Raw genomic sequence first — 115,343 nt, forward strand, 5'->3', positions numbered from 1 at the left:
AACGATACTTACTTAGATAGTTTCGCTTTAGCGTCAGATCATTGGTGTTTATTCGCATAACAAAATTAGCTTAGTTATATAAAGCTAATTCTGTTACCGAATTATCTAACCTTTACAGCAATGACATATTTTTGTGTATATCGGCCCCTAATACAAATCCGGGTAATCCGTAATAACACCGTCAACACCTAAACTTTTCAGCTGCTCAATCTCAGCTTTGGTGTTTACTGTCCATGGTAATACTTTAATCTTCGCATCGTGGCATTTCTTTACCAGGTCGGCATTGACCAGTTTATAGTCCGGGCTGTAGATGAAGGGGGTAAACCCCAGATCGGTCATGTTATCTTCAAACGATTTTTTGTTTTCGATGAGATAAGAGGTGCGCACATCGGGATATTTTTTGTGTATGATCTGCAGCGTACGTTTATCAAACGACTGGATCACCACATAAGGCAGGATCTTCTTCTTGATCAGGACAGCCATTAGTTTCTCCACAAACTCATCCGCGCTGGGATTATAAATACCATCGCCGGCAGGTGAGCATTTGGTTTCTATGTTATAGAATACGGGCTTTTTGTGGTTCACCTTAATATAATTCTGTACCGAATCAATCAGTTCGGACAATAGCGGCATATAGGTTTTAAGCTTTTTCTGGCGCGGAAATTTGCTGTATGGTTTTGAGCCTACATCATATTTCTTCAAATCCTTATACTTCATTTTATAGAGGATAAGATTTTTCCCTTCTTCATTACTGATCTCTTTACCATCGGGCGTAAGTGAGAACAACGGGTTAATGTATTCGTCATGCGATAGTACCACCTGCCCATCAGCCGTAATATGCGTATCCATCTCCAGTGTTGTAACAACACCAAGATCAATGGCGTTTTTCATAGCCGGGATGGTATTTTCGGGCATCAGTCCCCTACCGCCGCGATGTGCTTCGGCACTGAAGGAAGGAAAATCCGCATTTTTAAATTCCATGTTTTTAACAACGGTAAAGCCTGATAACAAGATAAGGCTTATTCCGGCAACAATGTTTAATTTATTTTGCATCTAATTCGCTTGAATATTTATTGCCGAAACGATCTGTAGCTTCAACTCTTACTTTTTTAACTGAAGGCTCAAAATGCGCTACGAACAAGTGACCTGTTTCATGCGGCTCCACAAAATGACGACCTGCCGGTAACTGATCACCTTTGTACAAACTTACCGATAATGGATCATATCCCTGCTCTTTTGTTAGTGCTCCCATTGGTTTGTCATCTAAAAAATACACAACCTTCCATTGCGGGTCATAGTTCCAAATGTTGGCAATGAGGCGCATCTGGCCGGTCAGCTTTTCAGCATAAACACTGATCTGGTTTTCGGCCGGTAAGCCTGTCGATTTATAATACCATTTCAGCTCGGTGCCATTTACAGAATAAACGCCGTAACCGCGCGGGGTGCCATCAACACAGATGGGGCCTGTCCACCAGCCACCGCATACCGTGCCGTGGTTATGTTCAAAAATACCATTGGTAATATTGTTATCATGGTAATGCGTATGGCCCGACATAATGTGTACATTGCTGAAACCCTCCAGCGCTTTATAAAAATCCTGGTTGTTTTTTACCTGGTTGTAAACCGGGATATGCAGGTTAATGATCAGCAGCTGGTCTTTTTTAACATATTGCAGGTCTTTTGCCAGCCAGTTCAGCTGGTCTTCGGTAATATAACCGTCGTACTCGCGCTCAACACCAAGGTAACGCACATTATCGAGCACCACATAGTGCGCTTTGCCGCGGTTAAATGAATAATAGGTTGGCCCGTAAACCTGTTTAAAAGTAACATCCGATGTTTCATCACCACCCTGGCGGTAATCCATATCGTGGTTACCTATCGCCTGGAAAAACGGGATGCCCATTTGGGCCACCGCCTCATTATAATCTGGGAAAAGCTCATGGTTATCCCATACAATATCACCCACACAAATGCCGTGTACCAGTGCATCTTTCCCTAATGATTTTATGGTAGCGATGGTATCCGGTACCGAAGTATCCATCATTTGCTTAACATCCTTTTTGTTTTTCACTTGCGGATCGGCCCAGATGATGAAATGATGGTTGTTATCATCAGCCTTCAGCGGCTCCAGCTTAAAATCAAAATGCGAGCTGCTGCCAATTTTTTCGTAATGTTTAGCAACATTATAATCGGTTTTAAACTCGTAACCCGATGGGGTGCTCATGAATATGCTTTTGGCTTTTTCATTGGGTGTAAGTTCGTAGTTACCTTTATCATCGGTAAGCACTACCGAAAAACCATCGGATATTACCACACCTTTAATTCCTTTTTTACCCGCCGTAACGCGGCCTTTTACAGTATCGGCAGTTAATAATTGAGTAAATGCATTGGCGCGGAGCGAGATGAATGCGCCGCCGGTTATAAGGCCTACGCCCTGTAAAAATGATCTTCTGTTCATTTGGATTGTATTTTCGGTGCTCAAGGAGGTTTTGAGCGCTGGTAAATGTGGATGATAAAAAAGACCCGATGATAAATTATAGGTATTCAAAAGCTTTCAATTCCCTCCCTCGGGAGGGGCGCAACAGAAACGTGTGATGGCAGGTAGGGGTTATCCGCCTTACCGATCAAATGATCAGGCGGATAAAACCCCTCCCTACACCCTCCCAGGGGAGGGAATCGCACATTCCCTGGCTTTTACACCTATAAATTCATCACAGCCTCTTTATTGTTTTAATTTTGAATTGTTGTAAAGCCGGTAGCTGTTTCAATAGCAGTTATCGGTGATGTAAGCGTTAGCGGGATGCTGGTTACTGTCCTGCCGGTTATCCATCTGCCGGTAAATGCATCATAAACACCACCCAACTGGCTAAATAAGCCGTCAGTTGGCAAGGTGAGTTTTGATGTATTGGAGCCGCCGCCGTAAAAGCCCTGTTCTGTACGGGTTACCGGGTTGATGGTACTGTAATAATCGGTATTTGTAATACGGTAACCAACTTCCGGCGGACCGGCCGAATAAACGGTACCCCCACCGCCGTACATGATCAAATCAAGCGGAACACTTGCGGCATTAACGGTTGTACCTGCAAACACGGCTATCCCCGCAACGTTACCGCTATTGGCCAGCAGGTTGGTTGTTACGTTGCCAAAATCAGCACCCGGCACTTCGGCATACATCGTACTGTTGATCCAGTTTGACGAGCTAATATCGGTTGAACCTTTGCCCCAGATATTTTTATTACCGCCCACATAAAAGAACCCGCCTTTTTTAACCGAGCCCGATGTAAGGTTAAACTTGTAGGTTTTTGCCAGCCCCTGTGCCCAGCCGTTTACAGGTGCCGGGTTAGTGCCTGCATTATTACAGGTTACCACGGCATAATTGGTTACCGAAAAGTCGATATCCTTAGTTGCCTTAAACTGGATATATTCGTAATCAGCATCGCTGCCCGAAGGATTGGTGAGGTAACCGGTTATGATAATCGGCGAAGGTTTGGTTGCCGCAAGGGTAAACACATCGTCGATGGTGCGCGGCCAAAGCTGCATTTTGGTATCCGTACCGGATGTTACCGCAAAGGGGATACCTGTAAAATTAGCACTGAATGGTAATTCCGTAGCTGCGAAAGCAGCGTTAGCCTCGGTATGCATTGTTATTTTACCAAAACCATCGTTAATGGTTTTATCACCCGCATAGGTTTCGCCTTGCTGCGGCTCAGGGTCGGCTACCGCTTTAGCAATAGTAACCAGTGTATTTTCATAAATATCGGGCGAAGCCAATAAAGTAGCCGATGGAACAGATTGCACTTTGATAGCCTTATTGGCGGCAACTTTATTTACCGACGCCTCGGTTAGGCCTTTAATACGCATGCTGCCATTCACTTTGGTAAGTGTAGCACCATCAACCTGTACCACTACCGAATCGCCGGGAATGTAATTTGCTGCCGCGCTGCCTATTTCAAGGGAAATACCCCTTACTGCGCTGCGGCGGTTATTTTGCACCACCAATACGCCTGCCGGGCAATTACCCGCCGCCGCGTTTGAAATTACCACGCCTACCATTTCTTTAGCACCGCCCATATTATTGCTGTTCAGCACAACATCCGAGCCTTTGTAAATACCCCGAAGGTCAACAACAGCTATGATGGGACTTAAAGTGCCCTGGGCATAGTTGTTCTTTTTACATGAACTTATACTGACAGCCATTGCAAGCACCAGTAATAAATATATCTTTTTCATTTTATAGAGATCTTAGTTTAAAACCGGTTTGTTATTGTTTTTGCCACCATACCTGGGTACTGATATCATCTGCACCCTGCGCTGCAACAGCAGCTTTGTAACTATCAGGATTGGCCGATTGCACATAAACAGGGTATTGCAGCCTGGCCGGCATAATGCCATTATTCCTTAAACCATTACCTTTCGGCAACACCGGGTGACCAGTACGGCGATACTCAAACCACTGCTCAAAATCAGTATAAAACATAGAGTAGTATTTTTGAACGTGGATCATCTCCATCTTCTCGTCGAGCTGGGCAGCATTATCCCAGGTGATATCGGCGCCGGTTAAATAGGTATCTATCGGCGTGTTATAGGTTGGAATCCAAAATGTGATGCCTGCCTGGATCCCATTTTTATAATACGTAGCCGCATCGCCCGAAATCCAGCCTTTGGCAGCAGCTTCTGCCAGGATAAACTGCAGTTCCGAATAGTTCATGATATTCCCCATCAGCGGATCATTCATTAATGTAGTTGTTGATGTAGTTGACAGGAAATATGATTTGATGCCAATGTTTTCGCCCGGGGCATAACCGCTTGGGATCCCCTGGATCCCGCCCTGGTAACTTGATATCGACCAGCGATTACTGGTTAACCTTGGATCGGCCCATTTGGCCAAATTGTTGACAAAATACTCGCACAAACCAATAGCCCGCCAGTCCTGCTCACGTACGCCGCCTATAAATGGAGATGTTAAGGAGCCGGAGCCAGTCCAGCGTAAAACGGCCGACTCGTCATTGCTTGCCATGATAGGATAAGCATCAGGATTGGTATCAACCATCTGTTTGATCTTGGCAATCACCTGTGCCGAAACATCGGCCTTGCCTGATACCCTTAACAATAACCTCAAATAAAGTGAGTTACCAAACTTGCGCCATTTTAACGCATTGCCGTTGAATACAGGGTCGCTGCCCGCAACTACGTTTGCCGATGCATTAAGCAAGGTATCCGCGGCTTCCAGGTTTTTGAAAATATCCAGGTAGATCTCTTTCTGCTTATCAAACTTAGGCGTAAAGTTTCCTTCCTTGCCTTTGTTGGAATCGAAATAAGGCACATCGCCATAGGTATCTGTAAGCATGGAATATAACCAGGCCTGGCAGATGAGCGAAATGCCCATGTAGGTTTTATTATAGGTAACCTCTTTGCTGGCAATGGTGTAGATATCTTTAAAGTTGGTTAACTGGGTATACCAGCCATTCCAGGTAACATCGGCCCAGGTACGTTTAATATCATACCTGAACACTTTACCTTCCGAATCGCCGGGGTCAACAGTTACCTGCATCAGCTCGTTATTAAAATTACGGGCGCGCAGCATATTGATGCCTAAAGTATTTACCAGCGCCGGGGCCAGCAATTGTTGTGGCAGCGCGTTTGGCGTACCGTTTGGATCGGTATTAAGCGCTATAAAATCCTTTTTACATGACGACATTATGCTAACGAACAACATCATCATCGATATAATTATATATCCGTTCCTTTTCATATTGTTAATTATTAAATGCCAATAACTATGTTAAAACCAAATGTGCGGGTTGACGGGAATTGTGCAATCTCAAATCCCTGCACAATGTCGCTGCCCGAAAGTGTGCCAAATTCAGGATCGAAGATTGGCCACTTAGTCCAGATGTACAGGTCACGACCGTACACACCTACGGTAGCACGCTGCAAACCAAGGCGTTTAACCAAACGCGGACTTAATGAATAATCAAATCTTGCTTCGCGGAATTTCAGGAAGTTGGTTGAAAATGTATTGCCTTCGGCATTGTCAATACCATAGTGCGAGCGATAGTAACCATCAATATCTGTAGCGATTACATCGTTAGGCCTGTAGCTTCCGTCAGGGTTTTGGATAACACCTTTACCTATGATCCCATTATACCTGCCCGGTAAGGTAAGCGTTGTTTTACCCTGCTCGGCCAGTTTATAGTTTGAAAGTGAGTACGATACACCGCCAACCTGGGCATCAAACAACAGGTGAAGGTTAAATTGCTTATACCTGAAATCGTGTCCCATGCTTGCCTTCCATTTAGGGATGGTGTTGCCCAGGTAAACCAGGTTATCTGATAATTTGGCAAAACCTGTAGCCGCATCATAAACTATCTGCCCATCAGGTGAGCGTAAATAGCCGCGGCCATACATATCGCCCATACTGCCACCTACACGTGCTACTATCTGACCACCGCCCGTAGGGCCGTTACGCAATACTACCGCACTATCCGCAAGCTGTTCAATAGTGTTTTTATTGGCGCTGAATGTTGCTGTAACATTCCAGCTAAATGCATTGGCTTTACGGATCGGCGTTCCGTTTAATGTAATTTCAATACCCTTGTTATTTACACGGCCCACGTTGATCACTGCCTGATTGTAACCTGACGACTGATCGACAGTGCGGCTAAGGATCTGATTTTTAGTATTACCCGTGTACAAAGCAATATCAAAACCCAAACGGCTATTGAACATCCTTGTTTCTGCACCAATTTCAAGTGTTGTAGTGCGTAAAGGTTTCAGATCGGGATTGGAGAGTGTACGCGGGTTTTGCAAACCACCTGCATAGGTACTGCCTGCCGATACGTAATTAAATGTTGTTTGATAAGGGTTTGTTGTACCGCTACCCACCCCGGCAAGCGATGCCCTTACCTTTGCATAATCAATAAACTTAGGCAGCTTAAATGCTTCCGACGGCAAAAAGCTCATGCTTGCCGATGGATAAAAGAAACCAACCTGGTCGGTACGATCGGCAGTTGCAAGGGTACTGATCCAGTCCTGGCGGGCTGTTAAATCAACATAGAGGTAATCTTTGAACGATGTTGACAACAAGCCGTAAAAACTGTTGATAGCATATTTTGATTTGAACGGCAGCGTAACCAGCGGACCGGCATTGTTGGCCATTGAATACACACCGGGATATACCAGTGAATCGGCACGTACCTCATCACGGTTATAATTATTACGGAGCATACTGCCGCCTGCTGTCGCGGTTATATTAACATCGTGAGTTATTTTTTTGTTGTACTTCAACAGGAAATCGCCGCCTTGTTCTTCCGAATAAATATTTTGAGTACGGTATGAGCCTTTCGGGTATTTGGTACCTGCATCATAGGGACGCTGCTGTGCGCGCTGCTCATAACCCATATCTAAGGTAGCACGAACCTGTAAGCTCAACTCTTTGGTAATGCTGTAAAGTGCTTCAACGTTGCCGGTAACCGAATTACGGTTTGATCTGTTGATAAACTCGTACGATACGGCATAAGGGTTTTCGGGGAAGGAGCTGAAAGGATAAAAGATGGTTTTACCTTCCTGTCCATTTCGCCAGTAGTTCTTTAACCAGTTTAAATCGGCATTGGGCTGCCAAAAAATAAACCAGTACATCAGTGATTGGTTACCATAACCCGCACCAGGCAGATTATCGCTGTTTCTATTGTTATAATTTACTTTTGCGCTGATAGTTAACTTATCATTGATCTTGGAGTTAACCGATAAGGCGATGCTGTTACGGGTATAACCTGTATTGGGAGTTATCCAGTGATTAGTAACGTTGGTTGCCGAAAAACGCGCTGTTGTTTTATCGCTGCCGCCGTCAACACTTACCGAATTGGTAAAAGTTTGCCCTACGTCAAAAAAATCGCGGATCTGGTTTTTGTATGGCACCCATGGTGTACGTACTGTGCTTTGCTTTTGAGTAGCTGGATCAAGCTGATAAAAAAGCTGCCCATCAAACTTAGGGCCGTAGGCCGAGCTTGTTGCACTGGTACTTGCGCCGTCAGGACCTGCACCGAACGAATAATAACGGGAGCCTGCTGTACCCTGCCCGTATTCATACTGCAAATCGGGCCAGCGGTTTACGCTTTCCAAACTTGCATTTGAGTTAAAGGTAATACCTAAGCCGCTATGCTTTTTACCCGATTTGGTGGTAATGATGATAGCGCCATTGGCACCGCGCTGACCATAAAGCGCTGCGGCGCCCGGCCCTTTCAATACCGTTACCGTCTCAATATCTTCGGGATTGATGTCGTTTAGGTTACTCCCATAATCGGCAGGCATGTTATCACTGCTGGTGCCATAGGCCGATTCGCCGGAGTTACTTGTGCGCCTGCCGCTGCCCTGGTTAATCACCACACCGTCAACAACTATCAAAGCCTCATTATCGCCGGTAAGGTTGTTTTCACCACGAAGGATAATTTTGTTTGATCCGGCCGGGCCGCTGTTCGAGCGGATGAGGTTCAAACCTGCCACCTTGCCCGATAAGGCATCTGTCCAGTTACCCGAAAGGGCTGCAGTTAACTGATCACCTTTAATAACCGGTGCCGAATAACCCAAACTTTTGTCTTCCCTTTTGATCCCGAGCGCTGTTACCACAACTTCGTTAAGCTTATTATCTGCCGGATTAAGTGTAATATTTAAAACGGTGTTTGCATTTGAGCTAACGCTTACATTCTGGACCCTCTTAGTTTCGTAGGAGATAAAGCTTGCCTCAACAGTGTAAGTGCCTGGTACAATATTTAATGTATATGAACCATCACCCCCACTAATTGTGGTGGCACCTGCTCCCGGTACTTTTACAGTAGCACCGGGAAGCGGCTGACCTTGTTCGTCAACCACTTTCCCTTTAATGCTACTCCTATCCTGTGTTTTTGCAATGATGAGGATATTACGTTCGCCTGCCGCTTTGTAGGTGCAGGTGGTACCTTTTAAAAGCAGGTCAAGTGTTTCACCCAGTGAGCGCTCTGCTTTTGCTATGTTTACTTTGCGTTTATCATCAAGTAAGCTATTGTTATAGCTTATCGATACATCGCTTAATTTTTCTATTTGCTGAAAGGCATCCTTTAGCATGGCACCATCGGCACCAAAAGTGATCCTTTTGTTTATTACTGTTTGAGCCTTAGCGTTTATGCCGCCAAAAGGCAATTGTAAAACGAACAGCATGGTTAATAACCATAACTTTTTCATATATTTACTTTAATTTATACTTGTCTAACCGTGAGTTTAAATTGTCAAAATTTGAAGCCTGGGGTTGTTACCAGCAACGTCCAGGCTTTTACCAATAGCCAGGTAAATACTATTTCATGATGCTTCCTCCTTTTTGATTATTGTTTGAAACAAATAGCTGATCGCCTTTTTGCGTATAGCCCAATCCTGATAGCGCACTCAGGGTTTCCATGGCATCCGCCAATGTCATTCCCTTTAATTTTGCCGTAAGCCTCACATTGCCAAGGTCTGGTTCTGTAAACCTGATCTTAACGCCGTAATGATGCTCAAGCGAAGCGGCTATTTCACTGTAAGTTGTATTGTAAAAAACAAATTCATTATTGATCCATGAAGTAACAGCCGCAGCATCGATATTATTAAAAGTATAGATACCGTTTTGAGTGTTGATGCTGATCTCCTCGTTCTTCACCAGATATTTAACCATTTGAGGCTGTCCATGTACATTGGCCATTACCCCAACCTTGCCGCTTTGCACGGTTACGGCTACTTTATGTTCGGCCAGATAGGCTTTGATATTAAATGAGGTGCCCAATACTACAGTGGTGATATCGCCGCTTTTTACTACAAATGGTTTGGCTTTATGAACCACATCAAAAAAAGCTTCGCCGTCAAGCATAACGTCGCGTTTTTCACCGCTGAAGTTTTTAACATATTTAAGTTTACTGCCGCCGCCCAGGTATACTACCGAACTATCGGGCAGTTTTATTTTAGAATGCTTACCATCGGCGTTACTAATTTCTTCATAAACCAAAGCTGATGACTGGTTAAAATACTTGTATCCAAACCAGCCCGAAGTGCAAATAAGCAGGCAGGCCGCGGCGTAGGCTATCCAGTTGAATTTAGGCGTGTGTGTTTTTACAGGTATTTGAGGCTGGGTTATATGAGCGTTGATCTTGGCCCAGCTGCTCTCAGTATGTTCGGGCTGTTTAAAATAAGTTTTGGATGCTTCCAGGATCTGGATGGTTTCGCTGAACTGGGCAAGGTTTTCGGGGCTTTCCTCAATCCACTCCTGTAACTGCGTTAAGCCATCATCACTGATGGTTTTTTCAAAATATTCAACTATTAAGCGGTAGCTATTATCTTCCATTAAATCTGTCTCTGAACTTAAAGACCGATTTTACGGAGCCGATACGTAGCGAAATGAGTTAAGTTTACATTAAGAAATCATTAACCCTCGGAAGTGAAATTGTGCTGCCCTTTTAACAACTGACGAAGCTTTTTGATAGACTGGTAAAGTGTGGTTTCAACCGTACGCACTGAGATCCCTAAAACTTTGGCTATCTCATTTTTATCAAGGTTATCGATACGGCTCATGAGCAGCACCTGCCTCTGGCTGGCAGGCAAGGTATCAATCAGGCTCAATATTTTATTGTACGATTCGCGGCCCGAGAGGATTTTAAAAGGGGTATCCCTGTCCTTCAATACATAACCTTTCAGGTCGATATCTTCAATAGAACGTACAGGGTCCTTCTTTTTCTGGATATGATTTAAGGAGAGGTTTTTAGCGGCAACAAACAGGTAACTCTTTACGTTAAGGATGGCCGTTTCGCGGTTATCCCAAAGTTTAATGAAAAGGTTGGCGGTGATCTCTTCGGCTATGGTATAATCTTTAGTGTACACCGTGCACAGCTGGCATAAAGTTTTGTAATAACGATTAAAAAGTGTTTCAAGGGCAACGGGATCGCTTTGCTGTAAAAGCCCCATCAACGCTTCATCAGTAAGTGCAGGATACATGCCAAAGAGTTGTTTTGGTCTCAAATGTAAGGCTGCTATATTAGGATAATGTTAAGAGGGGACAAAACAACAGAAATGGCTGTTAAAGGATACGTAGCAGTAACAATAAGAGTGGTGGGGCTGTCAGTCTGAGCCTGTCGAAGACTCGCGCACAGAGGCCCACCCACCATGCTTCGACAGGCTCAGCATGACAGCCTTTTTAAACTTCATGTCCCCTTGGGCCTCTGCAAGAGACCCTGATGGGACGTTAAGTATAATATAAAAGCGTCATTGCGAGGCACGAAGCAATCCCAAACTATACAGGGCGGACCTGCTTACAGGGGATTGCTTCGTGCCTCGCAATGACGCTTTTCAATAGTACGTTAGCCTTTATGGCNCTTTAAAGATATACTTACCGGCGAATGATCAGCATTGGTATCCATAATATCAGCCATATACAACCACCACTTTTTCATAATGGGGCTATCGGGCAAATGATCAAGGGCCTCCTGATCCTCAACTTCCATAACGCCAAAGAGCCAGTTGGTATCCTCATCTAAAAAAATGGAATAATTACTGATCCCAACATCCTTAAGCAAACTGCTTAATTCGGGCCAGATGGCATCGTGCCGTGCCTTGTATTCGGCAGCCCGGCCTTCATGCATTTTCATTTTAAATGCGACTCTTGCCATTGTGATAATTTTAAAGGGTTAACCTGCTATTTATTAAATACACTAAGGTTCCAGTTATCCATCCAGCTTATTTCAATATCATCGCCTTTAAAGCTGATGGGCAGCCACAGGTAGCGGCCATCAATAGCATCTTTTGGCGTCCATTTATCGGCCATAAATATGAATGCATCTTTTTTACCAGCTACAGGCAGCACATGGGTGCTTTGACCGCCGTAGGTGATCTTGCTATCCGGACCCTGGCAGGGGTTACCGTGGTAAGTCCATGGCCCCCAGATCGATTTGGCAGAAAACCAGCGGGCCGCATTAGGCGCCCAGCCTGTACAACCCGAACCAATCATATAATAAATTCCGTTGCGTTTAAACAAAGCCGGCGCTTCGGTTTGGTGGCCTATATATATGCGAATGAATTTACCGGTATGGCCCGTATAATCAGGAGTCAATTCGGCGAGGTCAAGCGTGTAGTTTTCTTCGGATGAAAAAACGTGGTAAGCTTTGCCGTCATCGTCAACAAAAACGGTCATGTCGCGGGCCATCTGTCCGCCGGGCATATCGCGGCAAAAAAACTTATCAGTTTCGGTAGCTGGGTTAACACAATTTACCTTATCACCTTCGGGCGTGAGCGCCGGGTAAAACGGCATCTGCCCCGGGTTAGGGCGATAGCTTTTGACAAATTTGTACGGACCGGTCACCTTATCACTCACGGCAACCCCGGCGCGGGCCGCGCTGTAGCCCTTGCCCAATAGCTCCAGGTGAAACCACATTACATATTTTTTTGTCTTTTTATTATAAATTACCTTGGGCCGCTCCAGGATACAGCCTTTTGCAATATCATTTGTGGCATCGGGCGAAACGCTCAGGGAAATCCCCTCGTCCTTCCAGTTGTACAGATCTTTTGACGAATAGCAATGAACCCCAACCATTGCCCTGTTGCCTGCATCACCGGTAATTTTGTGTTCGCCAAACCAGTAATACACACCATTATCATAAAGGATGCCGCCCCCGTGGGCATTGATGTGTACCCCTTTATCATCGGGCCAAATTGCACCCGGGCTAAAACTTGTTAATTTGGTTTGGGCACGGCCAATGATGCTTAGCAGCAAAAAGGCAGGCAATAAAAAGCGATAGTATTTCATATAAAGATGTTTTGTTATTTTCTGATATCAAGTGCATGATCGGCAGGTGCATCCTGGCCGCTCCAAATCTTAACGGCAGTCCATGGTTCATTCGCATCGGCCCAAAACGGATCTGTTTCTGGTAAACCCAGGGGTGCGAAAACATTGCAGCAGATGTAAAGGCTGCCGGTTGTAATGTAAAAATCGGCCAGACCAGGTTGCTTGCCATATAAACCGATATTAAGCCAGCCATCGGCAGTAAAGGTTTGGGGTGCACCAAGCGTTTTTTTGATCATGGCTGTAAGTGCACACCTTACCTGTGCAGGTTTCAGGCTTGCAGGCAATTGCTTTTTGTAAGCGATATTGGCCAGGTGATGAAATACACCGCCGCGGTAAACAATCGACCGACCGATGGCCGGATAGCTTCCATCGGCATTAATAAGGCGTTCCAGTACCTCGGCATAACGCTGACCGATGGCCAGTTCCCGCTGCTGCTCACGCGCATAACTTTTCTTTTTGGTATTAACCTCCTCCAATATCGTGCTCAGGTTTGGGTGGATTACAATGCTGTTATAATAATCAAGGTGAAAGCTCATCCCGTCCGAATACATGCCGTCGCCAACATACCAGTGCTCGGTAAATTCACGAATGCCAAATTCAACCCTTACCGGGTCATAACCCAGATCGTACTTACAAAAAAACGCTTCTATCATCCCCGAGAACAGGATCCAGTTGGAGTAAACCGGCACCGTTGAGCGGGTTGCCTTCATTACTTCAACAACCTGTTTTTTGGTAGTTTCGTCCAAATGCTCCCATAACCAGGGGCTTCTTACCAGCGCAAAAGCTACGTATGAGGCATCAACCAATGGCTGGCCCCCGCTCCATTGCAAATAATCTTTAGCCTGCGGGTTAACCGCGTTGGCAATGGCTTTTAAAGCCCAGGCCCTGTATTGTTCACGAAGCTTTACCTCGGCAGGATCGCCACCCTCTAACTGTAACCATGGAGCTATGCCGCTTAAGGTACGGCCAAAGGCTTCAAGATATCCCACTTTGGTCCGGCTTTCCTTATTGTCGATCCGATCTGATAACAGCATAGGCATTTTCTCTTTAAGCTGATCGGCCGCGAGGTTACTGATCACCGGCCGGGCTACTTTATCCATGTAGCTTAACCACAATTTCCTGTCGGGTACCTGCATCTTTTTGCTTTGGGCTGATGCCAAAAACGGTGTACTTATTAGTATGAAGTAAAATATAAGCTTTTTCATCCGGGCTATTTATTTGTTTATTACGTTTTGGTTTAAGTTCTGAGTTAAAAGTCTTAAGTCGAAAGTTCTAAAAAGCTGTTTAAATTTGAAAAAACTTCATTGCCGTTGGTTTTAACCAACGGTAAAAAGCTAAAAAGTCCTGGCTTTAGCCCAATTATGCAAGCGGACTTGGGCTGAAGCCCTCTTATCGCTACACATTATTCCGTTGGTTAAAACCAACGGCAATGAAATTTCATCTACCTGTAAAGGATATTTATCATTTTAAAACAGTATCTAAGTCTTAAGTCTTTTTTCTTAAGACCTATTTAAAAGCTTTTGACTTGAGATTTCTGACTAAAGACTTTCGGATTTAAGGCTTCCATTCCAGTACCTGTACTTCTGTGGGGGCTATACTGGCCTTACCTTCACCATCAACCTGGGTTACCTGTTGTACAAATAAGTTCAGTACTTTTTTATCTTTCCATAATTCAGTATCATAAGTCGGCTCCCAGTTACCTACAAATGTGGCTATTAAATCACTAACCAGCCAGTTTGCTGTTTTCAGGTCGCTATTTACAGCTACAGAAACTTTATCGCCACGTTCGGCATCCCTGAAAATGATCGCTGCCGATTGTTTCCCGTCATGGTTCCAGGCAATGATTTGCGGGCGTGATATGGGGATGCGTTTAGTACCTACCCCACCAAGACTGAATGCTGTTTTCCTGAAACCAAGATTAGCCGACCGCCAACCATCAGCCGTTTTAAAAACAATATGGTATTGTGGTATTATTGTACTGCTATCCCGCCAATAGGTAGCAATAAAGGGGTTACCTTTATCATCGGCAAACATGGATGTTTGATTAATGAGTTCGCTGTGCTGCGGTATTTTGCAGGCATATTCGGCATTGGCAGCGTTGATGGGAAGTGTATATTTTTCGCCTGTTGATTTTTCCCAGGTCAGACCGCCATCGTTTGAGCGGGCATAGCACATATCATGGTTGCTGGCCACATCGGGGCTTTCGCGCCACACCCATGAAATGTGGATAGTTCCTTTTTTATCAATACACATTTGCCAGTAGGCATTTCGTTTGCCCTCGCCATCAATCAGATTTTGCTGTATGTTAACCCATTTTTGCGAAGCCATACTGTACCTGTTCATCATCAGGTTACCATTGCCCGAGCCTCCGTCGCGGTAAACAAATAGCAGGTCGCCGCCCGGTAAACGGTAAAACTCGGGGTAGCTCACCTTGTTTTCGTTAACGCCGGTCATGCTTTGTTGCGCCGATAAAATAAGACTACCAGGCTTAATGCTTTTAGCATAATTTAAAGCCTGGTTATGATGCCCCCAGGCAACATGCAAATAACCGCTGCCATCAACCATAATACTGATATCCTTATGGGCATCGGCAGCATCTGCTTTATATTGCGTAGTTACCACCTGCCATTTAGCCGAGCCGCTTTTTCTCTTTGCTAATACCAATGCCTGGTCGTTATTATAATAAGCGGCATATTGTTCGCCCTTAAAAGTAACTAATGAGTTTTTGCGGAACACTACTGTATTAACCGAATTGTTTGCCCAGCCCAGGCCTATGGTACTTGTAGTAACCTTAGCACTTTGGCCCATTGTAACCATAGTACCGCAAAGCATGGTACCTATAAAAAACAGCGATTTTAAATGGGATAGCTTCATAAAAAGTAAAAGTAAGGGCAATAAATACTGCCCTTACTTTTTATTTGAGTTTTAATTAATAGCCCGGGTTTTGCTCCAGCACTGCATCTTTATTCAGTTGTATTTCAGAAAGCGGAATAGGCAGCAGCAGATTTTTTGCCGCGAGCCCGGTTGTTGGATGAACTGCATCGTTACTGTTAAGCCGTGTAGCACGATCAACCAGGGTACCGGTACGCATCAGGGTTTGGCGGCGGTTTTCCTCGCCGATAAGCTCCCTTGCGCGTTCGTCAAGCACAAAATCAAGTGTCATTTGCGCGGCCGTTACCTGCGGCGCATTAGCCCGTGTTCTTAACACGTTAATTGAAGTGGCTGCATCGGCAGTTTTACCCTGCTTCATTTGAGCCTCGGCAAGTAACAAATATGTTTCGCCAAGGCGCATCATCATGAAATCTTTGATCATAGCATAGCCAAAAGTATCATTAGGGTCAAAAGCACCCCATTTAGTTGTACTTGGGCAAATCCTGAACAAGGTATCCGCACCGGCAAATGGTACCGGTTTTCCTAATAAAGCAGGGAAAGCAGGGTCATTATAATAGTATCGCCTTTTGATACTGTATTGTGAATTACGAAGATCGCCTTGAGGATAAAGGCCGTAAAGCACCCAATTGCTTAACCTTAACCTGGCAATACTACGGCCACCTAAAGAATCACAAGGCAACATACCAGGGACTCCGTAATAAGCCGCGCCCCATACCCGGCGTTGCTGGGCATTGTCAACATTGCCACCTACTACAACCGATGGGTTTTCCTGCTCAAGCACCCAGATAGCTTCGCTGTTTCCCTGTGCCCGGCGTTCGTTACCGTATACAAACATATCCGAATAATAATCGCCTGCACCACCTGCCCTCACACCATAACGGGCTTTGATCAGGCTAAACTTACCGCTATTGATAACGGCCTGCGCCTGCTGCTCGGCAAGGTCATTTTTTCCCATACGCAGGTAAGCTTCGGCCAATAACTGCATAGCCATATATTTATTGGCCCTGCCCACAGGTTTACCCTGAGCGTTCGTTTTCGAGGTACCAGCATTTAAATCGGATAGGTTAGTACTTGCATAAGTAAGGTCACTTAGGATAAGTGCGTTTAACTCATCAAGCGAAGCTCTGGTAAAATTTGTTTTAGGAACAGTCAAAGCATGATCGGTAAGCGGCACTTTACCAAATAAGGTAACCAGGTTATTATAGGCATAAGCCCTGAAAAACTTAGCCTCCGCTTCTACCTGTTTTTTACCTACAGGGCCTAATTTTGTATTTGATGGGTTTTCGGCATTATCAATTATGATATTGGCGTTATTGATAAGTGCATAGTATTTGCCCCAGATATAATTAGCGGCGCCGTCTTGTGATGTTAACAGGCTGTAGTTATAATAAGGAACCTCTATACCTTGCTGCTGGGCTGTGGCATTTGCCACATCGGTGCCTACCTGCCAAACACTTGGCCAGCCCTGCGCACCTGAATAGGTAAGTATGCCTGTTTCAAGATTGTATAAGCCAATGGCTGATGCCTCCATGCCCAATGAATCTGTAACAGTAAGGGGAGTATATGACGAGTACGGTTTTTCGTCAAGGTATGATTTTTTGCAAGATGCAAACGCTGTTAACACCCCTGCAAAGAGTAATATTGCTGAATAATTTTTCATGTCTTTTACGGGTTAGTTATTTTAAAGAAATATTAGCACCTAAAATGATTGTACGGGTTTGAGGATAATTATTTGTCCAATCGCCAGACCCTCGGGTTGAGTAACTGGCCTCAGGATCCCATCCTATCCAGTTTGTAAAAGTTTTCAGGTTACGACCACTCAAATAAAAGGTTAAACCGCTTATGCCTGCTTTATCAAGCAGCCTCTGGGGAACTACGTAGCTAAAGGTCACATCCTTAATACGTGTATAACTGGCATTACGCGGATAACCATAACCACGTGTGTTAGTATAGGTTAATGACTGAAATTCGTTACTGTTATTGGTTGGTGTCCAGTAGCCAACTGCCGCAGGTGTATTTCTTCTGCCAGATTCGTCGGCATAATTTAAATCCGCATTATTTTTTAACATGCCCTGAGCCGTTTGTACAAAGATGCTCAGGTTAAAATTCTTGTAATGAAACGTATTGGTTAAACCTCCTGTCCATTTAGGGTCTTGCTGTCCCAATACAACTCTGTCACCATCAGCAGTAATTTTACCATCGCCGTTGATGTCGGCAAACTTCAAATCGCCAGGCTTAGCAACCGGATCCTGCTTGGAAGGATCTTCGCCTGTTTGCCAAACACCTGTCATTTTATAATCATATATTACATTGATAGGTTTGCCGATGAACCATTTGTTACCTATATCATCTTTACCATCTCCATAAAGGGCAACAATTTTATTTTTGTTTGATGCAAATACAATGGTGCTTTCCCATCTAAAATCTTTGCCGTCAATATTGCGGGTATTTAATGTTACCTCAATACCTTTATTAGCCACTTTACCAATGTTATCAACCACCACATTATAACCGGTTACCAACGGTAGTGCGCGGTTTAACAACAACCCGGTTGTTCTTGAATCATAATATTCCACGGTACCGCTGATCCGGCTTTTCAATACAGAAAAATCTGCCGCTATATTGGCCTGGTTAGTGCTTTCCCAATGCAGGTTACTATTACCAAGATTGCTGGCCTGTATACCTACAGAACTTACCCCATTAAACGGAAATCTCACGGTACCATCAGAAGTTATGGTCCTGTATACACTTACGGCCTCGTTACCAGTTTTACCGTATGATGCCCTAAGCTTTAGGCTATTGATCAATTTTGAGTTTTTTAGAAAATCTTCATTAGATGCATTCCAGCCAAGTGCTGCAACAGGGAACCAGCCATATTTTGATGTATTGGCACCAAACACAGATGACCCATCGCGCCTAACTGTTATAGTCGCTAAATAACGGCTGTCATATGAATAATTTAACCTTGCCATTTGCGAATTAAGTGCATACCTGTCTGAATAGGATCCCGAAAACGAATTGTTTACCGTTGCACCTGATACAGTTGCGCCAATACCAATTTGGTTAAATGACAGTTCATCGTTAATATAACCGGTCCCGGCTATACCCGAAGTAAAATATTTACGCTGCTGAGCACTGTACAATCCGGTAAAATCAATCCGGTGCTTGCCAAAATCGCGGGTATAAAGTAAAAGGTTATCAAGCGTGTAACTGTTGGTTTCAGAACTTAACGCAGCAGCCGAACCTAAAGGTGTATTTGCTAAACGGCCGCTATAGCTGTCGACACGGGTAGGCAAGTAAGTGTAGCCGGCATTTAAGCGATATTTTAAACCTTTGAGCACACCGCCAAATTTCACTTCGGCATAACCGTTGCCGCTGATGTTTACGCTCCGGTTTATCTGATTGGTGGTTAAGCCAAGCAGTGGGTTGGTATATAACTGCTCAGGCGCCATCGGATAAATGGTATAAGTTCCATCTGCGTTATATTCATTACCATAAGGGCTCATGGCGGTTGCATTCAACAAATTCGCCCTTCCACCGTCATAGTTATTATTGGCGAAATACAAATTTGCTCCTATGCTCAGGAAGCTGGTTACGTTTACATCTAAATTTGAACGTACGCTGGCGCGGTTATACTGATAGCCTTTTACAACACCTTTTTGTTTCAGGTAATCGCCAGATAAAAAGTATTTAACATCAGGTGTACCACCAGTTACGCTCAGGTTATGGTCTTGCATAAAGCCCTGCTGGGTAGCTTCCTTTACCCAGTCAATGGTGTGTCCTGCAGCATAGTTAGCTCTTTCCGAGTTATTATATACCGGCTCCGGAAATTGCTGGGTTAGGTGGTTTTGCGATTCATAATCCAGAAATTTTTGCGTAAATGATGCAGGATCGCGCGGTTCAAGGATATGCCCAAGGTTTTCATAACCGGCATAACCATTGTAACGAATAACCGGTTTACCGGTTGTACCGCGTTTTGTAGTGATCAGGATAACACCCTGTGAGCCGTTAGCACCATAAATAGCTACTGCAGAAGCATCTTTAAGTATCTCCATTGAGGCAATATCATTTGGATTGATATCATTAAGTGATCCGCCGCTTTTGGTAAGCGGAATACCGTCAACCACCACGAATGGACCAGAAGCAGCCGAAATGGAATTTTGCCCCCTCACCGTAACCGAAGGCTGGCGGCCAGGAATAGATGATGATGTGGTTACAGTCACCCCAGCAACAGCACCTTCTACAGCCTGCAGAACGTTAGTAACAGGCAACTGCGACAGGCGGGACTTTGGCACGGTTGTGACCGAACCTGTAACGTCCGATCGTTTTTGAGTACCGTAACCAACCACAACAACTTCGTTTAGCTGCTTGTTGCTGTCTTCAAGTACTATGTTTAATGTAGTTGTGTTTTTAGTTACCCGAATACTTTTGGCAACCATGCTTACAAAGGTGATCCTTAGTGTAGCGCCTTCGGTAACATCAATTTTAAAAGCCCCGTTAACATCGGTTGTGGTTGACTGGCTTGTGCCTTCAATGTTTACCGTTGCGCCTGGCAGTACATTGCCGGTGGCATCTTTTACAATGCCTTTTACATTAATTTTTGTTTGCGCGCCGGCCAGCTGGGTAACACCTATCAGCATTATCATCAAAAGCCATACGGAAAAACTGTTTAAGAGAGTAAATCTATATTTCATAATTTAATTGGTTTATTGGGTTCATTTAATTTGGATTTTGAGGGCAGCAATCCGGGCTTATCCCGGGCGGTTTAACACCACAGCAGGAGCCATCCAATTGTGCGTTTTTGAAATTTTCATAGCATTGATTTTAGTTTATAATTTGCCGGCAATAAAATTTTGAGATTTGTTACTGCCTGATGGTTGAAACGAAATAAGCGGAATTTGACATTGCGAGAGAGGGGTAAAACTATAAATTGCAGGGGTCAAAATATATAAAAACACCCCATTTTGATAGTTTTTGCATAATGAGCGATAAAATAAGTGTTAAAATCACGTTTATTTTATTTCGGAGTATTTTTATGTCGATGATCTGTCGCTCAGATAAAGGCAGCTTTATTTGGAAGAGTTTTTTTCAAACTCGTTCATACGGTAGGAAATTTGAAAACTGGCCCGGTGTTTTTTGATGAATTCGGAAGGATTAATTCCGTATTGTTTGAAGAATTGTTCGCGAAAATATTTCACATCGCTGAAGCCCACCTGGAACGCGGCTTCGTTAACATTACAATTGGTTTGGATGAGCAATTCGGCGGCTTTGCGCAGGCGTACAAAGCGGATAAAATTATTCACAGACTGCCCGGTAATACTTTTCAGGCGTTTAAACAAGGTTGGATAGCTAATACCGATCTCCTTAGCCAGCACATATACATCAAACTGATCATCGGTAAAATAATGTTCAATCACCGAAATACAATTATTCAGGAAGTCCTTGTTTTCCTGCGAGATACTGCGGCCGGTACTGTTTTTGGTAACCTCCTTATAAAAATAATTTTGCAGCTCGGTTTTATTGCGCAATACGCTTTTTACCCGGGCAATGAGCAACTCTTTATCAAAAGGCTTACGTAAAAAATCAATAGCGCCTTCCTCGATACTCTTCAGCATGATATCAGGCGTTGTATCACCCGTTAACAGGATCACAGGGATATGGCTTATGGCCTGATCATCCTTTATAATGCGGCACAGATCAAGCCCGCTCAAACCATCCATTACAATATCGCTTATAATTACATCGGGCATGTGTTTTTTTATAAGTTCAAGTCCGGTGTTACCATTTTGTGCTTCAATTACATTATATCCCGGCGTAAAAATCTTTTTGATGTACGACCGGATCTGATCGTTATCATCAATCACGATAAGCGTATGCCTGGCCGAACTGAACAGTTCCAGCACGCTTAACTCTCCCTCTTCAGGTACAACATCCTTGCTATCATCGTCAATAAGCTCATTAACATAGGTGTAATCAGGCACAACATCATCCACTATGGCATCCCCCGCAAAATGGGCTTTGCCCTTTGGCAGCGCAAGCACAAAAGTAGTACCCCCATCCGGATTATTGGAGTAGCTGATATTACCTTTATGGCTTTCAATAAAAACCTTAACCAGGTATAAGCCTATACCAAAGCCCTTACGGAAATAGTTTTTATCCTTTGCCTGGTAAAATTTGTCAAACAGCCTATCACCCACCTCGGCATTGATACCTATGCCGTTATCCACTATCTTAAAATACACGTGAACATCGTCCTGCTCAATTTTAATATGGATGGTACCGCGGTCGGGCGTAAATTTTATAGCGTTTGAAATGAGGTTAAACAGGGCAATTTCTATCTTCTCCAGGTCGCCGTATACTTCAATATTTTCATCCCCGCCCTCAAGGCTATAATTTAAGTGTTTAATTTTAGCCTGCTGGATAAAGCAGGAATAAACCTCGTTACATAAACTCACAAAATTCAGCTTGCTCACTTTTAGCAAGGCATTTTCACTTTCGGTTTTCCTGAACAGCAATAAATGATCAACCAAACCCAGCAAACGGCGTGCATTACGGTAAATGGTGCTCAACTCTTCAGTATTACCCTTACTTTGGTTAAGCAGGTCTTTTATAGGGTTGATAATAAGCGTTAGCGGTGTCCTGAATTCATGCGATACATTGGTAAAGAAAGTAAGCTTCTTTTCGTTGAGCTCCTTTTCTTTCTCTACCTGCAGGTTAGCCAGTTTTACTTTAAACCTGAGCCGGGCCTGGTTTAACCTATACCTGTAAAATGCATAACCTATGGCTATTAATACTGACAGGTAAATCAAAAAGGCCCACCAGGTACGGTACCATGGCGGTAACACAATTATTTTAATGGCGATGGGCGGCGCTGTCCATTGCCCCTCAGTATTAGTGGCCCTGATCTTTAGTGTATAAGTGCCTTCATTAAGGCGTGAAAAATAAGCCGATTTCAGTTTACCCACATAGTTCCAGTCGTGGTCCCAGCCTTCAAGATAGTAGGCATAGGAGATCTTTTCAGGAAATGAATATTCGAGCGCGGTGTAACTGATGTTCAGCGTAGCCAGGCTAAACGGGATGGTTACTTCTTTTATTTCGTTCAAAGGTGCCTTTTGTGCATATCCATTATCATGCTCAATTGATATGTTGTTTATTTTAAAATCAGAAAGCATGAGCCTGGGCTGATGTGCGTAGGGTGCAATGCTATCGGGCGAGAAAAGATTAAACCCTTTTATCCCGCCGAACAACATTTTACCGGATGCCAGCTTCAGCGCTGCATTATAATTAAACTGGTTGCTCTGTAATCCGTCGGAACCATTGTAATTAGTGATCTTTTTTGTTGTTACATTAAAACTGGAAAGCCCGTTGTAAGTACTGCACCATAAATTCCCGCTGTTATCCACCAGTATATTCAGTATCGTATTACTGGGTAGCCCGGCCGATTCAGTGTATCTTTTATATTGATGGGTATTGGTATCATATTGAAGCAAGCCGCCGCCTTCGGTACCTACCCAAAAGTTATGTTTATTATCTTCGGTAATAGCCCTTATGGCCTGGCCGATAAAATAAACCTGGTGCTTTTTATGCCGAACATCAACTTTAATAAGACTGGTGTAATTTCCGGCCCATAAATTGCCGGTATGATCTTCAAAAAGTGCATGAATATTTACCAGGCTGTTATCAAAAAGCTCAAACTGATCTTTGGTGCGGTTGTACAAAAACAAAGCGCCTCCCCAGGTGCTGCCTGCCCAGAGGCGGTGCTGTGAATCTTCATACAGTTTCCAAAAGTTCCGTTCCTCCTTTTTATCTACCGGGTTGTAGCAGCTGTAATGTTTAAACCGGCCGGTTACATTATCAAAGGCATCAATACCGCCGTTAAAGGTTGCTACCCATACTTTGTTGGTATAATCATTTAAAATACTTACAACAAAGTTGCTGCTGATACTCCCCGGGGCATTTTGATGCACATAAGCCGTAAATGTGTTAGTTTTGGTATTCCAGTAATTTAGCCCGCCGCCATCCGTGCCAACCCATACGTTATGCAGCTTATCTTCACAAAACGACAGAATGAAATTATTGATAACACTGTTTTTATTAAAAGCATCGTGTGCAAACAAATGAAATGATGTTGGCTTACGATCGATAATGTTTACACCGCCGCGCAGGGTTGCTATCCAGATGCGGGATTCGCCATCTTCATAAACAGCATCAACAGCACCGCTGCGTAAGCTATTCGGTGTTTCGCCGGCAGTAATATAGGTAATGTCGCCCGTCGCCCTGTTCCACACTTTGATACCACCGCCATTTGTGGTAACCCAGATATCCCCGTTTTTTGTTGTGGCCAGGCTGAAAACATTGTTACTCGTTAATTTATTAAGCCCTATATCAAGCTTTGATGTTTTCAGGGTAAGGGGATCGTACATAAACAACTCGTTGCCCCATCCTGCAATTACCTTACCTTTTCCATCAATGGTCATACAGCCTGCATTTGCCAGCTCTGGAGCCACTATTTTTATCTTTTCGGTAGCTGTATCGTACCTGCCAAGCCCAACCCCGCTTACCAGCACCCATATGGTGCCCTGTTTATCGATCCGGGCGGCGAGCGTATTAAACCTTGGTTTATTGATATCGTAAAAAATCTCTTTGCCAACGGAATCTGTTTTCCCAAATTTCAGGAACCCGTATGTGCCGTTGGTGACGAAAATATTGCCCGACCGGTCGGTCACCGTTTCATTAATGTTAAAGCCGATTTTGATAGGCTGATGCTTTTCGTTATAGCAATAAAGGGCATGAAAGCGGGAATCGGCATAGTCAAAATACATGAAGCCTTTTTCAGTTCCCACATAGATCCGTCCGCCGCAGGCGTTGATGGATTTAATGTGGTTGTTAACCAGCGAATTTTTATCGCCCCAGATATTCCTAAAAACCTTAAATGTGTAGCCGTCATAGCGATTAAGGCCGTCATATGTCCCCATCCACATAAAGCCGTATTTATCCTGCGTTATACAGGTTACGGCATTATTTGAAAGGCCATCTTCAATTCCCAGATACCTAACCGGAAAACCAGGGCCTTTTGCCAGGGCTGCTAAGGAAGAGCATAAGAAAAAAACAAGCAAAAAAACCTTTAATCGCTGAAACATCCGCCGGAAAATCAATAACTGGTTATCCTCAAAGGTATCAAAATGTAACAGGCTTTCATTTGCAGATTTTATCCTGTTTTAGCATAACAGAAATAACAATATTGCAAAAGCATAAAAACAGAAACACCACATCGCACCGGATCAAAAGAGGTGAAGAAAATAACGCCGTCATTGGCGACAAATAATTAACAATTAATTATATTTGGGAATATTATAAACCGGTTCTTAATAAACATTTATTGTACTGCGGCCTCAGCCGTAAAAAAGCGGGGAAGGCTTTAATTACGCATTAAATGCTTGTTGCATAATTATAACAGGGCCATATTATTTATTAAAAACATTTGATTAAACATTTATCTGCCTTGGTTAAGTATTTATTTGTCTCTTATTTGTGCCTGTGGGCGCTTACTTTACACGCGCAAAACATACTCAGGATTGATAAAAGTGTTCAGCAACATAAATTTACCCTTAACGAGGTAAAATACCTGCAAGACAGCACAGGGAAGCTAACTTTCCAGGATATCCAGGAAATGGGCTCCTCCTTTACCGAAAACAGCTCATACTATCCCAGCAACCACCATAAAAACTCCACCTATTGGTTCCGGGTGCGGATGTATTTTAACGAACCTATAAGCGGCAACAGTATCATTGAGCTTTTTGATCAAACAACTGATGAGGTAACGGCTTATATGCCTGATACAGCCGGCAGGTATACCCAAAGTGAGTCAGGTGCCAACCTCGATTTCAGCAGCCGGCTTTTTCACCATAAAAACTTCGAATTTTTGATCGGTGATACCCAGCCTGGCTACCATACTTATTATTTCAAGGTAAAATCGCACAATGCGGTAAATGTTATTATAGTTTACCGTACCATTAATTACTTTATTCATTACGCGCTTAATGAATATTTAACCTACGGCCTGTTTTATGGCATGATCCTCATTTTTTGTTTCCATAACCTGCTCATGTTTTTGGCGGTTAAAAAGAGGCAATACCTTTATTACGTTTTTTACATTTTAGCCGTAGGTCTGTATGAAATGAGTGCCGACGGCATAGCGTTCCAGTATCTATGGCCCGAAACGCCGGGTTTAAATCATTACGGAAACGGCATTGCCTTATTTTTTACCAGTATTTTCGCCCTGGTATTCAGCAAGGAACTGTTGCAGGTTAAAACAAAGGCCCCACAATTTAACAGGCTCATTAACTATGTGCTGGTGTTGCGTACTACTTACTTTTTGTACTGCCTTATTTTCAACAAATCGTTGTTTGTATATAAGTTTGTTGAGGTGATCCCGTTATCGCTGGCTTTTGCCACCGGTGTGTATATTTATAAAAACGGCTATAAACCGGCCCGCTTCTTTGTGCTGGCCTACTCGGTATTGTTTGTGGGCTTCATGGTTAAAGCCCTTAGCGCGCTTGGCTATACCTATTTTTTACCCGCCCCGGTAAGCTATTACAGTCTCAGCTTTTGTTTTATTATTGAGATGGTGCTGCTGTCATTTGCCATAGGCGACCAGGTACGCATCCTGCGAAAAGAAAAAGATGCGGCCAATGAAGAAACCATAAGGCAGATGCAGCTGAACAGCCAGCTGAAAGACTCGATTAACGAAGAGCTGGAACGGCAGGTTGAAGCCCGCACGCATCAGCTGGTTGAAAAATCAAACGAGGTAAGGCAGCAAAGCCAGATCATTGAAAATCAAAATAAGGAACTGTTGCTGGTCAACCTTCAACTGGAAAAACAGGCAGGTGAAATATTGCGGATGAATGTCTTGCTTGAGAAAGATAACGTTCAGCTGAAAACAAATATCGAAAAGGTTACCGAGTCGCGTGCATTATCTACTGAGCTGGGTTATGAGGAATTCAGCGCCAAATATCCCGACCAGGAAACCTGTTTTAAATTCCTGTCGGCTTTAAAATGGAAGGATGGCTTTATTTGTACCCGCTGCTCAAATACAACCTATTGTGCAGGAAGGCTGCCGCACAGCCGCCGCTGTACCAAATGCAGCTATGAAGAATCGGCCCTGCACAATACCATATTTCAAAACAGCCGCATCCCAATTAACAAGGCTTTTTATCTTACCTATCTTATTTACAGTACCAACGGCACCATCTCGTCGCACCAGCTTTCTGAAAAGCTCGATATCAGGCAAAGCACCTGCTGGACGTATGCTATCCGCATAAAAAAGGTGCTGCAGGAAAAGAAAAAATCACGAAAGAAGAATGACCAGCAGGGTTGGACGGTGCTGGTGATGTGATAAATCCGCATCAGACAGACGCATGTGATGCGTCTCTACATCATTTACTCCCCTCAGGGTACTCTACGAGTTTAAGTTAACCCACAAAAGTGCATGTTTTTATTAGCATGATGTGTTGTGTTGCCCCTCTGGGGCAATAGAATATCATTGGTTCGATATGCTACAAACCTTTTGCACCTCTGGTGCACCTGTCCTTGAGTATATCCCATTAATATTTGTTTTCCCAATTGTAAAAATCCCCCAGAGGGGGTAAAGGTTTGTAGAAATACAGCCATCCTTCTTACCAGAACCCCGGAGGGGTTCAACTCACATTAGTTTATTCAATTGAAAAAGTGATTTGCACCCAATTTTGTGGGTTAACTTAAATCTACGAGAGACCTTGAGGGGACAGGAAAACGGGTCATGCTGAGCTCGTCGAAGCATAGCGGGTAGGGCCACTGCGCGCGTCCTTCGACAGGCTCAGGATGACAGGCCATCTACATTAATGTCATTTCAACTTTACGTCCCCTCAGGCTCTTCAACCAAGCCCCACCCTCTTATTTTCACCCTCAAAACTTCGTTTTCAGCCTAATAAAGCAGGTTTTTACCGCCTCTAACCGGCCTCAATTGTCATTTTTCAAATTATTTTCACTTTTTTTTCTTGTTCACAAAGCGTATCAGCTGCAAAAATGAACCGGGTGTAACCCGCTGTAAATACGCCACTTCAACGTTTGAGTTTATCGTTATCAAAACGTATCAAAATCTATTTAAATATCTTAAAATCAACAACTTACATACAATTTACCTATTGCATTATTGGTTTATTCCACGTTAAATTTACCCCACCAATTACCAATTAGTAATACGCTTAACTAACAAATTGTCCATATGAAGTAAATACCGCACAGCAGTAACTACCTGCATTGCTATTGTGTAAACCAGGTTTGCCTATAGCCTATTCCGGCAGCCGTGGCTGCTTAACCAACTAAACAGCAATTAATTATGAAGAAAAAAATTACGCTAATTTTTGTTTTACTTATTACAATACTAACACGGTCCTTTGCACAGGATATTGCCGTGAAGGGTATTGTTAAAGACAGCCAGGGTCTGCCAATACCTGGCGCCACTGTAAAAAACAAATCAACAGGTGCCGTAACAGTTACGGATATGAAAGGCAGCTATTCAATTACCGTGAGTAGCAGCGGAACGCTTGTATTCAGTTTTGTGGGTTCTACTACACAAGAGCAACAGGTTAAAGGCCGCACAACAATTGATGTAACACTGGCCGATGCCAACAAACAACTGGAGGAGGTTGTGGTAATAGGTTACGGTACACGAGCAGTTAAAGATGTTACTGGCGCCATAAGCAGTGTCAAAGCCGAAAAATTGGAGAACGAACACCCGGCCAGCGCTACCGACATTATCAGGGGTAACATCCCGGGCATTTCGGTTGCTTTAAATACCTCGGCTAAAGGCGGCGGTACAGGCGATCTGCAGATCAGGGGTAAAGCCTCACTTTCGGGCAACGTTCAGCCGGTTATCGTTTTAGACGGGGTTATTTATCCGGGCCAGCTGGCTGATATCAACCCTAACGATATCGACCGGGTTGACGTACTGCGCGATCCAAGTGCGCTTGCCGTATACGGTGCACAATCGGCGGGTGGCGTTGTAGCTATCACTACCAAAAAGGGTAAAAAAGGTGGCACTCAAATCACCTTAAATGCCAACTTTGGTATTGCACAACTATTACAAAATCAAAAATATTATACGGGGGATGGCTTCCTTAACTGGCGTGCCGATGGGGCCCGCAGTTCCAATACTTCAAACCCCTATTATTACTACAGTAATCCCAACAAGTTGCCGGATGGTGTAACACTTGATCAATTCCTTAATGGTGCCAAAGGCGATCCAACCACCATTTGGTTGCAGCGTTTAGGGTTATTCCCGAACGAAATTGCCAACTACCAGGCCGGTAAAGTTACCGACTGGTCAAAACTGATATTCCGCAATGGTTTCCGCCAGGATTATACCGGCAGCTTTTCGGGAAGTTCAGAAACGGTTAAATACTATGTATCGGGCAACTACACCAAAAATCAAAACCTGATCCAGGGCGGTCAGTATACCGATGGCCGTTTCCGTGTAAACCTGGAAGGTAAAGCTGCTAAATTTTTAACCCTTGGTGTAAATGCTCAGTTTGCAAGCCGCGGTGAAGGCGCAGCCAGCACCCCATTAAGCGGCCAGGCTATTGATGGTACCGAAGCCGACTGGACACAGATCATCAATTCATCGCCCTATGGCGACGTTTACAATGCCGACGGGTCATTACGCCGGATAGATACTGACGATAGCGGTTTGAACCAGCGTAACCCTTTCCTGGGTGCTCGTTATAACCAAAACGTGGCTGTTCAAAACACCCTGTTCTCAGTGCTTTTTGCGCGTCTGGATCTTCCGTTCGGTATCAAGTATACGGTAAATTATGCGCCAACTATCGAATCGTACAGAAACTTCTTCTTCCGCCCGGTGGCTAACCCTAACGAACTTTCGGGCGGTACTGCTATCCGTACGCAGGAAAACCGTTACAGGTACAACCTCGATAACATATTAAGCTGGAACAAAACTTTTGGTATCCATAGCTTTGATGCAACCTTCCTGCTCAACAAAGAAAAATATTCAACCTGGTATACAAATGCCTCCAATACACAGTTAACCCCAACCGACATTTTGGGTTACCACAACATTGGCGCAGGTACTTTACCTGTTGAAAGCAGCGACGACCGCATTTATAACGCTGATGCTATCATGGGCAGGATCAACTACACCCTGTTAGGCCGGTATATTGTTACCGCCACTGTACGCCGCGACGGTTTCTCAGCCTTCGGTCTGGAGCATCCGCGTGAAGTATATCCTTCTGGCGCTGTGGCCTGGGTTTTCAGCGATGAAAGCTTTATGAAAGGCGATGCCTTTAAATGGCTGGATTATGGTAAATTACGTTTTAGCTACGGTGCCAACGGTAACCGTACCTCAACAACCACTGCCGATCCGTCTATATCATTGGCTGTATTAGGCGGCATAAAATATCCAACGGCAAACAACTCTGGTACAGTTACCAACAACAGCGGTATTTATGTAAGTACCTTACAAAACGCGGCGTTAAAATGGGAACGCACTGTAGGCCCAAACATCGGGCTTGATTTCACCATACTGCACAACAGGTTGAGCGGTTCGATAGATGTTTATGACCGTAAAACCACCGACCTGCTTGTTAAACGCAGTATTCTTGACGTTCAGGGCTACAACTCATCGGGCGATTTACCGGGCGGCGCTAATAACTCCAATCCGTATACCAACATAGGCCAGGTTAACAACAAAGGATTTGAAATTTCACTGGATGGCAAGATCATGAAAAGTGAAAACTTTAACTGGAATGCCAGCGGTACATTTTTCTTAAACCGCAACAAGATAGTTCACCTGTACGGTGCTTTCCCGGTTACCGATGCCAACGGTGTTACCACCAATGTTGAAAAGGACGATATAGGCAACGGCTGGTTCATTGGTCACGATATAAATGCCGTTTGGGATTACAGGATCCAGGGCGTTTGGAAAACAAGCGAGGCCGATCAGGCCGCTAAATACGGTGCTAAACCAGGTGATTTTAAATTGCAGGATGTAAACGGCGACTTTAAGTTCACCAACGATGATAAGCAATTTTTAGGTTCAACCAATCCAAGCTTCAGCTGGTCGTTACGCAACGATTTCAATATTCTTAAACATTTCGATGTATCGTTCCTGCTGGTATCAAGCATTGGTCAGTTAAGGCAATATAACCAGGCCTTAAACAACCCCGGCAGCGTAGGCTTTGCACGCATGAACTCATACGTGTTACCATACTGGACACCGGATAACCAGATAGATGATTACGCCCGCTTAAACTCAGGCTCATCAGGTACAACCATCAACGTTTGGCGTAAAGCTTCGTTTGTAAGGCTGCAAACCGCTTCTATAGGTTATACTTTCAGTCCGCAGCTCATCAAACGCCTGGGCATATCAAGTGCCAAATTATTCGTGAACGCAAGCAATGCCGCTGTGTTTTCAAGCTGGCCGCTTTGGGACCCGCAAAATGGCGGTCCTACTCCAAGATATTTATCAGCCGGGTTTAACGTAGTTTTTTAAAGGAGGGATTTATACATGAACAAGATAAACAAAAACATCATGGCTGCAGCTTTAACAGCGGCAACCATATTTATAACGGGAGGCTGTACCAAGCGGGCTGATCTGTATCCGCAGGCGCCTTCAAAATTTACGCCCGACGTAACTTATACTTCGCCGGCTGCATTTAAAGCCGCTTTGGCTACGCTAAATGTAAGCGTTAGGTTTGAGTATTTTGGCGATTCGGCCCCTTTACTTACCGAATCGATATTTACAGATGCTGCCGTTGAGGGTACTACCGATAAAACCACACCGGCACAGGACCTTAACGCAAGGATCACCCCTACCGCCAACTTAAACAGCGACGATTATAACAAGATAGGCCGTTACTGGAGCGCGTGGTACCAGGGGATCCATGACTGTAACGTTATTTTATCAAGGCTCGATAACATCAAATGGCCGTCAGATGCCGATAAAAACCTGGTAAAAGCCTCTGCATTGTTTCACCGGGCTTACCGCTACTATCGCTTAGTTCATGAGTTTGGCGATGTGCCATTGTTGCTTAAAGAAGAAACTGTTGTAAATACAGGCTACTTTAGCACACAACGCATCGTAATTCTTAAGCAAATGAAAACCGACCTGGAGTTTGCTGTGGCTAACCTTACTGATGCAAACGCAAAAGGCGATATTTCAAAAGGCGGTGCCGCACACCTTTTAGCTAAGGTTGACCTTGCCCTTGGTTTATTTGATGATGCTATTGCAGCAGCTAACATTGCTATCAATGGCCCTTATCACCTCATGACCAATCGTTTTGGTATTGTTGCCGGCGATGCTTCAAAAAATATCATCTGGGACCTTCACCGCCCCGAAAACAAGGCATTGGGAACCAATGCCGAAGCTTTGTATGTAGTGCTTGACCGCGAAACACTTGACGGCGCTACGCCAAACGGATCGCAGGTGATGAGGAACTGTGTGCCGATGTGGCATAATGGCACTATCCTTACCCCGGGCGCGCTTAAACCGGGCATTTCAGATAAAGTTACCGAAGAGTTCCCGCTTACCTTATGGTATGGCCGTGGCATTGGCCGTTTACGCGGTACCCCGTATGCTACCAAATACATCTGGACGGATAACACCGACTTAAGGCACGCTCCCGGAAACTGGATGAACATGACCGACCTTGTTTATAACAGCCCTGCTATTAAAACATCCGATCCTGCCTGGTATGGTAAACACCTTGAGCAATATACCGCTGCCAACGTTAATCAGCGTTTCCTGAATGGCGCAAAAGACACCATCCGTGCATGGTTTGGCTGGCCGCACTACAAAGTGTTCATTGGTTCAGGCCCTATTGCGCTTGATAAATGGTGGAGCCCACCGCGCGGTACCAATACTGACTGGTATGTTTTCCGTTTAGCTGAAACCTACCTGTTGCGTGCCGAAGCTTACGTATGGAAAGGACAAACCGGGCTTGCTATGGATGATATCAACAAAGTAAGGGCACGTGCCAATGCGCAGCTGTTAACAGATGCAGGCAGCGTAAACATAGGCACCATACTTGACGAACGCCAAAGGGAACTGTACTGGGAAGAGCCCCGCAAAACCGAGCTTACCAGGATAGCTTACATCTTTGCTCAAACAGGCATCCCGGCCTACAACGGCAAAAGCTACAACGTGGCCAATTTTTCAACAAGCAACTTCTTTTATGACAGGATCATGGAGAAGAACGACTTTTACAAAAACCCTAACGTTGTAACCAACTCAGGTAACCACTTTACCATTTCGCCATACCACGTTTTATGGCCTATCCCGCAAAGCGAGATCGACCTGAATGTGAACGGTCATATTAACCAAAGTAAGGGTTATTCAGGTTCTGAAACCAATATACCACCTTTGGATAAGGTACAATAGTTAACACCAAACTGTAACATTTTAGCCGGGCATTAGTCAATTGATTAGTGCCCGGTTTTTTTACGGAAAATTGTTGAGGATGATAAAATGCTACAAAATCATCATACAGGAGAAAATAATTATCCGGATAAGCACTTTTACATCTCTGTTTTTTTCACATATTTAATCATTATTTAAACCTTATATCGAAAAATATGGGCCTGTTCAATATCCTTCGTAACGAATTTATAGATGTAATAGAGTGGGTTGATACCACCCAAAATACACTTGTGTGGAAATTTCCGCGCCACGATAATGCCATAAAAATGGGTGCTAAACTCATTGTACGTGAGTCGCAGGCAGCCGTTTTCATGAATGAGGGCCGCATTGCCGATGTGTTCACTGCCGGTACCTATGAACTGCAAACTCAGAATATGCCATTGTTAACCACTTTAATGAGCTGGAAATACGGCTTTGAAAGCCCCTTTAAGGTTGATGTATATTTTGTAAGCCTGCGCCAGTTCACCAATCAAAAATGGGGAACAAAAAACCCGGTAATGCTCCGCGATGCCGAGTTTGGGCCGGTACGGTTAAGGGCATTTGGCTCGTTCAATTTCAAAGTTCAGGACCCTCAAACATTCATTAAAGAAATCGCTGCCACCAATCCCGATTTTATTATTGAGGATATTAATGAGCAGCTGCGTAATACTGTTGTATCGCGCGGGATGGATGCCGTTGCCGAATCAAAAATAAACGTGCTCGACCTGGCAGCCAACTACAACGAAATGGGCAAATTCATAACCGAATCTATCCAGCCTGATTTTGCTGAACTTGGCCTCAGCCTTACCAAATTATTGGTCGAAAACATTTCCCTCCCGCCCGAAGTTGAGCAGATGCTTGATAAACGCAGCGAGATGGGCATATTGGGCAATCTTGGTGCTTATGCACAATTCCAGGCTGCCAATGCCATTGAAAAATCTGCCGAAAACACCATCGGCGGTAATTTAGGTGCTGCCGGTATGGGCTTGGGGGTTGGCGCTGCCATGATGGGCCAGGTAGGCAATATCTTTCAACAAAACCAGTTTAACCCCAATACTCCCGGTGCAGATGCGCCACCTCCGCCACCCCTCCCGGCTGTTCAATATCACATTGTAAAAGACGGAAAGTCTGACGGGCCGCACTCGCTCAATGAGATCAGTGCCATGGTCAGCAACGGGGTGTTAAGCAGGGAAAGTATGGTTTGGAAAAAAGGGATGGCTGCATGGGCTGCCGCCTCATCGGTTGAAGAGATAGCTGAATTTTTCAATAATGTACCTCCGCCGATAGCCTGATCTGCAATTATTCCTAAATCTATATTTCTGAAATGAACAACGAGGTTAATCCATCGGCCATAAACAATTCATTAAACTGTTCGGGCTGCGGCGCATTGCTGCACTTTAATCCTGGCACCCATAATTTGCTGTGCGATTATTGCGGCGTGAGCAATGTTATTGAAAGTGCTCCCGACAGTCGCGACATTTTGCCTTATGACTATGAGGAATTTGTTGCCGGCATCGATAATAATAAACAAAGCGCCGATCTTAAAGTAGTGAATTGCAAAAACTGCGGCTCCCAAACTATCCTTGATCAGTTTGTAACCTCAGATAAATGCCCTTTTTGTACAGCTCCTTTGGTGTTAGATCTGGAAAGCGGCCAACAATACGTGCCCCCTCATTATATTTTACCTTTTGCCATTACGCAACAACAGGGAGTAGATTTTTTCAAAAAATGGCTTAAAAGCCTTTGGTGGGCGCCAGGTGATCTTGCTAAAAAGGTAAGTGACAGTTCCTCAGCCTTAAAAGGTGTTTACCTACCGCACTGGACTTTTGATACCTATACTGTAACCGATTACAGTGGCGAACGAGGCGATTACTACTATACCACCGAAACCTATACCGAAACAGTTAATGGCCGGGAAGAAACCAGGACCCGGGAGGTAAGGCACACCAGCTGGTCGTACGTGTCAGGAACAGTGGAGTGTGATTTTCAGGACCTGATGGTTCCTGCCAGTAATTCGTTACCCGAAAAAACGCTCAATAAGCTTGGCCCCTGGAATTTTGACATGCTGATTAAGTTTGATGAACGCTACATGAGCGGCTTCCGTTCCGAAACTTACCAGCTGAACCCTGAACAGGGCTTTGTTAAAGCAGTTGAACAAACCGCAGGAACAATAAACTCGGCCATAAGAGATGATATCGGCGGCGACGAACAAAGGATAGACAGCACCGATACCGACTACCTGAATAAAGCGATAAAATACCTGATGCTGCCGGTTTGGGTAAGCGCTTATAGCTATAATAACAAGATCTATCAGTTTACAGTTAATGCCAGTACCGGCGAAGTTATAGGCCAGCGACCGATAAGCGCTATGAAGATAATACTCGCTGTGTTGCTTTTAATTGTTTTGATAATAATTGGGGTGATCTTATTTCAGAATGCGCATGCTGCTTAGCTTGACAAAACGTACCTGAAGACTTACGAAGTTTTTGAAACTTCGTAAGTCTTTGCTAAGCCGCAAAGGTTTTTCTTAGTGCCTGCACGTGTTTGCTGTCTTATATTAATTGCAAGTATTAACTTAATTCTTCACCCTATTTTGCTCACTTTCGGCCCCGTTAGCATCATGCTGGCGCTGACCGGATATGGTTTTGCCGAAGCGGTAACTGAGCGACAATACTCCGGTACGGGTATCGCTCAGGTTACGCCAATCGGCCCGGGTTTGGGCAAGGTGAGTGATAACACCGGTATTTTTAAAAGTATAGAATATATCGTTTACAACCAGCTTAAGCGTTGTCTTTGCCGAAAGCTTTTTGGAAACAGCGGCGTTTACCTTGCCCCTGCTGCCCAGCACAAACTGTGCACTGGTAATTTTGCTTTGGTAACCGCCATCAAGCTGTGTAGTCCAGTCGTTGCCTAATTTAAAGGTGAAGATCGGCCTGAAAAAGAAGTAGGTGCCTTTGGTATCCAGCAATCCGGTATAAAAATCGCTTACCGAATGAATTTGGGATACCCGCCCATAGAGGTGAAAGTTAAACCATTTGGCGGGATCAAAGGTAGCATCAAAAGAAAGCGTTTTTACAGTATAAGTGCCGATGTTACCGGGACGACTGTAGTAAATGCCGTCAACTATTTCGATGGTTTCATCTACATCATCATGCGATCTGCTGTAGCTTAAAGTTGTTGTAAACCTGTTTTTATAGGTATGTGAAAGTTCAAAATTATCAGTAAACGTGGGCCGCAAAAAAGGATTGCCGGTATAATAGGTAAACTTATCAAGCGGTGAAAGGAATGGGTTGAGGTCCTGGTAGTATGGGCGTTCAATACGGCGTCCATAGTTCAGGCTCAACTGGTTGCGGCTGCCGGTATCCAGTTTATATTGCAGGTAAACAGTTGGGAACAGGTTAGTGTAATTGCGTTTAAAGGACGAATCCGGCCGCTGCACATTCCCTAATTGATGCCCGTTGGTTATCGTGTTTTCTACCCTAAGCCCGGCCTGGATGGAAAGTTGTTTATAATCCCTTGTTGCATTAATATAGCCGGCATTGATATTTTCTTTGTAGATGAAGTGATTGGTTTTACCATAATCGGGCATCATAGTTCCCGCGGTGGTGTAAAAGTAATCGGCAATATTATCGGTATGGGTGTAGCTTGATTTTAATCCTGCCGATAGCTTTATCCCATTCTTCAACGGATGATCATAGTCGGCCTTTGCCGAATAAATATTGATGTGCGCCGGCAGCATTCCCGTCAATAAATCGCTGCTTACCATTGTACCATCGGGCAGGTAGCTGCTGTTATTAAACAGCTGGTTATTATTAGTGTAATAGTTAAGGTAATCCAGATCGGCAGAAAACTCATGACCGCTTTTGTCGTATTGGTGGCGATAATTAAGGTTAGCGCCGCCATTCCTGAATAAACCATGCTCCTGGTTATGCGCAATTATGGTGGAGTCGGGCTGGTTAGCCGCATTTGAAAACTGGCTGGTTACCGGGGTTATGGTACTATGCGGGTTATAGATCCCGGTTAAGTTAATACCGAGGGTACTTTTATCTGATATATAGTAATCGGCACCTATTTTAGCGAAGTAGTTATCCCCTTTTCGCCTCACAAACGAGTTTTGTATAAAATTGGAAGTAACCGTACCATTGACATCTTCAAAGTGGCGGTTAATATCAAGGTCGTTGAAACCGTTGTTGTTATTGTAGCTTAAATTACCGAAGATGTTAACCTTGTTGTCGCGATAATTAAAATTGAGGCTATTATTGGTTTTAGCATAGCGCCCCTGCGTATAACTGAGGTTGAGGCTCCCGTTAAACCCTTTGACCTTGTTTTTTTTAGTGCGGATGTTGATCACACCGCCATTACCGGCAGCATCATATTTAGCAGGCGGATTAGGCATTAGTTCAATCTGATCTATAGCCGCTGAGGTTAAAGAACGGAGATAACTTTCCAGATCGGCCCCTGAAAGGTAGGTAGGTTTATCATCTATAAAAATGGTTACCCCCTTCCCTTTTAAACTTATCGCACCATTCTGATCAACGATAACCCCGGGCGCTTTTTCCAATACTTCAAGCGCGGTGCTGCCACTATTGCTGATGAGTGCCTCAGGACTGATTATTGTCCTGTCGATCTTTTGCTGTACAAATGGCCGCTGGGCACTTACATTCACCTCTTTAAGCGAAGTCCCAGAGATTTGTAAAATAACCGGATCCATTACTTTATCCTGCTCCAGTTGCAGCAATCCTGATTTATATGCCTGGTATCCCATCATACTAACTGATAGTTTATAAATGCCAGCTTTTACCCGGAAACTGTATAAGCCTGAAACATCGGCAAGCGCTGTTTTAATCAATGAAGAATCCTTGCCATTGAGCAGGTAAACAGCCGCGCCATCCAAAGGTTTATTATCGGCACCTACAACTTTACCGCTAAGGTTAAGCATAGTTTGTGCGTTTGCAAAAGTTGAGGCAATAGTTATCCAGACGGCCAAAAAAGCCGCAATTTTTATTTTCGTCATATTGTATGGTTGAAGGTTAAATGCTAATTATCTGCTTACTTTTTTTATTTTATGCAATAGGTATCCTGTTTATGCTTTTAGCACAATCAATTATCGGTTAATATTTAGTTTGATGATTATTGTGGATGTTGTACTGCCGGCGTTGAGTCTGTTTGAACATCGAAATTATACGTCCATGACCAGCTTCCCTGTTTGCCCTTTTCGGGGGCTTTTACATACGTCTTTCTGATTTTCTGGTAAATATCATCCGGCATTTTTTTACCATTAACAATAAACTCCGTATCACTCAATTTAAACGAAACCAATTCGTCGCTGTTATGGATAATCCCTTCGGCGATGAGCTCTGCGGTTAGTTTCTTTCGATTGGTATCGTCGAAATAGTCCTTATAGGTTTCAGGGTATGAGTCGGCGGGGTTATATTTAGCCGCCGAGGCATTATAAGCTTTTGCACCGTCACTGTAAGTGCCTAATGACAGCTGAATACCTCCCGGATTTGTTTTCAAACTGCCTAAGGATGTTTTCATTGGTGTAAGGCCTGCACCCGGTTGCTTTATAGGCGTTATTGGATCGGGCTGCCTTGCAACCCGGGCAGTTTGTGCAACAGTCGCAACAGGCACCGGGCGTTGCATTGCCTGATCAATAACCGGCAAATAAGTTGAATATTCATTAGCCGGTACCGTTTTGCCGTTAACCTGTAAAGAGTTGATCTGCTCATTCAGAAAATTCACCTGGTATAATACGCCATCAACCTTAACCAGGCGGGTTTGCACGTTGCCGTTTAGCAATGCCATCGATGTATGATCGCCCACCTCATCCGGATGATAGATCCTGAATTTAGCAGTATCCGGTTTAGCTTTAAAGGTAGTGTCTTTGGGGAGCGATAAAACTGTCTTTGTTGTTTTATTAGCTGGTTCTACTTTTACAGATTGCGGGTTGGATTGCTTGCGAAGCTCCGGCAGGCTTTTACCTACATGCGCTACCTTGTTAACCAGTTTACCTATTTTGTCCGAATTTGAAAAAGCGGCGGTGAACAGTATTGCCATAGCCAGGCAAATAGCCAGTAATGACCGCTCCATCACATTTAACGACTGGTTATTATCAGAAAGCATCCGCTTTACACGCCCCATCAAATGGTCTTTGCGGCCGGTTAAAGCCATTGCGTAAGCAGGGGCAGTTAATTGATATTCCTGGCAGGCTACCAAAGCCCTGATATAATTCACCTTGCTGCCGGTATGGGTAACGGCAATATCGTCGCAGCAGTTTTCGCGCTCGGCGCGGATCAAAGAAGCAATCCAAAGGACGGCAGGGTTAAAGAAAAAAACGATCTCCATCATACTTACCAGCAGGTTCATGATATAATCACGGCGGCGAATGTGGGCCAGCTCATGCACCAGGATAGCTTCTATTGCTGATGGCGGCATTGCGGTGATCAGCCCTGCGGGGATGAGGATCAAAGGTTTTAAATGCCCTATTACCATAGGTACTTTGGCCATTCCCGATTCGGCAATACCCACCAACCGCTTAATGCCCAATTGCAAAGCCAGTTGCTTTACCCGGTTTTCCCATGCCTCGCTCACAGCCAAAACCTGCCGCCTGCGCAGGTAATACAAACTATGCAAACCAGTAAGCAATTGTAATACACGCGCCATCACCACCAAAAACCACACAAAAACAATACTGCCCGAATGATCATTTAAAAAGCGTGATACCACCTGGTAATCATTGGTTTTGGTAACGGGTTGCGTTGTTACTGCTGTATTTGCGGCAATGACAACCTGCCCGCCTGTTATTACCGGCAGGGTTGCTTTTTCCTGCCTTAGCTCATGTACAAATGTAAAAGCAACCGTAAAGGCAAAAATTGCCAGCCCTGCCATCAGCAGGTTATAGCGGCGTACCGCGCTTGATTGCCGGGTGCAAACAACAATTATACCGGCCAGCGCAGCAAGTAATACGCCTTGCCATAACGAATGGATAAGCGTGCTGCAAAGTGCTTTAACCAGGTAGTCGGGGTTTGCTTTTACAATGGTAATATCCATGGCGGTTAAGTTTTATTGTTAACTATTCTTCCAGTTTTTTGAGCAGGTCTTTGATCTCCTGTAATTCCTCCTGCGATGTTTTTTTATTCCCCAGTAACTGCATCACCAGTTTACCGGCCGAACCTTTATACATGGTATCCACAAATTTATCTAACAGGTGGGCCTTGGTTTGCTGCTCCTCCTCCACTACACTGTAGATATGTTTCATCTGGCTTTCATCACGTTTCAGGATCCCCTTATCGGCCATGATCTGCATTAGCTTTAAGGTTGTCGTGTAGTTCACCTCCTTTTGCTTAAGCAGTTCATCATTTACCGAACGTACAGTTAAAGAGCCTTTTTCCCATAACACCTGCAGTATTTCCAGTTCGGATTTAGTGGGCTCTATTGGCTTGTTTTGTGCTTTCATATCCATCTTCAAAACAAAGGTAGAAAACTTTTCGTACGAAACAAATTTTAGTTAGGAAATTTTTCGTAGGTTGATAAAAAAAGCAAATCGGCATATAAGCATTCAAAGCTATACACCGTAACCGGTGCTGCATGTGATTGATAATATCAACTATAACTGTGTTTTTTATCTAAATAGGTCTTAGCTTTTCTCAAAAACAACTGTGCATTATAAAATAAGCTATCAAAAAATTCTGATTATCTTCGGCACAGTAATTATGCTTGCCGGAAATTTATTACCGATACACATAAAGCCCTGATCCCTTATTCACAATTTAAAGCCTCACAGATGCGCCGTTATTTCCTGACATTTATTTTATTTCTTGCTTCATCTCTCGCGTTTGGACAAAACGAAGTTTACGATAATGGATTAAAGGCTTTTGATGCTAAGGACTATGCCAAAGCTTTTAAACTTTTGAAGCCGTTTGCTGATTCGGGCGATTCTATGGCCGAATATGTAACAGGTTTTTGTTATCTCAATCCCGAATCGGAATTAAAAAACGACTCATTAGCCGAACATTACCTGATTAGCGCTGCCGAAAAATTTAATCCCAGGGCAATGGGCTTACTTTCCGTTTATTACTTTCAAAAGGGAATAGAAAATGAAAAACTCAAAATACAGGCATTGGTTTGGGCAGAAATAGCCGGAGCTTATGACCCGGCTTTCAATGCAACAACGACAAGAATTTTGATCAGGAGCTATCTGAATGAAAAAGAATTGAGCGAAGTAGAAAATATTTTGAAAGACAAGAAAAGCAAATACGACAAAATAAATCTTGATGCATTCTATAAACTCAACAAGCAAATAAAATCGACGGAAAAAGAGTCTGAAAAAACCAAGATCCCTGAAAATAAATACAACCTGATTGAGAACCCTTACCGTGACTGGGTTTACAGATGGAAACTTAGGGAGTTTGAATGTGATACTATGTATTATACTTCCCAAATTGAACCGGCGGTAATTGACTCAGCTTTAAATAAAATTAGTAAGAGCCGGACATTTGAAATATCTTTTCTCTATAACAACGATAATTTAAAAACTTTTGACATTACCAAAGACGAGCAAAACTATCTGATAAAAGAGCTTAAACAATTGAAAAACCATAGATGGGCAGCCGGTATGTTTCCATATTCAAAGTGTTTAGAACAAAGGGAAATTCAACCAACTTTTAACATCACCGAAAATCTGCAAACAGAAAATGAAAAAAATATGTGCTCGATAGTTTATACATTTTCAAAACCTATTTTTATTCGGAATGGGACCATTGCTTTATATTTAGATCAGAAAAGGTATAGAACTAATTATACCCAGTTAGAGTTTGGCTTTTATAAACTTGAAAATAACCATTGGGGTAAAATTGCAAACGTTTATCAATATTACGAAGAGCAAAAAAATTAAAGTTTGTAGCAGGGTGTAACACTAATAAGCATCAAATAGCCAGAAGGTCTGCAACTTATCTTGATAATTAAGCAAAATAAAAGCAGCCCAAATGGACTGCTTTCACTTTTTTTGGGGGGGGTAACATTCAAAATCCAAATCGCTTCATTGATAAATTGATTGAAAACATACAGCTTTTTCAGAACGTTAAAAATCTGAATATTCGGCCGGGTGCAGAAAAATGATATCAGCATGTGAAACATTATTCTTATATTCTTCATTTGCTGTCAGTGCTTTCCATTGTGCATCATTGCCAAAAGCGTCCCAGTGCTTATCCCTGTCGGCCTTATTGTTAAAAGTGGTCATGTACATCAGGTTAGGCATGTGGCTTCCGGCTATCACTTCCGAATAAAAAACAGCGTTAAAACCTAATCTTTTAAAAAGCCCGATTTCATCACCGGTATTAAACATCCTTACTTTATTAATATTGTATTTTTCCGTCGCACTCTCATAGCTGCGCAGTTCATAAACCCTATCGGCCTTAGCGGCAGTAAGATCAGGGATTGCTGTAGACGGCATACCCGGGAAAGCTTGCAATACAATAGTTTCTATACGGCTATAAGGAGAATTCTTGTAATCTGCATCAATATAATCTTTGCCATCGGCCTGGTACTTTGTATCCGCCTGCAGCCGCTGCTCTATCCCTGCTAACTTATCCAGTGAAGAAAAGGGAGTAAAAACATAGATTTTCCTGTCGGTATCCTGCTGGGTAACCGGTTTAAATACCCCAACGTTTTTAATACCGGCGCGATGGATAGCAGGTACATACGCTTGTTGCAAATATTGTTCGATCCTCGTTTCTTGGGCCGCATTTTTATAATGATATATTTTGAGCTGGTAGTAATTCAAGGCAGGTGCATTAGCCCGCACATTTGAGCTAAAAATTACAGTGAGTAAAAGGCAAAAGCAAACAAATCTGAATGGATTGTACAATGTCATAATGGTATTTTGTTTATGGATTTACTTATTATCGAAAACCTGAGCGGTATATTTCGCCATCAAAGTAAGCTAACAATCCTCAAAAAAAGTAAAAGCATACCACTAATAAATCAGTTAGTTACCTAAGCGCAATTTGATCTGATCCGGGAAAGCCAAAATACCTGGTAAATAAATATTACACGTTCTGAAATATCAAAACTGCATTTTGCTTTCTGCAAAATCGCACAGCCCGCCTAATATTTCACTTAGTTCTTCCCCCTTGCTTGTTAAGGTATACTCCGTTCTTGGCGGATTACCCGGTATATAACTTTTATGGATCAGTTCATGCTGTTCCAGAAATTTCAGCCTATCCGCCAGGATATGATCGCTGATATATTCCAAATCTTCTTTCAGGCTATTGAAACGTACGTTACCGGCCTCAATACTGAACAGTACCTCGGTCATCCATCTTTTACTCAATAAATAGAGGAGCTCGTTAAGGGCGCATTTTTCTTCCAAAAACGATTGGTTTTGAAAGTTGGTGGAGCTTAGTTTTCTTTCTGACATGCTAATTTATTAATGAGTTACTAATTACCGGTTAAGTTATTGATGTCCATAACCGTTTATTGTTCCTTTGCTGCTGTTGCTGCCTTTTAACAGAAGCAAACGGCGCTAAATCGTTTTTAGCATGCAATAAACAAAAAATGTAATTAAAAATACAACACATGAAATACCATAAATTAAAAAATAGGGGATTATTGTTTTCTGAAATAACTTTTGGTGCCTGGGTAACCTGTAGCTGGATGTTCTGGTATCGAACGAACCAGCCCGTATCCTTTTTAGTCTTTTCTTCCAGTGTTTTAATTGTGTTATGACAGAACTGCACCCTGTACTTCGTTCCCTTCTTCGCACAAAATTTAATTCAGAGCTAAAAACTCCGTTAAATGTTGATACTTACCGGGCTTTAATGAATGATTTTACCCGGATAGTTGCCTACTCTAATGATGGCATCAGCCTGGTTACGGAACTGAAACTGGCGCCTGATGGCTTACCGGCTTTTAATTTGAAGATCTATGATGCTGATCCACCCTCGTTGAAACCCGTTTTAGTTTATTTTCATGGTGGTAACTGGATCAGCGGCAGTCTGAAAACCTGCGATTCCATATGTACTACGCTTGCTGAAGGCAGTGGTTATACAGTTATATCGGTTGACTATGCACTGGCGCCGGAACACCATTTTCCCGTTCCGCTATACCAGGGATTGGCCGTACTGAACTGGATTAAAAAACAAGGATGTTATTTTGGTATAGATAAAGAAAAAATAGTTGTAGGTGGTGACAATGCAGGAGGAAACATTGCTGCCGGATTAGTTCATTTAATTAATCAGACACGCGAATATAAACTACTCGGCCAATTATTGGTATGCCCGGCTTTGCATTATCAGTTTGACACACCGTCTTATAACATATATGAAAAGGGTTATTTTATTTCAAAAGAACTAATGAAGCTGTGCTGGGCCACTTATCTGGGAAATCCGGGTGAAGCTTTCAATGAATCGGCATCGCCATTATTAGTTTTTGATGTAGACCATGTTCCCCCAACCCTGATTTATACAGCCGAACATGATCCGTTAAGGTACGAAGCAGAACTTTACGCCGCAGTACTGCAAGAACAGGGGATTAAACTATCATTTCAACGGTTTAAAGGTACAACTCATTATTTCTGGCAAATGGATGCTATTTTGGATACTGCGCGTAAGGCTCATCAGGAAGCTATAAAATGGCTGATCAGTGTAAACAAACAGAACAGCTAACATAGTGTTCAAAGCCTCATTTACAGTTTTTTTAATTAACCTCACAGAAATATCACAGCATCAGGCAGCAGCATTTCTATAAACCGGAATAAAAATTATTGCTGCGAACTTTCTGCAGTTAAATATTCTTATCGTTCTTATCCCTGAGCACAGCAAAATGTTTTCCTGAGATTTTTTCGACAAAAAATTAAATTTTGTCAAATTTGCAAGTATATTTGCCGGCGAGGTAAAATTATGAGCAACCAGGACGATAGCACCCACCAGGAAATTTTGCAGGCCGCCTTGCGTCTTTACCGCAAATCGGGCCCTGCCAAAGTTACCATGGATAATGTGGCTAAGGCTACAGACCGCAGCAGGAGTTCGCTTTACTATTATTTTAAAGACAGGGACGAGATCTTCCAGGCTGTGCATGACCAGATAGCACAGGATGTGGCCGCTGAAATCCGTCTTGCAGTAACTGCCGCGGCAAATTTAAATGACAAAATCAAGGCTTTTTGTTCGGCCAAGATCAAAACATCCCAGGAATGGAAACGCGTATTTAATGCTATAGATCAACTGATAAGCGCCGATGAAAAGTCAAAGCATACCCAGTTTTTAGATGCTTTGCATAAAAAACTCATTTACCTGGAGCAGGGAATTCTATCAGAAGCACTTTCTGCAGGGGGCACCCCATCTGTACGCATTCCGAACAATGCGGAAACGGATATGTTGGCTTTTATTATTTCGAGCGGGATCCGTGGTATAAGGCGCGAAATCTATGATCATAATGATCCACATGATACAAAAGCTGTGGTACAGCTGTTCAGCGACATGGTTACTAAATGGCTGCAGTCTTAATTTTTCAGCTTTTTTTTCGACATTATTTTAATTTTTGTCAATTAAATGAAAAAAATAAATCAACTCAATTTATTCAGGGCATTAGCGAGCCGAAATTATACGCTTTACTTTTTCGGCAGGGCCATATCACAATTTGGTACCTGGATGCAGCGCACTGCTGTAATATGGGTGATATACTCCATGACCCACTCCGCGTTCCTGATCGGTGTCACTATTTTCGCAGAGCAATTCCCCTCCTTTATATGCTCTATACCCGGCGGTGTGGCGGCCGATCGTTATAACCGTTTTACGGTGATCAAAATTACCCAGGTAACCTCCATGATCCAGGCGGTGCTGCTGGCGGTGCTGGTAATTACGGGCCATGCAGCTGTATGGGCCATCCTTTTGCTCAGCGTGCTGCTCGGTATTATTAACGCATTTGATGTACCTGCCCGGCAGGCTTTGATCAATGATGTGGTGGCCAGCCCGGATGATTTGCCCAATGCACTTTCGCTTTCAACCGCAACGGCCAGCCTGGCGCAATTGTTAGGGCCGGCACTGTCAGGCATTGTTTTGAGTGCCTTTGGTGCCGGTGTATGCTTTTTGCTGAATGCGGCCAGTTTTGGTGCAGTGATTGTATCCCTGATGCTGATGAAATTACCGGCCTATCTGCCCAAAAGATCCAACAAAAAAATTATAGCCGATTTTTCTGAAGGCTTTGCTTACATTAAAAACACACCGGGCATCAGCCTCATTATAGTGATGCTTGCAGCAGTAAGTTTACTGGTGCTTCCATATAATACGGTATTACCTGTATTTGCCAAAGTTGTATTCAGGGGTGATGCCTCTACCTTTGGTTATATCAACAGCTTTATAGGTATTGGCGCGGTTAGCGGTACCATTTTTCTGGCCTCACGCAAACCAGGCGCGCATTTGAAAAGGATCTTGTTTTTTAGCACCATGCTTATGGGTATAGGGTTGATCTGTTTTTCACTGGTAAAAAACTTCCCTGCGGCAATGTTTTTTGCTGCTATAGCCGGCTATGGCTCGGTAGCGCAGTTTACCATCAGCAATATTGTAGTGCAATCAGACGCCGCCCCCGAAATGCGCGGCCGTACCATGGGGATCCTGCTCATGGCCATCTTTGGTATGATGCCGCTCGGCAGCGTACTCATCGGCGCAGTTTCCGAGCATATCGGCGCACCAACAACCGTATTGGCACAGGGTATAATAGCTATAGCCATTGCGTTCCTGTTTCTGAAATTTTTAACAAGACCGGTGAAAAGCGCTGTCGAAAATCAAATCCCCGTAGATCAGGTCTAATATATCCATACCGGCCTGAAAGAAAAACAGAAATACTGTTACCCTACAATGCTGTCAACGTAACTTTCTGGTTAAAATCATCCCGGCTCAGTTTCCCTTTTCGTAACTGACTAATGTATTTTAATGCACTTAACCTGTCTAACTCCTGCTGATATAGCAACCGCTCTTCAGCTGTTTGCGGATTTTGTAATTTGAGCCTTATGGAAGCTCTTGATATTTCCTCCTCCAGTATCTCTGCTGAACAAGTTTGGAAATGATTAAACGTGTTTAAGGGAAAAGTAATAGTAGCCATCTGTTTTATTAAACAAGTATAATACTTGCATAATAAAATGGATTTAAGATCATATAATCATTTTGTTACTATATCGATCATAATTACGTTGACACCCGGGAGACCAGCACCATTCCCCGTAATAACCGACAATGAGCAGGAATAAACCGGCGATAGTTTTCACACCAAATTCAGGGCTTATATCATAATTACAATTTACCTATCTTTAGTCATAAAATCATTTCTGATGAAAAAAATCATGCTTGCGGCCATGTTTTCTATTGCATTTCTGCTGGGTTACGGCTTTAATCAACTAACCCGTCCGGCTAATACCGGCCCGCGGGTTACCGGCCTTGGCGGTATCTTTTTTAAAGCGAAAGACCCGGCCGTGCTAAAAGCCTGGTATAGCAAAAACCTTGGGATCCGAATAAATGAATATGGCGCCAATTTTGAATGGCACCAGGGTATGGACAGTACTAAAAAGGGTTTTACAGTATGGGCCCCTTTTAAGGAAACTACCAAATATTTCCAGCCATCTGAAAAGCAGTTTATGATCAATTACCGGGTTGAAGGACTAAACCAGTTATTAGCCAATATGAAAACAGCCGGTATATTACCTACCGATAGCGTGCAGAAAACAAGTTATGGCAACTTTGTACACCTGATGGACCCCGAAGGGAATAAGATAGAGTTATGGGAACCTAACGATGTGGAGTATGCCAAAATAGGAACGGTGACAACCAAATAAGAGCTTTTTCAACCCCAAATTCAGCTTCAACAAATAAAAGTTATCAGCGAAACAATTATTTGAGCCGCTGAAGCAAACCGTTTGAGCTTCTCAAGCAAACCGATTTTGATTAACAGGTCTACCTTTGACTTATTAAATCAAAAGAAAAAATGAAAACTATTTTTATAACAGGTGCCTCAAGCGGATTAGGTAAAGCCGCAGCAGCGCTTTTTGCAAACAGGGGCTGGAAGGTAATTGCAACAATGCGTACCCCTGAAAATGCACAGGAACTGGCAAATTTGCCAAACGTTACATTATTGCCTTTGGATGTGACCAATCCCGAACAAATAACCTCGGCAGTGCAACAGGCCATATCAACCGGAAAAATTGATGTGGTGTTCAACAATGCAGGCTATGGACTTATGGGGCCGTTAGAAGGTATCTCCGACGAGCAGATCGGCCGCCAGCTGGATACAAACCTGCTGGGTGTAATAAGGATTATCCAGGCTTTTATTCCGCATTTCAGGGAAACCGGCAGCGGATTATTTATCACCACTACCTCCATCGGCGGGCATGTGGCTTTCCCCTTTGCATCTCTGTATCATGCCACTAAATGGGCTCTGGAAGGCTTTAGCGAAAGCCTGTCATTTGAGCTGGCACCTTTTGGTATCGGCGTAAAAACCGTGGCGCCTGGTGGTATCGCTACCGATTTTGCAGGCCGTTCATTGGCGGTTGCCGGGCACGAAGCTTACCAGGGCGCATTTGATCATATGATTTCCACCGCTTTTGAAGGTGCAGAGTTCAGGTTTTCAAGCGCAGAAACAATTGCAGAAGTAGTATATGAAGCCGCTACCGACGGTGAGGATAAAGTACATTATTTTGCCGGGCCGGATGCGGAAGCATTTTATAAACGCAGGCTGGAATTGGGTGCCGAAGCATTCAGGAAAGAAATAAGTCAGCTTTTTTTAGGCTGATTAGTTAACTTTGAGTAATGGACACAGCGTTAAAAACCATCGGTAATATTACCTTTTCCAGTTATTGCACAGAGAACCGTTCAGGCGAGCAGTTTATCGCCGATCACCTTGTGGGATATCTGCTGTCGGGCAGTATCACGATCATCGATGGTGATCAGACAATGGTTTACCGGGACGGCGATGTGGTGCTGTTCCGGCGTAACCACCTGGGCAAATTCATCAAGCGCCCACCCGAAGGAGGCGGAGACCTCCTGGTGATCAGCTTTTTGCTTGACCAGGCTTTATTGCAGGGATTAGCTAAAGGCCGCCCACCCTATTTGCCTGGCCGGCTACCGCCTGGCGCTGCTTTACAGATCCACCCGGACGAGCTATTACAAAACTGCCTTGATGGGCTGACTGCTTATACCACGGAAGATATCAGCCCGGAACTTGCTGCACACAAGGTACAGGAGTTTGCAATGCTGTTGTTACGGGCACAACCCGAACTGCAGCGGATCTTATTCGATTTTGGCAGCCCGGGCAAGATTGACCTGGAGGCTTTTATGTACCGCAACTTCCGTTATAATGTGCCGATGGAAAAGCTGGCTTTTTTAACCGGCCGGAGCCTTGCTACTTTTAAGCGCGACTTTGAAAAAATATTCCATAGCCCGCCGGGGCAATGGCTGCTGGAACAACGGCTAAAGGAGGCGCATTATTTGATCAGGGAGAAAAGCGCACGGCCGTCATCCGTTTACCTCGACGTTGGTTTCGAAAGTTTGTCGCATTTCTCGCACGCGTTCAAGCGTTCTTACGGCATACCACCTTCCCGGCTGACAGCCATCAACAGCAGTCTTTAACGCAGGGGCAGCTTTTATTATTTTCGCTTATGTTAAAAAGGCTTAAACCCGCTCAGGAGCCTGCTTAACAATGTAACATTTTTTGTAACGATACCTGCATCAGCATCTAAGCCGTATTTTAAAACAATGGGGCCATTTGGCTTTGCTGATGCATTTTTTAAAAAGTTAACCCGGGCCATATACATATTGTCTTTAACAGGGATTCCGGTTATATAAGCTATTTTCCCCTTTACTATTCCATATTCCTGGTAAGGGTATGCTTTAAGCTTAATTATTACATCCTGCCCTTCTTTTACCTGGCCGATGAGCTCCTGCGGGATTGTGATCTCTCCAAAAAAATCACTATTTACCGGGTTGATGTAAAACAGGGGTTCACCTGATTTTACATCCTGACCTTCATGAATAATTCCGGAAAAATAAATTTCCCCTGTTTTTGGAGCAGTTAATATGTATTTGCTTTTCCAATCTTCAAGTACATTAATCAATTCACCTGTCGATCGTAATAAATCGTTTGTTAAGGGACCTGATCGTGAAGTGGCATTATCATATTTTGACTTGTTGTACATGTCAGTTTTGTATTCCCTGTAACCTGTAAAAAAAGCCTGATAATATGGGCTTAGTTTTCCGGCTTTTAAATTACCCGGTTCATCAAATGTCAGGTTTAATGGTTTATTATCAATTAGTGATTGTTTTAGCTCATTGAGCTTGTTCAGCAAATTTAATACCCAGGCATGATCGACACCAGCTTCAAAATAAGCCAGTGGCTGCCCAATTTTCACGTTGTTATTTTGTGCTACCAGCAGTTTAACCAGCCTTCCGGGTTCCCTGGCAAATACGGCCTGGGGCGCATTTGATGAAATAACTTTTAATTTAGCCGGAACAACATCGGGATAGCTGATCAATGCAGATACCCCCATAATTAATACCAGGAAGCCTAAAAAGCAGGCACTTCCTCCCCTGACAAGCCATGAGGGTACAATGGTTATAATATCCTGCATTTCGTCACTATGCCGGGTTTCCTGATTATTATAATTGTTATAGTTATTGGGCATACGTTTTTGATATAATGATTTTAACGTAGTTTACTTAGGTACGAGGCCCTGGTAAACCAGTTTTACAAACCCAGTTCCAACTGGTTTTTTACCAGCCTGTAATAATCTCCTTTTTGTGACGTAAGTTCATGATGCGTTCCCTGTTCTATGATCCGGCCTTTATCAAGTACAATGATGTTATCGGCATTGCTTACAGTGCTGAGCCTGTGCGCTACTATTACAACGGTGCGGCCTTTAAAAAACTCAGATAAATTATCCATGATCTGCCTTTCGTTATTTGTATCGAGCGAGTTGGTGGCTTCATCAAAAAACAGGAAGGCCGGATTTTTGTAAACCGCACGGGCTATTAGGATCCGCTGTCGCTGCCCCTGGCTTATTCCATTGCCATCAGCCCCTATCCTGGTATTAAGGCCAAGCGGTAAAGTATCAATAAAGTCATGAATGTTTGCCACTTTAATGGCATGATTGAGTTTTTCGGTATCCGGATATTCCTCGCCTACAGCAATATTGCGTTTTATATTATCAGAAAATATAAAGCCATCCTGCATTACAACACCGCATTGGTTACGCCAGGTTTTATAACTTATATTATCTATAGCCTCGTCACCTACCTTTATTTCGCCATGCTGCGGCTGATAAAAGCGTAGCAGCAGTTTTAAAATGGTGGTTTTACCGCTGCCGCTCATGCCAACTATGGCTGTTGTTTTACCGGCCTCTATAAGCAGGTTAATATTTTTAAGCACAGGCTCATTACCTGCGCCGGCATAGCTAAAAGTTAAATTTTTCAACCGTAAACTTTTATCTTTTGGTAAAACATGGCTCCATTCTTTACCGGGAGGTTCTTCTTCTTTAACCTGGTGGATCTCATTAAGGCGTTCCAGGCTTATCTTTGCATCCTGAAAGTTTTGAATAAAACTTAATAGCTGCGAAATGGGACTGCTTAACTGCCCAACAATATATTGTATAGCCAGCATACCTCCCAATGTTAAGTTACCGCTGATAACTGCCTCTGCGCTTAAAAAGGTAATTAAAATATTTTTTCCCTCGTTTATAAATGTAGCGCCACCTTCCTGGTATTGACTAAGGGCAAGCGTTTTTACATTAAATTTAAACAAGCGTGCCTGTATATGCTCCCATTCCCAGCGTTTTTCCTGTTCGCAATTGTTGAGCTTTATTTCCTGCATACCATTGATAAGCTGAATGATACTGCTTTGATTTTTGGCCGCAGTGTCAAAACTTTTGTAGTTAAGTACACGCCGTTGCTTTAAAAAAAGTATTATCCAGGCAGTGTACAACACACTGCTTGCCGCAAAAACAAAAAATATAATGATGTTGTAATAAATAAGCACCACAGAAAAAATCACAAGATTAAACAGGGAGAACAGCGTGTTTAATGTTGAACCTGCAAGAAAGTTTTGGATCGTTCGCTGGTCGTTCATCCGCTGCATGATGTCGCCGGTCATTTTGGTATCAAAAAAACTCATCGGCAGCTTCATCAGCCTGATCAGAAAATCGGTGAGGATAGCGATATTTATCCTTGTAGTAATATGCAGCAGGATCCAAGATCTTATAAATTCTACACCAACACGGCCCACTATCAATGCAAGCTGGGCAAGCAGAATAGCTGTCATAAAGCTGATGTTACGGGTATTAATACCTACATCAACTATTGACTGGGTTAAAAAAGGTGTTATCAGCTGCAATAAGCTTCCGGCCAAAAGCCCAAATCCTAACTGAATAATAAGCTTTTTATACGCTGCAAGGTAACTTAACAGGAACGACCATTTAACTTCACCTTCTTCTTCCTCTTCAAGGTTAAAAAAATTGGGTGTGGGGCTTAAAAAGAGTGCAACCCCTTCGTCCAGGTTTTTGTCGGCGAGCCAGCTGCTTTTAAAGTTGGTTTCATCAAGGGTTACAAGGCCGGTGGCCGGGTCGGCGAGATAGTATTTGTTATCTTTAATTTTGTATAATACTACAAAATGGTATTGGCGCCAATGTAAAATACAAGGCAGTTCGGCCTGTTTTAATTCATGGGTATTAATCTTAGCGCCCAGGCTTCTGAAGCCAATCTTTTCAGCAGCATCACTTATTCCCAATAAAGAAACCCCTTCCCGGTTTATTCCGCAAATTTTACTAAGGGTTCGTTGCTTGTAATTACGTCCATAATGTTTTGCAATCATGCGTAAACACGTTGGGCCGCAATCCATTCCATCAAATTGCTTATAAAATTTAAAGCCCATTTAATTTTGATTTTGCGCGGTGGTATATTTTTGTTGAGCTGATATTAAAGGTATCAGGAATATAGTTGATCTGTTTTTTAGGGGTATAAATATCTTTCAGGTACATCATGTGAAATAATAGAACTTCGTACCGGTTTTTATAGTACAAATATCCATTTTCCCACTTCAGCCTGCCGGGTAAACCTTCTATCATAAAAAAATCAAATAAGGGTTTTATTTTATTTGCCGCCGTTGCCTTTTGTACCACATGCATCATACTTTCAATCCCGCCATTAATTTCAAGGTTAGTATTGCCCGCTATAAATGCGCTGTGTTTAAACCCGGTTTCATCAAAATTGAGGTATTGCTCATCGGTAAAGGCTTTTACGTAATCTTTACTTTGCATAAAAAGCGTATTCATAACATCCGTGTTTTTATACAGCGAAAAACACCCCGGCATCCATTCCGGTCTTCCGCTTATAAGGTCGTATTTCCCCATCAGTTCATCAGTAATAAAGTCGCGGATGTTACCCCAAATTACATCTATATCAATATATCCCCAAAAATCATAGCCATCTAAAAGCTCGGAAAAAAGAAGCCCGCCGGCCGGTTTAAATTCAGATAATTTATAAGCATAGTTACGGGAAACATTAATCCGGAAGCCCAATTTTTCTGTTGCTAAAACATTAAAATCACTCAGCGTTTTGCGAATGATTTTTATGTTGCCGGGCAATGGCTCCTGGTCAAACGGTTCATCGGTAATGATAAAAAGATCAACATCAGGATTATATTTAAAAGAATGTACAAAATATTTAAAATACCAGGGTATTTTGCCATAATAGCAAATGATCAGCGCTATGCTTTTATTATGTTTCATCATATGGCGACTGTGGAATTATAATACCGGGTAATCTTTTTCTTATCAAATGTTTAATGCGTTTCCAGCTCACTTATGCTTTTTTTAAGTTCATATTGATGATATATTTTGGATGGGCTGATGGTGAAGCTTTGAGGAATATTTACAACCTTTTTTGGGAGATTAGGCAGCCTTTTAAAATAAATTAAGTGATAAAAAAGCACTTCGTACCTGTTTCTGTAAAACATTTCGCCATTGTCCCATCGCAGCCTTCCCGGCAGGCCTTCAATTATTAAAAAATCAAAAAAAGGGCTTATATAATTCCGGGCCTCCAGCTTTTTTACAACATGTGTCATGCTTTCTATTTCTGTTTCAACATCGGTATAAAGCATACCATTGGTAAAGGCATCATGGGCAAAATTAGTTTCGTCAAAACAATAGTGCTGGCTGCTGCCAAACACTTTCTTGTAATCTTTACTGTGTAAAAACAAGTGGTTTAGCTTGTGGGTATTTTGGTAAAGCAAAAAACATCCCGAAAGCCAGTCGTGCCTTACACTTATTAGATCGTGCCTGGCAAGCAAATCATCAGTTATGAAACTGCGGATATTGCCAAAAATGATGTCGATATCGCAGTGTCCCCAAAAATCGTAGCCACTCAGGATATCAGAAAAAATGAGGCCGTAAGCTGGCTTAAAATCACATAGCTTATAGCCGTTGGTTATGTTTATCTCCAGGTTTAATTTGGCGGTGGCCAATTTTACGATATCATCAAGTGTTTTATAAATAACTTTAACGTTACCGGGTACGGGTATCCGGGTGTTATCATCGGTAAATATGAAAAAATCGATACTTGGGTTATAACTGCATGAATGCACGAAGTAATGAAAGTACCAGGGTAATTTGCCTATATAACAAGTAATTAATGCAATGTTATTACGATATTCCATTATTGTGCCGAAAAAACTCCAGGATAGTTAGTAGAAAAACAAGGGCAGCAATTAAATAAAACCCGGCTTTTACCCCGGGTTTTATTTATACTACTGGCAGGTTGCGGGGCAGCCAAATGATACGGGGTGAAATCCGGCTCCGAGTCCATTAGCTGTACAATAGTTGGTGCAACTATCAGCACAGTACGGTCCTTTTAAAGATGGATTTGGGTTGTCATTAAGATAACAGGCGCAACAGATGTAACCACCCGGGCCGCAATAGTCACAGCGGTTGCCGCTGCCGGCCATGATTTTTTTAAGCTCAGCCCTGCTCAGCACATTTTTAATGGCATTGAGGCCTAATTTCTCTTTCTTCATGTTTTAGTTTTAATTGACATTTACCAAAACCACGCCCTGGTAATTTAGGCGGTATGCATAGCGAAGTACATACTCCTTCACTTATGGCCAAAGTATCGGTATACGTTGCACGTAAATTTTCAGCTATTAAAGTATGAATGTATAAAAGGCCGTTTATTTGCCAGATCGCATTGTTTTTAATATATAAAAGCCCGGTTATTTTGCCGGACTTTTATATATGTTATAGTACATTAAAGGCAGGATGCGCAACTTAATTGTTGTGTATCAAAGCCTGTTTGGCAGAACCCTGCACATGTATCATGGCAGTACGCGCCTTTTAAGGAAAGGTGCCCGTTAAAATAACAAGCGCAGCATACATAACCTCCTGCGCCGCAATAATCACAACGGTTACTGCTGCCTGCCATAATTTTTTTCAGCTCAGCCCGGCTCAGCACATTTTTGATGCCGCTGAGGCTTAATTTCTCTTTTTTCATGTTTTCAATTCTAAAGTTAGCTGTTTACCAAAACCACGCTCAGGTAATTTAAGCGGTATGTATTGTAAAGTGCATACTCCTTCCTTACTTCGGCCAAAAAGTATCGTTGAGTTGCTTTAGTCAAGCATGTATTTCAAGTCTTGCAGCTGGTATAGCTCGGGCAGGCGGTTGCCGTTCAGGATGAGCGTAGGGGTTGCATGAATGCCCAGTGCATTGCACCAATCCCTTTGCTTATCCAATTTGTAATATTGGGCCTCATCAAAATTTACAGGATGGCGTTTTGCCCAATCATCATAGTTTTTAACCTTTTGGCCGTACCAGTCAAGCATGGCCTGCTTCACCTTCGTTTTATCGGGCAGGGCATATAAAGCCATCAGGTGCCGGCTTATCGGGGTGGTAGGATCGGTATCAATATTTTGAGTTTTGAAAATAATGCGGGCCTGTATGTTATCATTCTGTTCCAATAACTCTTCTAACTGTTTATGAACTTTTGAACAGGGGGCGCAATGCGGGCCCGACACCATGGTGATAACATTATTTGCTTCTACGTTACCTAAGGTCATACTCCATTCATCGCCCGGCAGCGGATAAGCAGGTTGTTCGGCCAGTAATTTATTAAACAGCTCGGTATTGTATTTAAATTCGCGCAGCTGTTGTTTTAAAGTTCTTATTTCCTGCGATTTTAAAAACAGGGGCTTAAGCAGCATAACCCATAAAATTACCGGGGCTGCCATGCAGATAAAGAGTGTGCTCCATGCAGCGCCGTTTGCATCAACGCTAAATGAAAAGCCGCTTTTTAAAAAATTTGCAGTAAGCGGGATAAACTCAAGCCATAACAAAGCCTGTACCGTGCAGCACAAAACGCACCATTGTTTTGCAATACGTGCCTGGTAATAAATAGAATAAACGGTATAGGGCAAACTGATAAGGTTAAGAACTGCCAATGCCTGCCAGGTTAATACTGAATTGCCCCCAAATAACAACAGCAACCATGTACCTGCAAAATAAAAAAAGCCTGCCTCGCTCCAGGTAAGCCCATTAAATACGTTTGCCGCCTCTGATGTTAATATAGCGTTACAATCTGTTTTGCCCCCGCTTTGACATATTACCTGTACCAGCGGGTTATTACTATCAACAGACTGGATCAATAATAACACGGCGGTAATGAGGCCCGCACTTTTAAAAACAGTAAGCAATATGGTTTGCCATCCCATATTTGCAAAGTAACCGGCGTTAAATATCAGTGCCGATGCAAGTATTAGCGCAAGGCCCAGGATCATAACGGGCAGTTGATAATCTTTTAATACATTTCTGAATTTAGCGGCATTAAAGTTTTCTGATGGTTCAACAACCAGTACAATGCCGGTATACAATTTTTTAAAGTTTTCGGCAGTCAGTTTATGTTTTTCCCAATGCTCGTTTGAAACATAAAAGCTATCACCTTCCATTTTTGTTACCACCACCAGGTCGCCTTTATCATTGTTGGTATGGGCCAAAAAGGGGCATTCCAAATCACCTAAACGCTCAAAATCTAACCTGAAGGCGTCGTTTTCGATATCAAAGGCTCTTAAAACGTCGCAAATTGCAAGCATGCTGGGCGAGTCGGGGTGCTTGCCTAATTCATCTTTAATAATATCAGAGCCAATGTTGATACCTTGATATTTTAATAATTTAAATAGTGCCCCCTGGGGTTTGAGGAGATTTTTAAGTGATAACATTTGAATACTATTAATAAAATGAATATATATTTAATTAAAAAGTAAATCATGCGAAAGCACCCTTCACTTTTATAAAGAACTATTCAGTAATCGGCTATTTTAGTAGTATTTGCTTAGGTATTAGGTGCTTATAATTGGTTTTTAAAGCTAATAATTAAAAACAATATTCAAAATATTTATTTAAAAAATAATTCTCCTGAATTAAATTTTTCGTGTAGCGACAAAAAAACTTAGCGATGGCTCAAAGCACGGCCATTAAGGGATCAAAACATTTTTTGGCCGAAAAATGAGTTTCTATCAATTTTTGGGCATTAAAGCTAAATTGCCTTCGAAGCGGAAAATCATTAATAAGCAGTTCAACAGCATCTGTAAATTCGTGTGCTGTATCTGCAATTAACATACAATTATTTAAGCCTGCTTCCAGGCCGCGGGCACCGTGTGTAGTAGTAATTAACGGAACGCCATAGGCAAGTGCTTCAATATTTTTGATCTTAAGCCCCGCGCCAAATCTCACCGGGTTTATTACGATATCTGCACCGGCGTAAATTTGATCTGTATCGGTAACAAAACCGTTAAGCCGGATCCCACTGGTTGTTGCTATGCTCAACTCGTGGCATACGGTACCATATATATTTAACAAAACCGGGTACTTAGCGGCTATTGAAGGCCAGCATTCATTAATGAAAAAATTAATGGCATCTACATTCGGTACATAAGCACTTCCAACAAAAACTATATTCTTAACATCTTCATTAATTACATATTGCTTATAATCAACAGGATGCGGACATAATAAAACATTGCCGGCACCCATTATCTGTTTTACCCTGTCATAATCGGGCTGGCATAGTACCATTACATGGTCAAAAACATTAAAGATATTTACTTCTGTCTCTCTCGAAATTTCGTACAAGGCGCCGGCGTAATTGTGCTTTTTAAATTCCTCTGCGCGGTCGCTTATAATGTCGTGAGCATCAAGAATTACATTTGTACCATCCTCCAAAACATTTAAAAAGTAGCTGCAATGGATATACTCTATAATGACAGCATCAAAGAAACGGCCTTTTATAAATTTTTTGAGGCGGCGTGCATAGCCTGTTGAATTAAGGATCCCGTTTTTTTCGAGCACATGAAATTCGGCATTTAAATTACCGGCAATTATTGTTTCTGCACTTTCGTGAACAGGGCAGGCTATAACAATTGTTAGCTGAGTTTGCCCCGACAGGTACTTGATAAGCGCCGCTATTCGCGTGCGGTGCCCTGAGTTTTTTTGCCAAAAATCAACATCAGTAATCAAAAGTACTTTTTTCATCGTGCCCGAATGATGCTTGTTAAGGTTATTATAACGGTAAGACTAAGCTATTAATTAATTTTTAATTTAAGCTTAAGTTAATGTTTGCAAATATTTAATAGAGAAAAAAACATAAAAAAATTGTTTAATACTACATTATATATAAATTGCCATACCAATTACCGTAACCTTTATTATGAACAAGCGAATAGCCGTTTCTATGCCATTAAATGTGGCCGAAAGTGAGATGCCGCTTTTTGAACCTTTTCTTAGCTATGAGCTGGCGCCGCAACATGTAAAAGTATTTAAAAACGTGTTTGTTACCTATACCGGTTTTTGCTTAAACGGTAAGGGATTAATAAAGGAATCCCATCATGATCACCCCCATCAGTACAGCGAATATCAAAATGAAGCCGCCCTGTTTTACTACGATGTAGAAGATCATCCCGAAAACCTCATCGAACTCAACAACGCTGATACTTATTTACTGATCCATCATCCATGGTATAACTATTATCACTGGCTGCTGGAGTGCATATTCAGGGCATGGATGGTAAGGGATAAAAAGGACGGGATGATTTTACTGCTGCCCGATTATTATGCAAAATCTGATTTTATCATGGGCTCGCTTAAACCGTTCGGGTTTAAAAATATATTCTACATACCATCGGGCAAAAGCCTTATGGTAAAAAATCTTTGTATCCCGCAAATTAAGGCCAGGGTAGATTCATATGATCAGGAGATGCTTGCCGCTGTACGGCATTTCTATCTCAATTATATCGACCTAAACGGTGGTATAAATACGGAACTGGGCGAACGGATTTATATTAGCCGTAAAAAGGCGCAGCGCAAAAAGGTACAAAACGAAGCAGAATTAGAAGAGATATTACAGAGGTACAATTTTACGGTGATAAATAATGAGGACTATACCTTTTTACAGCAGGTGGCCATTTACGCCCACGCTAAATACCTGGTATCTATTCACGGATCGGGTTTAACAAACATGCTTTTCATGCAGGATAATGCCCGGATCCTTGAGTTTCATAAAAGAAAAACAAATGACAAGGATTGGCATAGCAAGGCCTTCTGGTACCTGGCAGCTGCTTTAGGTTTTGATTACTACCAGCAGGTGTGCGACCCGACCGATATTGATGACGATTATTTTAATGCGAATTTTATTGTGGATGTGAAGCTGTTTGAAGATAATTTAAAACTGATGTGTACTTAACCTTGTAAATAGATACCCCTAATGGAAAAAATTTACGGATTGTTGCCTGCCGCAGGCCTTGCCACCCGAATGCGCCCGTTCAGATACCCAAAAGAATTGTTGCCCATACACTATCAGTTTGTTGACGAAACTGAATATGTGCGGCCCAAGCTGCTGATTGAACATTCGTTAGAGGCCTTGAACCTGGGCGGGGTAAATGACCTGTACATCGTAGTGCCCGAATGGAAACCCGAGATTATGCGGTACCTGGAAGATGGAGCGCAATTTGGGCATAGTATTTCATACCTGTATAACAGCAAAGCATTAGGCCTGGCCGATGCATTATTATCCGGCTATCCATGGCTTTGTGATAAAATCACTTGCTTTGCCATGCCCGATACCATTTTTTCGCCGCCAACGGCTTTCAGGGATATCATCACCGAATTACAAACTAAAAATGCAGACCTGGTTTTAGGCATTTTCCCCACCGACGAAGCACAGCATTTTGGCCCTGTTGAATTTGACGCGACAGGAAAGGTGTTACAGGTTTGGGAAAAGCCGGCCGAACCCAAAGTTAACAACGCCTGGGGCATTGCCGTGTGGAATAGCCGTTTCTGGGATTTTTTTAAATCGGAAGCAGCAGCTTTGGAGCCAGGGGTTTCCATAACTCATACATTCAATCGCGCTGCCCGGCAGGGATTAAAAGTACAGAGTGTTTATTTTGAAAATGGCTGGTATAAAGATATTGGCCGCATCAACCAAATCACATTTAACAATTAAATAACCCGGCAATGGTTAATACAGAATATGTGCTGGTGCAGTTAATAAATGAATTAAACGCGGCAATAGATGTGCAGGATATTTGTAATGATTTTAACAGCCATCCCGAATACCCAAGTCTTTTATCCTTTACCGAAACCTTAAAAAAATGGGGGATAAATAACCATGCCAGCAAAATATCTTTTACCGAACTGAATACATTACAGCCTCCGTTTATCGTATGTGTACCCGGCAAAGTAACCGAATATGTATTGGTAAGCGCTATCACCGCCGATACTATTGAGCTATCAAATAAAACATATCGTAAAGACAGCATATCGCTAAAAAGCTTTGAAGAAAAGTACGGTGGCGATGGCATTGTTTTAGTGATAGACAAAAAAGCGGCGGCGAAGCTCAAAAAACGACGGGGAAACAAATTGAAAGCCGAACTACCTGGAAATAAGCCCCCGGGTATTTTTAATACGAAACCATTATTGCAAAGATCACCTACCTGGATATTGGTGCAAGCTACGGGCTGCCTGTAAAATGGGAACAGTTTGTTGGTGACGATTTTTTTAATTTAATATTGGTTGAACCCGATCAGGACCAGGTAAAAGACATTACGAAGATGTACCCTGCTGCCAGCATCATTCCATATGCCCTGGGAGATATTAACGGAAATGCCATCCTGAATATCACTGTGGCCCAATCATGTTCGTCGATATTAGAACCTGATGCGGGTGCTTTAAGCAGATTTCCTGTTAAAGAAGCCTTCAGGGTAATTGACAAGGTGCCGGTTGAAATTTACCGGTTTGATGATTTGATTTTAAAACACAAACTTGATCCTCCGGCTTTTGTAAAGATAGATGTTCAGGGCTATGAATATGCTGTATTGAATGGCTTCGGAGAAGCTTTGGATAGTGTATTATGTATTGAGCTCGAAACCCATTTGGTTCCGATTTACAAAGGGGAAAAATCACTTACCGGGATCAATGACTTTTTAAATAGTAAAGGTTTTTACTTGCGCCACCTGGAAACAGCCGGTCTGTTTGAAGGAGAAGTGATGGAATTCAATGCCTATTTTGTAAAGCGAAAGAAATACCTGAAAGGGGTAAATGATAAAAAACTGGTACGCTTTTGGGAAAACGTGAACCGGATTCCTCCTGCCAGAAGATTTTTGGGCAGTAAGTAATCAGAAGCCTAATCCAAACGATTTTGATAGATGAACTGATTGAATAGTAGGTATTTGAAGTTTAAGTATAAAAAATGCGGGCACTATTTTATCCGGTAGATTATTGTATATATTTATGAATTGTGTACAAATTGAATAACGATCTATGATTTTTAAGCGAATAATTTTAGTTCTTATATTACTTCCTTCTTTAACGCTAATAAGTTGTGGGCAAACTCCATTCTCAATTCCCGGGGAGTTTATCAAAACATCACCTCCAAAAGTTGGAAGCGATGAATGGTATGTATTAAACGGCTCCCAAAATGAGTTTGGAGTATCAATTGTTAATGGCAAGCTTGACATCAAAAAAGTTAACGAGGTAAATAAAAGTGTACTAAAAATACCATCAGGAACTCTTATTGGGGTAAATAGAGGCGAATGGGGCGGGCAATTAACCTTTAAACCATCAGACACCACGAAAAAAAATATTGATATTAAAGAAGGAAACATCAAGTTCATTTTCAAATTAGAAAACAAGATATATTTCATAGAAGGGCTTGCCCACATGAGTTATAGCGGAGGTGCACTATTTGAGCTTCATACAACAGGCGAAAAATTCACATTTACTCAGCTTGTTAAATTTGAGGATGCCCCCGAAGCATTTACCATTTACAAAGACAAACTTCTTATTGCGACACACAAAAATTTCTATATAGTTAAAGACTTCAAAAAAGAACTTGTTTTTAAAGAAGCCTTTTGGAGTAGCTTGTACCCTAATTCAATTGCAGCATTTGACGATAAAAATGTATTTATGGGAATAAGGAGTGGAATAATAAAACTTGACTTAACAGACAAGTCATTGATATTTTATAAATACAAAGAATAAAGGATTCTGGCCGTAGTTAGCGTGATCAACGTAACACCTGAAAACCTCCTATTTTCATAGAGGCATTCAGATCAATAATGATACAGCATCAGAATCATTTATTGAAAATTTGATTGAAATAACAGATCTCTCATAAAACTTAAATTATAAAAAAGGCCTTTAAACAAGGCGGCTATAAGGCCGTAACTGCAATACACGATAAATAGCCGCTTTTCCCAATTGGTGCTGAAAGATACAATGGCTTGCTGTTTTTCCATACTGTAGGAACCGACTTTTTTTGATAAGTAGATTGCCCGGCGATATATACATCATTATTAATTACAGCAATCCCATATACATCTGCAGCAGATCCGGAAAGGAAGTTTAATTTATCGTTTTTAAAATAGCCGCCCCCTTTTTCTGTAAAACAAGCTACATATACATCCGGTCCGCTTACTGCCAGTTTGGTGGCTAATATTGCTATAGTACCGTCGCCTAACGTAACAGGTATGCTGTTTTTCCAATAGGTAACATTAGCTTTGTTCAACTTTGGATAGGAGGCAGTTACGTATACATCACTGTTTTGTACCGCAATATTGCCAGCATAGCCGGGTTTGCTATTGGGGAGAGTTGCAGGTATAAAATTTTTCCAAAAAGTAGGCAGGCCCCTGCTATTTCCTGAAATGTAAATATCAGATCCCTGTATCACCATGCCCTCTGTCGAGCCGCCTGGCCCGTTAACACCCTGAAGAACGAACCTTTGGCCGTTTTTCCAGTAAACAGCATTAAAATCAACAAATCCGGTCACATAAACATCATTCCCCTGTATAACAATAGCCGATGTTGAAGCGCTTGTAGTATTGTCAGTTAAATTTACCTGTACCCCGTTTTTCCAATAGGCTGCAATGTAGTTACCATTTTCGTCTTGTACATAGCCTGCAGCATAAACATCATTACCTTGAACAGTAATGGCGTTTACCGACGCGGTTTTTTTTATATGTGTTAAAACTACCGGAACCTGATTTTTCCAGTATACGGCCTGGTAAGCATTTGCCAACGAATCGAAAACGGTACCACCTACATAAACATTCGCGGTGTTAGTATTTACAGGGGTTGTATCTTGAGGGGTTGTTTTTGTGGTATCTTTAGGAACGACTTTAACAAATGGACCTTTGCCGGCATCTTTCTTACAGGCAGCAAATAGCAACGTTAAGATAAGTGCCAGGTATGCTACAATTTTATTATTCATTATGATAAGTGTTTAGTTATAACGCAGGTTTGAGATGCTTAAAAATAGATTTTTTGAGCAACTAATACAAACAAAAAAGCCTCCCATTTTCTTGAGAGGCTTTCGGGGTGGATGACCGTATAAATTTCTTGGCGTTTTGTAGCTGATTTGAAGACATTGGTCGATTTGCAGAATAATCTGAAAGAGCATAACGATTTTGATTTATTTAATTGGCATTTTTCCGGGGATATTTGAGCGATTAGGTAAATGCTCATTTTATCCATAGCAGAGTATTTAAAAAACGCTACAATGGAGCCTCAAATCTTCCGACTTGCCCCCATTGACCCTGAAGGTAGCTGGAACAGGATAATCCCGAACCTTTGGGATGATATGACTTGGGGCGATCTGGTCTGATACAGGCATGGTCTTTTGACAATTATCCTGCTATTTCTGACTACTCCAGTGTTCTTAATCGAACATTTATTGTTCGCTTTTGATACAGCTTAATTACTATTTCATTTTTTTTATTCCATTCAATAACAGCATTTTATATAACTGGCACTATTCTTACGATAAAAAACGTACGTATAAATAACTAATGTTTTATTTAACATTAAAGAATGACATTTTAATTAAGAAAACCTTCAAAACAAGAATGGGCGCCAACCCGAACTTTCCCGACGGGAGCACCTCATCTAACCAGGCTCTAAAAGGCAAAATGAAATATAAATTAAATAGTGACCTTAACTTTAACCGGAAATAAACCATTGCCATGAGAAAATCAATCCTCCTCCTGCTGGTCTGCCTGACCACGTTAACCGCTTTTGGCCAGACAGGCCCCGATGATCCGCGTTTTGCCGGTATGGACCGCTATGCCGATAGTGTACTCCAACTGTTCCATATTGCAGGCTTCGCCGTTGCGGTTGTGGAGAACGATAAGGTTATTTACGCCAAAGGCTTTGGTTACCGCGATTATGAAAAAAAGCTGCCGGTAACGCCGAATACGGTGTTCCCCATCAACTCATGTACGAAAGCTTTTACAGATGCCCTTTGTGGTATCCTGGCCAATGAAGGGAAACTTGGATTCGACCAACCGGTGCGTCAATATATCCCCTGGTTCAGGTTCTATAATAATTATACAACCGAACACGCGACCATCAGAGACCTGATGGCGCATCGTACAGGGCTGCCGAGGCACGACCAGGTGTCTGATTTTTTTGATAATGCCGGGCCGAGGGACAGTTTAGTCTATCGTATCAGGTATTTACAACCCTTTGCCGAGTTGCGAGAGAAGTATCAGTACAACAACCTGATGTATACCGTGCTGGGTGTCGTGTCTGAAAAGATAACCGGGCAAAGTTATGAGCAAAATATAGCAGAACGGCTGCTGAAGCCACTGGAGATGTCTAATACCAGCCTAACCACCGCCGGTTTGATGAACAGTCCTGATCATTCCCTGGGCTATTATTACGATGAGCAAAAAGGGAAGATCCTGAGCGCTGATTACGGGACTGACCCCAATCCCAATTGCCCTGCCGGCGGCATCAGCTCGTCGGTTATGGATATGAGCAAATGGCTGATTGCATGGCTGAATGGCGGCAAATACAAGGACAAACAGGTTTTACCTGACTGGTACGTAAAGGAAGCTGTTCATCCGCAGATGCCGATCGACAATTACAGTTATGGGCTGGGTTGGTATTTGTCCGCATTCAGGGGCGGGCACTTCCGGGCTGAACACAGCGGTACGGGGCGCACGTCGAACTCTTCCGTTTGTTTTTATCCGGCAGCTAACGGCTACAGCAGCCCGCACAGGATCGGAATTGTGGTGTTATCCAACGAATTCGGCGACTACGCCACCAGTTTGATACGTGATTATATTTCAGATAAACTATTGAACGCGGGACGGACAGATCTTCCGGGCAAAATTGGCGACTGGCCCGACTGGTTCGCCGGTTATAAAGCCTATTATGCCAGTATGCATAAACCCAATACCGCTCAACCCGCCACTATAGTCAAACCTTCGCCGCTTTCCCATTTGTTGAATGACTATACGGGAAAATACTTTAATCCCGGATATGGCACAATTGAAATATACCTGAAGGGGGACCAGCTGCAGGCAAGATTGAATAAGGTGGACCTAAGCCTGAAGCATTTCAATTTTGATGTCTTTGATGCGTCACCCGGTGGGAAATTAAAATTCAATACCGATAATGACGGCAAAATTGCAAATATTACGATGCCGCTTGAAGAAATGGTGAGTGATATTGTTTTCGGGCGTACTAAATGACACCAGGATAATATTTCAACCCGTGGTCAATGTTATCACCGCATTAACAAAAAAGAGGCTGTCTCAAAAGGGGCAGCCTCTTTAAAAATCAGGGTAAATGATGGGTCTGATTTCGAACCAGTTTATAGCGGATTTACAGAAAACTGCCCGGATTTGAAGACGTTAATGGTGCAAATTCAAACTAAGCTAAATATCACTTTTTGACCATTGGCGTTACATTTACAGCGGCTTAAAGTTCTATTTATTTACAACAGTTCATTCACTCCTCAAACTTTTAACCGGGTTCATCATAGCAGCCCTGACCGACTGGAAGCTGATGGTCATTAGAGCTATAACGATTGCCACTATGCCCGACAAGGCAAACATCCACCAGCTTATCGCGATGCGGTACACAAAGTTTTGCAGCCACCGGTCCATCAGATACCAGGCAACTGGAGAGGCAACTACCAATGCCGCCAGTACAAGGATAACGAAATCTTTGGAGAGCATCAGGGTAATATTGGTTACACTTGCGCCAAGTACTTTCCGTATCCCGATCTCTGCTGTTCTTCTTTTGGTGGTGAATATCGTTAGTCCAAATAACCCAATGCAGGAAATAAAGATAACGATAAATGTTGCTGCATTAATCAATTTTGCTGTGCGGTAATCCTTTTCATATAAAAGTGCTATCGATTCATCAAAAAAACGAAAGTCAAACACATCTCCCGGATACATCGCCTTCCATGACTTTTCTATCTGTGCCAGGGTTAGCTTCAGTGCGGCAGGTTGTTTGTCGCTGACAGCCAGCTTAACGGCAAGGTCCTGCTGCATTTTTGGAATATTTACGATGCAGACCGGTTTGATGCTTTCGTGGAAGGACTTTTCATGAAAATTGGCAACTACACCCACAATGGGGTAAGGCTTGTTTTGATAAAGCAGCATTTTGCCGATAGCTTCCTGTGGTTCATGAAGACCAAGAAGATGCAAAAAGGTTTCATTGATAACATACTCCTTCAAGCTGTCTGCTGGTAAAAGGTTTCGTCCGGCAAGCAGCTTCATGCCGTATAGCGACAAATAATGTTCATCGCCAGACAATTCAGGTATACGGGTTTCCGTTCCGTTTATCCCGTTCAATTTCAGCGCGATGTTGCCATCTCTGCCGTCCATAGGCGTGTACTGTTCGCTGGCTACGATACTTACGCCCGGGATCTGTTTTAATTGCTGCGCCAGTACATCAATTTGTTTTGTGGTAGCTTTGCGGCTGGTAGGCAGGATGACAATGGCATCAGTATTGAAACCCATTGCTTTGCTGCGGGTATACCTTAATTGCTGGTGAACAACCAGGCTGCCGATAATAAAAACAAGCGACAGGGTGAATTGAAAAACAATTAATCCTTTTCTCAGCCACCAATGTCGGCCACCTGGCGTTGCTGTACCTCGCAGACTTAAAGCCGGGGTATAGGCCGCTAATGTTCTTGCGGGGTAAAGGCCTGCAAATAAGCAAGTGACCAGCGTTATCGTTAATGTAAAAAGCAGGGTATTGGTTTCCAGCAGCCTGAAACTGACTCCCGGGGGAATAAATGCCTTAAATACAGAAAGTACTGGATTAACTGATAACAAAGCAATGATCAATGCAAAAAAAGTTACCAGGAAGGTTTCTATCAGGAACTGTATCATGATCCCGGTCTTGCTGCTGCCCATTATTTTCCTGACCCCCATTTCCCGCGTGCGCTGAATGGATTGGGCGGTGGCAAGGTTTACGAAGTTAACCAGGGCCAGTAACAGGATAAATACGGCTGTACCGATCATTCCGTATACAATGGGAAGATCGGCTGTACGAATCTGGTTTTCTACAACGTCGGCGTCAAAATGCACTTTTGTAATCGGTTCCAGCCACAGCGTAAGCCGTATATCGGGGTTTTTAGGTGCATAAGCTTTAACGATAGCGGCAAACCCGGCATTTACCCTTTCCTGGCTGGTACCCGGAGCAAGTTTAACAAAAGCCTGGGTGGACATATGGTTCCAGTCGTCTGCAAAAGCCTTTTTCAGGAAACTGTTTTGAACCGTACTGTAAGAGATAAAATCGGTAAATGCGAAGTCTGTATTTTTCTTCCAGTCTTCAACAATTCCCGAGATTTGCACACGAAGCGAATCGTCATAGACGATTTCCCGGCCCAGCAGGCCCCCGGGATCAACATTTCCAAAATATTTTCGTGCCCGGCTGAGGGTAAGTACTACTTTATAAGGCTGATTCAAAGCGGTCTGCTGGCTTCCGGCAAGCCAGTGATAATTAAAGATCTTGAAATATTGAGGCTCGGCCACTATCGTGCCCGGATAGTACGCTCCATCGATTGAACTGTCAAATTTTTTGATTGGCTTATTACCATCTGGCACTCCGATTTTGGCATAGTACATGCTTACTGCGGAAATCGCTTCAATATCAGGAAGCTCATGGCGGGCAGCAGCCACCGAGGAATAGGGCACTTTACTCATCACATCCTTATCACCAGCGGCAAAATGGGCGGTGGTCATCACCCGGAAGATGCGATCCTTGTCGGGGTGAAATGTATCAAAACTGAGTTCGTAACTGGAGATCAGGTAGATGGTAATACAGGCACATATACCTAAAGCAAGTCCCAGGACGTTGGTGGAAGTATAGATTTTGTTGCGCCAAAGGATGCGCCAGGCTGTTTTAAAATAATTCCGTATCATCATATTACGTTTTAATGTTTCAGGCGCCCAATGTGATGGACTTTCTGAACGCAATATTACTGGCCGTATTCGTGACTGGGCTGCCAACTTATCAATTGGCAGTTCTTTCCTCTGGCTATTTTTATATTCCAAAGGGGTTTTGCCGGTCATCTCTTTGAAAACGCGATGGAAAGTCCTTTGAGAATTAAACCCCGACTCGTAGGCGATACCCAGCAGTGTCAGCCTGTCGTAAGCGGGGTCCCGCATTTTTCGGACAATTTCACGAACCCGGAATTCATTTATAAAATCGCTGAAGTTTTTTTCCAGTCCAATGTTCATGATACGGGACAAATCATGCGGATGAATCATCAGTTTCACCGCCAATGTGGCCAATGTCAATTCAGCATCCCCGTAAAGACGGTTTGCCGCTACTGTTTCTTTTAGCCTCCGGCCTTTCTCCCTTGCATCCGACCGATCAGTTATTGGCATTGTCAGCTGAGTGCCAATATCTGGTTTAAGCGTTGCTTCTACAGTAATCCCGATCAGAACAAAGGCAACTGCAAACCAAAAAACATCATTAACCAGCGCAAAAACGCAGAATAAGCCAAGCAGAACAAATGCACGCTCAAGCCGTCGGAAAGCAAAACGCGGTCTATCCATCAACACCGGGCGTAATCGGCTATAGAAATCCTGTATCTTCCGGTGCGACAGGTACAAATAGATAATGACCGAAATTAAAATTACCCAGGTTGGCATCCAAAACCCCACAAGTAAGGGGCAAAAATGTAGTATATCTTTCCGGTTGAACCGATGGTCCGGGGATGTTAGTTGCCTCACATAAATATACAACAGCGGACCCAGGGCCGGTAAAAAAAGCGATGTAAGCCCACCGGTCTTAAATACGACTACTGCTAAGGCAGAACTTAAAAACAGGTTACCTGTTTGGCCGATCCTTTTAGAGAATCCTAAAAGCAGCGCAAGTGTCAGCCCCGTGAACAAGGTTCCCAGGGAGATTATGTCATACGGGCTGATATGGGATGTAAAGAATCTCAAGCAAAGCAATATAGTCAATCACTGTTCCAAATTTACAAAATACTGACAAATAGCGCATTAGTAACATATTGAAATAGATGGCGTACCAAAAGCGAACGGAGGGATGTCCGTTTTTGAAATAACACCACCCGTCAGGAAGTGGCTATCTTGGATTTTGGTAACCCTGGAATAAACTATACAGGTTATCTTTTCTTAAGATAACACTAAAAAAGTTGATCCCTTGTTTGTCGTGTTGGAATATGTAAATTAAATATTCCATTCCTGATAAGATGGCCCGGGCTGGGGTAAAAAAGACCGATCTGTTTTTTTAGGTTACTGATCACCTGTCCTTGACTTCGTTATCCCACCCGATCAAGGTAATGGGACATAGTTTCAGCCTGAACAATAAGAATAACCGACCCAAATGTAGCTGGCTACTTTGTAGCCAGCTACATTTGGGTGGATAACGGTGCAGAATCCGGACCATTTTGTTGAAGAATTGATTAAAACAGGCAGCTTCTCAAAAATTTTGGAAGAATAACCTTATTAAAAAAGATCGATGAATGACAGATGCTGCTTAGAATAACCTTGCAGTAAGCCTATGGCATCAGCTTTTCCAGTTTATCATCTAATTCTTTTCCGCGCAGATTTCTGGCTATAATAATTCCGTTCTCATCAATTAAGAAATTGTTGGGTATCGCGTTGATGCCATACATCAATGTGGCCTTGTTTTTATCGCCGCGCAGATCGCTGACATTCTCCCAGGTCAGCTGATCCTTCTTTACCGCCTCTAACCATTGGCTTTTACTTTCATCCATGGACACACTTAGGATAGCAAAGCCTTTGGCTTTAAAGCGGGCATACGTTAGTGCAAGTTTGGGATTTTCTTCACGACAGGGCCCGCACCAGGAAGCCCAGAAATCGAGCAATATATACTTGCCCTTGACCTGTGATAGCTTAACTACTTTTCCCATCGTATTCATTTGCTCGAAATCGGCATAGTGGTCGCCCACTTTTAGATTCCTGTTTAACAGTAGGTAATCATTGATCTCCTGGCCGTAGCGAGTGGCTTTCATTTCCGGTGTCAATTTTTGATAGAGCGCCTGGGTTGTTTCCTTTCCCCAGGTGATCGCGTAAATATTCAGAATATTGGCTGACACCAGCGAATTCGGATATTTTCTTACCCAGTCTTTTTCCACTTCTTTTCCCTCGTCGTTGGCTGACTTGATCCGGGATAGCAGGCCTTCACGCTCGGTGCTATCTTTTGTCTTCGCTAAAACCTGCCCCAGGCTGTCTGCTGCTTCATTGTAGGGTTTTCGTAAACGGTCCAGCCGCCTGTCCTCGTCTTCGGTAGCCGAGCCGATGATCAGCCCTTTTTTAAACGCGCCAGCTTTAAGGTTCACGCTGATCACTGTATTTTCCAGCCAAAAATGGACATAGTTGGTGTATTTTGCGGTATGCAGGTATACCGGCACCGCTTTTTCAGCGATCCGACCGGTCATGCTGAATTTACCGCCGATGACACGGCAGGAGTCAACTTCTTTATCAGGTGTAGCTGTCCGCAAGTAAAGCCATGTGCTATCAGGCAACCCGCTGACGTTGCCACTGATCTGATAACCAGGGACAGAAGGGGTGAAAGCAAAAGCTGATAAAATACAGGCGGTTAATAGAACGAAGAGATATTTCATAATGCGGGGGGATTATTCATCTCAAAATTACAAGACAGTATGATAGTATTTTGAAGAATTAGACCGGGCAGCTGATATTTTCGACGAGGCGGGCGCTCGGAAATTTAGTCGAAAAAAAACAGGGCTTAGTCGAAAAAGCTGCTACCTTCATTCCGGGCCCGGCAAATAATCCTTATTTTGCGATATGAAGGCGAACCTCTTTAACATAAACCGGAAATATTTCTGGATGGAACTCGGCTTTATATTTTTTATCTCCTTCGCCATCTCACTGATCAGTGACCTGGAATACAGCGTCTACGAAGAACATAATATCGCTAAATTCAGCAACGACTTTGGCTACCGGCTGGTGACCGAATCTTTGGAACTGATTTGTTACGCTATTTTTTATTGGGGGTTTTTAAAGGTATATGTATTCCGGCGCAGTCTTATTGGCGTTGTGTTATGCAGCTTCGCTTTCGTCATCTTCAACCGTGTATTTGATAAATATGTAACGAATTGGGTGCTGATCCATAGCGATCTCATATCGCTGGCGTTCCGTAAACGCGCGCTGGAGGAGTTAGTTAACCCAAGGATTTTTTTTACGTTCAATTACCCGCTGATCTCGACGATCTTTCCATTAACCGGGCTGGCTTTCCTGGTCAGGTCATTCACGCAGGACCAGGACATGAAGGCATTGAAAGAGCAGCAACTGGTTTCTGAACTCAATTATCTTAAGACTCAGCTCCACCCGCATTTCTTTTTCAATACGATCAATAATATTTATGCACTGGCGCTTAAGCAATCCACACAAACCGCCCCCATGGTGGTCCGCCTGGGTGAAATGATGCGGTACATTCTCTACGAAGCCGACCAGCCAACCGTATCCTTATCGCGGGAACTGGCTTTTCTGTCGGATTATATTGAAGTCGAAAAAATACGCTATCAACAACATATTCATATCGGGTTTGATGTACAGGGTGTCCGGCCGGAATACCGCATTGAGCCATTATTATTGCTGCCATTTATCGAAAACGCCTTTAAGCATGGGCTGGAAGAAGAAATACAAAACGGGTTTGTAAATATAGTGATCTGCCAGACCGAAGAAGATCTGACCTTGCAGGTTAGTAACAGCAAACCACAAACTGTCAAAGCGAAAGAAAGCGCCGGTATAGGGATCAAGAACGTGTGTAAAAGGCTGGATATTTTATATCCCGGCCGGTATCAGCTGAAAAATAACGAAACGCCTGAAATGTATGAGGTGGCTTTAATCCTGCCCAACGCATGATCAGATGTATCATTATTGATGACGAGCCGCTCGCGCTGGAGATCCTGGAGCATTTTATCAGCCGCACACCAGAATTGGAATTAGTCGCCAAGTGTGGAAATGCAATTGATGCTTTTAAGGTACTGCATGACCAGCAGGTTGACCTGATGTTCCTGGACATTAAAATGCCCGGTATAAACGGTCTGGATTTTGCCGGTTCTCTTAAAAACCCGCCGGCCGTCATATTTACAACCGCTTTCGCCGAACACGCGGTAAAGGGTTTTGAAATGGAAGCCATTGACTACCTGCTCAAACCGATCACTTATGAAAGGTTTGCGAAAAGCATTCATAAAATGCTGAAAGTTTGGCAGCCTGAAACCAGGGCGCCTAAAGACTACACCTATTTTAAGGTATCTGGACGGTTAATTAAAATCCAGCATGCCGATCTGCTTTATGCACAATCCGTAAAAGATTATATCCTGATCTGCACCAAAACGGGTAACCACTTAACGCATATGACGATGAAATACCTAAGCGAATTACTCCCTTCACCGGCATTTCTGCGCGTTCACCGTTCCTATTTGGTTAATCAAGCCCTGGTTAATCTGGTCGACAAAAACAGCATTCAGGTTGGTAATGACCGGATACCTGTCGGCGAAAACTATAGAAATAATTTGGAAAAAATCGGTTAATAATAGCGCACAAAAAAAGCCTCTCATTTTCATGAGAGGCTTTTGGGGTAAATGATGGGGCTCGAACCCACGACCCTCGGTACCACAAACCGATGCTCTAACCAACTGAGCTACATCTACCGTTTTGGAGAGTGCAAAAATAGAAAACTATTGGTTACTTGCAAACTCTTTTTTAAAATTACATTAAACTTACCTGTTTAGTTTAGAACGATTATAATTAATAGGTATTTTTGTAAATATGGCTGAGCAATTAATTGAACTGAATGTGACTGGTATGCACTGTAATAATTGCGCCATGTCTGTCCATAAATTCCTCGAAAAAAAGGGTTTACATAATATCCTCGTTGATTTTGCCGGCGAAGAGGTAAAATTTTCAACCAGCGACGAAGCAAAATTGCCTGAAATAAAAAAAGGTATAGAAAATTTAGGTTTTAAAGTTATTGATGATATCAGCACCCACTCGGTGCCCTTTTATGAGCGGGTAGAGAGCAAATTTATCTTCTGCGCCATCTTTACCACTCCGCTTTTACTGCACATGTTGCTGCCCTGGCATTTTCTGCATCAACCTATAGTCCAGTTATTGTTATGCCTTCCGGTTTTTGTGGTTGGTTGTTTACATTTTGGCAAAAGTGCCATTAGTTCGGTTAAGGGGGGGATTCCCAATATGGATGTACTCATCTTTGTAGGTTCCACATCGGCATTTATATACAGCCTTATTGGTACCATCCAAAATCTGGGCGCCCAATACCAGTTTTATGAAACCTGCGCCACCATCATTACATTGGTACTGCTGGGTAATGTATTTGAAAAACGTTCGGTGAGCCAAACAACTTCGGCAGTAAAAGACCTGATCAAATTTCAGCAGGTAAACGCTAATCGTATTGTAAACGGCAATATTGAGTTGATCGATGCCAAAGATGTTCGCCCCGGCGATACCCTGCTGGTTAACCAGGGCGATAAAATCCCTGTGGACGGGGAGATCCTTTCGGGTCAGGCCTCAGTTGATGAGGCCATGCTTACCGGCGAAAGCATCCCTGTTGACAAACAAAAATATGATAAGGTTATTGGTGGCACTATATTGGTTAACGGCAATTTCCACATGCTGGCAACCCGGGTTGGTTCAAACACCATCCTTGCCCAGATCATTGACTTAATGAAAAAGGCTCAGGCGGCCAAACCGCCTGTACAAAAACTGGGCGATAAAGTTGCATCTATATTTGTACCGGCGGTGATCCTGATAGCGCTTATCACCTTTATGCTTACTTATTTTGTGGGCGGCTCGGGCTTGCAGCATGCCATCATGAATGCCATTGCTGTCCTGGTAATTTCCTGCCCATGCGCTATGGGCCTGGCTACGCCTACCGCGGTTATGGTTGGTTTAGGCAGGGCAGCCAAGAACGGCATTTTGGTAAAAGGCGGCGATACTATTGAAGCGGTTACCAATACTAAATACGTAGTGTTTGATAAAACAGGTACCCTTACAACCGGTAAATTTACCGTTAATGAGATCAGGATTGAGGATGGTGCCGATATTGAGCACATCAGGGGCATGATCACCGCCATTGAAGAACGTTCTAATCACCCGATAGCTAAATCGCTTGTAAACGGATTAAAAGGACTGCCTCAGCAAAAACTCATTTTAAAATCGGTTAAGGAAGAAAAAGGCCTGGGCATGCGTGCCGAAGATATCCACGGTAACCACTACTTTTTAGGTACAGCCAAAGCAAACCACGAGGCCGATTTCAATATCGTACTGTATAAAAACCAGGTACTGATGGCGCAAATTGCTGTTGATGACCAGATAAAACCTGAAGCCGCCGCGCTTATAACCCAGCTTAAACAAATGGGTATAACCCCCGTATTGCTAAGCGGGGATAAAAAAGACCGTTGCCTTAGTGTTGCCCATCAATTAGGCATTACCGAGGTACATGCAGAAAGGCTTCCTGATGAAAAGCTAAAGGCAATTGATATTTACAAGCAAAAAGGCAAAACCATTATGATAGGCGATGGCATTAATGATGCCCCTGCCCTAACCCATGCCGATGTGGGCATATCCATGAACGATGCCAGCCAGGTTGCTATCCAGTCGGCCAGTGTGGTGCTGCTTAATACCGATCTGCAATCGGTTATCAAGTTTTTACAGATCAGCAGGCATACACTGCTTACCATAAAGCAAAACCTGTTTTGGGCCTTTGCTTATAACATTATAGCTATCCCTATAGCTGCCATGGGTTTCCTTAACCCTATGGTTGGCGCGCTCACTATGGCGTTTTCGGATGTGGTAGTAATAGGAAATTCTTTAAGGCTGAAAATTAAAAAAGTTGATAGATAATAGATCATGGTTCATGGCAGCTTTTTAGCTCCATTAGTTTTAGCGGTTAGGCCAAAGTTTACTATTTTTGAAGCTTAATGTTAACCGGTTCCTGGCTATGATCTATGAACCATCAACCATGAACTAATTTAAATGATCGAAATTTTTACAGACGGGGCATCAAGTGGTAATCCGGGACCGGGTGGTTATGGGGTGATATTACGTTCAGGACAGCATTATAAAGAGCTATCCGAAGGATTTCGCAAAACTACCAATAACCGCATGGAACTAATGGCGGTTATAAAAGGACTGGAAGCCCTTAAAGCCCCTAACCAGGATGTAATGATCTTTTCCGATTCAAAATATGTTATTGATGCCATCGAAAAACGCTGGGTTAATGGCTGGGTGACAAAGGGTTTCGTGGGTAAAAAAAATAAAGACCTGTGGATGCGTTATTTAGCAGTAAGCAAGTTGCACAAAGTTAAATTCACCTGGGTTCGAGGACATAATGGTCACCCCGAAAATGAGCGCTGCGACCAGTTGGCTGTAGCTGCCGGCAAACGCCCTCCGCTGCTTATTGATTCTGTTTTTGAGGCAGAGAACGCAAAGGCGGGGATGGTGTAAAAACTCTTAAAAGTATCAAATAAAATCGTTTTGTCATTTCGAACGAACCAGCAAGGACGGGGGCGTTAGAGGTGAGGAGAAATCTTCTACACCTTGCCATAAACCGATTTGCATAGCGCATAAGATTTCTCTTTCGCCCCAACGCTCACCCCTCTATGCTCCATCGAAATGACAAATTTTATAATTCACCTCAACCCGCCAGCTCAATCACCTGCAGATCCTGAATCTTATCACCATCGATACTAAACCTTAACAAGGTACGTACCTTATGCCAGCCCTGCTTACCGGCAGCACCGGGGTTCATATGCAGGCAGTTGATCTTTTTATCGAACATCACTTTTAATATGTGCGAATGCCCGGTAATAAATAATTTAGGCGGATTGCTGTAAATTTCGGCTTTGATATTTTGACTGTACCTGCCGGGATAACCACCGATGTGGGTCATCCAAACATCAACATCCTCGCATTTAAAGCGTAAATGTTCCGGGTAAACTATACGTACATCCTTATCATCAATATTACCATAAACACCCTTTAAGGGCTTAAAAGCAGCAAGCCTGTCGGCCAGTTCAATGGTGCCGAAATCGCCGGCATGCCAGACCTCGTCGCAATTTTCAAAATGTTTAAAAACGGCGTCGTCAAGGTAGCTGTGGGTATCAGAAATAAGGCCTATGCGGGTCATGGGGTAAAGATAGAATTTAAGCGTCAGGAACTAAAGATTCAGGGATCAAGACAGGGTTAAAATATCGTCAGAAAATCCTTTAACACTTCACGGTACATGTCCGTGTATACTTTTGGCTCATCGTAAATAACAAATTTATCTATAGCCAACTGTGTTTTGGTCCTCCCAAAAGCAAGCAATTCCCTGTGCGCTGCATCATCTTTAAAAGAGTGTATGGTAATTATCTTTTTCAGGTAAAGCTCATGCTGCTTAACCAGGTTTTTAACTAACTCCGATGTGTCTACGGGTAATATTAACCAACCGATCCCTTGTTCTGTAAGGTGTGCGGCAACGGTTGATATCAATCTCTCAAAAAAACCATCAACAGCATGTTTGGCTAAATTAATCTTTGCCCCCGGCGATTGCAGGGAGTTGATATAAAACGGAGGATTGGAAACAATGAGGTCATACCTTTTATCCGGATGCTCATCAAAAAACGGCTCAAAGCCATTGGCATAAAGCGTAAGCCTGTTTTTAAACGGCGAGTTTTTGAAATTAGTTTTTGCTGTGGTGGCAGCCTGTTCATCAATTTCAACAGCGTCTATAAAAGCATTGGCAAAGCGCTGGGCAAGCATCAGCGCTATTACTCCTGTTCCGGTGCCAATATCCAGTATGCTTAAAGGCTCACCTTCGCCGGCCATAGCGCCAAGCAATACCCCATCGGTATTGATTTTCATGGCACAGCCGGTTTGGTCAACGCTGAATTGTTTGAAACGGAACATGGGGCGAATTTATCTTTTAATTTCTATTTGAAACCTTTCTACCGGTTGGGAATAAACTATATTACTGCTAAATAACCAACATCGGCCCGCTCATTCGCCGCGGGAAGGGCTGTTACGTTTTTCGCTGTTGTTTGTTTTTTTAAGGTGCTCAAGAGGGCTTCGCCGTTTGGCTTGGCCCAAAAGTAACCAAAAACCCAAGACAGAAAAAAGCTTCCCCCCGCAGGCCATACTCCCTGGCCCGCTTTTCTGTCAGGCCTTTGCCCGCTTTTGTTTGGGATTGGTAATTGTATTTCTGTACTCAAGGGTCATCCTTTCTTATCTTATAATTCCTGGTATCCCGATTCTGCCTTTCTTGCCTCTTCCTTCTTGATTTCTTGCATCTTTTCTTCCCCGTCAGCAGGAAAGCTTCGGGCGAAAGCGGGCAGAACAATGGTGGCCTGTGCGGCTGCAGGGGCATAGCAAGTTTTTGCAGAAGCATTGGGAAAGTGCGAGCGCAGCAGGGCAAAATAATTGCAGCCCGTGGTTCTGCCCGGTTTGCAGGGCAAAGGCCTTGAGCAATGGGCACAGGGGGCGGGTGAGCGCAAAGAAGCCTCCCTGCTGACTTGATTTTTTGTTCTTTTTATCAAGAAAAAGAACAAAGCCAACCCGCGGCGATTGAGCGGGCCGATAATGTTAATACCAACAAAGGTTACTTAAAAAACGAAGTGTGGGGTACAGAAATAAATTCGGCATGACCTCTTAGTTTTATTTTTCAATGCTAAAAAGTCTCCCCTATAGGGGAGATTTAGAGGGGCTTACTTTTCATACAACTCCAGCGGCAAACCATCCGGATCGGCAAAAAAAGTAAAACGTTTGCCTGTAAACTCGTCTACCCGGGTGGGTTCTATATCTACCCCAAACGAAGCGATATGAGCTACAGCCTCATCCAGATCATTAACCTCAAAAGCTAAATGACGCAGACCTGCCGCTTCAGGTCGGGACGGACGTGCAGGTGGATCGGGAAATGAAAAAAGCTCGATCTGGTAGAGGTCGCCCACTTCCAGATCAAGCTTGTATGATTGTCGTTGTTCGCGGTAAACCACGCGGACTATTTTTAAACCAAGTACCTCAACATAAAACCGTTTGGATTTTTCATAATCCGAACAAATAATAGCTATATGGTGTACCCGGTTAAGTTTTAACATTATTCGCCTAAAATACCGTGAAGGATATTGTCATGAACCATTTTCAGGTCGGTAACGTGGCCAAAAGCTTCTTCATCTACAGTTAAAGCGCCATTGGTTACATTACCCAACAGGGTAAACTCAACCTCGCTGGTAGCCATTACCTCAACAAAACGCTCCTGCTCTTCAGGGGCAACACTTACCACTACCCTGCCTTGTGCTTCGCCAAACAGGAAAGCATCTTTACGGATGTTATCTTCAGTAGCAATTTCAAAACCAAGACCATTAGGCATTGATGACTCTAACAAGGCAATGTATAAACCACCATCTGCAACGTCATGGGCCGATTCAACAACTTTGTGTTTAATCAGTTCCTTAATGGTTTGGTGCATAGCATATTCCTTATCGATATCAAAATAAGGAGCCGGTGCTTTAGTAATTTTATGCCATGAAGCCAGGTATTGTGATGACGCAATATCATTAACCGATTCGCCAATCAGGTAAATAAAATCACCCGGCTGTTTAAAATCGGCAGTCATGATGTTTTCAACGTCGTCCATCACACCTAACATACCAATAGTTGGCGTAGGGAATACCGAACCACCATCGGCCGACTGGTTGTAGAAACTTACGTTACCACCGGTAACAGGGGTTTCAAACTTGCGGCAGGCATCACCCATACCTTTAATAGCACTCACAAACTGCCAGTAAACTTCAGGAATGTAAGGGTTACCAAAGTTTAAGCAGTTGGTAATAGCCACAGGCTCGCCACCGGCGCAGGTAATGTTACGTGCAGCCTCGGCCACGGCAATGGCAGTACCTTTATAAGGATCGGCATATACATAGCGCGAGTTACAGTCGGTAGTTAACACTATCGCTTTGTCGGTATCTTTAACGGCAACAACGGCAGCATCGCACATACGGTTAGCTGTCATAGTTTGTACGCCTACCATGCTATCGTACTGGTCGGTTACCCAACGTTTTGAAGCAATATTAGGATGGCCTACCAAATGCTCGGCAACCTCAATAAGGTTTGCAGGCTCGGCAACGTCATCGATATTAAATTTCTGATTTTCGGCAAAGTAAGCAGGTTCGCGGTATTCGCGCTGGTAAACCGGGGCACCGCCACCCAATACAAGGTCGTCGGCAGGTACATCGGCAACTTTTTCGCCGTGCATAAAGTATTCTAACCGCTGGGTATCGGTAACTTCACCAATAATGGCGCAATTCAAATCCCATTTGTCAAAAATATCTTCCACCTCTTTTTCGCGGCCTTTGTGAACCACGATCAGCATCCGCTCCTGTGATTCAGACAGCAGAATTTCGTAAGGTTTCATGTTATCCTGGCGGGTTGGCACTTTATCCAGATCAATCCGCATACCATGTTCGCCTTTGGCGCTCATTTCTGAATTGGAACAGATGATACCGGCAGCGCCCATATCCTGCATACCAACAACGGCACCGGTTTTGATCACCTCAAGGGTGGCCTCTAATAATAATTTCTCCTGGAATGGATCACCTACCTGAACGGCAGGAAGATCGTTAACCGAATCGGCAGTGATGTCTTTTGATGCGAAAGCCGCACCGTGGATGCCGTCTTTACCGGTAGCCGAACCAACGATATAAACCGGGTTGCCAACACCATAAGATGTAGCTGAAACAGTTTCGCCGGCCTTCACAATCCCGGCCGACATAGCATTAACCAGCGGGTTAACATTGTAGCAATCGTCAAAAAACAGCTCGCCACCCACAGTTGGGATACCGAAGGCATTGCCGTAGTGGCTAATCCCTTTAACTACTCCTTTAACCAGCCATTTGGTTTTGTCGAGTGTTAAGTCGCCAAAACGCAGGGAGTTAAGCTGCGCGATAGGCCTTGCGCCCATGGTAAATATATCACGGTTGATACCGCCCACGCCTGTGGCAGCACCCTGATATGGTTCAAGTGCCGAAGGGTGATTATGTGATTCGATTTTGAAAGCGCAGCCAATGCCGTCGCCAAGGTCAACAAGACCGGCATTTTCTTCACCTGCCTTAGCCAGCATCCGCGGACTATCCTTAGGTAAAGTTTTAAGCCAGGTGATTGAGTTTTTGTATGAGCAATGTTCGCTCCACATAACCGAGAAAATAGAAAGCTCGGTAAAGTTGGGCACACGCCCTAATATTTCATTTATACGTGCAAATTCTTCGGGTAAAAGGCCCAGATCTTTAGCGGTTTCAACGGTGGTTAATTCCTGGTGCTCCAATGTAATATTGTTTTATTTGAAAGGATGCGCAAAAGTATGAAAAAAGCGGTAAAGGTGAAAGGTAAAAGCTGAAAGGCGAAAGGTACAGGTAGACGGTTGCATAAGTTAAGGCATTTTGTAACAAAGCAGCTGTCCCAATTTTTTGATTCCCGAAAAAAAATAAAAAAATCTCCGGGATCTTTTTTTTTAAAATGAGCGTGTTCCAAATTTTGAATGTAAAAACGCGGAACACCTTTTTCATGAAACATTTTGATAATCAAGCGATTGACTTTATCCTTGAAACATAGTTAAATAACTAATAATCAGTATTTAAAACCTTCAGGAGTAAAAACAGGTATTAAAACGTAGATTTTTTATCCGCGATTTATTTTGCTCGTTTTTTTATGTTTTTTTGAGTTTTTTCAAAATTAGCGCTTCAGGCTTAAGGGGTACTGGCAAAATGGTGACACCATTATTATGGCTTAAATTCATTAAATTAAGAATTTAATTTCTCTTTTTGCTGACGCACAAGTGTGGCGTGTGTTCCGCTTGAAGAGTATACATGCCATAAATTAATGACAGCCGGTTATCGTTAGATTAATAATCGTAAACTTAGCATACAAAGATACGCCTAATTGATAACAATAGACTTAGTTTATGAGCGACACGCGTGCGCCAGCGAAGGGAATAAAAGTTTTCTCTTTTTGAGAAATTGACCCAATCTATATCCTATCTGCTTTTTAGATTTAACTCTTTGCCTGAGTCATAACTTGCAATATTTTTTGCAATTGAGATTTAAATTGAAATTTTAAATCCTCGATATTTTCATAATTTGTTGGATAATGTCCCAACTCTTTTAATTCTTTTGAAAACTTAAATATTGAATTTATATCCTCCTCTCTTATCTCATCTGGACGAATTGGGGTGTTTTTGAAGAAGGTATATATAGCAGGCTTTCGTAGAAGTTTAAAGTTATGCCATACTTTGTTGAATTCTTCTGCAGTGTACTTTCCAACTTTTCTCCAGAATAGGCTTACAAAAATATCCGAGTTTATTGCAGCAAGATTGTACTCATCTTGAAGCCTTGTTATTGACATTTGATCAATAAAATCTTCCCATAGCTCAAGTTTTAGAAAGATATTTTGTTTATATAATTCTTTATTTTCTCTGTTTATGAAAATTTCGAATTGTTCTCTGTCTTCTTTCAATTCTTTTGACGATGCAAGGAAAATGGTCACGACTTTCGTTCGCAATTGTGAGTTTTCATTTTTTGTAGCTATAGTAAGGCCCGAGTTGTAAAGTAGTTCCTGCATTTTTAATGATTCTCCGCTTTCGTTACAGGTTACACTTCCATCCGGTCTTTTCAATACCCATTCTACCAGCTTTGAATATAAAAAGGTAGTTGGATTTTCAAGGGCTTGGCAAATGTTACATGGGCATTTTACATAGACCTCACCTTTAACACCTTTATAGCTATCTATAATATTTCGCATTGAGTTCATAATTAATATATTCATTCCTCTCGCATCAACACCTTTAGAGACGATGAATAGCGTTCTGTTGTAAGAGTCTTCTATTATCTGGCTTTTAGTATCATTGCTATCATAAACAAAATTGACAGCGTTATTCCAAACCTCATGTTTGTCAATATACCTGCTTAATTCAGCGCTTAACTGGTTTACAATACCACGTGGCATAAATTCAAATTTGTACTCAAGCCGTAAATGATTTTTTTCCAAATTCCATTTCGCTTCATTAGGTATTGAATTTAGTCTGGCAGGTATTATATAGTTACCTTCGCTACGTTTTGTTGGAAAGGCTATCTTGAAATTGATCAGTAGTTTTTTCAAAATAGAATATTTCCCTTCATATAACCTATTATCCCATAGCCGTGTAAAATCTGAGGGATAAATGAGGCCATTACGTCCTTGGATTTCTGCATCATCAATTATTTTGTAAACGGCATTCATCGCCCACTCTGGTTCGAGTATGACCCAATCCTTTAATTCCTCAATTTGTGAGTACCATAAAATAACCCCTATGTCGTTAAAAAAACGGCAGCAATCTTCAATATCTTCAATATTTTCGAAGTTGTTAAATTTTCTGCATAATTCAATAAAAATTTGGAATGGTATGCATGCCTTTGATTTTGACTCACTTATCAATAAAGCTCTGATCCTTAACCATGATTTTGGCACCCCTTTCCCAAAATGGTGAAGGTTTTCTATTTGATTTAAGATAACCTCTTTTACTATGTTTAGCCCTGAATTGTTGTTGACTAAATCTATCCTATAATAGGGAGTGTCTGAGGTTTTTATGATGTTAAAATTGGGATTGCTTAGATAAGCATCTAATTCATTCCATGGAGCAGTATTTCCTTGGTGGCAGGTCTGCCCGATTATAATCGGACTTTTACCTCCAAATTGAAATATTGTAGGTATCCAATAATCGAAGTTATGAAAAGGTTGCCTTGTAGTAGCTAAAAGAACAAATACAGAGTTTTCGGTAATAAAAAAACGATGTACGGGATAATAAACATCTTGCCCTCCAAAATCCCAGATGTGAACGGTTTTACTTTGATTGTCGATTCCGAATTCAAAGTCAACAACCTCTATTCCCCGAGTGCGATTTTCGCCCTCAGGCAATACAGCTTCGGGATTTATTATTCTTCTTTGCAGAGATGTTTTTCCAGCGCTACCTTCTCCCACCAGTATTAATTTAGCTTCAAAAATGTAATCAAGCCCTTCCTCACTAACTCTCTTAAAATATCGCTGAATTGCGTCATTTCCTTGTTTGGCTATCTCTATTGGTGGGTTGGTAATATTTTGACATCTGCTAATTAATATTTCGTTTGAATTTGGAGAAAGTTGTTCACCATTTTCATCATAAATGAATTCCATACCCAATTTCAACAATGGTTCCAGATCAATAATTGGAGTTCCACGTAGATTTAGTGATTTCAAAAAACGTAAGTCATTAATCGGGTTGACATCTTTAATCATTGTGTTAGCAAGGCCCAGTTCATTTAATTGAGTTAGTTTTGAGAGATCTTCAATATCTACAAGATTATCATTATAAGAGAGATCTAACGTTTTAAGCTGAGTTAATTTTGAAATGACCTTAAGATCTTTTAAATCAGAAAAATTAATTTGCAAATATTCAAGCTGGCTTAATTTGGCAATTTTTTCAACCATTAATGGTTGAAATCCACTTATGGTTAAACAATTTAAATTGAAATCTTGGATGTAATTATATAAATCGGCAGGTAGTTCTTTTTCGCTTATTGCCATTGAATAAATTGATAAATTTTTCAATTTTTTACAATTGGATAAAAATGCTGGATTTTCGAGTTCTCTTTCTCCTAAAATTAATTCTTTCAGATTAATTATGGAACTCACCGGCGAGCAATCGATAGCATTTGTAGACTCAATTGCAAGTGTTTCAAGGTGCTTAAGATCAGTTAGCGGGGTTAAGTCACTAATCTGGTTATGGCTTAAAAAGAGCTCTCTTAATGAGGTGAGATTTTTTACGATTGAAATGTTCTTTATTTTATTGGCTTGAATTACCAAGATTTCTAATTTGGTTAGATCTTTAATTATTCGAATAGTTGCAATTTGATTCCCTACGATGTGTAGAATTTTCAACTCGGAAAGCTCTTTAATTAACTTAGGTAATTTTTTAACTCTCAAAGAATGCAAATTAAGAACTTCAATTCGTCCTTCGCTATTAACTACATATCCGGCATTATCCCAAGAATAAGTATCGATTTCCTCTAATTGGATATTTAATTCAGTAGATATTTTTCTGATGACCTCAATATCATTCATGATTTGTATCAAAAGTTTGGTTTATTTTAATTGGATTTAATTTCCTTTAACTTAGAAAGGATAAAGATTAGCTAAATATATAAATTTAATGTTTATCAAATAATATTTGCAAATGTCCGTTTACTGACCCCTAATACCTTAAGCATCCTCGCTTTCGGCCTACGCTTAGGCTTGTAAACAGCAATCCGCATATAGAATTGAGTCCACACCCAACCGGCGCGAGTATGCAGCGCTGGAAAATGCGTAGCTTACTCGTGACCTTAAAGCAACAACTAAAATTGCCATTCCCCCAACAAATCCCTAATTTTATTCAAACCAATTAGCAAATTGAACATGCCCTACGACTGCCTCCCCCTTTCCGATGTCGGGCACAGGCGTATAGCAAATATTCTGGTGAGATGAAGGCTTATTAGTATAAGGCAAACGCGATGGCACCCACCGGCAAATACAAGTTAAACCGATGTCAATATTTATAAAGATCGTATCGACAGCGTTGCTTATCATAAGCACAGGGAGTTCTTTTGCTCAAACCGATGGCCAAACTCAATCAAACATAAACTCAAAGCAAGTGGTGATCTACCGGTATAATCCGCACCACAAAAAAGACCATAAAGTTAAAGCGATAGCATTTTTGGCGGCTAAATGTTATTATTTCAAGAAAGTACCGCATGTTCAAATAGGCAAACCCTTATCGGCCGAAAAAGGTAGATACATAGCTGATGCTGTTATGACCAAATTCATGGGTAATTTGACAGCAAAAAATTTTGAAAACGTTAACAAACGGGAGTGTAATTGTGGCGGTATTAGTGAGGAAACGTATGTTATAGAGATAAGCCCCGACGGCCGATCTGCCGGCAAAAAGGTTTTTTATGTTCCGGTAGTTAGCAACTGCCCGGTAAACTCGCCGTGCGCGGTTATTGGTACCATTACCGATTTCTTTTCAAAACTGAAGCAAAATAAGTTGCACGGTAAACTAAGCGCTGTCTGATACCATATGCCTATTCACTCACAGCCACAAGACTGCGCCTTGTGGCCAGCGTGCAAGATTAAACCCTATTTTACCCCCTTCTCCAATTTAGCATTTTGTCCGGCAAGGATCTTCCAAACCCCATCACGTTTCACCAGTACAATCATCCTCCGAAACTCAAACGTTTCGCCGGGATACCGTTCATCACCATCTAAGCCTGTTCGTACATGTGAAATAGCAAGATTTGGGTACGGATAACTAATATCTTCAACCGCACGGGTATAATAATGCGTGGATTTAAAATAGGTAGTATGCACTTGCCGGTAATGAAACTGGATATCGTCCCTCCCCTTGTAGTATGCGCCAAACCAGTTTACCCAGGTGGCATCAAGGGTATAATTATCGGCCAGGCCTTTAGGATCATGCCGGTTCCAGGCATCTTCATAATTTTTGATGAGTTGCTTTATTGCCCCGTTTTCTTTTGCAGTATCTATTTGCTGGCTATAGGCCTTAAAGCCAAACAGCCAGCACAGGCTAAGCATTATAATTTTGTACCTATTGATTTTCATATAAAAACTCCTTTGAAGCTGTTTAAAAACGTCATTGCAAGTACGAAGCGATCGCGAACTGTACAGAGTAGCTATGCAGATTCGCCTTGTAAGGTCGGGGATTGCTTCGTGCCTCGCAATGACGTTGGGGATGAAGACAGAGAATGCCCCCATCTTCCCTTTAATTATTTAAGAAACAAATCCTCCGTAGCCCAGGTTGGATTTTTTGCAAAAGCCCTCCAAAAAAGCTGATCCAGATTATAATCAAAATTGGCTTTGAAACTGCGTGTGTTGGTGAGGATCACAAAATTTAACCCATTATCCAAGCGGGCTTGTTCTGTGGCTGTACCGGGCAGGCTTCCCTCGTGAAAATAGTTGTTGCCTGAAATGGCCCAGCCGCATCCATAGGCTGCATTGGCTGTTGAGCCGGTGTACATGGTAGTTAAAGTGGCAGATGTAAGTATATCAGGCCGTACCGGAAATTTATCAATATAAACCAGGAACCTGGCCAGATCGGCAGCGGTGGCTACCCATCCTCCGTGTGAATCCATCCGCGTAATGTTATAAGCATAAGGGTTTTCGCCCGACTGGCCATAGTACGTAACTTCTTTTGTCTGCTTATCGGCCAGGGTGTTACCGCCAATGGTCATATCGGTAATGCCGATTGGGGTAAGTACCAGGGTTTTCACGGCTGCTTCGTAAGTTTGGCCGGTAATTTTTTCTATTACCCGCCCTAACAGGCAGTAGCCAAAATTGGAGTAGTCGTAATTGCTGCCCGGTACATGATCAAGCGGGCGGTTATCTAAAGTCCAGGTGATGAGTTGTGCAGTTGTCATGGTTGGGTTGCTGAACATAGGGTCGTTTACCGAGTTGCCCCAGCCGCCCGATGTATGGTGCAGCAGTTGGTCAACCGTAATATTGGTAATATTAGGGCCGTAAGTTTTAGTGCCATAAGTTTTGCCCAAAATAGCGCCATCGCCAAATACTTTATCACTTAGCTTTATTTTACCCTGATCAAGCAGTTTCATAATTGCAACTGAAGTGAACTGCTTTGAACAGCTGGCCAAACGGTATCGGTCGCTGATCACGGCTTTTGTGCCTTTTGATTTATCGCTGATGCCGTAAGCCTTAAGGTAAACCAGCTTTTCGCCTTTGGTAATGGCTACGGATACTGCCGGTACATTATAAGTGGTCATAAAGGTATTCACCTCATCATCTAAAGCGGCAACGGCAACTTTACTTGGAGTGAGGGTATCGATCACAGTTCCTGTCCCGGTTCCCGTTCCTGTGCCGGTGCCTGTACCCGTTCCCGTACCGGTTGTGTCCGTACCAGTGGTTGTTTTGGTTACAGATGGCGAGTCCTTTTTGCAGGCAGCAAAAAGTAACAGGCCGACAATAGCGATTAGTTGGCTAATTTTTAACACATTCAATTTAATGCGGAAAATTCCAGGTTGATAAGTTTTTTTCATAGGTAATTAATAGATATCAGGTTTAGAATTGATAACAATTTAATTGCACCAAACATGATCGTTCCAGGTTGTGACACCAGTGCAATTACCTTACAAAAAAACGTTACCCGTTAAAAAAACACTTACGTGTATGTTGCAAATACTTTCGAGTTTGTTGCATTTTTGCCGACATATAATGCACACACAGCACGGATGCGTCAACGGAAATAAATGTTATTTTAACATAAAACCTGAGAAAATAAAATGATTTCTTTGCCCTTTGAAAGATCAATAAAATGAAACGACCGCTTTTACTGCTATTTTTTCTCTGCAGCGTTTTAATTGTTCATGCGCAAAAGGTGTTGGAACCATCTGCAGAAAAGCATCCGGAATGGACACGGCCATTTCCACCTTTTCAAATTGCCGGCAATCTTTATTATGTAGGCACCGCCGATCTTGCTTGTTATCTCATCACAACTTCCGGGGGCAATATCCTGATCAATACCGGGCTTAGGTCTTCCGAACCTCAAATTATAGCAAATATCAGAACTTTGGGTTTCAGGGTTTCGGACACAAAAATTCTTTTAACAACCCAGGCCCACTTTGATCACCTGGGCGCGATGGCGGCAATAAAGAAGATAACAAAAGCTAAAATGATGGTTGATGAGGGCGACGCGGCAGTGGTAGCCGACGGAGGCCTTTCCGACTATGATCTTAAAGGAGATGTGCGCACATTTACACCTATAAAAGTAGACCGTATTTTACACAATGGCGATAGTATTAAGTTGGGGAACATGAAACTAACGGTTCTTCACCACCCGGGCCATACAAAAGGTTCCTGCAGCTATTTGTTTGATATAAAAGACAACACACGCAACTACAGGGTTTTGATCGCCAATATGCCTACCATTGTTACTGATAAGAAGTTTTCGAACATTCCTTCCTATCCTGGCATTGCTGAAGACTACGCTTATACATTAAAAGCAATGAAGAATTTAACATTTGATATCTGGTTAGCATCTCATGGCGCCCAATTTGACCTGATCAATAAACACAAGCCGGGCAGCCCTTATGATCCCGCAGTTTTCGCCGACAAAAAGAACTACTATGATCAGATAGATGAACTACAAACTGAATATGATAAGAAAATTGCTGCGGAATAATCTTGGAGAATCAGGCAGATCACTCAACTGGCCAAAGTTTAGCATGCATCAATGAATATTAAACCCAATGGAATAATTGATGCTTCGAAATAATACTCGTATATTTGAATATAACCTTTTTCAAGATGAGCGATAAAGACATAGCAAAACTACTCGAACTTGCGAAAGCAAAGCTGGAAGAGGTCAAAGATATGACCAAAAAGGACGCTATCTTATCCCTCAACGATTCTGGTATCCTAACCAAGAAAGGCGAATTTACTAAAGCTTACGCCGAACTTGAAGAGCTGATTAACAGCTAATCCCGTTATTTCATGTACGATTTCCGCCCGAATATTATCATTGGCTTTCATGGCTGTGATTTGGATATTCGTAATAAATTGGTAAACAATCCTGACAATATCGAAATTAGTAAAAAGCCTTACGATTGGCTTGGCCATGGCATGTACTTCTGGGAAAATAATTATACCCGCGCCATGGAATGGGCAACAGAACGAGCCGCTGAAGGAAAGATCAAAACCCCTGCTGTACTTGGAGCAGTTTTGCAATTAGGGCAATGCTGTGATTTTCTCGATTCAAAATTCACAAACCTGATTAATCATTATTATTTATTAATGGAAAGTGAATATACAAAGGCCGGAAAGCCACTTCCTAAAAACATTGACTCGCCAGACGATCTGTACGAAGATAAGCTTATTAGAAAATTGGATTGCGCAACGATAGAACATATGCATAAAACAATTCTCAATACCTACAAAGAAGAGTTGGCAACCAATGGATTTAGCGATACAATAATATTTGACTCGACCAGGGGAGCATTTTCAGAAGGCGGCCCCGCCTTTAGCGGAGCCGGCATTTCTCGTAAAAGTCATATACAGGTATGTATCAGAAACATGAATTCCATCAAAGGATTTTTTATTCCGCGAGAGGAAATCCCCTTTCCGGCAATTGGTTAAAATCTAAATAAGACTTCCCTACCTCCCCAACGCCTTCTCTGCCAGCTTAGTCCCCTCAACCCTTGCCCGGATCTTTGCAAAAGCAATCTCCCTCGCGGTTGAAGTATCATCTCCAAAGGGCGAAAAACCGCAATCATCAGTAGTGCCCAGTTGCTGTACCGGAATGATCTGTGCGGCTTCGAGGATCAGGTCGCTTACCTCTTCGGCGGTTTCTATTTTGGGGTTGATAACATCGGTAACACCCAGAAACACGCGCTGGCCTGCGCCAAGGTTTTCTTTTATAGCGTTAAGTACTGTTTTCTTGTCCTTTTCGGCAGCATATTCCAGGTAAAAATTACCGGCGTGGAGTTTAAATAACAGCGGGAGCAGTTCGGTATATGGGATGTCGGCGCTGTGGGTGGAGTCATGATCGCCGCCGGGGCAGGTATGTACGCCTATTTTCTTTTGTTCTTCGGCTGTAAAGCGGTCGAGCACCTGGTTGTTGAGATCAATAAATGCCGACAGCAGTTGTTTGCTGGGATCTAACTTAATGGCGAGACGGGCCTCGGTAAAATCAATCTGTACGTTGTATGCGCCGCTCTCAAGGCACGACCGGATATCATATGCCGCATCGTTCACCAAATCGGCCAGGAACTGATCGCGCGAGTAACCATCGATACCCTCCTGCGGATACAGCAAACTCATGGCCGAGCAGGAAATAACCGCCTGTTTTACCGGCAGATTAGCATATTTTTTGGCCCGGTTAAGGTATGAGTTTGCAAAGGTGGTATAATGAAAAGGCCCTGCAGTTAGCTTTGGCAACTGGCGGGTATGCCCATCGGCGAAGGGGATCACCACACCATCGGCTGCAAAATTTTTAAAACCCTGCATAGGGTAAGTAACAAAGCTTGGCTTTGACTGCTCCCCATCACTAATTACAGGCGAGCCGGTGGCTTCAAGTTCTTTGATGGTTTCGCGGGTTGCCTGGTCAAACAGGTTATCTAATTCGTCGGCAGTAATTTGCCCGCCGGCAAAGGCGGTCATGGCTTGTTGTAAGTAAACCGGGCGCGGAATGCTCCCGATGGGTTCGGTAAGTATTTTCATAAATATAGGTTAAGATTGATTCATAAAGTTAACAACTTAAACCTATGGTAAAATATTAAGGGCAAATAAAAATATAAGCTTGCAGGGTCAAAACTTAGCGTTAGCGAAACATCGTCCCTACCGGCAAAGTAAGCCGCATAATTAACTTCCTGCTGGTCGAAGTTTAGCGATAGCGTAACTTCGTCCTAAAATGGGTTAAGCTTTCAGCTTAACTGCATACCAAGCATTCTCTCTTTCGTACCAAATGTATTCCGTACCTGTGGCAGAGTAAGTAATATTCCAACCACGCAAGCAGAATGCTTGCCTTATGTTAGGACGAAGTTACGCTATCGCTAAACTTCGACCAGAGACCGTCGATACGGGTGCTTATTTTATTCAATGGTTGTCCCTTTACTTCCCTCCCCCATCAAACAACTCGGCTAATTTATTATTCAAACCTTCGGCCCTCAAACCTTTGGCTATGATCTTGCCGCTGGGGTCAATCAGGAAATTGGCGGGAATGCTCCGTACACCATACTGCAGTGCTGCTGTATTGTTCCAGCCTTTAAGATCGGATACCTGTATCCAGGGCAGCTTATCATCGGCAATGGCTTTCATCCAGGCATCTTTTTTACCGGGATTATCAAGCGATACCCCAACTATAGTGAAACCCTTTTCTTTATATTTATTATAAGCGGCAAGGACATTAGGATTTTCCGCGCGACAGGGCCCGCACCAGCTTGCCCAAAAATCTACCAGTACATACTTACCTTTAAAATCGGAAAGCCTTACAGTTTTGCCTTCGGGGGTTGCTTGTTCAAAACCAATGGCCTGGCTGCCAATTTTCGTTCTTGAAAATGAAGCCAATAACATAGGGATACTTTTACCTACCGGCGTATTTTTTAGTTGCGGGCTCATATTGCTATAGGCACTGGCGGCATCTGCGCTAACTATTGTATCGGTAGAGGCCTGTTGTAAGGTAAGTAAACTGATATACGATTTTGGGTGGGTTTTAGCAAACTCCAAACCGGCCACCGTTAATTCATGTATATATTGTTTTTCCCGGCTCTTTAAGTCATCAATAAATTTTGTAGTTTTTAATGAATCGGGGGTTGCATCATACTCTTTATTCAGCGCGGTAAATTTATCTTCGATTGGCTGTCTTAACGTTTTGAATTGACCAGCTTCGTCATTTATCTGCGAACCGCTAACCGTGATATGTTCAAGCGAATCGGCGGCCTTAAGGTTTATCTTACCCGCTTCTATATAAAAATGAAAAAAATCAAGTTTTTCACCGGGGGCCGCCCTGCTTATCAAAGGATTTTTATTAAGACAAATAGTGGCCTGTACGGCATGCGGAACACTGCCGGCAAAACGAAAATCACCGTTTTGTACAATAGCCGAATCCAACTTTTGCTGATCATCGAGCTGGTAAAAAAGATAGATCTTATCGCCGTTTTTTAAACCTTTTACATTTCCGTTTACAGTAAAGGTGTCCTGGGCCATTGCCAATGCCGGTATCAGGCAAAGCGTAAGTAAAAAAAGTTTTTTCATTGTATTGCAGGTAGATATAATTGTACAGTAATTATAGCAAAATAATATTTATGTAACCAATTGAATATTGTATTGATGAGCGGCCGCTAACCACAGGCAAACAAAAAATATTCCTTATTTTTAGCTGATACAGGATCGCTTACAAAATATTACAAATGAAATCAGCACTTTTATTTTCTTCAACCATCTTCATTTGCTTATTATCGTGTTTAAGCCATGCGCAAACACCTCAAAATAACAAAGCCCTCCCCCGTATAGCCATAGCCGGCCTTGCCATTGAATCGAGCACATTTTCACCGGCGCTTACTGATGAAGCAGCTTTTCATGCCAAATATGGCGCAGATGTTTTTAGCGCCTATCCCTTTATGGCTGCAGATTCGCCTGTTCGTAAAAAAGCTGTTTGGTTTCCTGCTGTAGTTGGCAAATCACTGCCCGGCGGGGCGGTTACACGGGCCGCTTATGAATCGCTGGTAAACAAAACGCTCGATTCGCTCAAAAAGCACCTCCCGTATGACGGCCTTTACTTTGATATTCATGGCGCCATGAGCGTTGTTGGTCTTGACGACCCGGAGGGTGATTTTATTGTACGCATAAGAAAAGTGGTTGGCAGTAAAACCATGATCTCAACTTCTATGGACCTGCACGGCAATGTTTCATGGCGGCTGGCCCAAAACACCGACCTGATCACCTGCTACCGTATGGCCCCGCACGAGGATGCCATGCAAACCAAACAACGTGCTGTGGAAAACCTGCTCGGCAGGATTGAAAGCGGTAAAGGCAAGCCTGCTTATAAAGCTTACATCTCCGTACCTATTTTACTACCGGGCGAAAAAACAAGCACCCGCATTGAGCCGGGCAAAAGCCTGTATAAACAAGTTGCCCCGGCGGCTGTGCAAAGCGGCATAACCGATGCCGCCATATGGATAGGCTATGCCTGGGCCGACGAACCACGCAATCATGCCGTAGTGATGGTTACCGGCGATGATAAACAAAAAGTAACCCGCACTGCCGAACAACTGGCCCAAAGCTTTTGGGATGTTCGTAACCAATTTGAGTTTGTTGCCCCAACCGGCACCTTAACCGAATGCCTGGATAAAGCCATTGCCAGCCCCAAACACCCTTTTTACATCAGTGATTCGGGCGATAACCCTACTGCAGGCGGTGCCGGTGATGCCACCTGGACATTGACACAGATCCTTGCCCGACCAGAATTTAAAGCGGATAATGGGCCTTCGCTCCTCTACGCATCCATCCCCGCACCCGAACTGATCAAAAGCGCCATTACCGCAGGTGTGGGCAAGCATGTGGAAGGCTATGCAGGTGCGGCCGTTGATAACCGCTTTGCGCCACCCGTAAAGCTTTCAGGAACTGTCGAATCTATCGTATCAGGCGATAAGAATGCCGAGATAGAAGCGGTAATAAAAGTTGGCAGTGTACATGTGATCATCACCCAAAAACGCAAGCCATATCATAAAGAAATCGACTTTACACGCCTCGGTCTTAATCCGCGTACTGCGGATATCGTAGTATTAAAAATAGGTTACCTCGAACCCGAACTTTACGCCATGCGCGCCGACTGGCTCCTGGCTATCACACCCGGCGGGGTCGATCAAAATATTGAGCGCCTCCCCTATCACCGCATTCAGCGGCCAATGTTCCCGCTGGATAAAAACATGAAAGATCCGGATTTGAAGGCTAAGCTTGTGCCATTATCTGATCAGTAATAAATGGCACTTAACACCTGTTGTCCTCACAATTTGGCATCTTATCAATTAGCTGGTTGCAATCATCAATTTCTAAAATTCAAACAGGTAATGTTCACTATTTTGTTATCAAAAACCAATAACCTGTATGAAAACGTTACCCTGTCTTATCTTCATTTTTCTAATATGCTGCAGTTGCTGTTCGCGCCAGAGTAATAACCTCACTGCCGATAAAGCTGCCCTTGAAAAAACTAAAGCCGCCATTGCCGCTGCTTTTGCCGGTGGCGATGTTAAAGCGATAGTAGCATTGCACCATCCTGATATTGTTAAATATTTTGGAGGCAGCAATGTGGTTACCGGTCGCGCTCAACTGGCCGACCAATTGACGGCCATGTTCCGCACTACCAAATGGAATTAATTCAGAACCAGGTTGAGAGTACAGCGTTTAATGGCAACACGGTTATCGAAACCTGCATATTCGCTTTCAGGGTAACTCCTGTTAATGGCGGGAAGTCATCAATTGGCCGCGGAAGGGCAATGACTGTTTTTGTAAAATACAAAGACAGCCCTTATGGTTGGGTGTCAATACGGGAGATGGCCCAGGCTGCTCCTGAGGAGACGAAGTAAAAGGATTTGTTTACTGAGATCTCTGAAGCCTGCGTTTTTCCCTTAATGACATGGTTTTATCACTTGCTATATCCCAATATCTTATAGCGAAGGTTTTAGCATCAACTTCATACCATTCGTAAGTTCGCAATTGAAAGCCAAGATCTTCGCTTATTGATACCTCGTAATAATTCTTTTCTTTAGTCGGCGTACTCTGAATTAATGCTTTTAACAGATGCGGATTTTTATGTGCTTTCCTAAATTTATTTTCTCGCTGCACTTCGGGTAAAGCATTGATAAGCCTCAATACCTTTCGTTCTGTTGCATTTGTTGCGGCTCCGTATTCCTGTGCGCAAGCACAATTACAAAGCAATATAAACCCCGTTAAAATTAAAATCTTCATAAAAACAGCCCTGCTTAAAGATAAATGATTTTCATCATTAATACATCTGCACAACCAAGTAAAGTTGTACAGATCCTATCCCCGGTCAGCAACTCACCCTCAGGTAAATCCGCACATACAACACCACATTAACACTTTGTTTTTCAATATTTTATATCGAATTTTAATTATTCTGATTTTAAAACCTTTATACTAAATAATACGCAGTAAAACAGTCAATACACCGCACAGATATAGTTGTGCCTCTACCATAATTAGTATTGCTTTTAAAGCTGAAATAAATGAAAACACGTGATCATAGTTTTTGGCCGTTTACGCCAAAGGTGAGCATCATTACCGCCGTTGTTGTTTTATTGGCGCTATTACTCATAACCAGTGCGCTTCATACCTTTACCGGCTGGCCCGCCGACTCATCTAATAACACTGTTTTGATCGGTATTTTTATACTTAGTTTACTGCCCATCGTGCTGGCAATTCTTAATGTAGTTATTGAGCGCGGGGGCAGCATAGGCTATGGCGATCTGAAGATTGACTTTTCAAAAATTCAGCAACTGTCAAATTCGGGTTTTACTGTGCCCGCCAATATCGGGGTGCGCGGACAACAGGTTGCCGACAGCGGTACTTCCAATATCCTCGAAACACTGCGCGAAGCCACTTCTTCGGGCGTGGCGGTGATTGACCTGGAAGATGGCCATGCCTGGTGGGAGACCCGGCTGCTGGTTTTACTATCCGGCGCCGATCGGCTTAAAAAACCAGATAAAATTGTTTTTGTAGCAACCATTGAAACAAAGCAGCAAACTTATTTAGGATGGGCCCGGCCCGGTGACTTGTTAGGGCAGCTATTAAAAGAAGATCCGCGATATTTAAAAAGCTTTTATGCTGCCCGCGCGGCAGCTGCACAGTGGGCGCTATTAGGCCCCTTAGAACCAGTGCCGCCTGCAAATTATTATGCTATTCCACCGCCCCAAGTCTGGATGCAAGGCGACCTTGCCCGCAACCATGCCTGGATGGCATTTTCAAACACTACAGGGTTGCCTAATGAATTATTACCTGAGCAGTTTTTACAAAATGAGCTTGGCGAAACCATTGAAAACAATGGCGGCGCCAAACAAATCAATATTGTACACCTTGATGAAATATTTAGCCCGGTACTGATAAAAAAGCAAATTGATAAAAGCTGGAACGATGAGCAGCAAACAAATGCACTGTTCGCTGCCGAAGAACCCTTTATTGCGATAACCGAAAATGGAAAATATTCGGCAATTGTATCAACGCAATCATTATACAATGAGGTGTTACGGGGGATGATGGATAACAAAAAGTAAGAATCTAAAACGTGGAAATAATTTTAACACAGGGAACAAAGCTATAGGTAGCTATATTTTGAAAGTATTGAGGCTGATTCAATATCCCGGGTGTTATTTTTAGCGACAGATTATTATCCATCGAGTACGAATGGATCATTTTCGCATCAATATAAGCATCTATGGCCTGTATCCCCCATACGCCCAAAACACTCAGGATACATATATCCCGGTTACGCCTTGCGTTTTCACGTGCAGACGTTAAAACACCGTCACTAACATAGTTTTCCCTTCTACTATACCTAACATATTCTTCATAATAAGGATCACCTTTTTTGGGAGGGTTTGAATTACGATAACGCGAAAGCGTAAGGTATTCATGATAGTATTGTTGATTGTGAATGGCGTTAATCGTCAAAAAAGTAAGTCCGCCGTATATGAACGGAACCCTCCAGGCATGATGATTATACACCTGCCCCCAGCCGGGCAACATCAATGAACGGATTACTGCTTTAGGCGCCGAATGTGCGCTATCAGGGTGATAAATCCGCTCCTTTATTGTACCGGTTTGAGCAATAGCTGTGGATAAGTACAAAGTAAAAGCACTACAAAAAAACAGGATTTTATACATTACAGGTCACCAATTTTGATAAGGGGGCGAAGGATTAATGTTTGATCATTAAAAGGCAAATCATATACCTCCTGCCAGGTTGCAGGCTTATTAACGAAGAAAATTATATTTTAATATCTACTGTAGAAATAATGATGAAGAACTACCCAGGTTCAATCTAAATTCACGGCTAATTGCGCAATTACCGTACTTTTGCCTCAATGAAAACAGTCACCCTAATAAGAACAAACAGTGATAATCCTGATTTCAGGCTCCTTGTTACCGAACTGGATGCCGATCTGCGCCTTCGCAATGGCGATATGATGAACATTTATGACCAGCACAACATAATTGAAAAAAACGATACCGTGGTTATTGCTTATACAGATCAGATACCTGCCGGCTGCGGGTGTTTCAAAGCTTTTGATCAGGATTCGGTTGAAGTTAAAAGGATGTTCGTCAGGCCGGGTGCCAGGGGAAATGGTATTAGTAAAATAGTTTTGAATGAACTGGAAACATGGGCGCTTGAATCAGGCTTTAAACATGCGGTACTTGAAAGCGCCGGCAAACAGGTTGAAGCGCATAACTTATACCAAAAATCGGGCTATGGGCGGATACCTAACTACGGGCCATATGTTAATTTACCATATAGTTTTTGCTTTATGAAAACGTTGTAAGCAATTTAGCTAAAACGGGCGCCAGAACGCACACGCCATTGCTGTAAATTTCAGGTTTAGGTTTATTCATTATTTTGAAATAGCGGCATTGCCAGGACACAAAAAAGCCCCGCTTTCACGGGGCTAAATCAGTCAGCAACTATTATAACACACATCATTAAAAAAACACATTACCAAATTATTACCTATTCTTCTGTCGCTAACTGAAAGTTTATTGGGATATTATATTTAACACGTACGTTTTGGCCATTTTGTACACCAGGCTTCCAGGCTTTGGCCAGTTTAAGTACCCGCAGGGCTTCTTCATCAAAACCATAACCGGCACCGCGGTCAACTTTGATATTTGATAAACTGCCGTCTTTTTCTATAATGAAGCTTAAAAACACCCTCCCTGATACGCCCTGCTCCTGTGCCACTGCCGGAAAACGCAGGTTCTTCTGCAAAAACTTGGCCCAGGCTGCTGCCCCACCTACTGGTTCGGGCATAACTTCAAGTGTTTCACCAATTGTGTGAACGCCATTATCTTCTGTTACACCGGGTCCGCCAGGTCCCTGTTCTTTAGTTCCCATAGCATTCTCGGGCGGCCCATCACCTTTAATGGTTTCCGGCCCTACTGCATTTTTATTAAGCTCGGCAACTGTTGGAGGCTCTGTTGTTACATCTTCCTGCACAAGGTGCGGTGTGGTATACTTAATGGTTGGAGTTGGTGCTGCAGCCTTAACCGGTTCAGCAGGTTTGCTTTTCTGAGGTTCCACGACTTCATCCTTTTTGGGTGGAGGAGGTATTACTTTTGTAAGATCAACCTCAGTAATTCCAACTAAATTTTCATGTTTCGGCGTATGCTTAAAAATAATAGCTGCCGCTGATAAAAGAGCTACTGCCGCAAAAGCTATGCCCATGGATTTTGCCATGGTACGCCCATAATTTTGCCGTAATTCATAAGCACCGTAATTTTTGTTACGATGGTCAAATACAAGGTCGAGCCACTCGGCGTTGTACAAATCAAATTTGGTGATAAGCATATTTTCGGAATTAAATTTCAATAATAACGAATATACATACTTTATATTTTGCAAAAGATAAAAATAATTCAAAATAATTTTGCCGGTTTTTTCATCAGATTTTCATCTTGGCATAAAAACCACCAATTGATAATAATTCTTTAAAAAGAAGTCAAAATCAGAGTTTTTTATTATCAATTAAATAAAATCAATAATAAAAACATCAGTTTAAGTCTAATTTTAATATCTAAATCATTAAAAACTTAAAATATTTTAAAAAAAAGTACAATTATTTTATTTTTTTATTACTTTTAGATATGGTTAACAGGCTTTATAAACTTATCGCCTTATTTTTTTTACTCTTTCACGGATTTTCAGCATCCGCAAAGGGTGGATTATACCATTACTACCATAAAACCACAAAAAATACCACTGTATCTGCCACAATACCGCATCATACTCCATTAAACTTAGAGTTTGTACTTAATAATGTACCTGCTCCGGTTATTAATGTACAGCAACACAGAGGCGCACATTCTTTACAGGCGTTTGTAACAACGCCCGGCAGCTACACAATTAAATTTAAGTATCTTGATTTTATTTGCGGCCTGGGCACAAGCAAACTATCCCAATTCCGCAAACTCATCCTTTTTCCGTTTCACGATTTTTGGTAGGCTAAAAAACAACTCCAACCCTCATGCCCTGATTAAGCATGCGGGATTTATTGTTTTTTAAAAAAATTTAGTTTTAATGCTGTCCGGTATTTTTGATTGGATACCGGACAGTATTATTCAAACCTTCATTTTTTCCTCCCTTAAACCCAAAACATGAAAAAATTCATACCCTTTGGCATACTCTTAATTATAATTGTATTAGCCCTTATATACCCTTCCGTTACCCTTACAACCGTTAAAGACAGCAAAATTGATACGGGTGATACCGCCTGGCTATTAGTAAGTACCGCCCTTGTACTAATCATGACCCCTGGCCTGGCATTTTTTTACGGCGGTATGGTGAGCAAAAAAAACGTACTTTCAACCATGCTGCAAAGCTTTGTTTGCATGGGCGTAATTACCGTTATATGGGTAATATTTGGCTTTAGTCTTGCCTTCGGCGAAGATGAGCTTGGCGGCTTTATCGGCAACCCCGGCACTTTCTTTATGATGAAAGGCACATTAGGTAATGCTACCTGGGAGCTTGCCCCAACCATCCCACTGGTATTATTTGCCATGTTCCAGTTAAAATTTGCGGTGATCACCCCGGCCCTTATCACCGGCGCATTTGCCGAAAGGATCCGCTTTAACTCATACGTGATTTTCCTTTGCCTTTTTATGGTATTCATATATGCTCCGTTAGCTCACGCTACCTGGCACCCAAAAGGTTTCCTGTTTGGCAAAGGCGTGCTTGACTTTGCAGGCGGCACAGTAGTGCACATGAGTGCAGGCTGGGCGGCTTTAGCATCGGCCATCTATTTAAAAGGCCGTAACGAAACGTCACACAATCCTGCCCGTATCAGTTACGTATTATTAGGCACAGGCCTACTGTGGTTCGGCTGGTTTGGCTTTAACGCGGGTTCGGCTTTAGGTTCGGGCACATTGGCAGCTACCGCTTTAGCAACAACAACTACAGCATCAGCTGCAGCAGCTATGGCATGGATGTTTTTTGATATCCTTCGCGGTAAAAAACCAAGCGTATTGGGTGCATGTATAGGCGCAGTTGTAGGCCTTGTTGCCATTACTCCCGCAGCCGGCTTTGTAACTATCCCTCACTCATTAATTATCGGCATCGTAGCCGCTGTAGTAAGCAACCTGGTTGTGATCTGGAGAAGCAAAACCAATATCGACGACACCCTCGACGTATTCCCCTGCCATGGCGTAGGCGGCATGGTTGGTATGTTATTAACAGGTGTATTCGCACACCAAAATGTTAACGCCGCCAATACAACCGGCAATGGTTTATTTTACGGCGAAACGCATCTTTTCATTGTTCACGTAATTACACTTGTAGGTGTATCAGCATTTGCTTTCTTCGGTTCATTTATCTTATTAAAGATCACCGATATGATCAGCACACTGCGTGTAACACCAGAAGAAGAGCTTGCAGGCCTTGACATCAGTCAGCACGACGAAGAATTATAATACCCCTGTTCCAAACTGATCAAACCAAACAATTAACAACAAAAAAACTAAACGCCGCATTTTTTAGATGCGGCGTTTTTTATTCGTCTTATACTATTTCTTTTTAGCCAGCCCAACAACTGCTCACTGCACACCGACAACTGCAAACTAAACAACTACCAGTCTTTGGTCGAGATCTTATTAACCTTTTTAACCTCTGGCTTTTTAACAAGCGATGATGCTTTAAGCATGTAAGCCTTTAAGCGATCGCCCACTTGCTTGCTATTAGCTATCACCTGGTCAAGATAGTTGTTAAAATCAGTTTTAGATAATTTACCCGATGCCTTTTCAAGCGGAATATCACCGCCCGGCACAGGCTCTGATGAACCATAACGGTTACGCTGATAAGGCTGGTAAACAAAATCAGTTAACCAATACCTGTATTTGGAGTCTTTAGCTTCAATAACAAGGGTATAGTGTATTTCTCCGCCTTCACTGCTGCCTACCAGCCCTTTTTTTGAGATCATGTAGCCACCAACAGCGGTAAGCGAATGATTTTCTTTCTCACTTTTCAAAAGCCCGAGCGTTTTTTTAGGATACGCAGCATTTAAAAAATACAAACCACGGTTATACAGGGTATCAGCATTTGATCCGGGCTGATCAACCAGTTTGTAGTAAATATATTTATCATGCTCATCAAAAGATAATGAATCTTTTTGAGCAGATGCATTTTTAGCAAACAGGACAAGAAGCGAAACAACAATAATATTTTTCATCCGAACAAGTGTTATTAAAATGAAATCTCCCCAATCACCATAACGGTAATATTTAAAAACAATTTCACCCTATAAAGATAAAAGCCTCCCGGTTATATCAGGAGGCTTTTTGCAAATAATGTTTTTATTAAAATTAGAAAGCGTACACTGCAGCTAACAAAAATTGAGAAGCTGATTTTGTAAAGGTAGTGCCATCACTTTTAATAAAGCTATCAACATTTTTAGTATGATCTAACCTTACTTCAGGTATAAAAGTTAAAGGACCGGCTTTAATGTTTGCTGTTAAAGTTGAAGCAAACACTGAGTTACCCGGAGAGATACCTACATCAGGACCGCTATTTGTAGCTTTTGCCTTGAAGTATTCTTCCCTTAAACCAAAGGTAACTACTTTTGAAACTGCCAGTTGCGGATACAATGCATAGCCATAATAGTTTAACGCACCGCCGCCTGATTTTCTTGCAGCGTTTAAGCCTAATTTAAAGGCATCGGTAACCTGATACGCCGTGGTTAAATCCAATATGGTACCAGAATATTTACCGCTTGCAAGGTTAAGATAAGCTGTCCAGCCTTTAACCGGCGATACAAACAATTGAGCGCCAAAAGTTGATACCTCAGGAGTGTTTGAATTTGATTTGTAAGTATTCCAGTTATCGTTAAAGATGCCCGCCATTAAGCTCACTTTATCAGAGAAAGCATAAGTTGCTTTAAAACCCGCGTTTTGGAACGGGCCTGCGGTAAACAGATACGATGTTGAATAGTTAAAATTAGCAACCGGGCTAATAACTTCATAACCAACAAATGTTGCCATGTAACCAGCTGTTAAATTTAAGCTTGAGGTTACATCATATGAAACATATAAGTTTTGGATATGATATGAATCACCGTTTGAACCGGCAGGAATTGATTGCTCCTGTCCACGCGGACCAAAAGACATTTCACCTACAAATGATGCTTTACCTACCTTTTTCTTTAACCCCAGGTCAATCATACCGATAGATACCGAATTCTGATCGCTTCCGAACGAGGTTTGAATATTAGGATGCTTGGCGAAGTCATATTTAAAATAGGTATCTACCGAACCGTAGACAACCAATGGCGCGTCTGATGTTGTTTTAACAGTGTCCTGGGCCTTAACCGTAAAGGCCGCAATTGAAAAAAATGAGAAGAGTAAAATTACTTTTTTCATGATAACGATTTAATTGTGAATTGATAAACTATTTTGTTAATTGTTGTTTTTTTCGGGGAACAGAGCTATTATTATTTGATTATCAACACCTTGCAATTAAAAGGATCATTTATGTGTCGGCATAAAAAATCCCTGTACGGTTGGCAACGGCAACGTCCATTAAATAAACTACCACTTCCCAACCGCACAAGGCATCAATATCTTCGTTAAGCTGTCAAGCTTATACTTTCAAGCTTAGGCTTCTGAAGCAACTTTAGCACCTTTATCAAAAAGGCCGCTTAAGCTGATCTCATCATCCTGAACAGGGTAAACTTCAATACCGTGATCGAATACGTCGATACCACCGGCACCGGCTTCACCATGTTCTTCGATACGTAATTTCCATGGATGACCTAATTTGTTGATCACAAACATCATCACATAAGTAACCACGAACACCGCAAGGGTAATGGTTAAGCTACCTATCAGCTGCGCTTTCAATACATCAAACCCACCACCGTAAAACAAGCCTGCTACCGGAGCAGAGTTATCGGCACCAGTTGGGCCTGTAGCACCGTACTGACCTGATGCAAATAAACCTAATGATAAAGTACCCCAGATACCGCAAAGACCGTGTACAGATACTGCGCCAACCGGATCGTCGATACGGAACCACTCAATCAGGTAAACACCTGCAAATATTACGAAGCCGGCAACTACACCCAACAGGATAGCACCAAGCGGGCTTACCCAGTAACAAGGGCAGGTAATTGCAACAAGACCACCTAAAAATCCATTTATTGTAAAGGCCAAATCAAATTTGCCTTTTGTTGGGCCAAACCATAAAGCGGCAAGCATAGCAGCAAAGCCGCCGGCGCAGGCTGCAAGCGTGGTGTTAGCTGCAACGCGGCCGATACCCTGCATATCCATTGCAGATAATGTTGAGCCTGGGTTAAAACCATACCAACCAAACCAAAGTATAAAACCACCTACAGCGGCAACCAATAAGTTATGGCCTGCAGGTAAACCGCCTTTTTCTTTATCATCACGGGCAAAAATGCGGCCTAAGCGTGGGCCTAATACCATTGCACCTGCCAGTGAAGCAACACCACCAATGGTGTGTACTACTGTTGAACCGGCAAAATCACGGAAAGGCTGAGCGCTTATTGATTTAAACAAGCCTGAAGTTCCCATTAAAGCAAGGAAACCATCCGGGCCCCATGCCCAGTGACCGATGATAGGATAGATAAAGCCGGTAATACCGATACTGTAAAGGATATCGCCACGGAAACTGGTACGGCCAATCATTGCACCTGATACAATGGTTGAGCAGGTATCAGCAAAAGCGTACTGGAAAATCCAGTGTGCCAATACCGGGATACCGGTTGAACCATAAGTTTCAGGAGTATTTTGAAGGAAGAACCAGGTTTTACCATCAGCACCGCCCCAGCCAATAAAGCCGTTGCCATTGCCAAACATAAAGGCATAACCTATGGCGTAAAATAGTAAACCACAAAGACAAGTATCAAAAATACATTCCATCAGCACGTTCACAGTTTCGCGCTTACGGGCAAAACCAGCTTCGAGCATAACGAAACCTGCCTGCATACCAAATACCAAAAAGGCAGCAACCAGTGTCCAAACAGTATTAACTGTGTTAATTAATGACGTTTCATGGGCGGTGTATGTTTCAGCAGCGTGAGCTTTTGTACCAAATACACCTGGCAAAACCATCATTGCGGCAAAAACCAGCAACAAGCCAATCATTTTCCCTGTAAAAATGGTTGCTCCCAGCGCCCATTTTTCACGTGTCAGCTGTCGGACTGAACTTAGGAAGTTGTGTTTTGTAGAACCTACTTTCATCGTTTAATTTAGTTTGATTGTTTTTTAAAAATTAATTAGTTTGATTGTTGTATTTAAATTTAGTTTGATTGCTATTTTCAATTACTAAACGCCTTTTACCTCTAATCCCCACTTTCTACCTATAAAATTTTCATTTTTTTTATAAAAAGCATAATAATTGGCGTGTTTTCGTAAATTATTTTCTGAAATTAGGTAGTATTTTTAAGAATAACAAATTATTAATGATAAATTAATGGTAAAAAATCAAAAAATTATGAAAATCGCAAAAACAGGCCACTTAGAATGGCATTTTTTAACTATTTGAAAATTGATTTTTCAATAAAATTTCAATTTACTTATTAAAAAATTTAAAAAACATTCATTTTTAAAGCACATGCATTCATTTTATCCTTTTTTAAATAAAAAAACAGCCAAATAATGCTTAAAAATGTAGTTTTTCTGACTTTAGGTGAAATTTCTTAGATATTTAAGACTTTCCGGTTAAATTTTCCCACTTTTTTAATCATTAGGTGGTATGTTATATTTCACTTAATTTTGCCCCGTATTTTAAAGGATAGTTATAATTTTGACTGCTAACCTTTATTTAAACCTCATAAAATATGTCCAATATTCGTTTTAAAGCCTTACAGGATGTACTTTCAAGAACAATTCCTGAAGTAAAACCACCTTCACCAAAAATTTCTGACTATTTCGGATCAAATGTTTTCGATAAAAAGAAAATGAAGGAATATCTTTCATCAGAGGCCTACCAGGGAATAGTAAATTCAATTGAAAAAGGCGAACCTATCCCCCGCGACCTTGCCGAACAGATCGCTTCGGCCATGAAAGCATGGGCTTTAGGTAAAGGCGCTACACATTATACACACTGGTTTCAACCGCTTACCGGCACCACTGCCGAAAAGCATGACGCCTTTTTTGAACCCACTGCCGATGGTGGTGCTATAGAACGTTTTTCGGGTGATGCGCTTGCCCAGCAGGAGCCGGATGCATCGAGCTTTCCGAGCGGCGGCATCCGTAATACTTTTGAGGCCCGCGGTTATACCGCCTGGGACCCTTCATCACCTGCCTTTTTAATGGCACGTACTTTATGTATCCCAACAGTATTTGTTTCGTACACCGGCGAGGCGCTTGATTATAAAGTACCTTTATTAAAGGCATTGAATGTGCTGGACAAAGCAGCAGTTGACGTTTGTCACTACTTTGATAAGGGCATTGAAAAGGTAAATGCTTCATTAGGTATTGAGCAGGAATACTTTTTGGTTGACATTGCCCTGTTTAATGCACGCCCCGACCTTTATTTAACCGGCCGCACATTATTCGGCCATATCTCTGCTAAAAACCAGCAGCTGGAAGATCATTATTTTGGTTCGATCCCGGAGCGCGTATACGCTTACATGCAGGATATGGAAGCCGAAGCTTTGCAATTAGGCATCCCGCTTAAAACCCGTCATAATGAGGTAGCACCATCACAATTTGAGTGCGCACCTATATATGAAGAGATCAACCTGGCTATTGACCATAATCAATTGTTGATGGATTTGATGGACCGTGTTGCCAAACGCCATAACTTTAAAGTGCTGCTGCATGAAAAGCCTTATGCAGGCATCAATGGCTCTGGTAAGCATAATAACTGGTCGCTGATAACCAATACCGGTAAAAACCTATTATCGCCGGGTAAAACGCCAAAAAATAACCTCATGTTCCTTACCTTTTTTGTGAATACCATAAAAGCGGTTCATGAACATGCCGATCTGTTAAGGGCATCTATCGCATCTGTTAATAACGATCACCGCTTGGGCGCCAACGAAGCCCCTCCGGCCATTATATCTATATTCCTGGGCAGCCAGCTTAATGATGTATTAGATGAGATAGAAACATCCCGCATCAGCAAGAAGATCAAAGAAGAGAACCTGCTGTGGCAGGGCATCCCTAAGATCCCGCAGATCTTGCCTGATAATACCGACCGTAACCGTACTTCGCCTTTTGCCTTCACCGGTAATAAGTTTGAGTTGCGCGCAGTTGGTTCGTCGGCCAATTCGGCCAGTCCGATGACTATCCTTAACCTCATCGTAGCCGATCAGCTTAAAAAATTCAAATACGATGTAGATAAACTGATGAAAAAAGGTGAGAAAAAAGACCTTGCCTTATTAATGGTGATCAAAAAATACATCAAAGAATCAAAAAACATCCGTTTTGAGGGAAATGGCTACAGTGAAGAGTGGGAAAAAGAAGCCGCGTTAAGGGGCTTACCTAATATTAAAACCACACCAAAAGCGCTTGATGCTTTACTAAGTGATAAATCAGAACACCTTTTTGCCGAAACCGGTGTATTCTCTGTACGTGAAGCCCATGCCCGCCACGAGATTTTGCTGGATGCCTTCTATAAAAAATTACAGATAGAAGCCCGTGTAATTGGCGAACTGGTAATGAACGTAATCATTCCTTCGGCAATAACTTACCAAAGCAAACTGATTGAAAATGTTAAAGGCCTGAAAGATCTTGGCCTGGCCGAATCAACTTACGCCTCACAGCTCGATATCATCAACCGGATCTCGGAGCATGTGAACTTCATCAAAACCAATACCGAGCAAATGGTTAATGAACGCAAAAAGGCCAACGTTATTGAGGATATCCGTCAGCGAGCTATTGATTATGATGAAAAGGTAAAATCATTTTTCCAGCCCATCCGCTACCATGTTGATAAATTGGAGCAACTGGTTGATGATAGCTTATGGCCACTGCCTAAGTTTAGGGAGTTACTATTTATTAAGTAAAATTTCATTCAAAAATATGAAGGCCGCTAATGTTAAAATATTAGCGGCCTTTGTGTTTCAGCTTAGCAAACTATTAGCTAATTATCGAACGTACTTTAAACATCTTTTGTGACCGATAGCCCAATATACTTGAGATTTCATTGTTAAAAAAACGTTGCAAAAAACCCAGGCTGCTTGCATTCGCGCCGCCATTCCCATTTTTATCCAAACCATTAACAATTTTTAAGTTTCCGACAAATATCATCTTGTCCTTAAACTGCAAAAAATCCTTTCGCCAAATAACAAAGCTATAGCTTCCTAAATAGTATGGTTTAATTTCAGGATGCATTACCCACATATTTTCCAGTTCCTGGTTAGGATATTTAAAAATTCCGTCTTTAAAATTTGCCACTCCCCAAAAGTCACTATTCATGGCATCCGTAATTAAAGGCATCCTTTCGTCATCGTAAGTCAAAGCAGCGAAAGTATAATTGTGAGGACTTCGTAAAGTGTAAACACTTGTACAAAGGATCATTTTATACCTGTTATCAGCTGCTAAAAATGCTAATACATCACCCTGATTCATCTTTCGAATAATTATGCTATATCCCTATGCAAATAAATCACTCGCCTTGTGCTGTTCAATAAGCACTGCCCGGTATTTACTTAACAAAGCCGATTTAGATATAAAACCTATAAACTGATCGTCTCTTATTACTGGCAGCTGCCAAACATCAATAGCATCAAACGTATCCATTACACTACTGGCGGGTTGCTCATAGTCAATCACCATTGGCGGCTCTATCATAATATCAGATATCAGGCTATCGGCTATCTCCTTATTAAATAACCGGCGACGGATATCATCTATCAGTACCACCCCTTCCAGGCTGCCATCATCTTTCAGTACAGGAAAAATATTAGCGTCGGTTTTGGCTAATACCTTATAAAAATCGGCCACAGTCATTGATTTATCAACGGCGGTGTATTTACGATTAATAATACTATCAAGAGATATGGCATTCAGCATCCCATAATCCTGGCCTGGCTGGATATTGTTTTCATGAATGAGATGGCTCCAGTACATGTTATGGGGCGATGAATAACGCGATATAATGTATGATATGGCCGATACGATCATGAGCGGGATAAAAAGTACGTACCCGCCGGTAATTTCGGCAATCAGGAATATAGCTGTAAGCGGAGCATGCAGCACACCGGCCAGCGCACCGGCCATACCTACTGCAATAAAATTACTGGTATTTAAATGGATCAAGCCGGTTTGATTAACACCAAAAGCCACCAGCAAACCAAGGAAAGCCCCAGTAAACATGGTTGGCGCAAAAGTACCGCCATTTCCGCCCGCACCTATGGTTATCCCCGCAGCAATGATCTTCATAAACACCAATGCAGCTATAAACAAAAACATGATCAGCGGCTGATCGAGGAAATCACCAAACAGTGTCTCTTCTTTAAGCACATGAATATTACCGTTTAATATTGCAGTTAAATAATGATACCCCTCGCCAAATAATTGCGGGAACACAACAATAATTAGTCCCAAAAGTACCCCTCCGGAAATTGCCCTTATGTAGCGGTTCTGTTTTTTGAATATTCCTCTCTCCAGCTTACCGCCTACTTTGGATATATAAATAGCAACCCAACCGCTCAATACCCCCAACACCACGTAAAACGGCAGTGCATTCATTACCCAGCCTTCGGTAACAAGGTGAAACAACTGACCCGAGTATAAGGCCTTTGAAACCACAACACCTGTGGCCGATGCTATTAATAACGGTATAAAAGTTGGAATGGTGATTTCCCCTATCAATATCTCGAGCGAAAATAAAACACCGGCTATGGGACTATTGAATACCGCCGCTATACCAGCAGAAGACCCTGCTGCTAATAATACCGTTTTTTCATATGGCGTAAGCTTAAAAAATTTACCCACGTTTGAGCCTATTGCCGTACCTGTGCAAACAATAGGCGCCTCCAATCCTGCCGAGCCGCCGAAGCCTACGGTTAATGAACTTGTTATCAAGTGCGAATAAATATTATTGACTTTGATATTTGAGCGGTTCTTTTTGATATTGATGAGGATCTTACCTATCCCCTTTTCAATCTTGTCGCGGTTTATTAAATGCTGATAGGCCACTGTGCCTAAAATGCCGATTGCCGGCAAAAACACATAGGCAATATGATAGTACAAATGCGACGAGATATTGCGGCTGAGTTCTTCCATCAAATGTACCAAAAACTTAAGGGCCACGGCCGCAAGCCCTCCGACAAAACCAACAAATACACTGCAATAAATTAAAAAATTACGTTGGCTATTACGTTTCAATCGCCAGCGGTTTATTTTATAGGAAAGTGTTTTTAACATAACAGCAGTATATACCCATTATGCTGATGAAGTGATATCAGCGCGGATTATTTTACAGATCGATATATTAATGGTATGCATCAATCTATTTTCCTACAAATTAACGCAATTTCGCGCAGAGTATATTACAGGAATAAATGACCAGGAACTTATAAATCCTAATCTTCACGAATTTGATCAAATTATATGGGCATAACTCTTTTGAGCCTGCTATTTTGACAGCGAACTAATAATAAGGGCATAAAGCTCTTATGGCTGTTCTTCTTCGGTGAGTTTTAACAATACAGCCTCGTTTTTTATGCGGATATTTTTGCCCGATACTTCGATAAGCTGCTCATCAATAAAATCATTAATGGTACGAAAAAGCGATTCATAAGCAGCGCCTGTAAAGGAGGCCATATCTTGCCGGGTAAGTTCAATATCAATAAAGCCTTCGTTGTTAACCCCAAATTTATTTTTGAGGGAGATAAAAGCCTGGGCTACGCGTCCTTTAACCGGCATGTGTGCCAGGTTACGCATCCGTTTTTCGGATTCCTGCAGCTCGTTGGCAAAAAAGCGCATCAGCCTGATCACGAAATTATTATTAACCTGGAGCGTGCTTTCAAAAAAAGGCATATCGATATAACAAACAATGCCGGCCTCAATAGCGGTGGCCGAAACAGGGTAATACCCGGTATCGCCAAGCCCCAGGTGACCAACGATATCACCTTTGCGGGCAAAGCGGAGAATGAGCTCTTTCTCATTATCCCATTTTTTATGAACCTTTATCGCGCCCGAGTAAACAAAGTAAATACCCGTTACAGGATCGCCTTCTTTAAATATCTGCTGTCCTTTTTTTACAAAAACATTTTGCCTGGCAACACCGATTGCCGGTTTCCAATCGGGCAGGCAGTGCGTACATAAAAAGCACGTCCCAAGGTCGCATTTATCTTTGTCTTTCGCCATGTATTAAAAACCGCTAAGTTATTTAAAAGTAGCGGCCTTTTGGCTGTTCTCAGGCAGCCATATTAAAAATAAGGCCAAGGCCCATCAGCACACCTCCTCCAAAAACAGGCCACGGAAATGATCGTACACCGTTGATATAGATAGTCCAGGGATGAGAATCAAAAGGGTTAACTGTGTTTAGGTTCCTGAATAATAGTAGTCCGGCAGCAACGCCTGCCGCACCTAAAACGAAAAGAATAATACTTGCTGTTTTCATAATTAATTGTTTACGCAATGATCTTTAATCAAAAACGAAGCAAAAATGATATAATTATATTGCATATGCAATATAAAATTAAACTAAAAATTCTTTTCAATAGCAATATATATTACCTTTGCAATAAATTAAACACTGTCCCTTCAAGGTATAAGGGATATTTCAGATCATGGAAACAACACAGAACGCCATCCCCGTTTCGCCCTCCTTAAACGAACTCTACAATTTTAAATCCGGCATGAAAGGAACGCGGCAAATGAAAACAAGGCTCTTATTCATATCAGCTCTTTGTATCCTCATTGCCTGCCTTATCAGCATAATAGCTAAAGGACTTATTTATTTAATCAACATTGTTACCAATATTTCATTTTATGGAACTTTGGATACCGGCTTTCACAGCCCGGCCAACAATCACTTAGGGGGCTGGGTAATTGTTATACCTGCCATAGGGGGCATCATAGTAGGGCTAATGGCGCTTTATGGCTCAAAGGCTATCAGAGGGCATGGCATTCCCGAAGCCATGGAGCAAATCCTGGTAAACAAAAGCAAAATAAAACCTGCTATCACTTTTTTAAAACCGGTATCATCTGCCATTGCTATTGGCACCGGCGGCCCGTTTGGCGCAGAAGGGCCGATCATTGCTACCGGCGGCGCATTGGGATCAACACTCGGACAGTTGTTTAAAATATCGCCTAACGAGCGTAAGATCATCCTGGCGGCAGGTGCTACGGCGGGCATGTCGGCAATATTTGGTACACCTATAGCTGCCGTATTTTTGGCTATCGAGTTGCTTTTGTTCGAGTTTTCACCAAGAGCGATATTACCTGTAGCGCTGGCCTGCATTACAGGAGCGGCAGGACACCATTTGCTGTTCGAAGCAGGACCGGTATTCCCGATGCCTGATGTGGATGCACCCTCGAACATGGCACTCGCCGTTTACAGTATGATTGGTCTTGCTATTGGTTTTATATCTATGGGCCTTACTAAAATTGTTTATTTTATTGAAGATAATTTTGAAAAATTGCCCATACATTGGATGTGGTGGCCTGCTTTGGGAGGCCTGGCGGTTGGTTTTATAGGTTATTTTGCCCCGCATACGCTTGGTGTGGGTTATGATAATATTATCAGCATTTTGTCCGGCACTTTATCATTAATGCTCATTGTCAGGTTATGTTTTTTCAAGTTCCTTTCGTGGGCAATAGCTTTAGGCAGCGGCACCTCGGGCGGTACGCTCGCACCGTTATTAACTATCGGCGGCGCGGCCGGAGCTGCATTTGGAGCTTTGGTTCATCTGCTTTTCCCGAAATCGGGTGTGAGCATACCTATTGCGGCACTTATTGGTATGGCATCTATGTTTGCAGGCGCTTCGAGGGCATATTTAACCAGCATTACTTTCGCACTTGAGGCTACCATGCAATCGCATGCGCTGCTGCCGCTGCTGGGGGCCTGTACAGCATCGTACCTGGTATCATTCTTTTTGATGGAAAATACGATCATGACCGAAAAAATAGCACGCCGTGGCGTTTACACCCCCGACTCATACGAGCCCGATCTGTTGCAAATGCTCAATGTTGCTGATGTAGTAAAAGAAACAGGAATAATATTGACATACACAGACACCATTGCACATGTACGCGGATTATTAGCTACCGATAAAACCACCGGCAAATTTTTTATTGTTACCGCGCCCAACGGTACTTACGCAGGAATGGTAAGCGCTGCCGACATTTATAATTACAGCCTGGATCCGGCATCAAGCATTGAACTAATTATTAAAACCAGTATGCAGGCTGTGAAAAACAATGATTCATTAAAACACGCTGTAAATCTCATGGCCAAAGAAGGTGCCGAGGTACTACCCGTTATTTCGGCAGGCAACATGGTAATTGCAGGGATAAGCTATAAAGATATACTGAATGCTTATCAGCGTTATATTAACGAAAACAGGGAAACAAATACGCAAATCTCGCTTAAACGCCGAAGGCTTAAAATGATGGCCGGCGGCCGTAAAGGTGCGCCATTGAAACAAGAGGCTTAATTATTTAAGAATAAATAAAAAGGGGATTTACTGAAGTTAACAACTTCGGGCAATCTTAAAAATTCCAGTTAAATAGAAAATTCATTTAACTGGAATCCTTATTAGTACAATTAGACCTGATAGCCTTATATTTGCCCATGATTTCTTCGCAAAGATATGATCAGCGTGGCGTATCAGCCTCCAAAGATGACGTTCATAATGCCATAAAAAACATCGACAAAGGCATTTTCCCAAAAGCATTCTGCAAAATTGTACCCGATATATTAACCAACGACCCTGAGTACTGCAATATCATGCATGCTGACGGCGCAGGTACTAAATCGTCACTGGCCTATACTTACTGGAAAGAAACCGGCGATATCTCCGTATGGCGTGGCATAGCGCAGGATGCCATTATCATGAACCTTGATGATTTGCTTTGTGTTGGCGCAACGGACAATATCCTATTGTCATCAACCATTGGCCGTAACAAGAACCTTATTCCCGGCGAAGTTATTGCCGCTATCATTAATGGTACGGAAGAAATTTTAGCCGAACTGCGTGAGGCCGGCATCGGCATCTACTCAACCGGCGGCGAAACTGCCGACGTAGGCGATCTGGTGCGCACCATCATTGTTGATTCGACAGTTACCTGCCGCATGAAACGTGAAGATGTGATATCAAACCATCGCATTGAACCCGGCGACGTAATTGTTGGCCTTGCATCATACGGACAAGCTACTTACGAAAAAGAATATAACGGCGGCATGGGTTCAAACGGCCTTACATCGGCCCGTCATGATGTGTTTAACAAAACCATCGCCGAAAAATTCCCCGAAAGCTATGATGCAGCTATCCCTTATGATCTGATCTTTTCGGGCAGTAAAAACCTTACCGATACAATTGATATCGGTAACGGCCAAACAGCAACTGCAGGCAAGCTTGTTTTGAGTGCCACCCGTACTTACGCCCCTATTATTAAGCAAATACTGGATGGCTACCGCGGCCAGGTACACGGCATGGTACATTGCAGCGGCGGCGCGCAAACCAAAGTATTACACTTTATTGAAGGCCTGCATATCATAAAAGACAACCTGTTCCCTGTACCTCCGCTGTTTAAACTCATTCAGGAGGAATCAAAAACCAGCTGGCAGGAAATGTACAAGGTATTTAACATGGGGCACCGCATGGAGCTTTATGTACCTGAAGCCATTGCCGCCGAATTGATCAGCATCTCAAAAAGCTTTGGCGTCGATGCGCAGATCATAGGTCGCGTTGAAAAGGCCGATACTAAAAAGGTGACTGTAACATCTGAATTTGGGGTGTTTGAGTACGAATAAAAACACGATGTAACGCTTATGCTAAGGTTTCTGGCTACATTATCACCATTTAATTTATGGATGATATTTTTAGCGGAAAACCTGCTCGTAACCGCATTGGCACTGCTATTTGGCTGGCTGATATTAAGGCTAAATAAAAAGCCCATAAAGCAGGCCAGCAGGAACGAGGTATTGATATGCCTGCTTACCAACCTTATCAATACGATTATCACTTATGCCGGTTTCTGGCTTTTCGGGCATGGATATATACAGCTTATTTTTGAAATAAACTGGCTTACCCTTTTTGATTTCCTGCTGCTTTTTTTTTTAATGGATTTCGCTATGTTCGTTTTCCATTACCTGATACATCATTCGGCGGTATATAAGGTGGTGCATAAATTTCATCATCATTATGCAGATCCCATCCCTATCGATCTTTTTGTACTCCATCCGTTCGAAACCATCAGCTTTGGCGCGCTTTGGCTTATAATGCTGGTATTGTATACCTTCAATTTCTACGCGGTACTCATCTACCTAACTATCAACGTATTTTTTGGTGTAACAGGGCACCTGGGTATTGAGCCTATACCTGCAAACATAAGAAAGACATTTCCCTTTA

General features: G+C 42.6%; 87 protein-coding genes and 1 tRNA gene (1 of these 88 running past the window's edge). 36 read left to right on the plus strand and 52 right to left on the minus strand.

Going from position 1 to position 115,343, the window contains the following annotated elements:
• Positions 1-147 precede the first annotated feature (147 nt).
• The 14 genes from ACFFGT_RS05065 to ACFFGT_RS05130 all read right to left on the minus strand — a co-directional run bounded on the left by ACFFGT_RS05065 (position 148) and on the right by ACFFGT_RS05130 (position 24,840).
• Positions 148-1,053 carry a glycerophosphodiester phosphodiesterase gene (locus tag ACFFGT_RS05065; RefSeq protein ID WP_377021423.1) on the minus strand — a complete coding sequence of 302 codons (906 nt, stop codon included), beginning with the start codon at positions 1,051-1,053 and terminating at the stop codon, positions 148-150.
• Positions 1,043-2,458 (minus strand): calcineurin-like phosphoesterase C-terminal domain-containing protein, encoded by a 1,416-nt coding sequence (locus ACFFGT_RS05070; protein ID WP_377021424.1) that lies wholly within the window; start codon positions 2,456-2,458, stop codon positions 1,043-1,045. Before ACFFGT_RS05070 ends, ACFFGT_RS05065 begins: the two co-directional genes overlap by 11 nt.
• Positions 2,459-2,730: 272 nt before the next feature.
• Positions 2,731-4,230: a DUF5689 domain-containing protein gene (locus ACFFGT_RS05075; protein ID WP_377021425.1), complete on the minus strand. Its 1,500-nt coding sequence runs from the start codon at positions 4,228-4,230 to the stop codon at positions 2,731-2,733.
• Between the two features lie 31 nt (positions 4,231-4,261).
• Positions 4,262-5,752, minus strand: a complete 1,491-nt coding sequence (locus tag ACFFGT_RS05080) for a SusD/RagB family nutrient-binding outer membrane lipoprotein (RefSeq protein ID WP_377021426.1) — start codon at positions 5,750-5,752, stop codon at positions 4,262-4,264.
• An 11-nt stretch (positions 5,753-5,763) separates the two neighbouring features.
• On the minus strand, positions 5,764-9,216 hold the full coding sequence (locus tag ACFFGT_RS05085) for a SusC/RagA family TonB-linked outer membrane protein (RefSeq protein WP_377021427.1): 3,453 nt from the start codon (positions 9,214-9,216) through the stop codon (positions 5,764-5,766).
• A 109-nt stretch (positions 9,217-9,325) separates the two neighbouring features.
• Positions 9,326-10,342, minus strand: a complete 1,017-nt coding sequence (locus tag ACFFGT_RS05090; protein ID WP_377021428.1) for a FecR family protein — start codon at positions 10,340-10,342, stop codon at positions 9,326-9,328.
• Between the two features lie 80 nt (positions 10,343-10,422).
• Positions 10,423-10,989: an RNA polymerase sigma factor gene (locus tag ACFFGT_RS05095; RefSeq protein WP_377021429.1), complete on the minus strand. Its 567-nt coding sequence runs from the start codon at positions 10,987-10,989 to the stop codon at positions 10,423-10,425.
• Between the two features lie 362 nt (positions 10,990-11,351).
• On the minus strand, positions 11,352-11,660 hold the full coding sequence (gene rhaM, locus ACFFGT_RS05100; protein WP_377021430.1) for an L-rhamnose mutarotase: 309 nt from the start codon (positions 11,658-11,660) through the stop codon (positions 11,352-11,354).
• 26 nt (positions 11,661-11,686) lie between these two features.
• Positions 11,687-12,793: a glycoside hydrolase family 43 protein gene (locus ACFFGT_RS05105; RefSeq protein ID WP_377021431.1), complete on the minus strand. Its 1,107-nt coding sequence runs from the start codon at positions 12,791-12,793 to the stop codon at positions 11,687-11,689.
• Positions 12,794-12,807: 14 nt separating this feature from the next.
• Positions 12,808-14,037, minus strand: a complete 1,230-nt coding sequence (locus ACFFGT_RS05110; protein ID WP_377021432.1) for a DUF2264 domain-containing protein — start codon at positions 14,035-14,037, stop codon at positions 12,808-12,810.
• Positions 14,038-14,386: 349 nt separating this feature from the next.
• Positions 14,387-15,706: a BNR repeat-containing protein gene (locus ACFFGT_RS05115; RefSeq protein ID WP_377021433.1), complete on the minus strand. Its 1,320-nt coding sequence runs from the start codon at positions 15,704-15,706 to the stop codon at positions 14,387-14,389.
• Between the two features lie 55 nt (positions 15,707-15,761).
• Entirely contained in the window at positions 15,762-17,384 is a 1,623-nt protein-coding gene (locus ACFFGT_RS05120; RefSeq protein ID WP_377021434.1) for a RagB/SusD family nutrient uptake outer membrane protein, read from the minus strand.
• Positions 17,385-17,400: 16 nt separating this feature from the next.
• Positions 17,401-20,418, minus strand: coding sequence for a SusC/RagA family TonB-linked outer membrane protein (locus ACFFGT_RS05125; protein ID WP_377021435.1), 3,018 nt, complete (start codon positions 20,416-20,418; stop codon positions 17,401-17,403).
• 375 nt (positions 20,419-20,793) lie between these two features.
• Entirely contained in the window at positions 20,794-24,840 is a 4,047-nt protein-coding gene (locus ACFFGT_RS05130; protein WP_377021436.1) for a two-component regulator propeller domain-containing protein, read from the minus strand.
• A 386-nt stretch (positions 24,841-25,226) separates the two neighbouring features.
• Here ACFFGT_RS05130 and ACFFGT_RS05135 point away from each other — a divergent pair, with 386 nt between their 5' ends.
• From ACFFGT_RS05135 to ACFFGT_RS05155, 5 genes are all read left to right on the plus strand, one after another.
• Positions 25,227-27,119: a 7TM diverse intracellular signaling domain-containing protein gene (locus ACFFGT_RS05135; RefSeq protein ID WP_377021437.1), complete on the plus strand. Its 1,893-nt coding sequence runs from the start codon at positions 25,227-25,229 to the stop codon at positions 27,117-27,119.
• 981 nt (positions 27,120-28,100) lie between these two features.
• Positions 28,101-31,268: a SusC/RagA family TonB-linked outer membrane protein gene (locus ACFFGT_RS05140; RefSeq protein ID WP_377021438.1), complete on the plus strand. Its 3,168-nt coding sequence runs from the start codon at positions 28,101-28,103 to the stop codon at positions 31,266-31,268.
• A gap of 15 nt (positions 31,269-31,283) precedes the next feature.
• Positions 31,284-33,155 (plus strand): RagB/SusD family nutrient uptake outer membrane protein, encoded by a 1,872-nt coding sequence (locus tag ACFFGT_RS05145; RefSeq protein WP_377021439.1) that lies wholly within the window; start codon positions 31,284-31,286, stop codon positions 33,153-33,155.
• A gap of 194 nt (positions 33,156-33,349) precedes the next feature.
• On the plus strand, positions 33,350-34,465 hold the full coding sequence (locus ACFFGT_RS05150) for an SPFH domain-containing protein (RefSeq protein WP_377021440.1): 1,116 nt from the start codon (positions 33,350-33,352) through the stop codon (positions 34,463-34,465).
• Positions 34,466-34,497: 32 nt separating this feature from the next.
• Positions 34,498-35,625 (plus strand): zinc finger domain-containing protein, encoded by a 1,128-nt coding sequence (locus ACFFGT_RS05155; protein WP_377021441.1) that lies wholly within the window; start codon positions 34,498-34,500, stop codon positions 35,623-35,625.
• Positions 35,626-35,748: 123 nt separating this feature from the next.
• On the opposite strand, the gene ACFFGT_RS05160 is transcribed toward ACFFGT_RS05155, so the two are convergent.
• The 3 genes from ACFFGT_RS05160 to ACFFGT_RS05170 form a co-directional block, all read right to left on the minus strand.
• Positions 35,749-38,187, minus strand: coding sequence for an outer membrane beta-barrel protein (locus ACFFGT_RS05160; RefSeq protein ID WP_377021442.1), 2,439 nt, complete (start codon positions 38,185-38,187; stop codon positions 35,749-35,751).
• Positions 38,188-38,303: 116 nt separating this feature from the next.
• Positions 38,304-40,223, minus strand: coding sequence for a M56 family metallopeptidase (locus ACFFGT_RS05165; RefSeq protein ID WP_377021443.1), 1,920 nt, complete (start codon positions 40,221-40,223; stop codon positions 38,304-38,306).
• Between the two features lie 22 nt (positions 40,224-40,245).
• On the minus strand, positions 40,246-40,629 hold the full coding sequence (locus ACFFGT_RS05170) for a BlaI/MecI/CopY family transcriptional regulator (RefSeq protein ID WP_377021444.1): 384 nt from the start codon (positions 40,627-40,629) through the stop codon (positions 40,246-40,248).
• Positions 40,630-41,112: 483 nt separating this feature from the next.
• Here ACFFGT_RS05170 and ACFFGT_RS05175 point away from each other — a divergent pair, with 483 nt between their 5' ends.
• Positions 41,113-42,066: an SEL1-like repeat protein gene (locus ACFFGT_RS05175; RefSeq protein WP_377021445.1), complete on the plus strand. Its 954-nt coding sequence runs from the start codon at positions 41,113-41,115 to the stop codon at positions 42,064-42,066.
• 186 nt (positions 42,067-42,252) lie between these two features.
• On the opposite strand, the gene ACFFGT_RS05180 is transcribed toward ACFFGT_RS05175, so the two are convergent.
• Both ACFFGT_RS05180 and ACFFGT_RS05185 read right to left on the minus strand, forming a co-directional pair.
• Positions 42,253-43,044 (minus strand): NIPSNAP family protein, encoded by a 792-nt coding sequence (locus ACFFGT_RS05180; RefSeq protein ID WP_377021446.1) that lies wholly within the window; start codon positions 43,042-43,044, stop codon positions 42,253-42,255.
• A gap of 192 nt (positions 43,045-43,236) precedes the next feature.
• Complete coding sequence (locus tag ACFFGT_RS05185; RefSeq protein ID WP_377021447.1) at positions 43,237-43,590, minus strand: winged helix-turn-helix transcriptional regulator; 354 nt, start codon at positions 43,588-43,590, stop codon at positions 43,237-43,239.
• A 304-nt stretch (positions 43,591-43,894) separates the two neighbouring features.
• Between ACFFGT_RS05185 and ACFFGT_RS05190 the strand changes: the two genes are divergently transcribed.
• The 3 genes from ACFFGT_RS05190 (at position 43,895) to ACFFGT_RS05200 (ending at position 46,975) form a co-directional block, all read left to right on the plus strand.
• The gene (locus tag ACFFGT_RS05190; protein WP_377021448.1) at positions 43,895-44,836 is read left to right on the plus strand and encodes an alpha/beta hydrolase; all 942 of its coding nucleotides are present in this window, start codon (positions 43,895-43,897) and stop codon (positions 44,834-44,836) included.
• A gap of 234 nt (positions 44,837-45,070) precedes the next feature.
• Positions 45,071-45,673 (plus strand): TetR/AcrR family transcriptional regulator, encoded by a 603-nt coding sequence (locus tag ACFFGT_RS05195; protein ID WP_377021449.1) that lies wholly within the window; start codon positions 45,071-45,073, stop codon positions 45,671-45,673.
• Positions 45,674-45,718: 45 nt separating this feature from the next.
• Positions 45,719-46,975: an MFS transporter gene (locus tag ACFFGT_RS05200; protein ID WP_377021450.1), complete on the plus strand. Its 1,257-nt coding sequence runs from the start codon at positions 45,719-45,721 to the stop codon at positions 46,973-46,975.
• A gap of 43 nt (positions 46,976-47,018) precedes the next feature.
• Here ACFFGT_RS05200 and ACFFGT_RS05205 read toward each other — a convergent pair whose 3' ends face one another.
• Positions 47,019-47,267 (minus strand): hypothetical protein, encoded by a 249-nt coding sequence (locus tag ACFFGT_RS05205; protein ID WP_377021451.1) that lies wholly within the window; start codon positions 47,265-47,267, stop codon positions 47,019-47,021.
• Positions 47,268-47,493: 226 nt separating this feature from the next.
• Between ACFFGT_RS05205 and ACFFGT_RS05210 the strand changes: the two genes are divergently transcribed.
• The 3 genes from ACFFGT_RS05210 to ACFFGT_RS05220 all read left to right on the plus strand — a co-directional run bounded on the left by ACFFGT_RS05210 (position 47,494) and on the right by ACFFGT_RS05220 (position 49,783).
• Positions 47,494-47,994: a VOC family protein gene (locus ACFFGT_RS05210; RefSeq protein ID WP_377021452.1), complete on the plus strand. Its 501-nt coding sequence runs from the start codon at positions 47,494-47,496 to the stop codon at positions 47,992-47,994.
• 149 nt (positions 47,995-48,143) lie between these two features.
• Positions 48,144-48,947, plus strand: a complete 804-nt coding sequence (locus ACFFGT_RS05215; protein ID WP_377021453.1) for an SDR family oxidoreductase — start codon at positions 48,144-48,146, stop codon at positions 48,945-48,947.
• A 17-nt stretch (positions 48,948-48,964) separates the two neighbouring features.
• Positions 48,965-49,783 (plus strand): helix-turn-helix domain-containing protein, encoded by an 819-nt coding sequence (locus tag ACFFGT_RS05220; protein WP_377021454.1) that lies wholly within the window; start codon positions 48,965-48,967, stop codon positions 49,781-49,783.
• Positions 49,784-49,815: 32 nt separating this feature from the next.
• On the opposite strand, the gene ACFFGT_RS05225 is transcribed toward ACFFGT_RS05220, so the two are convergent.
• The 8 genes from ACFFGT_RS05225 to ACFFGT_RS05260 all read right to left on the minus strand — a co-directional run bounded on the left by ACFFGT_RS05225 (position 49,816) and on the right by ACFFGT_RS05260 (position 58,717).
• The gene (locus ACFFGT_RS05225; protein WP_377021455.1) at positions 49,816-50,835 is read right to left on the minus strand and encodes a beta-barrel domain-containing protein; all 1,020 of its coding nucleotides are present in this window, start codon (positions 50,833-50,835) and stop codon (positions 49,816-49,818) included.
• Positions 50,836-50,897: 62 nt separating this feature from the next.
• Positions 50,898-53,075: a peptidase domain-containing ABC transporter gene (locus ACFFGT_RS05230; RefSeq protein ID WP_377021456.1), complete on the minus strand. Its 2,178-nt coding sequence runs from the start codon at positions 53,073-53,075 to the stop codon at positions 50,898-50,900.
• A complete protein-coding gene (locus ACFFGT_RS05235; RefSeq protein ID WP_377021457.1) occupies positions 53,065-53,934 on the minus strand; it encodes a DUF6625 family protein in 870 nt (289 codons plus the stop codon). Before ACFFGT_RS05235 ends, ACFFGT_RS05230 begins: the two co-directional genes overlap by 11 nt.
• Positions 53,935-53,984: 50 nt before the next feature.
• The gene (locus tag ACFFGT_RS05240) at positions 53,985-54,857 is read right to left on the minus strand and encodes a DUF6625 family protein (protein ID WP_377021458.1); all 873 of its coding nucleotides are present in this window, start codon (positions 54,855-54,857) and stop codon (positions 53,985-53,987) included.
• 90 nt (positions 54,858-54,947) lie between these two features.
• Positions 54,948-55,214, minus strand: coding sequence for a hypothetical protein (locus ACFFGT_RS05245; RefSeq protein ID WP_377021459.1), 267 nt, complete (start codon positions 55,212-55,214; stop codon positions 54,948-54,950).
• Between the two features lie 230 nt (positions 55,215-55,444).
• On the minus strand, positions 55,445-55,687 hold the full coding sequence (locus ACFFGT_RS05250; protein ID WP_377021460.1) for a hypothetical protein: 243 nt from the start codon (positions 55,685-55,687) through the stop codon (positions 55,445-55,447).
• A 116-nt stretch (positions 55,688-55,803) separates the two neighbouring features.
• On the minus strand, positions 55,804-57,405 hold the full coding sequence (locus tag ACFFGT_RS05255; protein WP_377021461.1) for a cysteine peptidase family C39 domain-containing protein: 1,602 nt from the start codon (positions 57,403-57,405) through the stop codon (positions 55,804-55,806).
• Between the two features lie 241 nt (positions 57,406-57,646).
• On the minus strand, positions 57,647-58,717 hold the full coding sequence (locus ACFFGT_RS05260; protein ID WP_377021462.1) for a glycosyltransferase family 4 protein: 1,071 nt from the start codon (positions 58,715-58,717) through the stop codon (positions 57,647-57,649).
• A gap of 175 nt (positions 58,718-58,892) precedes the next feature.
• Between ACFFGT_RS05260 and ACFFGT_RS05265 the strand changes: the two genes are divergently transcribed.
• From ACFFGT_RS05265 to ACFFGT_RS05285, 5 genes are all read left to right on the plus strand, one after another.
• A complete protein-coding gene (locus ACFFGT_RS05265; RefSeq protein WP_377021463.1) occupies positions 58,893-59,924 on the plus strand; it encodes a glycosyltransferase family 61 protein in 1,032 nt (343 codons plus the stop codon).
• Positions 59,925-59,945: 21 nt separating this feature from the next.
• Positions 59,946-60,683 (plus strand): nucleotidyltransferase family protein, encoded by a 738-nt coding sequence (locus tag ACFFGT_RS05270; protein ID WP_377021464.1) that lies wholly within the window; start codon positions 59,946-59,948, stop codon positions 60,681-60,683.
• Between the two features lie 11 nt (positions 60,684-60,694).
• Positions 60,695-61,207 (plus strand): cysteine peptidase family C39 domain-containing protein, encoded by a 513-nt coding sequence (locus ACFFGT_RS05275; RefSeq protein WP_377021465.1) that lies wholly within the window; start codon positions 60,695-60,697, stop codon positions 61,205-61,207.
• On the plus strand, positions 61,198-61,854 hold the full coding sequence (locus tag ACFFGT_RS05280) for an FkbM family methyltransferase (protein WP_377021660.1): 657 nt from the start codon (positions 61,198-61,200) through the stop codon (positions 61,852-61,854). Before ACFFGT_RS05275 ends, ACFFGT_RS05280 begins: the two co-directional genes overlap by 10 nt.
• 145 nt (positions 61,855-61,999) lie before the next feature.
• The gene (locus ACFFGT_RS05285; RefSeq protein ID WP_377021466.1) at positions 62,000-62,719 is read left to right on the plus strand and encodes a hypothetical protein; all 720 of its coding nucleotides are present in this window, start codon (positions 62,000-62,002) and stop codon (positions 62,717-62,719) included.
• A gap of 172 nt (positions 62,720-62,891) precedes the next feature.
• Here the strand turns inward: ACFFGT_RS05285 and ACFFGT_RS05290 are convergent, their stop codons facing one another.
• On the minus strand, positions 62,892-63,947 hold the full coding sequence (locus ACFFGT_RS05290) for a hypothetical protein (RefSeq protein WP_377021467.1): 1,056 nt from the start codon (positions 63,945-63,947) through the stop codon (positions 62,892-62,894).
• A 751-nt stretch (positions 63,948-64,698) separates the two neighbouring features.
• Between ACFFGT_RS05290 and ACFFGT_RS05295 the strand changes: the two genes are divergently transcribed.
• Positions 64,699-66,213: a serine hydrolase gene (locus ACFFGT_RS05295; RefSeq protein ID WP_377021468.1), complete on the plus strand. Its 1,515-nt coding sequence runs from the start codon at positions 64,699-64,701 to the stop codon at positions 66,211-66,213.
• A 255-nt stretch (positions 66,214-66,468) separates the two neighbouring features.
• On the opposite strand, the gene ACFFGT_RS05300 is transcribed toward ACFFGT_RS05295, so the two are convergent.
• Complete coding sequence (locus tag ACFFGT_RS05300; protein ID WP_377021469.1) at positions 66,469-69,639, minus strand: ABC transporter permease; 3,171 nt, start codon at positions 69,637-69,639, stop codon at positions 66,469-66,471.
• An 875-nt stretch (positions 69,640-70,514) separates the two neighbouring features.
• On the minus strand, positions 70,515-71,603 hold the full coding sequence (locus tag ACFFGT_RS05305) for a redoxin domain-containing protein (RefSeq protein WP_377021470.1): 1,089 nt from the start codon (positions 71,601-71,603) through the stop codon (positions 70,515-70,517).
• Positions 71,604-71,787: 184 nt separating this feature from the next.
• On the opposite strand from ACFFGT_RS05305, the gene ACFFGT_RS05310 reads away from it, so the two are divergent.
• A complete protein-coding gene (locus ACFFGT_RS05310; protein WP_377021471.1) occupies positions 71,788-72,867 on the plus strand; it encodes a sensor histidine kinase in 1,080 nt (359 codons plus the stop codon).
• Positions 72,864-73,538 carry a LytR/AlgR family response regulator transcription factor gene (locus ACFFGT_RS05315; RefSeq protein ID WP_377021472.1) on the plus strand — a complete coding sequence of 225 codons (675 nt, stop codon included), beginning with the start codon at positions 72,864-72,866 and terminating at the stop codon, positions 73,536-73,538. The genes ACFFGT_RS05310 and ACFFGT_RS05315 overlap by 4 nt, the downstream gene beginning before the upstream one ends.
• 43 nt (positions 73,539-73,581) lie before the next feature.
• Here ACFFGT_RS05315 and ACFFGT_RS05320 read toward each other — a convergent pair.
• Positions 73,582-73,658 (minus strand) — tRNA-His (locus tag ACFFGT_RS05320).
• 118 nt (positions 73,659-73,776) lie between these two features.
• On the opposite strand from ACFFGT_RS05320, the gene ACFFGT_RS05325 reads away from it, so the two are divergent.
• A complete protein-coding gene (locus ACFFGT_RS05325; protein WP_377021473.1) occupies positions 73,777-75,870 on the plus strand; it encodes a heavy metal translocating P-type ATPase in 2,094 nt (697 codons plus the stop codon).
• A 132-nt stretch (positions 75,871-76,002) separates the two neighbouring features.
• On the plus strand, positions 76,003-76,473 hold the full coding sequence (gene rnhA / locus ACFFGT_RS05330) for a ribonuclease HI (RefSeq protein WP_377021474.1): 471 nt from the start codon (positions 76,003-76,005) through the stop codon (positions 76,471-76,473).
• Positions 76,474-76,663: 190 nt separating this feature from the next.
• Here the strand turns inward: rnhA and ACFFGT_RS05335 are convergent, their stop codons facing one another.
• From ACFFGT_RS05335 to ACFFGT_RS05360, 6 genes are all read right to left on the minus strand, one after another.
• Complete coding sequence (locus ACFFGT_RS05335; RefSeq protein WP_377021475.1) at positions 76,664-77,155, minus strand: metallophosphoesterase family protein; 492 nt, start codon at positions 77,153-77,155, stop codon at positions 76,664-76,666.
• Between the two features lie 56 nt (positions 77,156-77,211).
• Complete coding sequence (locus tag ACFFGT_RS05340; protein WP_377021476.1) at positions 77,212-77,916, minus strand: tRNA1(Val) (adenine(37)-N6)-methyltransferase; 705 nt, start codon at positions 77,914-77,916, stop codon at positions 77,212-77,214.
• 320 nt (positions 77,917-78,236) lie between these two features.
• Positions 78,237-78,542 carry a hypothetical protein gene (locus tag ACFFGT_RS05345; protein ID WP_377021477.1) on the minus strand — a complete coding sequence of 102 codons (306 nt, stop codon included), beginning with the start codon at positions 78,540-78,542 and terminating at the stop codon, positions 78,237-78,239.
• Positions 78,543-78,710: 168 nt separating this feature from the next.
• Complete coding sequence (gene gloA2, locus ACFFGT_RS05350) at positions 78,711-79,100, minus strand: SMU1112c/YaeR family gloxylase I-like metalloprotein (protein WP_377021478.1); 390 nt, start codon at positions 79,098-79,100, stop codon at positions 78,711-78,713.
• Positions 79,100-81,322, minus strand: coding sequence for a phosphoribosylformylglycinamidine synthase subunit PurL (gene purL, locus ACFFGT_RS05355; protein ID WP_377021479.1), 2,223 nt, complete (start codon positions 81,320-81,322; stop codon positions 79,100-79,102). The genes gloA2 and purL overlap by 1 nt, the downstream gene beginning before the upstream one ends.
• Before the next feature lie 725 nt (positions 81,323-82,047).
• On the minus strand, positions 82,048-85,128 hold the full coding sequence (locus tag ACFFGT_RS05360) for a COR domain-containing protein (RefSeq protein ID WP_377021480.1): 3,081 nt from the start codon (positions 85,126-85,128) through the stop codon (positions 82,048-82,050).
• Positions 85,129-85,588: 460 nt separating this feature from the next.
• On the opposite strand from ACFFGT_RS05360, the gene ACFFGT_RS05365 reads away from it, so the two are divergent.
• Complete coding sequence (locus ACFFGT_RS05365) at positions 85,589-86,116, plus strand: hypothetical protein (protein WP_377021481.1); 528 nt, start codon at positions 85,589-85,591, stop codon at positions 86,114-86,116.
• Between the two features lie 65 nt (positions 86,117-86,181).
• Here ACFFGT_RS05365 and ACFFGT_RS05370 read toward each other — a convergent pair whose 3' ends face one another.
• Together ACFFGT_RS05370 and ACFFGT_RS05375 are read right to left on the minus strand one after the other, a co-directional pair.
• Entirely contained in the window at positions 86,182-86,664 is a 483-nt protein-coding gene (locus ACFFGT_RS05370) for an SgcJ/EcaC family oxidoreductase (protein ID WP_377021482.1), read from the minus strand.
• 164 nt (positions 86,665-86,828) lie between these two features.
• The gene (locus ACFFGT_RS05375) at positions 86,829-88,112 is read right to left on the minus strand and encodes a serine hydrolase domain-containing protein (protein WP_377021483.1); all 1,284 of its coding nucleotides are present in this window, start codon (positions 88,110-88,112) and stop codon (positions 86,829-86,831) included.
• A gap of 275 nt (positions 88,113-88,387) precedes the next feature.
• Here ACFFGT_RS05375 and bla point away from each other — a divergent pair, with 275 nt between their 5' ends.
• From bla to ACFFGT_RS05390, 3 genes are all read left to right on the plus strand, one after another.
• Positions 88,388-89,254, plus strand: a complete 867-nt coding sequence (bla, locus tag ACFFGT_RS05380) for a subclass B3 metallo-beta-lactamase (RefSeq protein WP_377021484.1) — start codon at positions 88,388-88,390, stop codon at positions 89,252-89,254.
• Between the two features lie 125 nt (positions 89,255-89,379).
• Positions 89,380-89,553: a hypothetical protein gene (locus tag ACFFGT_RS05385; protein ID WP_377021485.1), complete on the plus strand. Its 174-nt coding sequence runs from the start codon at positions 89,380-89,382 to the stop codon at positions 89,551-89,553.
• 12 nt (positions 89,554-89,565) lie between these two features.
• Complete coding sequence (locus tag ACFFGT_RS05390; RefSeq protein WP_377021486.1) at positions 89,566-90,207, plus strand: hypothetical protein; 642 nt, start codon at positions 89,566-89,568, stop codon at positions 90,205-90,207.
• 18 nt (positions 90,208-90,225) lie between these two features.
• Here ACFFGT_RS05390 and ACFFGT_RS05395 read toward each other — a convergent pair whose 3' ends face one another.
• Both ACFFGT_RS05395 and ACFFGT_RS05400 read right to left on the minus strand, forming a co-directional pair.
• Positions 90,226-91,290 carry a cobalamin-independent methionine synthase II family protein gene (locus tag ACFFGT_RS05395; RefSeq protein ID WP_377021487.1) on the minus strand — a complete coding sequence of 355 codons (1,065 nt, stop codon included), beginning with the start codon at positions 91,288-91,290 and terminating at the stop codon, positions 90,226-90,228.
• 390 nt (positions 91,291-91,680) lie between these two features.
• On the minus strand, positions 91,681-92,823 hold the full coding sequence (locus ACFFGT_RS05400; RefSeq protein WP_377021488.1) for a redoxin domain-containing protein: 1,143 nt from the start codon (positions 92,821-92,823) through the stop codon (positions 91,681-91,683).
• Between the two features lie 155 nt (positions 92,824-92,978).
• Between ACFFGT_RS05400 and ACFFGT_RS05405 the strand changes: the two genes are divergently transcribed.
• The 3 genes from ACFFGT_RS05405 to ACFFGT_RS05415 all read left to right on the plus strand — a co-directional run bounded on the left by ACFFGT_RS05405 (position 92,979) and on the right by ACFFGT_RS05415 (position 95,153).
• Complete coding sequence (locus tag ACFFGT_RS05405; RefSeq protein WP_377021489.1) at positions 92,979-94,547, plus strand: M81 family metallopeptidase; 1,569 nt, start codon at positions 92,979-92,981, stop codon at positions 94,545-94,547.
• A gap of 127 nt (positions 94,548-94,674) precedes the next feature.
• Positions 94,675-94,944 carry a Cif family virulence factor gene (locus tag ACFFGT_RS05410; protein WP_377021490.1) on the plus strand — a complete coding sequence of 90 codons (270 nt, stop codon included), beginning with the start codon at positions 94,675-94,677 and terminating at the stop codon, positions 94,942-94,944.
• On the plus strand, positions 94,935-95,153 hold the full coding sequence (locus ACFFGT_RS05415; protein WP_377021491.1) for a hypothetical protein: 219 nt from the start codon (positions 94,935-94,937) through the stop codon (positions 95,151-95,153). The genes ACFFGT_RS05410 and ACFFGT_RS05415 overlap by 10 nt, the downstream gene beginning before the upstream one ends.
• 10 nt (positions 95,154-95,163) lie before the next feature.
• On the opposite strand, the gene ACFFGT_RS05420 is transcribed toward ACFFGT_RS05415, so the two are convergent.
• Entirely contained in the window at positions 95,164-95,535 is a 372-nt protein-coding gene (locus ACFFGT_RS05420) for a hypothetical protein (protein ID WP_377021492.1), read from the minus strand.
• Positions 95,536-95,816: 281 nt separating this feature from the next.
• On the opposite strand from ACFFGT_RS05420, the gene ACFFGT_RS05425 reads away from it, so the two are divergent.
• Complete coding sequence (locus ACFFGT_RS05425) at positions 95,817-96,860, plus strand: hypothetical protein (RefSeq protein ID WP_377021493.1); 1,044 nt, start codon at positions 95,817-95,819, stop codon at positions 96,858-96,860.
• Between the two features lie 4 nt (positions 96,861-96,864).
• On the opposite strand, the gene ACFFGT_RS05430 is transcribed toward ACFFGT_RS05425, so the two are convergent.
• Positions 96,865-97,434, minus strand: coding sequence for a DUF5683 domain-containing protein (locus tag ACFFGT_RS05430; protein WP_377021494.1), 570 nt, complete (start codon positions 97,432-97,434; stop codon positions 96,865-96,867).
• 236 nt (positions 97,435-97,670) lie between these two features.
• Here ACFFGT_RS05430 and ACFFGT_RS05435 point away from each other — a divergent pair, with 236 nt between their 5' ends.
• On the plus strand, positions 97,671-98,126 hold the full coding sequence (locus ACFFGT_RS05435) for a GNAT family N-acetyltransferase (protein ID WP_377021495.1): 456 nt from the start codon (positions 97,671-97,673) through the stop codon (positions 98,124-98,126).
• Positions 98,127-98,311: 185 nt separating this feature from the next.
• Here the strand turns inward: ACFFGT_RS05435 and ACFFGT_RS05440 are convergent, their stop codons facing one another.
• Positions 98,312-99,148, minus strand: coding sequence for an energy transducer TonB (locus tag ACFFGT_RS05440; RefSeq protein WP_377021496.1), 837 nt, complete (start codon positions 99,146-99,148; stop codon positions 98,312-98,314).
• 806 nt (positions 99,149-99,954) lie between these two features.
• On the opposite strand from ACFFGT_RS05440, the gene ACFFGT_RS05445 reads away from it, so the two are divergent.
• Positions 99,955-101,265, plus strand: coding sequence for an ammonium transporter (locus tag ACFFGT_RS05445; RefSeq protein ID WP_377021497.1), 1,311 nt, complete (start codon positions 99,955-99,957; stop codon positions 101,263-101,265).
• Between the two features lie 155 nt (positions 101,266-101,420).
• Here the strand turns inward: ACFFGT_RS05445 and ACFFGT_RS05450 are convergent, their stop codons facing one another.
• The 3 genes from ACFFGT_RS05450 to ACFFGT_RS05460 form a co-directional block, all read right to left on the minus strand.
• Complete coding sequence (locus ACFFGT_RS05450) at positions 101,421-102,020, minus strand: DUF4468 domain-containing protein (protein WP_377021498.1); 600 nt, start codon at positions 102,018-102,020, stop codon at positions 101,421-101,423.
• Between the two features lie 133 nt (positions 102,021-102,153).
• A complete protein-coding gene (locus tag ACFFGT_RS05455; protein WP_377021499.1) occupies positions 102,154-103,206 on the minus strand; it encodes a porin in 1,053 nt (350 codons plus the stop codon).
• 234 nt (positions 103,207-103,440) lie between these two features.
• Positions 103,441-105,048: an ammonium transporter gene (locus tag ACFFGT_RS05460; RefSeq protein WP_377021500.1), complete on the minus strand. Its 1,608-nt coding sequence runs from the start codon at positions 105,046-105,048 to the stop codon at positions 103,441-103,443.
• A gap of 599 nt (positions 105,049-105,647) precedes the next feature.
• On the opposite strand from ACFFGT_RS05460, the gene ACFFGT_RS05465 reads away from it, so the two are divergent.
• Positions 105,648-107,822 (plus strand): glutamine synthetase III family protein, encoded by a 2,175-nt coding sequence (locus ACFFGT_RS05465; protein ID WP_377021501.1) that lies wholly within the window; start codon positions 105,648-105,650, stop codon positions 107,820-107,822.
• Positions 107,823-107,895: 73 nt separating this feature from the next.
• Here the strand turns inward: ACFFGT_RS05465 and ACFFGT_RS05470 are convergent, their stop codons facing one another.
• The 4 genes from ACFFGT_RS05470 to ACFFGT_RS05485 form a co-directional block, all read right to left on the minus strand.
• The gene (locus ACFFGT_RS05470; protein ID WP_377021502.1) at positions 107,896-108,387 is read right to left on the minus strand and encodes a hypothetical protein; all 492 of its coding nucleotides are present in this window, start codon (positions 108,385-108,387) and stop codon (positions 107,896-107,898) included.
• Positions 108,388-108,411: 24 nt separating this feature from the next.
• Complete coding sequence (locus ACFFGT_RS05475; RefSeq protein ID WP_377021503.1) at positions 108,412-110,187, minus strand: chloride channel protein; 1,776 nt, start codon at positions 110,185-110,187, stop codon at positions 108,412-108,414.
• A gap of 249 nt (positions 110,188-110,436) precedes the next feature.
• On the minus strand, positions 110,437-111,132 hold the full coding sequence (locus ACFFGT_RS05480; RefSeq protein ID WP_377021504.1) for a Crp/Fnr family transcriptional regulator: 696 nt from the start codon (positions 111,130-111,132) through the stop codon (positions 110,437-110,439).
• Positions 111,133-111,181: 49 nt separating this feature from the next.
• Positions 111,182-111,388: a hypothetical protein gene (locus ACFFGT_RS05485; RefSeq protein WP_377021505.1), complete on the minus strand. Its 207-nt coding sequence runs from the start codon at positions 111,386-111,388 to the stop codon at positions 111,182-111,184.
• A gap of 169 nt (positions 111,389-111,557) precedes the next feature.
• On the opposite strand from ACFFGT_RS05485, the gene ACFFGT_RS05490 reads away from it, so the two are divergent.
• The 3 genes from ACFFGT_RS05490 to ACFFGT_RS05500 all read left to right on the plus strand — a co-directional run.
• Positions 111,558-113,426, plus strand: coding sequence for a chloride channel protein (locus ACFFGT_RS05490; RefSeq protein WP_377021506.1), 1,869 nt, complete (start codon positions 111,558-111,560; stop codon positions 113,424-113,426).
• Between the two features lie 137 nt (positions 113,427-113,563).
• Positions 113,564-114,745, plus strand: coding sequence for an AIR synthase related protein (locus ACFFGT_RS05495; protein ID WP_377021507.1), 1,182 nt, complete (start codon positions 113,564-113,566; stop codon positions 114,743-114,745).
• Between the two features lie 18 nt (positions 114,746-114,763).
• Positions 114,764-115,343 carry the 5' portion of a sterol desaturase family protein gene (locus ACFFGT_RS05500; protein WP_377021508.1) on the plus strand. 110 nt of this gene lie beyond the right edge of the window, so only the first 580 of its 690 coding nucleotides appear in the window; the start codon lies at positions 114,764-114,766; its stop codon lies beyond the right edge, outside the window.

It is taken from the genome of Mucilaginibacter angelicae, assembly GCF_042434235.1.
Taxonomy (GTDB): domain Bacteria; phylum Bacteroidota; class Bacteroidia; order Sphingobacteriales; family Sphingobacteriaceae; genus Mucilaginibacter; species Mucilaginibacter angelicae.

Excerpts from the sequence above, each read along its gene's own strand:
- ACFFGT_RS05065 (WP_377021423.1), bottom strand. The coding sequence starts at position 1,053 with ATGCAAAATAAATTAAACATTGTTGCCGGAATAAGCCTTATCTTGTTA.
- ACFFGT_RS05070 (WP_377021424.1), bottom strand. The coding sequence starts at position 2,458 with ATGAACAGAAGATCATTTTTACAGGGCGTAGGCCTTATAACCGGCGGC.
- ACFFGT_RS05075 (WP_377021425.1), bottom strand. The coding sequence starts at position 4,230 with ATGAAAAAGATATATTTATTACTGGTGCTTGCAATGGCTGTCAGTATA.
- ACFFGT_RS05080 (WP_377021426.1), bottom strand. The coding sequence starts at position 5,752 with ATGAAAAGGAACGGATATATAATTATATCGATGATGATGTTGTTCGTT.
- ACFFGT_RS05085 (WP_377021427.1), bottom strand. The coding sequence starts at position 9,216 with ATGAAAAAGTTATGGTTATTAACCATGCTGTTCGTTTTACAATTGCCT.
- ACFFGT_RS05090 (WP_377021428.1), bottom strand. The coding sequence starts at position 10,342 with ATGGAAGATAATAGCTACCGCTTAATAGTTGAATATTTTGAAAAAACC.
- ACFFGT_RS05095 (WP_377021429.1), bottom strand. The coding sequence starts at position 10,989 with ATGTATCCTGCACTTACTGATGAAGCGTTGATGGGGCTTTTACAGCAA.
- ACFFGT_RS05105 (WP_377021431.1), bottom strand. The coding sequence starts at position 12,793 with ATGAAATACTATCGCTTTTTATTGCCTGCCTTTTTGCTGCTAAGCATC.
- ACFFGT_RS05110 (WP_377021432.1), bottom strand. The coding sequence starts at position 14,037 with ATGAAAAAGCTTATATTTTACTTCATACTAATAAGTACACCGTTTTTG.
- ACFFGT_RS05115 (WP_377021433.1), bottom strand. The coding sequence starts at position 15,706 with ATGAAGCTATCCCATTTAAAATCGCTGTTTTTTATAGGTACCATGCTT.
- ACFFGT_RS05120 (WP_377021434.1), bottom strand. The coding sequence starts at position 17,384 with ATGAAAAATTATTCAGCAATATTACTCTTTGCAGGGGTGTTAACAGCG.
- ACFFGT_RS05125 (WP_377021435.1), bottom strand. The coding sequence starts at position 20,418 with ATGAAATATAGATTTACTCTCTTAAACAGTTTTTCCGTATGGCTTTTG.
- ACFFGT_RS05140 (WP_377021438.1), top strand. The coding sequence starts at position 28,101 with ATGAAGAAAAAAATTACGCTAATTTTTGTTTTACTTATTACAATACTA.
- ACFFGT_RS05145 (WP_377021439.1), top strand. The coding sequence starts at position 31,284 with ATGAACAAGATAAACAAAAACATCATGGCTGCAGCTTTAACAGCGGCA.
- ACFFGT_RS05150 (WP_377021440.1), top strand. The coding sequence starts at position 33,350 with ATGGGCCTGTTCAATATCCTTCGTAACGAATTTATAGATGTAATAGAG.
- ACFFGT_RS05155 (WP_377021441.1), top strand. The coding sequence starts at position 34,498 with ATGAACAACGAGGTTAATCCATCGGCCATAAACAATTCATTAAACTGT.
- ACFFGT_RS05160 (WP_377021442.1), bottom strand. The coding sequence starts at position 38,187 with ATGACGAAAATAAAAATTGCGGCTTTTTTGGCCGTCTGGATAACTATT.
- ACFFGT_RS05165 (WP_377021443.1), bottom strand. The coding sequence starts at position 40,223 with ATGGATATTACCATTGTAAAAGCAAACCCCGACTACCTGGTTAAAGCA.
- ACFFGT_RS05170 (WP_377021444.1), bottom strand. The coding sequence starts at position 40,629 with ATGAAAGCACAAAACAAGCCAATAGAGCCCACTAAATCCGAACTGGAA.
- ACFFGT_RS05175 (WP_377021445.1), top strand. The coding sequence starts at position 41,113 with ATGGCCGAATATGTAACAGGTTTTTGTTATCTCAATCCCGAATCGGAA.
- ACFFGT_RS05180 (WP_377021446.1), bottom strand. The coding sequence starts at position 43,044 with ATGACATTGTACAATCCATTCAGATTTGTTTGCTTTTGCCTTTTACTC.
- ACFFGT_RS05185 (WP_377021447.1), bottom strand. The coding sequence starts at position 43,590 with ATGTCAGAAAGAAAACTAAGCTCCACCAACTTTCAAAACCAATCGTTT.
- ACFFGT_RS05190 (WP_377021448.1), top strand. The coding sequence starts at position 43,895 with ATGACAGAACTGCACCCTGTACTTCGTTCCCTTCTTCGCACAAAATTT.
- ACFFGT_RS05195 (WP_377021449.1), top strand. The coding sequence starts at position 45,071 with ATGAGCAACCAGGACGATAGCACCCACCAGGAAATTTTGCAGGCCGCC.
- ACFFGT_RS05200 (WP_377021450.1), top strand. The coding sequence starts at position 45,719 with ATGAAAAAAATAAATCAACTCAATTTATTCAGGGCATTAGCGAGCCGA.
- ACFFGT_RS05205 (WP_377021451.1), bottom strand. The coding sequence starts at position 47,267 with ATGGCTACTATTACTTTTCCCTTAAACACGTTTAATCATTTCCAAACT.
- ACFFGT_RS05210 (WP_377021452.1), top strand. The coding sequence starts at position 47,494 with ATGAAAAAAATCATGCTTGCGGCCATGTTTTCTATTGCATTTCTGCTG.
- ACFFGT_RS05215 (WP_377021453.1), top strand. The coding sequence starts at position 48,144 with ATGAAAACTATTTTTATAACAGGTGCCTCAAGCGGATTAGGTAAAGCC.
- ACFFGT_RS05220 (WP_377021454.1), top strand. The coding sequence starts at position 48,965 with ATGGACACAGCGTTAAAAACCATCGGTAATATTACCTTTTCCAGTTAT.
- ACFFGT_RS05225 (WP_377021455.1), bottom strand. The coding sequence starts at position 50,835 with ATGCCCAATAACTATAACAATTATAATAATCAGGAAACCCGGCATAGT.
- ACFFGT_RS05230 (WP_377021456.1), bottom strand. The coding sequence starts at position 53,075 with ATGGGCTTTAAATTTTATAAGCAATTTGATGGAATGGATTGCGGCCCA.
- ACFFGT_RS05235 (WP_377021457.1), bottom strand. The coding sequence starts at position 53,934 with ATGATGAAACATAATAAAAGCATAGCGCTGATCATTTGCTATTATGGC.
- ACFFGT_RS05240 (WP_377021458.1), bottom strand. The coding sequence starts at position 54,857 with ATGGAATATCGTAATAACATTGCATTAATTACTTGTTATATAGGCAAA.
- ACFFGT_RS05245 (WP_377021459.1), bottom strand. The coding sequence starts at position 55,214 with ATGAAGAAAGAGAAATTAGGCCTCAATGCCATTAAAAATGTGCTGAGC.
- ACFFGT_RS05250 (WP_377021460.1), bottom strand. The coding sequence starts at position 55,687 with ATGAAAAAAGAGAAATTAAGCCTCAGCGGCATCAAAAATGTGCTGAGC.
- ACFFGT_RS05255 (WP_377021461.1), bottom strand. The coding sequence starts at position 57,405 with ATGTTATCACTTAAAAATCTCCTCAAACCCCAGGGGGCACTATTTAAA.
- ACFFGT_RS05260 (WP_377021462.1), bottom strand. The coding sequence starts at position 58,717 with ATGAAAAAAGTACTTTTGATTACTGATGTTGATTTTTGGCAAAAAAAC.
- ACFFGT_RS05265 (WP_377021463.1), top strand. The coding sequence starts at position 58,893 with ATGAACAAGCGAATAGCCGTTTCTATGCCATTAAATGTGGCCGAAAGT.
- ACFFGT_RS05270 (WP_377021464.1), top strand. The coding sequence starts at position 59,946 with ATGGAAAAAATTTACGGATTGTTGCCTGCCGCAGGCCTTGCCACCCGA.
- ACFFGT_RS05275 (WP_377021465.1), top strand. The coding sequence starts at position 60,695 with ATGGTTAATACAGAATATGTGCTGGTGCAGTTAATAAATGAATTAAAC.
- ACFFGT_RS05285 (WP_377021466.1), top strand. The coding sequence starts at position 62,000 with ATGATTTTTAAGCGAATAATTTTAGTTCTTATATTACTTCCTTCTTTA.
- ACFFGT_RS05290 (WP_377021467.1), bottom strand. The coding sequence starts at position 63,947 with ATGAATAATAAAATTGTAGCATACCTGGCACTTATCTTAACGTTGCTA.
- ACFFGT_RS05295 (WP_377021468.1), top strand. The coding sequence starts at position 64,699 with ATGAGAAAATCAATCCTCCTCCTGCTGGTCTGCCTGACCACGTTAACC.
- ACFFGT_RS05300 (WP_377021469.1), bottom strand. The coding sequence starts at position 69,639 with ATGCCAACCTGGGTAATTTTAATTTCGGTCATTATCTATTTGTACCTG.
- ACFFGT_RS05305 (WP_377021470.1), bottom strand. The coding sequence starts at position 71,603 with ATGAAATATCTCTTCGTTCTATTAACCGCCTGTATTTTATCAGCTTTT.
- ACFFGT_RS05310 (WP_377021471.1), top strand. The coding sequence starts at position 71,788 with ATGAAGGCGAACCTCTTTAACATAAACCGGAAATATTTCTGGATGGAA.
- ACFFGT_RS05315 (WP_377021472.1), top strand. The coding sequence starts at position 72,864 with ATGATCAGATGTATCATTATTGATGACGAGCCGCTCGCGCTGGAGATC.
- ACFFGT_RS05325 (WP_377021473.1), top strand. The coding sequence starts at position 73,777 with ATGGCTGAGCAATTAATTGAACTGAATGTGACTGGTATGCACTGTAAT.
- rnhA (WP_377021474.1), top strand. The coding sequence starts at position 76,003 with ATGATCGAAATTTTTACAGACGGGGCATCAAGTGGTAATCCGGGACCG.
- ACFFGT_RS05335 (WP_377021475.1), bottom strand. The coding sequence starts at position 77,155 with ATGACCCGCATAGGCCTTATTTCTGATACCCACAGCTACCTTGACGAC.
- ACFFGT_RS05340 (WP_377021476.1), bottom strand. The coding sequence starts at position 77,916 with ATGTTCCGTTTCAAACAATTCAGCGTTGACCAAACCGGCTGTGCCATG.
- gloA2 (WP_377021478.1), bottom strand. The coding sequence starts at position 79,100 with ATGTTAAAACTTAACCGGGTACACCATATAGCTATTATTTGTTCGGAT.
- ACFFGT_RS05360 (WP_377021480.1), bottom strand. The coding sequence starts at position 85,128 with ATGAATGATATTGAGGTCATCAGAAAAATATCTACTGAATTAAATATC.
- ACFFGT_RS05365 (WP_377021481.1), top strand. The coding sequence starts at position 85,589 with ATGTCAATATTTATAAAGATCGTATCGACAGCGTTGCTTATCATAAGC.
- ACFFGT_RS05370 (WP_377021482.1), bottom strand. The coding sequence starts at position 86,664 with ATGAAAATCAATAGGTACAAAATTATAATGCTTAGCCTGTGCTGGCTG.
- ACFFGT_RS05375 (WP_377021483.1), bottom strand. The coding sequence starts at position 88,112 with ATGAAAAAAACTTATCAACCTGGAATTTTCCGCATTAAATTGAATGTG.
- bla (WP_377021484.1), top strand. The coding sequence starts at position 88,388 with ATGAAACGACCGCTTTTACTGCTATTTTTTCTCTGCAGCGTTTTAATT.
- ACFFGT_RS05385 (WP_377021485.1), top strand. The coding sequence starts at position 89,380 with ATGAGCGATAAAGACATAGCAAAACTACTCGAACTTGCGAAAGCAAAG.
- ACFFGT_RS05390 (WP_377021486.1), top strand. The coding sequence starts at position 89,566 with ATGTACGATTTCCGCCCGAATATTATCATTGGCTTTCATGGCTGTGAT.
- ACFFGT_RS05395 (WP_377021487.1), bottom strand. The coding sequence starts at position 91,290 with ATGAAAATACTTACCGAACCCATCGGGAGCATTCCGCGCCCGGTTTAC.
- ACFFGT_RS05400 (WP_377021488.1), bottom strand. The coding sequence starts at position 92,823 with ATGAAAAAACTTTTTTTACTTACGCTTTGCCTGATACCGGCATTGGCA.
- ACFFGT_RS05405 (WP_377021489.1), top strand. The coding sequence starts at position 92,979 with ATGAAATCAGCACTTTTATTTTCTTCAACCATCTTCATTTGCTTATTA.
- ACFFGT_RS05410 (WP_377021490.1), top strand. The coding sequence starts at position 94,675 with ATGAAAACGTTACCCTGTCTTATCTTCATTTTTCTAATATGCTGCAGT.
- ACFFGT_RS05415 (WP_377021491.1), top strand. The coding sequence starts at position 94,935 with ATGGAATTAATTCAGAACCAGGTTGAGAGTACAGCGTTTAATGGCAAC.
- ACFFGT_RS05420 (WP_377021492.1), bottom strand. The coding sequence starts at position 95,535 with ATGAAGATTTTAATTTTAACGGGGTTTATATTGCTTTGTAATTGTGCT.
- ACFFGT_RS05425 (WP_377021493.1), top strand. The coding sequence starts at position 95,817 with ATGAAAACACGTGATCATAGTTTTTGGCCGTTTACGCCAAAGGTGAGC.
- ACFFGT_RS05435 (WP_377021495.1), top strand. The coding sequence starts at position 97,671 with ATGAAAACAGTCACCCTAATAAGAACAAACAGTGATAATCCTGATTTC.
- ACFFGT_RS05440 (WP_377021496.1), bottom strand. The coding sequence starts at position 99,148 with ATGCTTATCACCAAATTTGATTTGTACAACGCCGAGTGGCTCGACCTT.
- ACFFGT_RS05445 (WP_377021497.1), top strand. The coding sequence starts at position 99,955 with ATGAAAAAATTCATACCCTTTGGCATACTCTTAATTATAATTGTATTA.
- ACFFGT_RS05450 (WP_377021498.1), bottom strand. The coding sequence starts at position 102,020 with ATGAAAAATATTATTGTTGTTTCGCTTCTTGTCCTGTTTGCTAAAAAT.
- ACFFGT_RS05455 (WP_377021499.1), bottom strand. The coding sequence starts at position 103,206 with ATGAAAAAAGTAATTTTACTCTTCTCATTTTTTTCAATTGCGGCCTTT.
- ACFFGT_RS05460 (WP_377021500.1), bottom strand. The coding sequence starts at position 105,048 with ATGAAAGTAGGTTCTACAAAACACAACTTCCTAAGTTCAGTCCGACAG.
- ACFFGT_RS05465 (WP_377021501.1), top strand. The coding sequence starts at position 105,648 with ATGTCCAATATTCGTTTTAAAGCCTTACAGGATGTACTTTCAAGAACA.
- ACFFGT_RS05470 (WP_377021502.1), bottom strand. The coding sequence starts at position 108,387 with ATGAATCAGGGTGATGTATTAGCATTTTTAGCAGCTGATAACAGGTAT.
- ACFFGT_RS05475 (WP_377021503.1), bottom strand. The coding sequence starts at position 110,187 with ATGTTAAAAACACTTTCCTATAAAATAAACCGCTGGCGATTGAAACGT.
- ACFFGT_RS05480 (WP_377021504.1), bottom strand. The coding sequence starts at position 111,132 with ATGGCGAAAGACAAAGATAAATGCGACCTTGGGACGTGCTTTTTATGT.
- ACFFGT_RS05485 (WP_377021505.1), bottom strand. The coding sequence starts at position 111,388 with ATGAAAACAGCAAGTATTATTCTTTTCGTTTTAGGTGCGGCAGGCGTT.
- ACFFGT_RS05490 (WP_377021506.1), top strand. The coding sequence starts at position 111,558 with ATGGAAACAACACAGAACGCCATCCCCGTTTCGCCCTCCTTAAACGAA.
- ACFFGT_RS05495 (WP_377021507.1), top strand. The coding sequence starts at position 113,564 with ATGATTTCTTCGCAAAGATATGATCAGCGTGGCGTATCAGCCTCCAAA.